This window comes from Pseudomonas flavescens (assembly GCF_013408425.1).
Taxonomy (GTDB): Bacteria; Pseudomonadota; Gammaproteobacteria; order Pseudomonadales; family Pseudomonadaceae; genus Aquipseudomonas; species Aquipseudomonas fulva_A.
In genome coordinates this window covers 3890549-4003937 of record NZ_JACBYV010000001.1, presented here as the reverse complement: position 1 = coordinate 4003937, position 113389 = coordinate 3890549, and the positions used below count along the sequence as shown (strand labels likewise).

The following is a 113389-nucleotide window of genomic DNA, read 5'->3' as shown; positions in this document are numbered from 1 at the left end:
GGTGTCGGCCAGCACGCCGTCGACGCGGCCGGAAGCCAGATCGAGGTAGGCGTTTTCCTGGGTGTCGTAGAGCTTGATGTCGACCACGCCATCGAGGTTGTCTTCCAGCCAGGTACCGGCGATGGTCGCGCGCTGGGCACCGATCACCTTGCCTTTCAGGCTGGCTTTGTCGCTCTTGAAGTCACTGCTCTTGGGCGCGATGAACTGCAGTTTGTTGGTGTAATACGGGTCGGTGAAATCGACCGCTTGCTGGCGCTCTTCGGTGATCGACATGGAGGCGACCAGGAAGTCGAACTTCTTGGCGTTCAGGGCCGGGATGATGCCGTCCCAGTCGGAGGTGACCACTTCGCATTCGGCCTTCATCTTGGCGCACAGGGCCTGGGCGATTTCCACGTCGAAGCCGCCGACCTGGCCGCTGGCGTCGATGAGGTTGAAGGGCGGGTAGGCGCCTTCGGTACCGATCTTCAGTTTGTCGGCAGCGACGGCACTGGTGCCGAAAGCCAGGGTGGCGGCAGCTGCCAGCAGAATCTTTTTATAGCTATGCATGCGTGATTGCTCCGTGTTTTAACGATTGCTGGACATGAATTGTTTGCAACGCACCGATACGGGGTTGTCGAACACCTGTTGCGGCGACCCCTGTTCCTCCACCACACCCTGATGCAGGAAAACCACTTCACTGGAAACCTGGCGGGCGAAGTTCATCTCGTGGGTCACCAGCAGCATGGTGCGACCTTCGTCGGCGAGCGCGCGGATCACATTAAGCACTTCTTGTACCATTTCCGGGTCGAGCGCCGAAGTCGGTTCGTCGAACAGGATCACCTTCGGCTGCATGGCCAGGGTGCGAGCGATGGCCGCGCGTTGCTGCTGGCCGCCGGAAAGCTGGTTGGGGTAGGCGTGGCGCTTGTCGGCGATGCCGACCTTGGCCAGCAGCGCCTCGGCGATCTCGGTGGCTTCGGCCTTGCTCTTGCCGAGCACGCGGCGCGGCGCTTCGATGATGTTGTCCAGCACGGTCATGTGCGGCCACAGGTTGAAGTTCTGGAACACGAAACCGATTTCGCTGCGCAGGCGATTGATCTGTCGGCTGTCGGCGGCGACCAGTTCGCCGTTCTTCTGGCTCTTCAGCTTGAGCTCTTCACCGGCCACGATGATCTGGCCCTGATGAGGGTTCTCGAGCAGGTTGATGCAGCGCAGGAAGGTCGACTTGCCCGAGCCGGACGAGCCAAGGATGGAAATCACATCGCCGTCGCGTGCGGTAAGGGAAACGCCCTTGAGCACTTCGAGGTCGCCATAGCGTTTGTGCAGATTGCGGATTTCCAGCGCGGGCGTGGCCTCGGCCATCGAGCAGTCCTCTTGATTCTTGTGCGGATTGGATCCGTGTACGGCAGGGCTGTGGGCTGCAAACCTAGCATAGGCACCTGGGGGCGCCAAGTTGGTGCTGGCCCGCTGCCGCTACGGTTGCGGGGGGTGTCGCATCAGCGCAGTTGCTTGTCGCCCCGCCGCAAAAACAGGGAGAACGCAGGCTGCATTTTCAAAAAGACGCGAACCCTACTCACATCCGCCTCGCAATTCCAGTGCCAGTACGCGGTTTGGCCGATCCGAGGCCTGAACTGTCAGTTGCCGAGCATGCCTTGTACCTTGTCGCGCAGGGCATCGAGAGAAAAAGGTTTGCCAATGATGTCGGTGCGGGTAGCCGGCTCGCTCTTGTCGATCTCGACGCTTTCCGCATAGCCGCTGGCGAACAGCACTTTCAGCTCCGGGCGCAGTTGGCGAGCCGCGACGGCGAGCTCCTGGCCGTTCATGCCGGGCAGGCCGATGTCGGTCATCAGCAGGTCGATGTGTTCATCGCTACGCAGTATCTCCAGAGCCTGTAGCGCCTCGGCGGCTTCGCTCACCTGATAGTCGAGTTCTTCGAGCACTTCCACGGTGAGCATGCGCACCACATCGGAATCTTCCACCAGCAGGATGCGCTGGCCGGCAGGCGATGCGTTGGGAGCTTGGTCGGACACAGCGTTACCTCTGTAAGGGATGATGAAACTGCAGGTCGAAAAGCCGGGCGGTTGGCCCTGCATTCGATCGAGCCTCGGAGCCGGGTGGACGGCAGGTCGTTTAGCATGGCACGAATTGCGGGCTTGATCTGCACCGTGGAGATGCCGCTGGGCTGAAAATTACCGTATTTACAGGTTGGCCCGTGCGAGCGTGGCGTGCGTCACGCATCACGAAAAAATAAGTCGAACCTGGCGCCTGCGCGCACCATCCAAGCGCGCGGGCCATTGAGCGCTGATCGTTGGATTAACTTCTGCTAGCGCATTACCATCACCCGTTTACCGAACCACCATGCAGCCTCATGCATCAGCCAACCGCGGCCAGGGATTTCCGATGACCAACACCTCTTCCATCGATGAGAACAGCTTCAAGCGCATTCTCAGGCGCAACGTCGCCTTGCCGCTTGGGGTGGGGGTGGTCAGCGCGATCTTCTTCGTGGTGCTGATCGGCTATCTGCTCAACGTGCTGGGCTGGGTGCAGCACACCGACCGGGTGCTCAACAACGCCAATGAGGGCCTGAAACTGTCGATCGACCAGGAGACCGGGTTTCGCGGTTATCTGCTGTCTGGCGATGTGCGCTTCCTGCAGCCGTTCGAAGTCGCCAAGCCGCGGATCAAGGCGGAGATGGAGATTCTCTCCGAGCTGGTTTCGGACAACCCGGTGCAGGTCGATCGCCTGCGCGCCATCGCGGCGCTGCAGGACGAGTGGAGCAACTTTGCGCAGACGGCGATCACCGCCAAGCGCGAGGGCGGCAATTTCATCGACCCGGTGCGTGATGGTCGCGGCAAGCAACTGACCGACGCCATTCGTGCCGAGTACGCGGACTTCGTCGCCCACGAGCAGCGCCTGCGCAAGGAGCGCAACGATGCGGCCAGCAGCACGGCGACCGTCACCATCGTCCTGTTCCTGCTCTTCACGCTGCTGTTCAGCGGCTCGCTGGCGCTGTTCGGGCGTCGCGAGCTGTTGAGCCTCACCAACACCTATGGCGCCATCCTCAAGAAACAGGATGAGCACAACGAACGTCTGCAGGCCCAGGCCTGGCTGCGCAACGGCCAGACCGACATGTCCGAGCGGCTGATCGGCCAGCAGGCGCTGCCGGTGCTGGGCCGCAACATGCTGGAGTTTCTCGCCAGCCATCTGGGGGCCGCAGTCGGTGCTCTTTATGTGCGCGAGGAGCATGGCGGCCTGCGTCGCGTCGCGTCCTACGGGTTTTCCCGTGAGCAGGAGAAGGCCGAACAGTCCTTCTACAGCACCGAAGGTCTGGTCGGCCAGGTGGCGCAAAGCCGTCGCCTGCTGACCCTGGATCACTTGCCAGCCGATTACCTCAAGGTCAGTTCGGGGCTCGGCCAGGGCGAGCCGCTGACCGTGGCGCTGCTGCCCATCGACAACGACGGTGAAGTCAACGGCGTCATCGAGCTGGGCTTTCTGCGCACGCTGAGCGAGCGCGACGGCGAGTTCCTCAAGCAGATCGCTTCCAGCATCGGCGCTTCGGTCGAAGCGGCTCGCTATCGCCACCGCCTGCAGGAGATTCTCGCCGAAACCCAACAGCTCAACGAGGAGCTGCAGGTACAGCAGGAAGAGCTCAAGACCGCCAACGAGGAACTGGAAGAACAGTCCCGCGCGCTCAAGGAGTCCCAGGCGCACCTCGAGACCCAGCAGGCGGAACTGGAACAGACCAACGAGCAGTTGTCTTCGCAGCGTGACGCCCTGGATGACCGCAACAGCGCCCTGCGCGTTGCCCAGCAGCAGCTGGAAGAGCGCGCCGAAGAGCTGCAGCGCGCCAGCCGTTACAAGTCCGAATTCCTCGCCAACATGTCCCACGAGCTGCGCACGCCGCTCAACAGTTCGCTGATCCTGGCCAAGCTGCTGTCCGACAACCCCAAGGGCAATCTGGACGCCGAGCAGGTGAAGTTCGCCGACTCGATCTATTCGGCCGGCAACGACCTGCTCAACCTGATCAACGACATCCTCGACATCTCCAAGGTCGAGGCCGGCAAGCTCGACCTGCGCCCCGAAAACGCCAACGTGGTGCGCCTGGCCGAGAGCCTGGAGGGCACCTTCCAGCCACTGGCCGGCGAGAAGCACCTGGGCTTCAACGTGCAGGTCGGCGAAGACGTGCCGCGCTCGCTGTACACTGATCGTCTGCGCGTCGAGCAGATCCTCAAGAACCTGCTTTCCAACGCCATCAAGTTCACCGAGCAGGGCTCGGTCAGCCTGACCGTCAGCCGGGTCGACGAGGGCGTGGCGTTCGCCGTGCGCGACAGTGGCATCGGCATTCAGGCCGATCAGCAGGAGTACATCTTCGAGGCCTTCCGCCAGGCCGATGGCACCACCAATCGCCGTTTTGGCGGCACCGGCCTGGGCCTTTCGATCTCCCGCGATCTGGCCGTGCTGCTGGGCGGCTCGATCAGCGTGTCCAGCGTGCTGGGCGAGGGCAGCGTATTCACCCTGGTGCTGCCGCAAAGCTATTCGCCTCTGGAGGCCGACACCGATGAGCTGCCGGCTGCACCGGTCGTCTTCTCTCGCAGCCATGCGCCGCGTGCGCCCGAGCCCGTCAAACCGGTGAAGGATGTAGTGGTGGAAAACGCCGTGCCGACCTTCCTGGACGACCGTGGCATGTCGGTGCTCGGCGGCCGCAGCGTGCTGGTGATCGAGGACGAGCCGCAGTTCGCTCATATCCTCTATGACCTGGCCCATGAGCTGGATTACCGCTGCCTGGTCGCCCATTGCGCCGAGGATGGCCTCGACCTGGCCACCACCCATCACCCCGACGCCATTCTGCTCGACATGCGCCTGCCGGACGTTTCCGGTCTGTCGGTGCTGCAGCGCCTCAAGGAAAATCCCGGCACCCGGCATATTCCGGTGCACGTGATTTCCGTCGAAGACATGGCCGAGGCCGCTTTGCAGATGGGCGCCGTCGGTTATGCGCTGAAGCCGGCCACCCGTGACCAGCTCAAGGGCGTGTTCAGCAAGCTCGAAGCCCGCCTGACCCAGAAGATGAAGCGCGTGCTGGTGGTCGAGGACGACAAGCTGCAGCGCGACAGCATCGCCCGCCTGATCGGTGACGACGACATCGAAATCGTCGCCGTCGAGTTCGGCGAGCAGGCGCTGGAGCAACTGCGCCATCACATCTTCGATTGCATGATCATCGACCTCAAACTGCCGGACATGCAGGGCGACGAGCTATTGGCGCGCATGGGCAGCGAGCACATCCGCAGCTTCCCGCCGGTGATCGTCTACACCGGGCGCAACCTGACCCGCGCCGAGGAAGCCGAGCTGCTCAAGTACTCGCGCTCGATCATCATCAAGGGCGCGCGCTCGCCGGAGCGCTTGCTCGACGAGGTCACCCTGTTCCTGCACATGGTCGAGTCGGAGCTGTCCAGCGAGCGGCAGACCATGCTCAAGACCGCCCGCAGCCGCGACCGTGTGTTCGAAGGCCGGCGCATCCTGGTGGTCGATGACGACGTACGCAACATCTTCGCCCTCACCAGTGCCCTGGAGCAGAAGGGCGCCCAGGTGGAAGTGGCGCGCAACGGTCGCGAAGCCATCGACAAGCTGGAGGCGGTGAGCGATATCGACCTGGTGCTGATGGACGTGATGATGCCGGAGATGGATGGCTACGAAGCCACCCGACGCATTCGCGAAAACCCGCGCTGGCGCAAGCTGCCGATCATCTCGGTGACCGCCAAGGCGATGAAGGACGACCAGGACCTGTGCATGAAGGCCGGTGCCAACGATTACCTGGCCAAGCCCATCGACCTGGATCGCCTGTTCTCGCTGATCCGCGTCTGGCTGCCGAAGCTGGAGCGTATCTGAGATGTCCGACCGTACGCAGGATATCGAGCTGCGTCTGCTGATCGAGGCGATCTACCTGCAGTACAGCTACGATTTTCGCGACTACTCCGGCTCTTCGCTGAAGCGCCGGATGGTGCACGCCATGCGCCAGTTCGACTGCGCGAGCATTTCCGAACTGCAGGCGCGGATCATCCATGATTCGTCTGCGTTCATGCAGTTGCTGCAGTTCCTCACCATTCCGGTCAGCGAGATGTTCCGCGACCCGTCCTACTTCCTGGCGCTGCGCCAGGAGGTGGTGCCGTTCTTGCGCACCTACCCATCGCTCAAGCTCTGGGTAGCGGGTTGCAGCACCGGTGAAGAGGTGTATTCCCTGGCCATTCTGCTGCACGAGGAAGGGTTGCTGGAGCGCTCGATCATCTACGCCACGGACATCAATCCGCACTCGCTGGAAAAGGCCAAGAAGGGCATCTTTCCCATCGACAGCATGCGCCTGTACAGCGAGAACTATCAGCGCTCGGGTGGCAAGGGCTCGCTCTCCGACTACTACACCGCTGCCTACGATGGCGCGCTGTTCGAGCGCTTCCTGTGTGCCAACGTGACGTTCGCCGACCACAGCCTGGCGACCGACAGCGTGTTTTCCGAGACCCAGTTCATCTCCTGTCGCAATGTGCTGATCTACTTCAACAAGTCCCTGCAGGATCGCGCCTTCGGGCTGTTCCATGAGTCCCTTGGCCACCGCGGGTTCCTTGGCCTGGGCAGCAAGGAAAGCCTGGATTTTTCCGCGTATGCGGGGCATTTCGAAGCCTTGAATCGACAGGAACGGGTGTTTCGCAAGCTATGAGCGCGAATCCGCGGCAACTCGAAGCGGTGGTGATCGGCGCCTCGGCAGGTGGTGTCGAGGCGTTGCTGATGCTGTTCGAGGGGCTGCCCGCCAACTACGGTCTGCCGCTGGTGGTGGTGCTGCATCTGCCCGACAGCCGCGAGAGCCTGTTGCCCGCGCTGTTCGCCCGGCGCCTGGCGTTGCGGGTCAAGGAGGCGCAGGACAAGGAAGCGCTGCAGCCGGGAACGTTGTACTTTGCAGCACCGGGTTATCACCTGTGCATCGAAGCCGATGGATGCTTTTCCTATAGTCGTGACGAGCCGCTGCACTATTCGCGGCCATCGATCGATTACCTTTTCGAGTCGGCGGCCGATACCTATGGCGCCAACGTGATGGGCATATTGCTGACCGGCGCCAACCAGGATGGCGCCGCCGGCCTAAACACAATAAAGCAGCGGGGTGGTGTGACCGTGGTGCAGGATCCGCAGGAGGCGCAGGTTCCCACCATGCCCGAAGCGGCTCTGGCGCTGCATCGTCCCGATTACATTCTTTCTTTGCGGGGCATTCTCGCATTGCTAGCCGAACTGGACTCACGCCCATGTTGAGTAGCACCGGATGCAAACTACTGATCGTCGATGACCTGCCGGAGAACCTGCTGGCACTGGACGCGCTGATCCGCCGCGAAGACCGTGAGGTGTTCCAGGCCCAGTGCGCCGACGATGCGCTGGTATTGTTGCTCGAGCATGAGTTCGCGCTGGCCATTCTCGATGTGCAGATGCCGGGCATGAACGGCTTCGAGCTGGCCGAGCTGATGCGCGGCACGGAAAAGACCAAGCACATCCCGATCGTCTTCGTCAGCGCTGCCGGGCGCGAGATGAACTACGCGTTCAAGGGCTACGAAAGCGGTGCCGTGGACTTCCTCTACAAGCCGCTGGACATCCAGGCGGTGCAGAGCAAGGTGGCGGTGTTCGTCGACCTCTATCAGCAGCGCAAGATCATGGCCCAGCAGCTCGAGGCCCTGAAACGCTCGCGGGAGGAGCAGGACGCCCTGCTCGCCGAACTGCGCTCCACCCAGGGCGAATTGCAGCACGCGGTGCGCATGCGTGACGACTTCATGTCCATCGTCTCCCATGAGCTGCGCACGCCCCTCAATGGCCTGATCCTCGACACCCAGCTGCGCAAGATGCACCTGGCCAAAGGCAACATGACGGCGTTCAGTGAAGACAAGCTCGGCGCCATGTTCGACCGCGACGAGCGGCAGATCCACAGCCTGATCCGCCTGATCGAAGACATGCTCGACGTGTCGCGCATCCGCACCGGCAAGCTGTCGATTCGCCCTGTGGAGTTCGACCTGGCGCAAACCGTGCGCAACGTGGCCGAGAACTTCGCCCAGCAGATGGCCGTGGCAGGCTGCGCCCTGCAACTCGACAGTGACGGCGTGCTGCGCGGCAGTTGGGATCAGTTCAGGATCGAGCAGGTGATCAGCAACCTGCTCAGCAACGCCCTGCGCTACGGCTCGGGTCGGCCCATCGAGGTCCGGGCGCGCGCTGACGAAGGTGGCGTGCGTGTCGAGGTTCGCGATCACGGCATTGGCATCTCCGAGGAAAACCAGCGGCGCATCTTCCAGCAGTTCGAGCGTGCGGTGAGCAGCGAGTCGGTGGCGGGGTTGGGCCTCGGGCTGTTCATCTCCGACCAGATCGTCAAGGCGCATGGCGGGCGCATCGAAGTGCAGAGCAGCCTGGGGCAGGGCTCGCTGTTCAGCGTGTGGCTGCCACAGAGCAAGCGCGCAGATATAGGTTGAACTCACTCCGCCGGCAAGGTCGAAGCGAAGGAGTAAAAAAGAGAGCCAGGAGCAGGGCAATGAACCAACCCACACGAACCGTACTGATCGTCGAAGACGATCCGCTCCTGCTCATGCTGCTGGCTGAATACCTGCAGGGCGAGGGCTATAGCGTAATGAAGGCCGATTGCGCCACCGATGCCTTCGCCATCCTCGCCACCAAGCCGCACCTCGATCTGTTGATCACCGACTTCCGTCTGCCGGGCGGCGTCTCCGGCGTGCGCATTGCCGAACCGGCACTGCTGCTGCGCCCGGATCTGAAGGTCATCTTCATCAGCGGCCACCCCGCCGAAGTCCGCGAAACCGGCAGCGCACTGCTCGACTCCGCCCCACTGCTGAGCAAGCCCTTCACGCTGGAAACCCTGAGCACGCAGATCGCCCATCTGCTTGATTGAGGGGCGAGACGGCCGCGCGCTCCCACAATCTCATTTCAGCCTGGCCAGATAGCCCGGAGCTTGGGTGAAGGTGCTCCCCGATCTAATGTCCTGCGCACATCTTCGTGGGAGCGCGCCATGCGCGCGAAAAATCCCGGGCCTGGACCAGCCTTCCCGCCCGTCCCACAAACCCATCCCAGACCGGCCTGATAGCCCGCTGCTTAGTTGAAGGCGCTCCCCGATCCGATGCCCTGCGCACATCTTCGTGTGGGAGCGCGCCATGCGCGCGAAAAATCCCGGGCATGGACCAGGCCTCCCGCCCGTTCCCACAAACCCATCCCAGACTGGCCTGATAGCCCGCAGCTTGGGTGAAGGCGCTCCCCGATCCGTTGCCCTGTGCACATCTTCGTGTGGGAGCGCGCCATGCGCGCGAAAATCCCGGGCATGGACCAGGCCTCCCGCCCGTCCCCACAAACCCATCCCAGACTTGCCTGATAGCCCGCAGCTTGGGTGAAGGTGCTCCCCGATCCGATGCCCTGTGCACATCTTCGTGTGGGAGCGCGCCATGCGCGCGAAAATCATGGGTATGGACCAGGCCTCCCGCCCGTTCCCACAAACCCATCCCAGACTGGCCTGATAGCCCGCAGCTTGGGTGAAGGCGCGCCCCGATCCGATGCCCTGTGCACATCTTCGTGTGGGAGCGCGCCATGCGCGCGAAAAATCATGTGCCTGGACCAGGCGTCCCCGACGTTCCCACAAACCCATCCCAGGCTGGCCTGATAGCCCGCAGCTTGAGTGAAGGCGCTCCCCGATCCGATGCCCTGTGCACATCTTCGTGGGAGCGCGCCATGCGCGCGAAAAATCCCGGGCATGAATCAGGTTTCCCGCCCGTTCCCACAAACCCAGACCGCTGCGTTGACGGTCCACCCCTCACCCTGTGTGAATACCTGCTTTCCCGGGTATCGCAACGCTCAACCCTGGCGGCCGGACATTCAGCGCTTTTCCGGAGCAGGCTTCCCGGGCTCCTGGATGGGCCGCTGCGGGCTGAACGGACTATCCGGGTCATCGACGATGGAGCCCGGGTCTTCGTTACCCGGATCGTTGATCGGCTCTTCGTGGGGATCGACCGCAGGAAGCTTCGGGTCGTTGGCGGCATTCAGGGCAATTTGGATATGCATGGCTGGCTCCGGCTGCGATGAGGCTCGGCATGAAAGCGCGAGGTCCGTGCATTTGGAGGAGGTGTTGCGCAGGCGTGTTCAGGCTGTCGGCTGGACGGTACTTTTTCGCAGGCAATAAAAAACCGGCTCAAGGCCGGTTCTCTATTTTCTCATGTGATGCTGGCACCACCTGAGAAGAAAGGTGGTGCCCAGGGACGGAATCGAACCGCCGACACGGGGATTTTCAATCCCCTGCTCTACCGACTGAGCTACCTGGGCAACGGGGCGTATTAGACGGTTTTCACCTTTTGCTGTCAAACGTTTTTTGGAAAATATTTAAATATTCCGGGCGCTTACGTCTTCAGGCCTTATTCGCTGGGTGGAACGTAGCCTTCCGCTTGTGCGTAGTCTTCGCCGGACAGGAACTTGTCCATCTCGGCCTGCAGGAATTTGCGATCTTCGGCGTTCATCATGTTCAGGCGACGCTCGTTGATCAGCAGGGTCTGGTGCTTCTGCCATTCTTCCCAGGCCTGCTTGGAGACGTTCTGGTAGATGTCTTCGCCTTTGGCGCCAGGGTAGGGCGCGCGATCCAGGCCGGGCAGTTCTTGTTTGTGCTTGCGGCACATCACGGTGCGGGTCATGCCATTTCTCCTGTATGCAGTGCGTCGGCCGCGCGTTTGAGCAGTTTCTTCACCGGAGCGGCGAGGCCCAGGCGCGGCGGGGTGGCGAGGTTATACCAGAGCCAGTCGGCCTCGGCCACGTAACCGGGAACGCCGTCGACTTCGATCAGCCAGGGTTCGATGGCCAACTGGAAGTGGCTGAAGGTGTGGGTCAGGCCGTCGAGCTGGCGACGTTCACCGAGGCTTAACTGGTGCTGATCGGCAAGTGCAGCCAGGGCGTCGATATCGTCGAGCTCTGGGAGGCTCCATAAACCTCCCCAGAGACCCGTCGAAGGGCGTCGATAGAGCAGGATGGCGCCATCGCGGCTGGCGAGCATCGGCATTAACGTGCGCTTCTGCGGCACTTCTTTGCGTGGTTTGGGGATCGGGTAGCGGATCTCCAGGCCCAGCAGGTGCGCTTCGCAGCCGCTCTGCACCGGGCAGAGCAGGCAGGTGGGCTTGCTGCGGGTGCACAGCGTGGCGCCCAGGTCCATCATCGCCTGGGTGTAGTGGTTGACGCGTTCTTCGGGTAAAAAACGCTCGGCCACGGCCCACAGCTGTCTGGCCACCTTGGGCTCGCCTGGGTAGCCTTCCTGAGCCACGTAGCGGGCCAGCACGCGTTTGACGTTGCCGTCGAGAATCGGCGCCCGCAGGCCCATGCTCAGGCTGGCGATGGCGCCGGCGGTGGAGCGGCCGATGCCGGGCAGTTCGGTAAGCGCCTCGACATCGCGGGGGAATTCGCCGCCGTGTTCACGCATGACGATCTGTGCGGTCTTCTGCAGGTTGCGGGCGCGGGTGTAGTAGCCCAGGCCGGTCCACAGGTGCAGCACTTCGTCTTCCGGGGCTTCGGCCAGGTCACGCACGGTGGGCAGCGCGCTCATGAACCGGTCGAAGTAGCCGAGCACGGTGCTGACCTGGGTCTGCTGCAGCATGATTTCCGACACCCACACGCGGTAGGGCGTGATGTCCTGCTGCCAGGGCAGGTCCTTGCGTCCGTGGGTGTCGTACCAGCGCAGTACCGCGCTGGAGAATTGCTCGGGTGTCATCGGTTGAACAGGCCCTTGAGTGCGTCTTTCAGTTCGGGGCTGACCTTGTCACCGAGCTTCTCTTCGAGTTTTTCGTTGATGCGATCGCCTGCCAGTTTGGCGGCTACCTTGCCCATGCCTTCCTGGTCCAGGCGGCAGGCCTTGGCGCCCAGCTCCAGCGGGCCGCGGCAATGCAGCGGCCAGGCCACGCCAGCGTAGCGACGGTTGACCTCGCAGGCAGGGTCCGGCATTTCGCGCTGGTCGCCTTCGATGGTGATGCCGACGCGGTAGTCCAGGCCCAGCACGCGCAGGTCGAGGTCGCCGTCGCCGGTCACGGCGAGCCCGGGGATGCGCGCTTGCAGATCCGGGTTGCTGGCCACGCCGTTGCGGATGTTGAGGCTGCCCTGCAGGCGCTCGAACGGGGTGTCCTTGCTGCGCGGGTCGCTGCTCAGCGATTTCCGGTTGAGGGTGGCGATGCCTCGGCACAGCTGTTGTTCGAGGTTGGCGTCGACCAGCACACCGTTGTTGAGCAGGAAGCTGGCGGTGCCGTTGAGTGCGTCGATCCAGGCCTTCTGGCTATTGCCGCTGGTGGTCAGGTCGCTCTTCAGGTCGAGCAGCCCCTTGAGCGGCGAGGGGCGCTGTTCGTCCTTGAGGAAGGGCTCGACCGGGATGCCGTTCAGTTGCGTGTGCAAGCTGAGCACGGGCACGGCCGGGCGCACGTCGGCGTCGGCCTTGATGGTGAAATTGCCGCCGCCGAGGTTGCCACGCAGCTCTTCCAGATTCAGCGTGCCGCCCTGACTCCGAGCCTTGACGCTGAACTTGTCGATGGCCTGCTTGTGCACCGTCAGTTGCTCGAGGTTGAGGGTGGCTTGCAGGTCGAGTTTGCGTAGCGTGGGGATCGGCAGCACTTCGCTCGAACTCCAGGCCTGCTGGGTCGGCGCGTTGGGCACCGGCGTGCTGCCGGCCTGCCCGGCGTTGGCGACGGTTTCACGCACTTCGGCCTTGCGAGCGGTATCGCTGTCCTTCTTGTCCTTGCTCGCCGGTGGCAGGTATCGGTCGAGGTTCAGCTTGTCGCCCTTGAGCTGCACGCGCAGCGCCTGCTTGGCGAAATCGGCGACGGCGATCTTGCCCGTGAAGGTGCTTTCGTCGAGCTTGAGGGTCAGCTCGTCCAGCGCCAGGCTGCTCGGCGTGCCGCCGAGCTTGGTCACCAGTTCGAACTGCGACAGGGTCTTCTCATCGCTCATCGGCGGCAGTTTCTGGCCGAGGCTGGCGAGGAATTCGCGCAGGTTGACCGGGGCGACGGACAGGCCGCCGGACAGCTTGGGTTCGCTCTGCAGATCGCGAATCTTCAACTCGCCCAGGGCGCGCAACTGATTGGCCGAGAGCTTCAGGCCGTTCCACTCGGCCACTTGGGCCGCCAGGTCGACCAGCAGTTGGCCCTGGGCGGCGTAGGTGAGGGTTTGGCCATTGAACGGCTCGCCGGACGCCTCGCCGGACAGGCGTGCGTCTTCGAGCTGATAGCGCTTGAGTACGCGGTCGAAACGCAGTTCGCCCTGCAGTTCGGTACGTGCGCGCATCACTGGCTGGTTGCTGCCGAAGAAAGCACTGAGCTTGATCGGCACCCCGGCGCCTTCGCGAATCGCGCCGGTGGTGAGCTGGATGCTTTCGGCGCTGAATTGCTGGCCCTTCTGGGCATCGCGGTAGTCCACGCGGGCGCCGTTGACGATCAGGCTGTCGATGTCCAGCTTGATTGGGGCGCCGCTGTCCTGGGCAGGTTCGGATTGCGGCTGCTGCGGCTCACCGGCTGCGGTCTGCTCGGCCGGTGTTGCGCCTGGCTTGGCGGCAGGGCGGCCGACGTCTTCCCAGTTGCCGTGGCCATTCTCGTCGCGCTGCAGGTCGAGGTTGAGGCCATCGACGCGGATGTCGCTCATCTGCACTTCCTTGCGCAGCAGCGGCAGCACGCGCACCGAGAGGCCGAGCAGGCGCAGGTTGGCGAAGGGTTTGTCCGGCGTGCTGGCGCTGGCCAGCGTGGCGTCGGTCAGCTCCAGGCCCAGCCAGGGGAACAGGCTCCAGCCAATGTCGCCGTTGAGGGTCAACTCGAGGTTGGCCTTGTCCCGCGCCAGTTGGCGGATTTCATCTTTGTAGTCGTTGGGATCGAAGAGGTGAGTCAGGGCAAAGCCCAACGCCACGATGATCAGCAGTAGTCCGAGGAAGAACAGACCCAGGATTTTGCCGAGCGCTTTCATGGACGAGTCCTATGCAGTGACGAGAAATTTGAATCCGCGAGTATAACGCCGACGGCGCGCCCGCGGCTAAAGCCTGTGGGCGATGCGCTCGGCGATGGCCAGGCTTGCCGTGAGGCCGGGCGATTCGATACCGAACAGATTCACCAGTCCTGATAGACCATGGTCAGCCGGCATTTGCAGCATAAAATCTTCCGCCGCTTCGCCGGGGCCGCTGAGTTTTGGCCGAATGCCGGCATAGCCCGGCGCCAGGCGGTTGCTGTCGAGCGCCGGGAAATAGCGGCGGATGGCGCTGGCGAAGGCTTCGCGCAGGGTCTCATCGACGCGGTAGTCGATGCTGTCGAGGTAGCGGGTATCGGGGCCGAAGCGCAGTTGGCCGGCCAGGTCCAGCGTGGCATGCACGCCCAGGCCGCTGGTGTTGGCCTCGGGCATCGGGTAGACCAGATGGCTGAACGGCGATTTGCCGTTGTAGTTGAAGTAGTTGCCCTGGCACATGTGCAGCGGTGGAACGCGCTGCGCCGCAAGGCCATCGGTGCGCTGGGCCAACCGCTGGGCGAACAGCCCCGCAGCGTTGATCACGCGCTGGGCTTTCAGGCTGAACGGCTCGCCTGCGCTGATACCGCTGGCGATCCAGCCATCACCGTCATGGCTGAGGCTGTCGACGCGGGTCTGCAAAACCAGTTCGGCGCCCTGGCGTTCGGCGCAGGCCAGGAGTGACTGCAGGAAGGCGTGGCTGTCGATGATGCCGGTGTTGGGCGAGAGCAGGGCGGCAACGCCACGCACTGCGGGCTCCAGAGCGCGGAGGCGAGCACTGTCGATGGGCTGCAGCGCGTCCACGCCACTGGCCAGGGCATTGTTGGCCAGCGCATCGAGCTTGCCGCGCTCTTCGTCGCTCACCGCCACCAACAGTTTGCCCAGGCGCCGGTGCGGCACCTGCCATCGTTCGCACCAGGCGTACAGGCGTTCGCGGCCTTCGAGACACAGTTCGGCTTTTAAGGAGCCCGGTGGGTAGTAGATGCCGGCGTGGATGACTTCCGAATTGCGGCTGGAGGTATGGCTGCCTACCAGGGTTTCCTGTTCGACGATCAGCGTGCTGCGTCCAGGCTCCGCCAGGCGTGCCGCGCAGGCCAGGCCAAGCGCGCCAGCGCCGATTATCAAGGTGTCGATGCTGTCCATGGCTGCTTTCCGGTGGGGTGAGTGCAGAGCGTAGCAAGAGGCCGTGAGCGTTGGCCCTCACGGCAGCCTGGCGAAGACACGTTGTTGCAATGCCGGGTATTCGGGCAAGCCGTACAGGCCTGCAAGCGTCGGCGTGCGCAGCAGTATCGGCAAAAAGCCGCAGTTCGCATGGGCGGCCTGCTGCACCACGGACATGGCCTGGTCGGGTTCGTCGAGCAACAAGTAGGTCGACGCCAGCAGGGCCTGCTGGCTGCGGTCCGTGGGGGCGTGACGCTCGATCAGGCGCCGCGCTTCGTCATCGGCGCCGCAGCGGGCCAGCACGAAGGTCAGGGAGGCGGTCGTGAAGGTCCAGGCTTGCTCGCCCGGCGTTATCTGGCGGGCGCGCGCCAGCAGCCCCTCGTGGGGTTTCTGGATGGCGTCGCGGCTCAGGCGCCAGATGGCGGCCTTGGGATTTTCCGGGTGGTCATGATGCGCTTTATCCACCCAGCGGCTGAACTGTGGCTGATCGTCGGCGATCAGGCTGGCGTGTGCGAGCAGCAGGGTGATCGGCAGGGAGTAGGGCGCCAGCGTCTGAGCGTGTTGCAGTACCTGTATGGCCGTCTCGACTGCGCCGCAGGCAATCAGGTGCCAGCCGTGGTGAAAGTGGCCTTTGGCATTCTCAGGGTCTTTTTGCACGGCCAGCAGGTGCAGGGGGCGTGCTTCGTCGAATCGCCAGGCACAGTCGAGCAGGTGCGCCTTGAGGGTATTGATGCCGGTCAGGCCGGGTGCTTCGCGGCCAACCTCGTCGAGCAGTTCGATGGCCCGATCCAGCTCCTCTGGCGACAGGTCACGGCCGCTCGCGACCATGTCAGCCAGGCACTGTGCGTGGGCGACCTTGGCTTCCAGCAGGCTGGGGGCGTTCTGCATCACCTCTCGAATCAGCCCGTTGGCCTTGTTCAGCGAAGCTTCGCTGCCCAGTTGCATGCGTTGGTGGGCGTAATCGAGCGTTTCCAGCAGGGCGACGTTAGCGCCCGTCTGGTGCTTCGCGTTCGATGCCTGCGCCTGAATCACCAGTTGATAGCCGCGACCGTAGACGGAGCGTATGGCCAGCCCCGGGATCGGGCTCAGCAGGCGGCGCAGGTTGGCCACGGCCCTGGCCAGGCCCTCGTCGGTCATGCCGCCATGCCAGAGATGCAGGTCGAAGTCCTGTTTGGAAACCTGCGCAGGCCAGCTGCGCAGCAGCAGGCGCAGTACTCCGCATTCCTTGGGTGGCAGCTGCAGCGGCGTGCCATGCAGGCAGGCATCACCATTCATGGCGACGGTCAGTCCGATTCTTTCAGGCGTGCAAGTCGTGGCAATAGACATCTATACGGCTCAGGTCGTCAGGCGGCTGGGAAGGCACTCCGCAGTGGTGGGCAATATTTAGCGCACTATTGATTGGCGGGCAGAGAACTCGGTTCCAAATTGCCATCGTCATGTTTTGATCAAGGTTGTTGTGTGATGGCCATTTAATATTTGCCTTTTGGTCTGCATTTCTTTTCGCTACGTCACTGGGTGTAGCGCGAGTTGCCGGCCTTCACCACCTTTTCAGATAAATCTCCATGTCCGCTGCACTGCGAATTGCCTGTAAAGGGCTGACCTCTCACGAGCAGGGACTGCTTACTCAGCAACTGAAGATGCTCAAGGGGCGTACGGCACAGTCGTGGGTCTACGTGGGGGAAAGCGATCACGCAGAGCTGCTGATCCTGCGTGGCCGTGATGAACACGACGAACGTGCGCAGGTGCAGCGGCGCATTGGCGCGCAGCTGCAGCCGGCGCATGCTATCGAGTGGCCGTTGCGGCTGTTCGGACTTCTCGAGTTGCTGGTCGATTACGAAAAGCAGCGGCAACCGGGCGAGGTTGCGGTTGCCGAGCTCTGTGAGCGGTTGGCGGCTTTGTCCGCCGAGCGTCTCTACCGCGTTGGCGATGATCTGATCATCGTGCCCAGGGATGACCTGGTGCTGACTCGGCAGCCTGACTTCGCTTCGGCCCTGCAGTGTCTCGCTGCGGTTGGCGGCGACCCGGAGCCCCTGGCACTGGTCCCGCTTGGCGAGCTCTCCCAGTTTCCTCAGCGTTTTTCCTTCAAGAGTCTGCTCTGGTCGTTGGCATTGGTGCGTGGTGAGCAGATCGGCGGTGATTTTCGCGCTCACGATGCCACCTTCCGGCTCGGTGCCTGGCCACTGTTGAGCGAATGGCAGAGTTCGCCGCCCCTGTTGCGTCTGGCGGCGCTGTATACCCGGCAGTTCGCGAGCATCGAGCGCGGTGTCGCGTTCTCGGGGGCGAGCCGGGAGCAGGTGCAGGCATTCCTGTTCGCCTGCAAATGTTGCGGCATGGGCCTCGACGCCCGGGTGGAGCGCCAGGACGTTGCCGTGGCGGCGCCGGCGGAAAAAACATTGTTGCAACGCCTGCGCATGCGCCTCGGGCTGGGCTATGGGAAGTCGAAACAGGCATGAAGATCCTTTTTATCGGCCCCATGGGCTCGGGCAAGACCACTGCCATCAATGCGGTCAGCGATATCGCCACGGTTTCCACCGAGGCCGAGAACAATGACCTCGAGGTCAATGCCAAGGCGACCACCACCGTTGCCATGGACTACGGCGAGATTCACCTGAGCGATGGCGAAACCGTCGCGCTGTATGGCATTCCCGGGCAGGCGCGTTTCGATTTCATGTGGACGATCCTCGCCGAAGGGGCCATGGGGGCGGTGTTGCTGCTCGACCACGGTGACCAGGATGCCTGTGGCCAGCTGGCCGTCTACCTCGACGCCTTCGCCGAATTGGCCGGGCGCGGCGCGCTGGTCATCGGCATCGGCCACACCCGTTTGCCGGCAGCCGAAGTGCTGGGGCCTTACCAGCAGTTGCTGCGCCAGCGTGGCCTCGCACTGCCGCTGTTCATCACCGACGTGCGTGAGCGCTCCAATGTCCTGCTGCTCATCGAATCGCTGATCGCCAATGCCGAAGTCAATCAACTGATGGAGAACTTCTGACCATGTCTCAGGCCATGCCCACGCTGCGCAGCCTCTGTCTGCAGCATCTTCAGGAGCTGAAGGATGGCACCGAGCATCTGGTAATGGCGGCGGTGTCTTCAGCCGACGGTTTCCCCATCGCGCTGCTTGGCGCAGAGCCCCAACTGGGGCGCAAGGCGACCGCCATGGCCGCTGCACTGGATGGCCTGAGCAAGTCGATCGCCAAGGAGTTTTCCCTGGGTGGCCTGGAGGGCACGGTACTGGAATGCGAGTTGGGGCTGGTGCTCTGCCGGCAGGTGCACACACCCAAGCGCAACCTGGTCCTGCTCATGGTCATGAGCAAGGACGTGACTTACGGACACGCCCTCTGGGCAATCAAGAACGCGGCCAGAGCCATGGCCACTTCACTGCAGACGTCCATCGAAGTTGGCGTCGCACCTACACTCACCAGCGTAAAGGAATGATCTGTGACCAGCATTACTGAAAACCTCAACCAGTTGCTCGAAGTCGATGGTGCATTGGCTGCTGCCGTCGTGGACTACTCCAGCGGCATGCTGCTCGGTTCGGTCGGCCAGGGCATCGACCTGGATATCGCCGCCGGCGGCAACACCGAAGTGGTACGCGCCAAGCTGAAAACCATGAAGATGCTGGGCCTGAATGAAAACATCGAGGACATCCTGATCACCCTGGGCACCCAGTACCACCTGATCCGCCCGCTGACCAGTACTCAGGAGTTGTTCATGTACTACGTACTGGACCGTTCCAAGGCGAATCTGGCGCTGGCGCGTCGCAAGCTCCAGGCCGTCGAAGGTCAGATCGCCATCTGATTTCCAGTCAGCTGACAGCTCTAGGGGGCTGTCGGCTGTCGGGAAGCCTGAGAAAGGCGTCTCAGACGCTGAAAAGTGCCGTTTTGGTGGCTGCACAACCGCTATGGCTATGTGACACAATGACGCGGGAACTCTAGCGTCATGCTAGCTGCGAATGATTCGCTGAAATATATGTGCTGTGTAGTGAGGCCTCTATTTCGGGCCTCGCAAGTAATCGTCTTGTTTGCCAACTTAAACTCAGAGAAGAAAAAATGACTGACGCCATCGTGCAAAACGGTGCTTCAGCGACCCCTGCGTTCCTTTCCAAGGCGCGCATCATCGCTAAGCCCGGTTTCAACCGCTGGCTGGTTCCGCCAGCTGCCCTCGCCATCCACCTGTGCATCGGCATGGCCTACGGATTTTCCGTATTCTGGCTGCCGTTGTCGAAAGCCATCGGTATCGATGCTGCCGTCGCCTGTGCGCCGGACATCGGCTTCTTCGAGCAGATCTTCGCCAGCAACTGCGATTGGCAGATCTCCATGCTGGGCTGGATCTACACGCTGTTCTTCGTATTCCTGGGTTGTGCGGCTGCCGTGTGGGGCGGTTGGCTGGAGCACGCTGGTCCGCGCAAGGCCGGCCTTGTTTCCGCCGTTTGCTGGTGTGGTGGTCTGCTGATCTCCGCGCTCGGTATCTACACGCACCAGATCTGGTTGATGTGGGTGGGTTCCGGCGTGATCGGCGGTATCGGTCTGGGCCTGGGCTACATCTCCCCGGTATCGACCCTGATCAAGTGGTTCCCGGACAAGCGCGGCATGGCGACCGGTATGGCCATCATGGGCTTCGGTGGCGGCGCGATGGTCGGTGCTCCCCTGGCTGCAGCACTGATGGGTCACTTCTCCAGCGAAACTGACGTCGGTGTATGGCAGAGCTTCGTGGTCATGGCGGTGATCTACTTCGTCTTCATGGTCGGTGGCGCACTGTCCTACCGCGTTCCGCCGACTGGCTGGAAGCCGGCAGGCTGGGTCGCCCCGGCAGCCAAGGCCAACAACGCCATGATCACCAAGGGCCACGTACACGTGAACACCGCGTGGAAGACCCCGCAATTCTGGCTGGTCTGGGCGGTTCTGTGCCTGAACGTATCCGCTGGTATCGGCATCATCGGCATGGCTTCGCCCATGCTGCAGGAAGTGTTCGGTGGCAAGCTGATCGGCGTGAACGTGCCGTTCAGTGAGCTGAGCAAGGATCAGTTGCTGCAGATCGCCGCAATCGCTGCCGGCTTCACCGGCCTGCTGAGCCTGTTCAACATCGGTGGCCGTTTCTTCTGGGCATCGTTCTCCGACCTGATCGGCCGTAAAGCGACCTACTTCGTGTTCTTCGCGCTGGGTTTCGCCCTGTACGCGCTGGTTCCGTGGACCGGTCACCTGGGCAGCATCGCGCTGTTCGTATTCGCTTTCTGCCTGATCCTGTCCATGTACGGTGGTGGTTTCGCAACCGTTCCGGCCTACCTGGCGGACCTGTTCGGTACTCAGATGGTTGGCGCCATCCACGGTCGCCTGCTGACCGCCTGGGCGTTCGCTGGCGTGCTGGGTCCGGTACTGGTGAACTACCTGCGTGAATATCAGCTGAGCATCGGTGTCGAGCGCGCTGCTGCCTACGACATCACCCTGTACATTCTCGCTGGCTTGCTGGTTCTGGGCTTCATCTGCAACCTGCTGGTTCGCCCGGTGGATCCGAAGTACTTCATGACCGAAGAACAGCTGGCCGCTGAGCGTGCTCACGGCGAAAAATCCGCACCGAGCGCCAGTGAACTGGAGTGGGCTGCCGATCCGTCGAGCAAGCCGCTGGTCATCGCTGCCTGGCTGGCCGTGGGTATCCCGCTGGCCTGGGGTGTGTGGGTGACCCTGCAGAAGACCGTCGTGCTGTTCCAGTAACGGTTCGTCGTTGGTAAAAATCCCGCCGGTGCCCTGTGCACCCGCGGGATTTTTTGTGGGTGTCACTTTTTCCAGCCAGGCCTCACGCGTTTTTCGTCCATTTTTGCCGTGTGGCTTTATAGGTTCGCTGCTTATCAGCCTATAATGGCGGCCCTTTCGCCCAACGATTTTGTGGAGCAGGTGATGGCCGAACGTACGGCATCCGTCGAGCGCAATACCCTGGAGACCCAGATCAAGGTCTCGATCAATCTGGATGGTACCGGCAAGTCCAAGTTCGATACCGGTGTGCCATTTTTCGAGCACATGCTCGACCAGATCGCCCGCCATGGCCTGATCGATCTCGACATTTTCTGCAAGGGCGACCTTGAGATCGACGACCACCACACCGTCGAGGATGTCGGTATCACCCTCGGCCAGGCGTTCGCCAAAGCGGTCGGCGACAAGAAGGGCATGACCCGTTATGGCCATTCCTACGTGCCGTTGGATGAAGCGCTGTCGCGCGTGGTCATCGATTTCTCGGGGCGTCCGGGCCTGCAGATGCACGTGCCGTTCACCCGCGCGGTAGTCGGCGGCTTCGATGTCGACCTGTTCCAGGAGTTCTTCCAGGGTTTCGTCAACCACGCTCAGGTCAGCCTGCACATCGACAACCTGCGTGGCGTGAATACCCACCACCAGATCGAAACCGTGTTCAAGGCCTTCGGCCGCGCGCTGCGCATGGCCGTGGAGCTTGACCCGCGCATGGCCGGGCAGATGCCATCGACCAAGGGCGTGCTCTGATGCAGACGGTTGCAGTCATCGACTATGGCATGGGCAACCTGCACTCGGTGGCCAAGGCGCTGGAGCACGTTGGTGCCGGCCGGGTGCTGGTGACCAGTGACGCTCAGGTAATTCGCGAAGCCGACCGCGTGGTGTTTCCCGGTGTCGGTGCGATCCGTGATTGCATGGCCGAGATCCGCCGCCTGGGCTTCGATGAGCTGGTGCGTGAAGTCAGCCAGGACCGTCCGTTCCTCGGCATCTGCGTCGGCATGCAGGCGCTGCTCGAGCGCAGCGAGGAGAACGACGGCGTCGACTGCATCGGCCTCTTCCCCGGCCAGGTGCGTTTCTTCGGCAAGAGCATGGTCGAGGACGGCGAGCCACTCAAGGTGCCGCATATGGGCTGGAACGAAGTGAGCCAGGCGGTCAATCACCCGCTGTGGCACAGCATTCCGGATCAGGCGCGCTTCTACTTCGTGCACAGCTATTACATCGAAGCCGGCAAGGCGCAGCAGGTCGTTGGCCGTGGGCATTACGGCAAGGATTTCGCCGCTGCCCTGGCCGATGGTTCGCGCTTCGCCGTGCAGTTTCACCCCGAAAAGAGCCACACCCACGGCCTGCAACTGCTGCAGAACTTCGCCGCTTGGGATGGCCGCTGGTAATGGCCAGGCTCAAGAGCCCGATCCTCACGCTCACGCCCGAGCAGGAAAGCGATGCGGTGCACAAGCTGCAGCGCTTCCTGGCCGACCGTTACGAGCTGGAGCTGGGTTCCTTCGAGGTGCTGGAGCTGCTCGAACTGTTTGGCCGTGAAGTGGCGCCGCATTACTACAACCGGGCGGTCAACGATGCGCACGGTCTGCTGCGCGAACGCTTCGAAAGCCTCGAAGTCGACCTGTGGGCGCTCGAGAAAGATTGATTCCAGCCACGCTGATTGAACTGAACAAGGTGTACAGATGCTGATTATCCCCGCTATCGACCTCAAGGACGGCGCCTGTGTGCGTCTGCGTCAGGGCCGTATGGAAGACTCCACGGTGTTTTCCGATGACCCGGTGAGCATGGCTGCCAAGTGGGTCGAAGGCGGTTGCCGTCGTCTGCATCTGGTCGACCTCAACGGTGCGTTCGAAGGCAAGCCTGTCAACGGCGACGTGGTCACTGCCATCGCCAAACGCTATCCGAAGCTGCCGATCCAGATCGGCGGCGGTATCCGCTCTCTGGAAACCATCGAGCATTACGTCAAGGCAGGCGTCAGCTACGTGATCATCGGCACCAAGGCGGTGAAAGATCCGCAGTTCGTGACCGATGCCTGCAAGGCCTTCCCAGGCAAGGTGATCGTCGGTCTGGACGCCAAGGACGGTTTCGTCGCCACCGACGGCTGGGCTGAAGTCAGCACCGTGCAGGCCACCGACCTGGCCAAGCGCTTCGAGGCCGATGGCGTCTCGGCGATCGTCTACACCGACATCGCCAAGGACGGCATGATGCAGGGCTGCAACGTCGAGGCCACGGCGGCCCTGGCGGCCGCCAGCCGTATTCCGGTGATCGCCTCGGGCGGTATCCACAACCTGGGCGATGTCGAGAAGCTGCTGCTGGCCCGTTCGCCCGGCATCATCGGCGCCATCACTGGCCGTGCCATCTACGAAGGCACCCTGGATGTCGCTGAAGCGCAGGCTTTCTGCGACAACTTCAAGGGCTGAGCATCCGCCTGACGCCGTATTTCGGAGAAACACCATGGCATTGGCCAAACGCATCATTCCTTGCCTCGACGTGGACAACGGCCGTGTGGTCAAGGGCGTCAAGTTCGAGAACATCCGCGACGCCGGCGACCCGGTGGAGATCGCTCGCCGATACGACGAGCAGGGCGCCGACGAGATTACCTTTCTCGACATCACCGCCAGCGTCGATGGTCGCGATACCACGCTGCACACCGTCGAGCGCATGGCCAGCCAGGTCTTCATCCCGCTGACCGTGGGCGGCGGCGTGCGTACCGTGATGGACATTCGCAACCTGCTCAACGCCGGTGCCGACAAGGTCTCGATCAACACCGCCGCAGTGTTCACCCCCGAGTTCGTCGGCGAGGCGGCTTCGCGCTTCGGTTCGCAGTGCATCGTCGTCGCCATCGATGCCAAGAGGGTCTCCGGCCCGGGTGAAACGCCGCGCTGGGAAATCTTCACCCACGGCGGGCGCAAGCCCACCGGCCTCGATGCCGTGGCCTGGGCGCAGAAGATGGAGGGCCTGGGCGCAGGCGAAATCCTTCTGACCAGCATGGATCAGGACGGCGTCAAGAGTGGTTACGACCTCGGCGTGACCCGGGCCATCAGCGAGGCCGTCGGCATTCCGGTGATCGCTTCCGGTGGTGTCGGCAACCTGCAGCATCTGGCCGATGGCATCATCGAAGGCAAGGCGGCGGCGGTGCTGGCTGCGAGCATCTTCCACTTCGGTGAATACACCGTGCCGGAGGCCAAGGCCTACATGGCCAGCCGCGGTATCGTGGTGCGTTGAGCACCTCCTGTGCGGGTTGGATGTGCCACACGTCCAACTTGGTGCATTTGCGCTTTTGGATGCCCGCTAATGGCGCTAAGCTAGCACTCGTGTGACAGGGATTGGTCTCGAGCCAGGGCGTCTAGCCCGGTAGTATGAGCGAATCGCCTGGTCGCACCGGGCGTGACCTTTCCGGCCGTCCGTCAACGCTCTGAATTGACAGGTAGTCGAGTACATGTGGAAACGTCTGTGGTTGGCAGCGGCGGGTGCCCTGCTTTTGATGACATCGGCGGCGCGCGCCGAAATCGATCCGAACTACAACGTGGTGTTGCTGACGGAAAACTTCCCGCCGTACAACATGGCGATCAATGGCAAGAACTTCGCGCAGGAAGACAACATCGACGGGATCGCCGTCGATGTGGTGCGCGAGATGTTCAAGCGTGCCGGCGTGTCCTACAGCCTCACTCTGCGCTTCCCCTGGGACCGCATCTATAAACTCGCACTGGAAAAGCCCGGCTACGGCGTGTTCGTGACCGCGCGTCTGCCTGAGCGCGAGGAACTGTTCAAATGGGTCGGGCCGATCGGCCCGGACGACTGGATACTGCTCGCCCGTGGCGACAGCACCCTGGTGGTCAACAACCTGCAGCAGGCCAAGCAGTACCGGATCGGCGCTTACAAGGGCGATGCCATCGCCGAGCACCTGGAGAAGCAGGGGCTGAAGCCGATTACTTCGTTACGCGATCAGGAAAATGCCAAGAAGCTCGAGAGCGGTCAGATCGACCTGTGGGCCACCGGTGATCCTGCTGGCCGTTATCTGGCACGTCAGGAAGGTGTCAGTGGCTTGAAAACCGTTCTGCGTTTCAACAGTGCACAGCTCTATCTGGCCCTTAACAAGGACGTGCCGGACGAGGTGGTACAGAAGCTGCAGTCGGAATTGGACAAGATGCGCGCTGAGGGTTACGTCGACAAAATCCTCAACAGTTATCTTTAGGCATGAAGGTCATTTAGCTGCACGTCGCGAGCGCTACCGAGGGGGCGCTCGCGTGGTCAAGAACTGGCGTTCATGCTGCAATGCAGCGTGCCTTCGGCATGCGGTAGTCATTGCCATGGAAGGTGATGGTGCGGGGATTCGGCAGGAAGCCGCCAACCATAATCATAACCACGCGGCGGGGACGACTGATGTTGAACACTTTGAAAGCGCTTGGGCTGTTGCTCACTTTCGCGGCTTGCACCGCCAGGGCCGAGCTGCCACCTGACTACAAGATGGTGCTGCTGACCGAGAACTTCCCGCCGTTCAACATGGCGGTGGACGACAAGAACTTCGCCCGCGAAGACGCCATCGACGGCATCAGCGCCGAAGTGGTCCGTGAGATGTTCAAGCGCGCACAGATCAATTACACCCTGACGCTGCGTTTCCCCTGGGATCGCCTCTACAAGCTGACCCTCGACAAGCCCAACTACGGCCTGTTCTCCACCACCTTCACCCCCGAGCGTCAGCCACTGTTCAAGTGGGTCGGCCCGCTGGCCAAGACCAGCTGGGTGTTGCTGGCGGCTCCCGGCAACAACCTGACCGTCAACAGCCTGAAGGAGGCCAGCCAGTACACCATCGGCGCCTACAAGAACGATGCGGTCAGCCAGCACCTGGAAAGTCAGGGGCTGGCCCCGGTCAACGCCCTGCGTGATCAGGAAAACGTGAAAAAGCTCACCGGCGGCAAGATCGACCTGTGGGCCACCACCGATCCGGTCGGCCGCTACCTGGCCAAGCAGGAAGGCGTCAGTGGCCTGACCACGGTACTGCGTTTCAACGAAGCCGAGCTGTATCTGGCGCTGAACAAGGACACGCCGGACGAAGTGGTGCAGCGCCTGCAGAAGGCCCTGGACGAGTTGCGCAACGAAGGCTTCATCGAGCAGATGACCAACAACTATCTGTAAGAGCGTCGCCAGAAATCGGTATGGGCCAATGCCGATCAGCAGGTCGCCTGCGCAGGTGCGGTAACACGGACCTTTGCAGGCCTACGCACTCCGTTTTGCAGGACGGTTGTAAGCGTTTCGCCCCGGGGGCGGGGCTCCTACGAGATGGTTGATACGCAAGAGCGCGCCGCGGCGAATGGCGGCCTTGACGCGTAATCGCGCAATGACCAGCATCGCTTCGCCCGCAAGCGGGCTCCTACGGGGGTAAGCCTAGGCACTCCGTTTTGCAGGATGGCAGTAACCGCTTCGCCCCGGGGGCGGGGCTCCTACGAGATGGTTGATACGCAAGAGCGCCCCGCGGCGAATGGCGGCCTTGACGTGCAATCGCGCAATGACCAGCATCGCTTCGCCCGCAAGCGGGCTCCTACGGGGGTAAGCCTACGCACTCCGTTTTGCGGGATGGCAGTAACCGTTCCGCCCCGGGGGCGGGGCTGCTACAGGGTCATGTGTCACCCATTCATAGCCAAGAAAAAGCCCCATTGCAGTCGCCTGCAATGGGGCTTTTCGTTACCGCTGGCGCTTAGTCGGCGCGGGTGACGTTCAGGCCCTTGAGCAGGTTCAGTGCCTGGCTCAACTGGTAATCGTCATCCTGCGGACGAGCCGCCCTGCCAGCACCGCCCTGGCTCGGACGGTCGGCGCCGCCGTTGCCGTTGCCCAGGTGACCTTGCAGATCGGCTTCCTTGAGGGTCGGGTCGTCGCTCTCGCGAGTCAGCTTGGCGCGTGCCACCTCCACGTCCGGAACGATGCCCTGAGCCTGGATGGAGCGGCCATTGGGGGTGAAGTACAGCGCGGTGGTGATCTTCAGGGCGCGGTCGTTGTTCAGCGGCAGCACGGTCTGTACCGAGCCCTTGCCGAAGCTGTCGGTGCCCATCACCACGCCGCGTTTGTGATCCTGCAGGGCGCCGGCGACGATTTCCGATGCCGAGGCACTGCCACCGTTGATCAGCACCACCAGCGGGACGCCTTCGCTGGCGTCGAGCGGGTCGGCCGAGAAGCGCAGCTCCGAGTTGGGGATGCGGCCCTTGGTGTAGACGATCAGGCCCTTCTTGAGGAAGTGATCCGCCACTTCCACGGCCGACTGCAGCACGCCGCCCGGGTTGTTGCGCAGGTCGAGGACCAGGCCGCTGAGCTTCTTGCCGTTTTCCTTGCGCAGCTTGTTCAGCGCCTTGCCGACTTCTTCGCCGGTGTTGACCTGGAACTGGGTGACGCGGATGTAACCGTAGCCCGGGTCGATCAACTGGCTACGCACGCTGGTGACCTTGATCACCGCGCGGGTCAGTTCCACGTCGAACGGCTTGCCGCCTTCGCGTACCAGGGTGAGCAGAATCTTGCTGCCGGCCTTGCCACGCATCCTGTCCACGGCTTCCATCATCGACAGGCCCTTGGTCGGCTTGCCGTCGATCTTGACGATCAGGTCGCCGGGGTGGATGCCGGCCTTGGAGGCGGGTGTGTCATCGATGGGCGAGACCACCTTGATGAAACCGTCTTCCGTACCGACTTCGATGCCCAGGCCGCCGAATTCGCCGCTGGTGCTTTCCTGCAGCTCGGCAAAGGCTTTCGGGTCGAGGTACGCCGAGTGCGGGTCGAGGTTGCTGAGCATGCCCTTGATGGCGTTCTCCAGCAGTTCCTTGTCGGTAACCGGCTCTACGTAGGCGGCCTTGATGCGGTCCATCACCTCGGCGAAGGTGCGCAGCTCCTCGAGCGGCAGTGGCGCTGCGCTCTGGTCGGCGGCCGGCGGAGGCGTGATTGGAGCCTGGTCGGCATGCAGCACAGGTGCGCCACCGAGCAGGGCAATCGCCAGGGCCAGGGAGGTGAGGCGAGACAGTTGCGGCATTCGAACTAACTCCTACGACAATGAGATGGCGCTTATCCTTGCGCCCGACACCATTGGGCCGGATCGCTGGCGCGGCCCTGCTGGCGAATCGCGAAATACAGGGCCGGCGTGTCCTGCCCGCCGCTGGTACCAACGGTGGCGATGGGGTCGCCGGCCTTGACGATGTCTCCGGCGTCCTTGAGCAGGCTCTGGTTGTGCCCGTACAGGGTCAGATAACCGTTGCCATGGTCGAGGATGACCAGAAGCCCGGATCCGCGCAACCAGTCTGCGAAGACCACCCGACCACCATGCACAGCGCGTACCTGACTACCGGCGGCGGCGCCGATCAGTACGCCGTCCCACTTAGTCCGAGCGTCTTCGCCGCGAGGGGTTCCATATCTCGCCACCAGACGTCCGTTCACCGGCCACGGCAGCTTGCCCTTGGCATTGCCGAAAGGGCCGCCATAGGTGGCCCCGGAGCTCACCAGCGGGCCATCCGCAGGTTTTCTGGCAGCAGGCGTCGCGGGCTTTTCACGGGCCGCGGCGAGGGCACGCTGACGTTCCTGCTCGGCTTCACGGGCCTGGCGGGCGAGGGTTTCCTCGATGGTCTTGAGTACGCGGCCGAGCTCGGCCTGTTCCTGCTCGCGGGCCTTGAGGCGCTCACCGCGGGCGGCGTAGTCCTTGTTCAGCTTGGCCAGGGCGATCTGGCGTTCCTTGCGTACGGCCGCCAGCTCGTTGCTGCGCGTGTCCAGCTGGCTTTTCTGTTCCTGCAACTGAGCCTGGTGATGGCCGATGTCTTTCTCGACGTTGACCAGTTGGCGCAGCGTTTCGTTGAAGGCCGTCAGTTGCTCCATGCGGGCTTCAGCGAGGTAATCGTAGTAGGTCAGGGTGCGGGAGAACTTTTCCGGATTCTGCTGGTTGAGCAGCAGCTTGATGTATTCCTGACGCCCCCCCTGATAGGCGGCGCGCGCCTGAATGCCGATCAGCCGCTGCTGCTCAATGCGCGCGTCCTGGAGTTTTTTTTTCTCCTGGTCGAGGCGCTTGAGTTCCTCTTCGCTCTCCTGCAACTCGTCACGCAGGCTCTTGACCTGGTTTTCCAGATCGCCCATTTCGGTTTCGGTGGACTTGAGCTGCTTCTGCACGCCGGATTTCTCCTGCTGCAGTTGCTCGAGCAGCTTCTTCAGCTCGGCGACGTCGGAGCGTGCGGCCTCCAACTGCTTTTGCGTTTCCGCTTTCTGGTCGGCGAAAGCAGGCACCAGCAGGCTGGTCAGGAGAACGAGGATGAGGGCACGAAACATGGGGCAGGCGGTACCTGGCGGGGAACGCGCCTAGTATGCCCTTGGCGCGGGTTAAAAAGAACGCCCCGGATCGCGGATTGCGACCCAAGGCGTGCCGCTGTCGACCGATGGCCGATGTCGTTCAGTTGAAGGTGACGATGCTGGTGCCGGTCATTTCCTTGGGGATCGGCATGCCCATCAGCGTCAGCAGGGTCGGTGCCACGTCGGCCAGCACGCCGCCTTCGCGGATGCTCACGTCGCGCTTGCCGACATAGATGAACGGCACCGGCTCGCAGGTGTGGGCGGTGTGCGCCTGACCGGTGCACTCGTCCTGCATCTGCTCGACGTTGCCGTGATCCGCGGTGACCAGCGCTTCGCCACCGACCTTGTCGAGTGCTTCGACGATGCGCCCTACGCAAGTGTCCAGGCACTCCACGGCGGCCACGGCGGCCTCGAAGACACCGGTGTGGCCGACCATGTCACCGTTGGCGTAGTTGACCACGATCACGTCGTAACGCTGGTTCTCGATGGCATCGACGATCTTGTCGGTGACTTCGGGCGCATTCATCTGCGGCTGCAGGTCGTAGGTGGCGACGTTCGGCGACGGAATGAGGATGCGTTCTTCGCCGGGGAAGGGTTCTTCACGGCCACCGGAGAAGAAGAAGGTCACGTGGGCGTACTTCTCGGTCTCGGCGATGCGCAGCTGGGTCTTGCCGTGGTTGGCCAGGTACTCGCCAAACACGTTGACCAGCGGCTCGGGTTTGTAGGCGCTCGGTGTGTCGATGCTCGCTGCGTACTGCGTGAGCATGATGAAGCCGGCGGTCTGCGGCACGCGGGCACGTTCGAAGGCATCGAAGCCCGGCTCGACGAAGGCGCGGGTCAGTTCGCGGGCACGGTCGGCACGGAAGTTCATGAACACCACGGCGTCGCCGTCTTCGACGCTGACCGCTTCGCCGATGCTGGTGGCCTTGACGAACTCGTCGCTCTCGCCACGCGCGTAGGCGGCTTCCAGGCCAGCCACGGCGGTGTCTGCGCTGAACTGGCTCTGCCCGGCGGCGATCAGGTTGTAGGCCTGGGCGACGCGATCCCAGCGGTTGTCGCGGTCCATGGCGAAGTAGCGGCCGATCAGCGAAGCGGTGCGGCCTTTGCCGAGCCTGGTGAAGGTCGCGTCGAGCAGCTCGAGAGAGGCCTGGGCGCTTTTCGGCGCGGTGTCACGGCCATCGAGGAACGCGTGCAGATAGATTTTCTCGGCACCGCGGCGGGCAGCCAGTTCGGCCATCGCCACCAGATGGTCCTGATGGCTGTGCACACCGCCATCGGACAGCAGGCCGAGGATGTGCACGGCCTTGCCTGCGCCAACGGCTTTATCCACGGCACCGGTGATGGCAGGGTTCTCGAAGAACTCGCCATCGCGGATCGCCTTGGTCACTCGAGTGAAGTCCTGGTACACCACACGGCCGGCCCCCAGGTTCATGTGGCCGACCTCGGAGTTGCCCATCTGGCCGTCCGGTAGACCGACATCCATGCCGCTGCCGGAAATCAGCCCATGGGGCTGGGTGGCACGCAAACGGTCGTAGACCGGCGTGTTGGCGGCGAAGATGGCATTGTGCTCGGGCGTGTCGCTGTGGCCGAAGCCGTCGAGAATGACCAGAACCAAGGGTTTGGGCGTTGCGCTCATACTGGGCTCGCTCTGCTTGAGGGACGCATAAAAAAGATCTGACATTCTACGACCAAGGAAAGATCCCGTCACCGCCGTACGGCCTTTGGTGGGACTCTCGTGGCTGTGTATACTGGCCGGCATTTTACCGTCCCCGGAACCGCGTGATGCTTGCCAACCTGATTGAATTCGCTACCACCCACTTCATCCTCAGCGGCCTGTTCGTCATCATCCTCTCGCTGCTGATCTTCACTGAGCTGCAAAAGGGTGGTCAGAGCCTGAGCAGTCGCGAAGTCACCGCGCTGATCAACCGCGACGAAGGCGTAGTGATCGACATCCGCAACAAGAAGGACTTCGCCACCGGCCACATCGTCGGCGCGCTGAACATTCCCCTCGACAAGCTGACCTCGCGTATCGCCGAGCTCGAGAAGCACAAGGCCAAGACCCTGATCATCGTCGATGCTCTGGGCCAGCAGGCCGGCACCGCTGCTCGCGACCTGAAAAAGGCCGGTTTCACCGCAGCGCGTCTGGGCGGTGGTATCGCCACCTGGCGCAGCGACAACCTGCCCGTGGTGAAGTGAGATGGCCAAGGTCGTCGTCTATTCCAGCGACTGGTGCCCTTACTGCATCCGCGCCAAGCAGCTGTTGACCAACAAAAGCGTGGCGTTCGACGAGATCCGCGTCGACGGCAAACCGGACCTGCGGGCAGAGATGACCCGCAAGGCCGGTCGCACTTCGGTGCCGCAGATATGGATCGGTGATACCCACGTGGGTGGCTGCGACGACCTGTTTGCCCTGGAACGGGCAGGCAAGCTCGATGCACTGCTCCGTGCCTGATAGACCCAGAACCTTTCTTTAAGTCCATACAGCAGAAGGCTTTGCCCATGACCGAACAAGTTACCGGTGCCGCCCAAGGCGACCAGAATCCTCAGTTCTCCCTGCAGCGCATCTACGTGCGTGACCTGTCCTTCGAAGCGCCGAAGAGCCCTGAGATCTTCCGTCAGGAGTGGACCCCGAGCGTCGCGATGGACCTCAACACCCGCCAGAAAGCCCTGGAAGGCGACTTCCACGAAGTGGTGCTGACGCTGTCGGTGACCGTGAAGAACGGTGAAGAAACCGCCTTCATCGCTGAAGTGCAGCAGGCAGGTATCTTCCTGATCAAGGGTCTGGATGCCGGCTCCATGAGCCACACCCTGGGCGCGTTCTGCCCGAACATTCTGTTCCCGTACGCACGCGAAGCGCTGGACAACCTGGTCGTTCGCGGTTCGTTCCCTGCCCTGATGCTGGCGCCGGTGAACTTCGATGCCCTGTACGCTCAGGAACTGCAGCGCCAGCAAGCGGCCAACTGAGTCATCGGTCCTTGTATGAAAAAACGCCCTTCGGGGCGTTTTTTTATGGCTTACCCAGATATCCGCAAGGCCGTAGCCTGCCGTCGAGCGCAGCGATACCCAGGGATACCGTTACCGGGTTTGGCTGCGCATCCAGCACTGATCTGCCGAGGTCTCTCAGCCCATGCTGAAGCCGTGCTGGCGCCAGGCTTCGTAAACGGCCACCGCCACCGTGTTGGACAGATTGAGGCTGCGGCACCCCTCGCGCATCGGCAGGCGCACACGTTGCTGTTCCGGCAGGGCGTCGCGGACTTCCTGAGGCAGACCGCGGCTTTCCGGGCCGAACAGAAAGGCGTCGCCTGGCTGGTAGCGCACTTCGTGAAATGGCTGCGAGCCCTTGGTGGTGAAGGCGAACACGCGGGGCTGGCCGAGGCTTTCCAGGCAGGCCTCGAGGCTGGCGTGGCGCAGTACGGGGGCGTACTCGTGATAGTCCAGCCCGGCGCGGCGCAGACGCTTGTCATCCAGTTCGAAGCCAAGGGGTTCGATCAGGTGCAGGTGGCAGCCGCTGTTGGCACAGAGCCTGATAATGTTGCCGGTGTTGGGCGGAATTTCCGGTTGAAAAAGGATTACATGAAACATGCACGGCTCCGAGCCAGAAGACGGCAGACATTCTACGCCCGATAAGCCGCCAAGACCGCGTCCGTGGTTGCGTGTGATCGGTTCGTTGGCGATCTTCGGCTTTCTGGTCGGCTTGATGATCGGCCGCCTGTTCCATCCCGATGCGATGCATCTGAAGGACGTGGACGCGGGCGATGAGCGACTGGTGCTGTGGTTCAACGTCGAGCCGCAGGTGCAGGTCAGCGATTTTCAGGGCACGTTCCTGCTGCGCTTCGAGGGGCTGGGCCGCGAGCGGCAGGGCCAACTGCAGATCGCCGGGCGCACGGCCAACTGGCGTGTGGTTCGTGAAGGGAGAGAGCTGGAGGTGCGTGTCCTGGCGGCTCGCCCCTTGCGTGGTGAGTTGACTGCCGAGGAGGTCGATGGTCGCTGGCGCCTGACGGTTCGTCTGGCGCCGCAGTAGCGGATAAAAGAGGGGGACACCCGGCCTGCCTGTACCAAGGCCCCCGAAGAAAATGGGGAGTATCTGATCTGCCTGTATCAGAGTCCCCGAAGAAAGAAGGGAGTTCCCGGCCTGCCTGTACCGAGGCTCCCAAAGAAAGAGGGGAATCCCCGGCCTGCCTGTACCAAGGTCCCCGAAACTGGGTTATCCATACCATTGCAGATGGCGTGCCAGTTTTCGTTTTTCACCTGTAGGCCCCGTGGTTGCTGGCGTGTGGTCGATCAAGGCGGTATCGGCGAGCGTAGAGCCTGGGCGCAGGTGGTGCACGGGTGTGGTTTTCGTGCGCTGATGGCGTGCATTCGCCGTGCTCGCTGCTGGGCAAAAGCGCAAGCGCGCCCGCGAGCACGCTATCGGTTTCGATGAATCAACGGGGCGACCGATTCATGCGGGTGTCGCGAGATCGCGGGCATGGCCCGCTGCCACGCTGGAGCGCCGCTCGGGCTTTTCAGGTGCTCATAAAAAACGCCGCGCCCTGGTCGGGACGCGGCGTTCCTGTCGTTGCGAGCGCGGCTCAGTTGTCGTCGCTGTCGTCTTCTTCGGAGCCGTCCACGTTCATGCCCAGCTCCTTGATCTTGCGGGTCAGGGTGTTGCGGCCCCAGCCGAGCAGGATGGCCGCGTCACGGCGGCGCCCTGCCGTGTGCTTGAGGGCCGTCTCGATCATGATCCGCTCGAACGCCGGTACGGCGCTGTCGAGGAGGTTCGACTGGCCACGGCCCAGGGCCTGATCGGCCCACTGGCGCAGTGCCTGTTCCCAGTTGCTGACCGGTGCATTGTCCTGGGGCTGGACGAGCAACTCCGGCGGCAGGTCGTCGACATGCACTTCACGCCCCGAGGCCATCACCGTGATCCAGCGGCAGGTGTTCTCCAACTGGCGCACGTTGCCCGGCCACGCCAGCTGCTGCAGGTAATCCTCGGTTTCGCTCTTCAGCAGCTTGGGCTCGACCGCGAGCTCCGTGGCGGCACGGCTGAGGAAGTGCCTGGCCAGGGTCGGAATGTCTTCGCGGCGATCGGACAGGCGCGGGATGTGGATGCGGATCACATTGAGGCGGTGGAACAGGTCTTCGCGAAACTTGCCGGCCGTGACCAGGCTTTCCAGATTCTGGTGGGTAGCGGCGATGATGCGTACATCCACCTTGACCGGCGTGTGCCCGCCGACCCGGTAGAACTCGCCATCGGCCAGCACGCGCAACAGGCGGGTCTGGGTGTCGGCCGGCATGTCGCCGATCTCATCGAGAAACAGGGTGCCACCATCGGCCTGCTCGAAGCGCCCGCGCCGCTGGTTGGCCGCGCCGGTGAAGGCGCCTTTTTCATGGCCGAAGAGCTCGGACTCCATCAGGTCCTTGGGGATCGCCGCCATGTTGAGGGCAATGAACGGCGATGCTGCCCGCGGGCTGTGACGGTGCAGGGCATGAGCGACGAGCTCCTTGCCGGTACCGGACTCGCCATTGATCAGTACGGTGATATTGGAGTGCGACAGCCGGCCGATGGCCCGGAATACCTCCTGCATCGCCGGCGCTTCACCGATGATTTCCGGGGTGCGCGCTTGTACGACCGGCACGTGAAGGCCCTGCTGCTCCTGGGCATGCTGATTGGCACGCTTGACCAGCGATACCGCTTCGTCGACATCGAAGGGTTTGGGCAGGTACTCGAAGGCGCCGCCCTGATAGGACGCTACGGCGCTGTCCAGATCCGAATGGGCGGTCATGATGATCACCGGCAGGCGCGGGTGCATCTCGCGGATTCTGGCCAGCAGCTCCAGGCCGCTGGAGCCAGGCATGCGAATGTCGGAGATGATCACGTCCGGCTGCTGACGGGTCAGGCGACCGAGCACGCCATCGGCGCTGTCGAAGCTCTGGGTGCTCATGCCCTCCTGCTGCAGGGCCTTTTCCAGGACCCAGCGGATGGAGCGGTCGTCGTCAACGATCCATACGGTTTCACTGCGGCTCATGTCGGAGTTGCTCCTTGTTCCAGCGGCAGAAAGATCGAGAACACGGTGTTGCCAGGATGGCTCTCGCATTCGATCAGGCCTTGATGCTGACTGATGATGTTCTGGGTAATCGCCAGGCCCAGCCCGGTGCCGTCGGCACGCCCGCTGACCATGGGATAGAAGATGGTTTCCTGCAGTTCAGGCGCGATACCCGGACCGTTGTCGATGATTTCGATCTTGGTCACCAGGCGATGGCGAATGTAGCCAATGGTGAACTGCCGCAAGGTGCGCGTGCGCAGGGTGATGCGCCCAGGGCGCAGGTCGGGCTTGGAGCCTATCGCCTGCATGGCATTGCGCACGATGTTGAGTACGGCCTGGATCATCTGTTCGCGGTCGATGATCAGGTCCGGGATGCTCGGGTCATAGTCGCGCACCAGCACGATGCTGCCCTGGCTCTCGGCTTCGACCAAGCTGGCGACGCGTTCCAGTACTTCGTGCACATTGGTGACCGCCAGCGATGGCAGCTTGTTGGAGCCGAGCATGCGATCGACCAGATTGCGCAGGCGGTCCGACTCTTCGATGATGACGTTGGTGTAATCCTTGAGGCTTTCCTCCGGCAGCTCGCGGGCCAGCAACTGGGCCGCGCCGCGAATGCCGCCCAGCGGGTTCTTGATTTCGTGGGCCAGGCCGCGGACCAGCAGTTTGGTGGTCTCCTGCTTGGAGAGCTGGGCTTCTTCCTTGGTGATGCGCAGCAGGCGATCACGAGGATGCACCTCGAGCAGCAGCATGGTTTCGCCGCGGCTGAGTACGGGCGTGACGGCGTAGTCGACGGTCAGGCTCTGGCCGGTCTGGGTGGTCAGCACGGCCTCGCGTTTGTTGAACGGATGCGCCTCGGCGACCGCCTGGCGCAGAGCGCCCAGGGCTTCCCGGGTTTCGGTGAACAGTTCGCTGATGAACTGGCCGTGGCTGCGTTGACCGCTGACGGCCAGAAGCATTTCGGCGGCAGGGTTCATGTATTCCAGGCGCAGGTCGGCATTGAGCAGCAGCGTGGCTGTGGTCAGGTTGTCGAGCAGCAGGCGGTGCAGGGCTTCATTGATGATCATCGGGCAAGCTCCAGGGGCTTGCCCGCAGTGCATCCGCCAGCAGGGGATGTCTGGACAAGGCGATGGCCGTTGTCTGGCAACGTGGCGCAGCTTGGCGTGTCTCGTTGCGGGTGTGGGCCAGCCAAAATTCGTTCCTCGTGCGGTTTGCTGCAGAAGGGCCGGAGGGTATGGCGGTCGAGGCGCACCTCGGGCCATCCGGCAGTGCGGGAGAAAATGCAAGAAGCAAACCAAAGCCCTCTAAAGACGCGCGCAAAGGCGCAATGGGCCGGATTTGGCAACTTTTCGGCGCAACGATGAAAATCGTCGTGTGCCAATTTGGGACGAGTATAGAAATAGGTGCGTTGATGCGCACCTTATTGGTGCGAAGTGATTTGAGGCGGAGTGTCTTGCGGCGCCGGTCGTGTCGCCGCGGCGGGTATTACAGGAAAGGCAGGATGCTGATGATGCCCTTGTCTTCCTCTTTCGGCTTGTCCTTGAGCGGGCATTCCGGACGCACGCCGTAGTCGGTTTTCTCGCAGGGGCGAACCTTGCGCTTCTGGGCCAGGGTTACCCGCTTCATGTGGAAAGGCTGGCTGGGCGTGCGCTCGACGATGATGCCGCCCTCGGTGATGATTTCCACGGCGATCTGGTGAGTGCCTCGGTCGACGTTCTCGAGGGGGAATACCGGACTACGCCCGGCGCTGCCGACCGGTTGGCCGTCCAGTAGCAGGCGATAGCTATGGCCCGGGTGCAGAGCTGGGTCGCTGTTGACGGTGACGATCAGGTTGCCGGCGTTGTCGTTGATGGTCGCGTCCGGTTGCGGAATGGTGATTCTCAGTAGCTCGTAGCCAAGCACCGGCTGGGGTGCGACTGGTGCGGTAGGGGGCGTGCTGCGCGGTTGCGCAGGCTCGATGCGGTTGGATGGTGCCATCTGCACCTGCTGGGCGTTGCCGTCTCGCGGTTTATCGGTGAACACGCGATTACCCTCTGCATCCACATAGGTATAAACCTGGGCGAGGCAGGGCAGGGCGATCAGCAAAAGGCCGAAAAGCAGGGCGCGCATGGTGATCACTTACCTCGGGCCGGGCTGTTGGTGCTGGTGCGTTGCACCGTGAAGGTGCGCGTTTCGCTCTGCTGGACGATCTGCTCGCCCTGCATGACGGCAACCGCCAGGCTGTGCTCGCCACGGTCAATCTGATTCACCTGCAGGCGCGGCACGTTACTGGGCGAGCCATAGGGTTTTCCATCCAGTATCAGGCGCAGGCTGTGGCCGGGACCCAGGCGGGGCTCGATGGTGACGCCTACCGAGAAGGTGCCGTTGTTGGCGCGTAGCGCTTCGTCACTGGGCAGGTCGCGCAGCGCCAGTATCTGATAAGGGTTCTGAGGCATCTCGCTCAGTCGGGGCGTGGCCGGCTGCGCGGGCGCGGCCGCCGGCTCCGTGGTATTGATCGGCTTCAGCTCGACACTCTCGGCCTTGGTGCCCTCGGGGGGCTGATTGGTGAACACCGTGTTGCCGTTGGCATCGGTGTACTTGTAGATCTGTGCGCTGACCGGCAGGGCCAGTATCAGCAACAGGCAAGCGAGCGTGCGGCGCATGGGGCCGGTCTCCGATCTGGATGATGTGAGTAGCCTTGCACCGCGGCGGCGCGCTGGCAAGCGTGCGACGCCAAGGATTTGCACTGCGCCCATGAAATGGCAGGCATAAAAAAACCTCCCCGGCAGAGCTGGGGAGGTTTCTGTCACGCCGCTATGTGCAGCGAGGCTGGTTTAGACGCTGTAGTACAGGTCGTATTCCAGCGGGTGCACGAAAGTGCGCACCTTGATTTCTTCTTCCGATTTCAGCTCGATGTAGGCATCGATGAAGTCGTCGGAGAACACGCCGCCCTTGGTCAGGAATGCGCGGCCCTTGTCCAGCTCTTCCAGGGCTTCTTTCAGGCTGCCGCAAACCTGCGGGATCAGCTTGCCTTCTTCCGGCGGCAGGTCGTACAGGTTCTTGTCCGCAGCGTCGCCAGGGTGGATCTTGTTCTGGATGCCGTCCAGGCCGGCCATCAGCAGTGCTGCGAAGGCCAGGTAGGGGTTGGCAGCCGGATCCGGGAAGCGCGCTTCGATGCGGCGGGCTTTCGGGCTGGAAACGTATGGGATACGGATCGAGGCGGAACGGTTGCGAGCCGAGTAGGCCAGCATGACCGGCGCTTCGAAGCCTGGAACCAGACGCTTGTAGGAGTTGGTCGACGGGTTGGTGAAGCCGTTCAGGGCCTTACCGTGCTTGATGATGCCGCCGATGAAGTACAGCGCGGTTTCCGACAGGCCGGCATAGCCTTCACCGGCGAAGGTGTTCTTGCCGTCTTTGGAGACCGAGATGTGTACGTGCATGCCCGAACCGTTGTCGCCGTACAGCGGCTTCGGCATGAAGGTGGCGGTTTTGCCGTAGGCATCGGCCACGTTGTGCACGCAGTACTTCAGGGTCTGGGTTTCGTCGGCCTTGGCCACCAGGGTGTTGAACTTCACGCCGATTTCGTTCTGACCGGCAGTCGCCACTTCGTGGTGGTGAACTTCGATGACCAGGCCCATTTCTTCCATGGCATTACACATGGCAGTACGGATTTCGTGGTCGTGGTCGCACGGCGGAACCGGGAAATAACCGCCTTTGACGGCTGGGCGGTGGCCCTTGTTGCCGCCTTCGATGTCGGCGTCGGTGTTCCAGGAACCCTGTTCGGAGTAGATCTTGAACATGGAGCCGGAGATGTCGGACTTGAACTTCACTTCGTCGAAGATGAAGAACTCTGGCTCCGGGCCTACGAATACGGTGTCACCGATACCGGTGGTTTTCAGGTATTCCTCGGCGCGACGAGCGATGGAGCGCGGGTCACGATCGTAGCCTTGCATGGTGCTCGGCTCGATGATGTCGCAGACCAGGATCAGGGTCGGCTCTTCGGTGAACGGGTCGAGAACGGCAGTGCTGTCATCCGGCAGCAGGATCATGTCGGAGGCTTCGATGCCTTTCCAGCCATGGATGGAGGAACCGTCGAACATCTTGCCGACTTCGAAGAATTCGTCGTCCAGGGCATCACGGGCCGGCATGGTCACGTGGTGCTGCTTGCCCTTGGTGTCGGTGAAGCGCAGGTCAACCCACTTCACGTCGTGTTCTTTGATCAGTTGAACAGCCTTAGACATGTTGTCCTCCAGGTGGATAGGGTCTTCTATTGACCCTTCTTTGAGTTCGTGACGCCGGGCAAGATGGTCTGCCAGGACACCCTGCCTCACAAGGGAGCAATTTGCATGCCAGTGCCCCGTGATGGGCTCATGCCCTGAAAACCAGCGCTGGCGCGGGTATCCTCTCATCAACGCGCATCGGCGTGGCTCCTTATTGGTGCGAATATTTAACATCGTGCTCGATATTGGTGCGATGGCGGAATGTTTGAGGATTTTTGGTCAAAGCTTGAGCAATTTCCGCTATAATCCGCGCCCCTGTTTTTCAGGCCCTGGTGCCCGACATTTGCTCCCATGAAACTGATCGTCAAAGTCTTTCCGGAAATCACCATCAAGAGCCCGCCGGTTCGCAAGAACTTCATCCGGCAGTTGGCCAAGAACATCCGTGCAGTCACGCGTGATCTCGATCCGCAACTGCAGGTGACCGGTGTCTGGGACAATCTGGAAGTGAAGACCGAGGTCACCGAGGCCAGGCTTCTGCACGAGCTCGTGGAGCGCCTTAGCTGCGTGCCGGGCATCGTGCATTTTCTGCAGATCGACGAATACCCGTTGGGCGACTTCGACGATATCGTCGAAAAGTGCAAGCTTCATTACGGCGACCTGCTGCCGGGCAAGATCTTTTCAGTGCGCTGCAAGCGCGGTGGCCGGCATTCTTTCTCCTCCATCGATGTCGAGCGTCATGTCGGCAGCCAGTTGCGCCAGCAATGCGGCGCTGCAGGTATCGACCTGAAGAAGCCCGAGATCGAGGTGCGCATCGAGATCCGCGATCAGCGCCTGTTCGTCATTCATCACCAGCATCCGGGCATGGGCGGTTATCCGCTGGGCTCGCTGGAGCAGACTCTGGTGCTGATGTCCGGTGGTTTCGACTCTACCGTCGCCGCTTACCAGATCATGCGCCGCGGCCTGATGACCCATTTCTGTTTCTTCAATCTCGGTGGTCGTGCCCACGAACTGGGCGTGATGGAAGTCGCCCATTATCTGTGGCAGAAGTACGGTCGCTCGCAGCGCGTGCTGTTCATCAGCGTGCCGTTCGAGGAAGTGCTCGGCGAGATTCTCGGCAAGGTCGACAACAGCTACATGGGCGTGACCCTCAAGCGTATGATGCTGCGCGTCGCCAGCCGTCTGGCCGATCGCCTGCAGATCGATGCGCTGGTCACCGGTGAAGCGATCAGCCAGGTATCCAGCCAGACCCTGCCGAACCTCTCGGTGATCGATTCGGTCACCGACAAGCTGGTACTGCGCCCGCTGATCACCAGCCATAAACAGGACATCATCGATACCGCCGAGGCTATCGGCACCGCCGAGTTCGCCCGGCACATGCCAGAATACTGCGGCGTGATTTCGGTGAACCCGACCACCAAAGCCAAGCCCAATCGCGTCGTTTATGAAGAAGAGCAGTTCGACATGGCCGTGCTCGAGCGCGCCCTCGAGCGGGCACGCCTGATCGCTATCGATCGGGTGATCGAAGAGCTGGGCCAGGACGTGCAGGTCGAGGAAGTCGCCGAGGCGTTGCCGGGCCACGTGGTGATCGATATTCGTCACCCCGATCAGGTCGAGGACGAGCCGCTCGAGCTCGCCGGTATCGACCTGCAGGCCATGCCGTTCTATGCCATCAACAACCGTTTCAAGGAACTGGATGCTAGCCGCCAGTACCTCCTGTATTGCGACCGAGGGGTGATGAGTCGCCTGCATGCCCACCACCTGCTGAGCGAGGGACATGCCAATGTGCGCGTTTATCGTCCGGCATAAGACGCCCGGGCTCAATGGCGGCAGCATCCGCCATCGCCCTCCCGACCCGATTGGCGACGAGTTTGTCGCCACACATCGTTAACAGACTGCCTTTATCCTTAATCCCGATTTTTCGCGTTGGGCCGCTGAATGCAACTGCTGGGTAGCCCGACCCAACCTACGAGACCACTACTGTGATCGAGAATCTACGCAACATCGCCATCATCGCCCACGTTGACCATGGTAAGACCACCCTGGTTGACGCCCTGCTGCGTCAGTCCGGCACCCTGGAGCGCAGCGAGCTCAACGACGAGCGCGTGATGGACAGCAACGACCAGGAGAAAGAGCGCGGCATTACCATTCTGGCCAAGAACACCGCCATCAAGTGGAACAACTACCGCATCAACATCGTCGACACCCCCGGCCACGCCGACTTCGGCGGTGAAGTAGAGCGCGTGATGTCGATGGTCGACTCCGTGCTGCTGGTCGTTGACGCCCAGGACGGCCCGATGCCGCAAACCCGTTTCGTGACCAAGAAGGCCTTCGAAGCCGGCCTGCGTCCGATCGTGGTGATCAACAAGATCGACCGTCCGGGCGCGCGTCCGGATTGGGTCATGGACCAGATCTTCGACCTGTTCGACAACCTCGGTGCCACCGAAGAACAGCTGGACTTCCAGGTTGTCTACGCCTCGGCCCTGAACGGCATCGCCGGTCTGGATCACACCGACATGGCTGAAGACCTGGCCCCGCTGTACCAGGCCATCGTCGACCACGTTCCCGCGCCGAACGTCGACATCGACGGTCCGTTCCAGATGCAGATCTCGGCACTGGACTACAACAGCTTCCTGGGCATCATCGGTGTTGGCCGTATCGCCCGTGGTCGCGTCAAGCCGAACACTCCGGTTACCGCCATCGACGTCAACGGCAAGAAGCGTAATGGCCGTATCCTCAAGCTGATGGGCCACCACGGTCTGCACCGTGTGGACGTCGAAGAAGCCACCGCTGGCGACATCGTCTGCGTCAGCGGCATGGACGAGCTGTTCATCTCCGACACCCTGTGCGACCAGAACAACGTCGAAGCGATGACCCCGCTGACCGTCGACGAACCGACCGTATCCATGACCTTCCAGGTCAACGATTCGCCGTTCTGCGGCAAGGAAGGCAAGTTCGTCACCAGCCGTAACATCAAGGAGCGCCTGGACAAGGAGCTGCTGTACAACGTTGCCCTGCGTGTTGAAGAAGGTGACTCGGCCGACAAGTTCAAGGTCTCCGGCCGTGGTGAACTGCACCTGTCGGTACTGATCGAGAACATGCGCCGCGAAGGCTTCGAAATGGGCGTTGGTCGTCCGGAAGTGATCATCCGTGAAGTCGACGGTGCCAAGCACGAGCCGTACGAAAACGTCACCATCGACATCCCGGAAGAATCCCAGGGCAAGGTCATGGAAGAAATGGGTCTGCGTAAAGGCGACCTGAGCAACATGGTGCCGGATGGCAAAGGTCGCGTACGTCTGGAATACAACATCCCGGCGCGTGGTCTGATCGGCTTCCGTAACGCCTTCCTGACCCTGACCAACGGTGCAGGCATCCTGACCTCGATCTTCGACCGTTACGACGTGATGAAGTCGGGCCACATGTCCGGCCGTCAGAACGGCGTACTGGTGTCGATCGATACCGGCAAGGCGCTGACCTACTCCCTGGAAACCCTGCAGGCGCGCGGCAAGCTGTTCGTCGAGCACGGCCAGGAGATCTACAACGGTCAGATCATCGGTCTGAACAGCCGCGACAACGACCTGGGCGTCAACCCAACCAAAGGCAAGAAGCTCGACAACATGCGTGCTTCGGGTAAGGACGAAACCATCGCTCTGGTTCCGCCGGTCCGCTTCACGCTGGAGCAGGCTCTGGAATTCATCCAGGACGACGAGCTGTGCGAAGTGACGCCGAAGTCGATCCGTCTTCGCAAGAAGATCCTCGACGAAGGCGAGCGCACCCGCGCTGCCAAGAAAGCCAAGAACTGATCCGGTTCTAGCTGACTAGAGAGCCCCCGCCGGCGTGAGCCTGCGGGGGCTTTTTTGTGGGCGTTGATCGCGCTGACAACGGCAAGCGCACCCGGAAATCTTGCCCGCTGCCATGACAAGTCACCTTTCACGTTGTCAGTATCGGTGCGAAAAATTGCCGGGTTTTGCCGTTCCATTGCCGTCGTCCACAATTGTGAGCGACGCCATCATCTGAACGTGTGAAGCCCATATACTGCGGGGTCTGTCAGGCCTGCGCCCGGCATGGATGGTTTTCTCTTCAAGGATGCGAGTGCATGCAGTGGATTTTCATGCTGGTCGGACTGGTGCTCGGCGCGCTGTTGCTGGGCGCGACGAATGGCGAAGCGATGGCCGGGGCGGCGCTGGGTGCCCTGCTTGGGCTGGCGGCAGGGCAGGCGCTCGCGCTGCATGCGCTGAAGCTTCAGCATGAGGCGCTGCGTAAATCTCTGGCGGAGCTGATTGCCCGCTTCAACCATGGCACCGGCGACCTGCACGAGCGCCTCCTGCGCCTGGAGCAGGGCGCTGCGCAGCCGCGCACCGATACGCTGCCCGAACAGCCCGACGTAGCGCCAGTCCGGACTCCTGTGGAGTCTGCCGCTGCGGCGCCTGTCGCGCCGACCGTCGAGCGTGACTGGGAACTCGACCTGGTACTGCATGCTGCCAAGCCGGCTGCACCACCTGCACAGGTGAGCCCGCAGCCCACCTTGGAGCTACTTGTCGCGACGCCTCTACCGGCTGCCGGGCAGGGCGCCGAGCCGCCGGCGCCGACCTGGCTCGAACGTGGCATCACTGCGGCGCGAGACTGGCTGCTCGGCGGCAACACCGTATTGCGCGTGGGGCTGGTGCTGCTGTTCCTGGGCCTGGCTTTCCTGCTGCGCTACGCCTCGGAGCGGGTGGTGGTGGCCATCGAGTTGCGCTACGCAGCAGTGGCGCTGGCGGCGATCGCGCTGCTGGCACTGGGCTGGTGGTTGCGTCAGCGGCGACCTGCCTATGCCTTGCTGATGCAGGGCGGGGGGATCGCCGTGTTGTACCTGACGGTATTCGCGGCCATGCGTTTGCATCCTCTGCTTTCCCCGCAGGTGGCCATGGTGCTGCTGGTGGTGGTGACCCTCTGCTCGGCCGTGCTGGCCATCCTGCAGGACGCCCGTGGCCTGGCCGCGGCGGCGGCGCTGGGCGGTTTCGCCGCACCGATCCTGGCCTCCAGTGGTGGTGGTAGTCACGTCGCCCTGTTCAGCTATTTCGCCCTGCTCAACGCCGGGATCTTCGCCATCGCCTGGTTCAAGGCCTGGCGCGAGCTCAATCTGATCGGTTTCGTCGGCACCTTCGGTATCGGCCTGGCCTGGGGCCTGCGCTCCTACACCACGGACCTGTGGCCCAGCACCCAGGCGTTCCTGCTGCTGTTCTTCCTGATGTACGTCGCCATCGGCCTGCTGTTCGCCCGGCGGCGCCTGATCGAGGCACCGACCGAGCCGGAAAACGACTCCCGCGAGGCGCTGCTCAAGTGGTCGGCGCGTCAGGCCGGTTACGTCGATGGCAGCGTGCTGTTCGGTACGCCGCTGGTGGGCTTCGGTCTGCAATACGCGGTGGTTCAGCACCTGCCTTTCGGTCCTGCTTTCAGCGCCCTGGCCATGGGCCTGCTGTACATGCTGCTGGCCCGGGTACTGGTTGCGCGTGCGCCAGGGCGTGCCGTGCTGTTGATGGAAACCTGCCTGGCGCTGGGCGTGATCTTCGCCACCCTGGCCATTCCACTGGGTCTGGATGCGCGCTGGACGTCCGCGGCCTGGGCGGTCGAGGGTGCTGGCCTGTACTGGCTGGCAGTGCGTCAGCAACGGCTGTTCGCGCGTCTGTTCGCCCTGCTGCTGCAGGTGGGCGCTGCAGTGGCGTACCTGTGGGGCCTGCGCTTCGGCGATGAGACCTTGCTCGAAGGCTCGGCGCTTGGCGCGCTGATGCTCGGTGTGGCCCTGCTGTTCAGCTTCCTGCAGGTGCGTGGTGCAGGCGATCGGCTGGCGGATCGCGAGCGTCAGCTGCAACCGGTGCTGGCCTGCGTCGGTCTGGCATTTCTCTACCTGATGGGGCCTCTGTGCTTCGGCCCCTACGGCACTGCCGCCGCCTGGGCCGTGGCGGGCGTGGCGACGCTGCTCGCCGGGCTGTATCTGGGGGCGCGCAGCGTGCTGATCAGTGCCTTCGTCGTGCAGGTGCTTGGTGGGATGATCTACCTGACCTTCAGTGACGGCCTCGGTCAGAGCGTGGTCGCCGAGGCCCTGCGACCGCTGGCCCACCTGACGTTCTGGGCGCCTGCGCTGCTGGCCTTGGCGGGCCTGTTCTGCGCCTGGCGCCTGCACCTCGCGGCGCGTGTGACCCGCTCCGATCTTCTGCCGCTGGACTTGCAGGAGTTGTCGCATGTGGCGTTGTTCTGGTGCGCGGCCTGGTGGTCAATGGCCGCGCTGAGCGAAATTTCGCGTTTCGTGCCGGACGACCTGCAGGGGCACGGATTCCTGCTGGTTGCCGTGGTCAGCCTGGCCGTTACCACCCTGTTCGCCGTGCGTCAGCGCTGGCCAGCACTGGCGGTGTTCAGCCTGGCGCTGGTGCCGTTGGGATTCGGTGCCGTGCTGCTCACCTGGCACCTTGGCTATCACCCGCTGGCGGCGCTCGGCTGGCTTGCCTGGCCAGCGCTGTTCGCCCTGCATTTCCTGATGCTGCGCCGCGTTCAGGGGCTGGCTCCGGAGGCATTGATCCGGATCGGCCACGTGCTCGGTTGCTGGTTGTTGCTGGGCATACTGGCGCTGGAACTGCGCTTCCTGTTCTCTGCCCTGGCCGAACACTACAACGCCTGGCGCTGGCTGGGCTGGGTACTGGTGCCCTGTGCCTTCCTGATGCTGATGAGCCTGCGCCGCGCGTTGCCCTGGCCGGTAGCGGCTTATCCACAGGAGTACCGCAGCTATGCGGCCACGCCGGTGGCAGTCCTTCTGCTGGGCTGGTTCTGGCTGGTCAATCTGCTCAGTGACGGTTCTGCGGAGCCGCTGCGCTACGTGCCGCTGCTCAACCCCCTGGAAATGGGCATGCTGTTCGTGCTCTTCGCCGTACAGCGTTGGGCCCGGGACGGGTTGGCCGCGTTGCCTGTCGACTCGCGGCAGATGCAATTGGCGGCCCAGGCGGTGATCGGCGCCTCGTTGTTCGCGCTGTTGACCATGATGGTCTGTCGCACCGCATTCCATTGGGGGCAGGTGCCGTTCCAGATGGATGCCTTGATCGATTCGCGCCTGGTGCAGGCCGGCCTGTCCATCGTCTGGACACTGATCGCCCTGAGCCTGACCATTTTCGGACACCTGCGCGCTCGTCGTGATCTGTGGATGACGGGCGCGGCGCTGATCGCGGTGGTGGTCGTGAAGCTGTTCTTCGTCGATCTGGGCAACAGCGGCAGCCTGGAACGGATCATCTCCTTCATCGGCGTCGGCGTACTGTTGTTGGTGGTAGGCTATTTCGCCCCGCTGCCGCCCCGCCAGCAGCGTGCAGCGGAGGTGTCGGCATGAGCCTGCGTCGCGCAGTTGCGCTGCTCGCGCTGAGCCTGAGCCTGGCTGCAGTGGCCGCCGAGGTCAGAGAAACCCCCGGCGATTATGCCGTGACCGTGCCGCTTACCCTGAGCGGAGAGGGGCCCTGGTATCGGGTGCAGTTGCCGATGGAGGCTCATTTCGCCGCCAGGTATGCCGACTTTCGCGACCTGCGCGTGTTCAATGGCGCAGGTGAGCGTCTGGCCTACAGCCTGATTCCCGGTGCGCAGCGCTTCGCCGAGAGCCAGCAGCGTGCCGATCTGCGCCTGTTTCCGCTGCATGGTCCGGCGGGGCGCCGCGACGCCGTGCCGACGTTGCGCGTGCAGCGTGGCGATGATGGCTCGATCATCGAGCTCAACGCGGGCGCCGAGTCCTCTGCCACTGCCGAGGTATTGCGAGGCTGGTTGCTGGATGCCAGTGCCACGGACTTTCCGCTGCAGCGCCTGCATCTGCAGTGGAGTGCCGAGAGCGAAGGTTTTCAGCGCTTCAGCATCGAGGCCAGCGATGATCTGGACCACTGGCGGCCACTGGGAGAGGGGCAGATCGCCCAGCTGAGTTTCAATGGCGAACGCATCGACAAGAGCGAAGTGGAATTGCCGCCCACCCGGGCGCGCTACCTGCGCCTGCTCTGGCTGGCGCCGGAGCAGGCGGTGAGCCTCGGCGCTGCCAGCGTCAGCGGCACGCGCAGCACTGCCGAACCGGCAACGCTGATCTGGTCCGCAGCGCTGCAAGGTCAGGCGGGTGAGCAGGGCGTTACCTGGACATTGCCGCTGGCCTTGCCCCTCGAGCGTCTGCGTATCGAGGTCGAGCAGGCCAAAAGCCTGGCTCCGGTGTCGCTGCAGGGGCGCAGGGACAGCGCTGCGCCATGGACGCCGCTGGCACGCTCGGTTCTTTACCGTTTGCCCATCGATGGCCACGAGGTGGTGCAGGATCAGGTCGAGTTGCCGCAATTGCCGGTCAGCCAATTGCGCTTGCAGGTCGACAGCCGCGGCGGTGGCCTGGGGCAAAGCGAGCCGCGTCTGAGCGTGGCCATGCGCGCTACCGAGCTGCTGTTTCTGGCCCGTGGCAATCCACCCTATCAGTTGGCCCTTGGTCAGGTGGATGCCCAGGCTGGCAGCCTGCCGGTCACCACCCTGGTACCCGGTTTCGACTCGCAGCGCCTGGAGGGCATGGGCCAGGCCACCATCAGCGGCGCGATCGCGGACGTCGAGGTAGCGCCCGCGGCCGCCCCGGCGAAGCCAGGGGTCGACTGGAAGCGCATCGGCCTGTGGGCTGTGTTGCTGGTTGGCGTCGGCGTGCTGGTGCTGATGGCGTCCAGCCTGTTGCGCGCGTCCGCAAAGCGCTCATGACCGGCATACCAGGAGCGCAAGGCAGGATGGCTTGCGCCCTGTGGGGCGCGGTGCTCAGGCTCGGGCTGGCGCGGCGTTCAGCAGCAGTTCATCAATCGCCTCTCCGACCTGCTCGAACAGCGTGCCGGCCTCGTCGTTCTCGTCGAGATCCTCGGCGCAGGCGACGATGACCAGAGCCCTTTCATCCTGCGGATTGGCGATGCCAATGTGGCACGCGCGGTGCTGCTGGGTGCCGGTTTTCTGTATGAAGGGCAGGTCCTTGTTCAGGCCAGCCTCCAGGCGGTAGGCGTCGTAACCACCCAGCCCCATGATGTCGTACAGCAGCGCCGAACTGTCGCCGTTCAGCAGGTCGCCTGTCGCCAGCTTGCCCAGCAACTGACCGTAGGCGACCAGGGTGGCGCTGTTCAGGCCGCTATCGTAGTAGCGGCTATAGGCTTCATCGAGGTCACTGATCTCGAGCTGATCGGTTTGCAGGTCCAGCACATTGGCTACCGCCTCGACGCGCTGGGGGCCTAACGGTGCCGCGGCGATTTCGACGATCTTGCGGTTCTCCAGCGAGCGGGCGTCCGGGTGCAGTTGTCCGTACAGTTCGTGGCGTACCCGCAGCAGCGTGGTGATCTGGCCGAAATCACCGCCTGACGCGTCCTCGATGCGACGGTTGAGCAGGTCCTCGCCGATCACCCGAATCAACATGTCCGCGGCGGTATTGTCGCTTTCCTGAAGCATTTCGCGTATCAGCTCGCGCACGCTGTAGCGGGCACCCGCATCCTCCCAGACCAGGCCGCCGGAACCATCCACGCGGTCACTTTCTTCCAGGGTTATCTGCTGGTCGAGCTGCAGGTTTCCCGCATCGACTTCCTGCAGCACGGCAATGGCTATCGCAGCCTTGGTGGCCGAAGCCAGGTACCAGGCTCGATCGGCATGGTAGTTCAGCTGGCTACCATCGGCAGGGCGTAACAGGTAGACGCCGAGCCGCCCGGGGGAGGCCTCGTCGAGCTCGCCGAGGCGCTGCTGCAGCGCGTCGAAGCGTTCGTCGTGTTGCGGGGCGGCCCACAGCCACAGGGAAACGGCCGCGCAACCGAGCAGAGCAGTACCAGCCAGCCATACCTTCACGGGAATATCCTCAATTGAGTGCGTCACGTTGCAGCACGCCGGACGCGGTCAGCGCTTCGCCAACCTGGCGCAAGCTGCGCTCGGCCTTGGCCAGGGAGGGTTCGCCTTGTACGCAGGCGACGATCAACACCGGTTGGGCCGAACCGCGAGCGGGCGTCTCGATCAACCCTGAATCGCAGATGCGCTCGCGCTGGGTGCCGGTCTTGTGAGCGAAACGGGCATCGTCCGGCAGGCCGGCGACGATGCGTTTGCTGCCGGTCTTCACCCGACCCATGACGCCGAGCAGGTACCTGGTTTGTTCGGCACCCAATGCCTGGCCGTCGGCCAATCGCTCGAGCAACTCGCCATAGGCGCTGAGCCGCGCGGCATTGAGGTTGCTGCGGTAGTAGTTGGCGTAGGCGGTACTCAGGCTGATGGGCGCCAGCTCCTTGCGTGGCACGCCGAGCAGCGACGCTAGCCTGTCCAGTCGCTCGCCATCCTTGCGGGCCTGGCGCAGGCGCAGCAGGTCGCGACCGCCAAGGTGCTCCGCTGAAGGGTGCAACTCGCGGTAGATATGCCGACGCACATCGCCCAGCGTGGTGATGGGCTCGAAGCCCTCGGACACCAGTTCGCCGACCAGTGCGTTCACCGCATCCAGGCCAGCCAGACGAATCAGGCGGTCGGTGGCGGTGTTGTCGCTATAAATGATCATCTGCTCGAGCAGAAAGCCTACGCTCAGGCGCTCGCCCGGCCCGTACTGATTGGTGCTGCCGGCGCCATCGACGAAATCATCGGCGGCCAGTGCCAGGCGGGAGTCGAGGTTCCAGTCGCCACGTTCCACGCCCCTCAGCACGGCAATGGCCACCGGCACCTTGATGCCCGAGGCCATGTACCAGAGTTCTTTGGCATGCAGCGTCACGGCGAGGTTGCTGTGCAGATCCTTCACGTAAACGCCGAGTTCGCCGTCCTGCTTGGCCGCCAGCGTCTGCAAGCGCTCCAGCAGCGGCTCTTGCCAGCCAGGTCGCTGGCCGTCGGCCGACGCAGGGCTGGTCAGCAGGGCAAGGGTGACGAGCGCGGGATACAGGAGTGGGCGGTGGTGCATGCGAATCCTCCGGGTGGCGGTGCGAGCCGGCTGTGGAGGATTCGAGGCGCCAGTGCGCCGGGGTGTTCAAGCAGGCGGGTAACCGGAAGTTGCAGGCCTACTTCGGTCGCCACGCGCAGTAGCCCGGGCGCGGGCCGATCTTCGGGTGATTGCGGCAGGTATCCGGACGGCGTTCGTAGATGGTGCACAGCCGGCTCTTGCGATCCAGGTAGTAGCAATCGTTGTTGCTCATGCGCGTCAGGGTGAAGATCCCGGTCTTCTGGCTGAAACGCTCGACCAGACCGTCCTTCTGCAGGCGCTTGGCGATGTTCTTCGGCGGATCGCCGCGCTCGAATTCGTCGACCACGCCAATGCGGATCAGGTCGGCGATGCGTACCTCGACCGGCAACTGACAGCAGCTGGAAATGCAGCTGTGGCACATGTCGGCGGTATAGCGCGCCCAGGTATCGAGGCGGTCTATTTCCGCAGCGGCGATCAGATTGCTTTTCATCTCGGGAGGTTTCGCGTGGTTGGCGGCGCGCGATAATAACGATGTTGGCGAATTTGTGAACAGGCATCCGCCGGCTGGTGAGTCCATGCGCACATTTTCAGGTGGGCAAGGCGATAAAAACCTCCTGAAAAGCAGGTGATTTGCAGTATCTTAGCGCGCGCGTTCCGCCGTACCGATCTGCCGCCCCAGAGGCTCGCCTTTCGGATCGGCGGCGCGGCGTCAGGCCCTGTGCGCTGGCCTCTATCCCGAGCCGTGTTGGAATGGAAACGTCTTCCTTGCTTGCCCCCCTATCGCGCCGCCCAGGCCCTTCGTTTCGAATCGTCGTTCGCCGCTGCGTGGCAGGCGGGGGCAAGGCATGAACGCCTGTATCAAGTCCGCCTGGCAATTCGACGCTGCCGTGCTGCTCACGCTGGTGGTCTGTATCGGCGGTGTGCTGCTCGCTCGCTGGGTGATCCATCAACGGGATTTCCCAGGCCGCGACACGTTCATCCTGATGCACCTGGCGAGCATGTGGTGGATGGCCATGGCTGGCCTCGAGGTCGCTGCGGCGGCGTCCGATTGCAAACTGTTCTGGGCCACCATGTCCTGGCCGGGGATCGTCTCGGTGCCAACCTTCTGGGCGGTATTTCTCTGGCAGTACGTGAGCAGCGTGCGCAAGCCGCTGCCTCGGCGCTCGGTGCTTGGTCTGATCGTCGCGCCGGTGCTGATCTGGTTGGTGGTGCTCAGCAACCCGTGGCACGGCCTGTTCTATGGCGCTGAAACCGGGCCGATATCTGCCGAGCCGGGCGCGCCGATTCGTTATCAGCATGGCCCGCTGTTCTATGCCACGGCGGTGTACGTCTACCTGTTCATGAGCTTCAGCCTTGGCGTGGTGCTGCGCGCTGCGCTCACCAGCCATGGCGTGCACAGGCGCCACTACCTGGCCTTCGTGCTGGTTACCGCAGTGCCCTGGTCGGCGAACATCGCCTACGTGGGCTTTGGCGTGGTGGTGTTCGGCGTCGATCCCACGCCATTCAGTTTCGTCTTCACGCTGGTGGCGTTCTCCTGGTTGATTCTCGGCGTGCGCCTGTTCGACCTGCTGCCGGTGGCGCGGCACCTGCTACTGGAGGCGCTGCCCGACCCGGTGCTGGTGGTCGATACCCAGTGGCGGGTGCTCGAGGCGAACCAGGCCGCCCTGAAGCTGGGTGGCTTCGACCCCGATTGGCAGGGCCGTAGGCTGCAGCAATGGCCCGTGTTCGGCAGTGAGCTGCAGGCTCTGCTGCTGGAGCAGGACACCCAGCAGGATCAACTGCTCATGCTCACCAGCTCCGAGCGCTATTTCGAGGTGCGCATGCGCGCGATCGAGCGGCTCACTCGCCAGGGCACTCTGGTGCTGGGGCAGATGCTCTATTTGCGTGACGTCACCCAGCGCCAGCTCAGCAAGCTGAGCCTGGCCGAGGCGCTGGCGCTCAGCGAGGAGCGCCTGCGTACCATCACCAGCCTGCACGAGCAGTTGCGTGAGCAGGCGCTCTGCGACCCGCTGACCGGCCTCTACAACCGACGCTATCTGGATGAGCTGTTCGGCCGCGAGCTGGCCCGCGTCAGACGCGAAAACGGTCCCCTGTCGCTGGCGCTGATCGATCTGGATCACTTCAAGCAGCTCAACGACGAGCACGGCCATCTCGACGGCGACGATGTGCTCAAGAGCGTGGCGCAGCATCTGCTGGTGAACTTGCGCAGTTCCGATACGGTCTTTCGTATCGGCGGCGAAGAGTTCCTGCTGATTCTCCCCGGTGCCGATGCGCTCGAAGCGAGCAAACGCCTCGAAGCCATCTGCCAGGGGCTGGCACAAAAGCCGATCGAAACCCGTAGTGGCGTGCGTCAGGTAACCCTGTCGGCCGGTCTTGCGCTGTGGCCCGATCAGGGCCTGGTGCTCGACGACTTGCTGCGGGCCGCCGATGCCGCCCTGTACGAAGCCAAACGTGGTGGGCGTAACCGTGTATGCAGCCTGCTGCCGCGCGCCGTGTCGCCAGCTGCTGAGGCGCCCGTTCCTGGAAAGGGTTAAACTCCTTCCGATTACCTTCCATCTCGGAGTCCTTCATGTCCCGCGTTACCCTCAGTCGCTACCTCATCGAGCAGACCCGTAGTCAAAATACCCCGGCCGATCTGCGCTTCCTGATCGAAGTAGTGGCGCGTGCGTGCAAGGAAATCAGCCATGCGGTCTCCAAGGGCGCCCTCGGCGGCGTGCTCGGCAGCATGGGCACCGAAAACGTACAGGGCGAAGTGCAGAAGAAGCTCGACGTGATCTCCAACGACATTCTGCTCGAAGCCAACGAGTGGGGCGGCCACCTGGCCGGCATGGCTTCCGAGGAAATGGACAACGCCTATCAGATCCCCGGCAAGTACCCGAAAGGTGCCTACCTGCTGGTGTTCGACCCGCTGGATGGTTCATCGAACATCGACGTCAACGTGTCGGTCGGCACCATCTTCTCGGTACTGCGTTGCCCGAACGAATACCTGAGCCAGAACGAAAGCCTCGACGAAAAGGCCTTCCATCAGCCGGGCACTCAGCAGGTCGCTGCCGGTTACGCCATCTATGGCCCGCAGACCATGCTGATCCTGACCCTGGGCAACGGCGTGAAAGGCTTCACCCTGGATCGCGAACTGGGCAGCTTCGTGCTCACCCACGACAACATCAGCGTGCCGGAAACCACTGCCGAATTCGCCATCAACATGTCCAACCAGCGTCACTGGGAAGCCCCGGTACAGCGTTACGTGGACGAACTGCTGGCCGGCAAGGAAGGCCCGCTGAACAAGAACTACAACATGCGCTGGATCGCCTCGATGGTTGCCGACGTGCACCGCATCCTGACCCGTGGCGGCCTGTTCATGTACCCGCGCGATGACCGCGAGCCTGGCAAGGCCGGCAAGCTGCGCCTGATGTACGAAGCCAACCCGATGTCCTTCATCATCGAGCAGGCCGGTGGTGCTTCCACCGACGGCGTACAACGCATCCTCGACATCCAGCCGACGTCCCTGCACCAGCGGGTGCCGGTCTTCCTGGGTTCCAAGGAAGAAGTCGAGCGCGTCACCGGCTACCACAAGGGCTGATCGATGCAGATGCAGCCCTGGGAGTCCTTGCTGGACTGGTGGTTCGGCTCTTCCACTTCGGCTGTGGAAGCTGCCGCCGCACGCAACGGGCTGTGGTTCGGCAAGCGTGACGAGCAGGATGCCGAGGCGCGTGAGCGCTTTGGCGCCTTGGTCGAACAGGCGCTCGCTGGCGGGCTGCAGGAGTGGTCGGCCGATCCTCGCGGTTGGCTGGCCAAGGTACTGTTGCTCGACCAGCTGCCACGCATGATCTATCGCGACACGCCTCTGGCCTTTGCCGGCGATGCGCTGGCGCAACCGCTGGTCGAAGAAGGCGTCACCCTCGGCTGGGATCGGCAGTTGCCGGCGATCCAGCGGGTATTCATCTACCTGGTGTTCGAACATGCCGAAAGCGTTCCTCAGCAGCTGCGCGCCATGCAACTGTTCGGCGAACTGAGCGAGTCTGCAGCGGACGCCGAGCGTGAGCTGTTCGCCGGCTTTCTCGACTACGCTGAACGGCATCTGCGCATCATCGAGCGCTTCGGGCGCTTCCCCCATCGCAACGAAACCCTCGGGCGCAGCAGTACCGATGCCGAGTTGCGCTTTCTGCTGGAACCGGGCTCGAGCTTCTGACGTCGAACCGGCATGTGACAACTGGACTACTGGAGTTACCCCTCATGCGCTTGCGTTCTCTCGTGCTGCTGGCGACCTGCGTCGTTCTGGCGGCCTGCGGCAAGGTCAATCAGGACAATTACGCCAAACTCTACTCGGGCATGACCAAGGCAGAAGTCGAAGACCTGCTCGGTACCGCCACGGAGTGTTCCGGCGCGCTCGGCATGTCCAGCTGCACCTGGGGCGACCAGGTGAGCTTCATCAGCGTTCAGTACGCCGGTGACAAGGTGATGATGTTCTCTGCCAAAGGGTTGAAGTGATGAACAAGCTTGCGATGAGTTGCCTGGCGCTGGGCGCCGCATTGTTGGTCGGCTGTGCCAATTCCGGCACTGGCGTGGCGCCACCGAAAACCGTCGAGTCGGTCGATCTCGAGCGTTATCAGGGCACCTGGTACGAGGTGGCGCGCCTGCCGATGTTCTTCCAGCGCAATTGCGTGGAGTCCGAAGCGCGCTACGGCCTGCAGGATGATGGCAGCGTGTCGGTGACCAACCGTTGCCGCAATGCCGACGGTGAGTGGCAGCAGGTCGAAGGTCGCGCCGTACCTCAGGTCGAGGGCAAGACCGACAAGCTCTGGGTCACCTTCGACAACTGGTTCAGCCGTCTGCTGCCGGGCGTGAGCAAGGGCGAGTATTGGGTGCTGGATCTGGATGACGAGTACCAGACCGCGCTGGTCGGCCATCCGAACCGCAAGTACCTGTGGCTGCTCTCGCGCACCCCGAAAATCTCCGATGAAGTTCGCGATGAAATCCTTTCGGTGGCCCGCGCCCAGGGGTACGACACCGACGAGCTGATCTGGCGCGAAGGTGCCAAACCGGCACGTTGAGAGGTCGTTCATCCGCAGAGGATGGGCCGCGGCGATGTGTATCGAGCGATCCCACCAGATCGATCACGCCTTGACCCACCCTGCGCCGGCGGCGCGACGCATCAATCGGTCGTGCGCCGTCACTGCAGGGTGGGTGAAGCGGCGCCGTGCATTGGCCTGTCAGGCCGCGCAGTTGTAGAGCGTTGCCTCGCCCTCCAAACGATCTCGGCTTATATGCCGACGACGCCTCAATCCCATTCCAGCCGTGCCAGCTTCCATTCTCCATCGTCCTGCCACCATTCGAGCTTCACGCTGAAATGCCGTGCGCTGTCGGGAATCAGGCCCTCGGCGCCGGTCAGTGCCACCTGCGCGTCGGTGTAGCCCTTGTCGCGGTAGGTAGCGTCGACTCGGCTGTCCTTGCCCAGGGCGATTACCTTGACGTTGTTATGGCGCAGGAACAGCAGCGTCATGGTGCGTTTTGCCCAGTCGCGATCATTGACCTGCTGGGCGAGAAACTCGCCGTGCAGTTGATCGAGTACGGCAGCGGTCTTCTTCGCCTGCAGATTGTCCTGCAACTGCTGCACGGCCGATTCGAGCGCTGCCTGCGGGTCATCGTCCTCGCGGCACCCCGCCAACAGGATGGCGAACAGCAGGGGCAGGGCAAATTTCCGGATCGACATGCTGAATTCCTTTTTCATGGTTATGATGCCCGGACGAGCGCAACAGCCCATTCGACGTGCGGGCGGCCCGAGCCTATCTCAAATCTTCCTCAGGAGCGCACCATGCAGACGCTGTATCCGGAGATCAAACCGTACGCCCGTCACGAGTTGGCGGTAGACGCCCCGCACGTTCTCTATGTCGATGAGAGCGGCTCGGCGGATGGTCTGCCGGTGCTGTTCGTGCATGGCGGCCCTGGCGCCGGTTGCGATGCGGCGAGCCGCTGCTACTTCGATCCCAACCTGTATCGCATCGTCACCTTCGATCAGCGCGGCTGTGGCCGCTCGACGCCCCACGCCAGCCTGGAAAACAACACCACCTGGGATCTGGTGGCCGACATGGAGCGTATCCGTGAGCACCTGGGCATCGACAAATGGGTGCTGTTCGGCGGTTCCTGGGGCTCGACCCTGTCGCTGGCCTATGCCCAGACCCACCCGGACCGCGTACACGCGCTGATCCTGCGGGGCATCTTCCTGTGCCGGCCGCAAGAGTTCAAATGGTTCTACCAGGAGGGCGCCAGCCGGCTGTTCCCCGATTACTGGCAGGATTACCTGGCGCCGATTCCAGCCGAAGAGCAGGGCGACCTCATGCAGGCGTTCTACAAACGCCTGACCGGCGCCGACCAGATCGCGCAGATGCACGCGGCCAAGGCCTGGTCGTGCTGGGAAGGGCGCACCGCCACGCTGCGGCCCAACCCGCAGGTGGTCGACCGTTTCGCCGAAAGCCTGCGTGCGCTGTCGATCGCACGGATCGAATGCCACTATTTCGTCAACGATGCCTTCCTCGAACCCAACCAGTTGCTGCGCGACATGCCGAAGATCGCCCACCTGCCGGGCATCATCGTGCATGGCCGTTATGACGTGATCTGCCCCCTGGACAACGCCTGGGCGCTGCACCAGGCGTGGCCCAACAGCGAGCTGCAGATCATCCGCGAGGCAGGCCATGCCGCTGCCGAGCCGGGCATCGCCGATGCACTGGTGCGCGCCGCCGACGAAATCGCTCATCGCCTGCTCGACCTGGCACCGGACGAAGCGTGAAGGCGCTGCTGCAGCGCGTCGTCAGCGCCAGGGTCGACGTCGCCGGAGACACCGTCGGTGCCATCGATCAGGGCCTGCTGGTGCTGGTTGGCGTCGAGCCGCAGGACAGCGAGGCCAGTTGCGCCAAGCTGCTGCACAAGTTGCTCAACTACCGGGTGTTCAGCGACGAGGCGGGCAAGATGAACCTGTCGCTCAAGGATGTCGGTGGCGGTCTGCTGCTGGTGTCACAGTTCACCCTGGCTGCCGATACCCGCAGCGGACTGCGCCCGGGCTTTTCCACCGCCGCGCCACCTGCCCAGGGTGAGGCGCTGTTCGCTCATCTGCTCGAGCAGGCCCGCGCGCAGCATCCTCAGGTCGCCAGCGGGCGTTTCGGCGCGGACATGCAGGTGCATCTGATCAACGATGGGCCAGTGACCTTTCTGCTGGAAACCTGACGCCTGGCCTGCTTCTTGCTCTCCCGTACGCCTCTGGCTGGTACTGTTTGTCGCTGATCAGGCGTTGATATCTCGCTATCTGCTTCGATCACGGTTAGCATGCCGCGCCGCCTTTCCGCCCATGGCCTATCACCTGCACCAGCACGGTGCGTGATGCTATTCGGGCGCTCATGACTGTCTGCCCCTCAGGAGCAAGAATGAAAAAGCTTGTCGCCTCACTGTTGTTATCCGTCTGCGCCTTCACCGGCCTCGCCCAGGCTGGCGTCATCGATGACGCGGTCAAGCGCGGAACCCTGCGCGTCGGTATGGACCCGACCTACATGCCCTTCGAAATGACCAACAAGCGTGGCGAGATCATCGGCTTCGAAGTCGACCTGCTCAAGGCCATGACCAAGGCCATGGGCGTCAAGCTTGAGCTGGTGTCGACCTCCTATGACGGCATCATCCCGGCACTGCTGACCGACAAGTTCGACATGATCGGCTCGGGCATGACCCTGACTCAGGAGCGCAACCTGCGCATCAACTTCTCCGAGCCCTTCATCGTGGTCGGTCAGACCCTGCTGATTCGCAAGGAGCTGGCAGACAAGGTCAAGAGCTACAAGGACCTGAACAGCGCCGACTACCGCATCACCTCGAAGATCGGTACCACCGGTGAGATGGTCGCCAAGAAGCTGATCGCCCAGGCCAAGTACAGCGGTTTCGACAACGAGCAGGAAGCGGTGATGGACGTGGTCAACGGCAAGGCCGATGCCTTCATCTACGACGCGCCGTACAACGTCGTCGCGGTGAACAAGGCCGGGGCTGGCAAGCTGGTGTTCCTCGACGAGCCCTTCACCTTCGAGCCCCTGGCTTTCGGCCTGAAGAAGGGTGACTACGACAGCATCAACTGGATCAACAACTGGCTGCACCAGATCCGCGAAGACGGCACCTACGATCGTATCCATGCCAAGTGGTTCAAGAGCACCAACTGGCTCAAGGATATGGAATAGGGCCTACCGCTCTGCTCCGCTGTACCCAGCGCGCGGCTTGTCCGCGCGCTGTCATGTTTGCAACTCAATGGGTAGACACTCGCCGTGGCTAAACAGAAGAAAGCCCAGTGGCCCTGGCACCTGCTGACCGGTCTGATCCTGGTCGTGGGCGCCGTGCTTATATGGTATTCCACCTCGCTGATTTCCTATGAGTGGCGCTGGAATCGCGTTCCCCAGTACTTCGCCTATCACGCTGAAGAGGCGCAACGGGCGGCTGACTACAGCCGCGTCGAGAGCGTCAGCAGGCAGGGTGACGAGGCACTGGTCACGCTGCTTGGCGAAAGCGGTGAGCAGCAGCAACTGAGCGTGGCAAGCGACAGCCTGCAGTTCAGTGAAGGTGACGATGTCGCCGAGGGCGATGTCATCGGCGTCAATCGTCACTGGGCCGCCGGCCCCTTGCTCTGGGGCCTCTGGACGACGCTGTGGATATCCGTGGCGGCGGGCGTGTTTGGCCTGTTGATCGGGCTGGTCACCGGCCTGTGCCGGCTCTCGGCCAACCCGACGCTGCGTCACCTGTCGACGGTCTACGTCGAGCTGGTACGCGGAACGCCGCTGCTGGTGCAGATTTTCATCTTCTATTTCTTCATCGGCACGGTACTCAACCTGTCTCGCGAATTCGCCGGGGTAGCGGCGCTGGCGCTGTTCACCGGCGCCTACGTGGGCGAGATCGTGCGTGCCGGCGTGCAGTCCATCGTTCGCGGCCAGGACGAGGCTGCACGCTCTCTCGGGCTGAGCGCGGCGCAATCGATGCGTCACGTGATTCTGCCGCAGGCTTTCAAGCGGGTGCTGCCACCACTGGCCGGGCAGTTCATCAGCCTGGTCAAGGACACTTCGCTGGTCTCGGTGATCGCCATCACCGAATTGACCAAGAGCGGCCGTGAAGCCATTACCACCTCGTTCTCCACGTTCGAGATCTGGTTCTGCGTGGCCGCACTCTATCTGGTGATCAACCTGCCGTTGTCGCAGATCGCCAATCGCCTGGAACGGAGGCTCGCGCAAAGTGATTGAAGTCCGTGATCTGATCAAGGTGTTCGACGCCCGCGGTCAACAGGTTCGCGCCGTCGACGGTGTGACCACCCAGGTGGCGCGCGGTGAAGTGCTGGTGGTGATCGGCCCGTCCGGCTCCGGCAAGTCGACTTTCCTGCGCTGCCTGAACGGCCTGGAGGAGCTCGACGACGGTTCGGTGAGTATCGACGGCCTCGACCTGGCCAACCCGAAAACCGATATCAACGCCTACCGCCGGGAAGTCGGCATGGTGTTCCAGCACTTCAACCTGTTCCCGCACATGACCGTGCTGGAAAACCTCTGCCTGGCGCAGAAAGTGGTACGCAAGCGTGGCAAGGCTGAGCGCGAAGCCAAGGCCCGTGCGTTGCTGGACAAAGTGGGTATCGGCCAGAAGGCCGGCGAGTTTCCGTCGCGGCTGTCCGGCGGTCAGCAGCAACGTGTGGCCATCGCCCGGGCCCTGTGCATGGACCCCAAGGTGATGCTGTTCGACGAGCCAACCTCGGCCCTCGATCCGGAAATGGTCGGCGAGGTGCTCGACGTGATGAAGCAACTGGCCGTCGAAGGCATGACCATGGTCTGCGTCACCCACGAAATGGGCTTCGCCCGTGAAGTGGCGGATCGCGTGCTGTTCTTCGATCACGGCAAATTGCTGGAAGACGCACCGCCCGCAGAGTTCTTCGCACAACCGAAGGACCCACGCGCGCAGGCTTTTTTGCGTCAGGTGCTGTAGCGCGACGGGCAGGGTCGTTTTAAGGCGAAAGCAGCCGTTCGTAGTCGGGGGCCAATTGGTGGGCTAAAGCCCACCCTACAGCCGCGCATCTAGCTGTAGGGTGGGCTTCAGCCCACCAAATCGAAGGTCCGCTATCGCCTTGTTCCGGTCCCACGGCGCCGCCACCGGACAATGATTGCCCCGGGTGTAGGGTGGGCTTCAGCCCACCAGATCGAGAGTCCGCTATTGCCTCGTCGCGGGCCTTGGGCACCGTTTTGGACAATGATTGTCTGTCAGGTTTTTAGAACCATCCGCTCGTGATCAAGTCCCAATGCTCTCCATTCAGCATAAGGACTCTCTGGCGTGAAAACCGTTCTAGCCCTGCTGGCTGCTGTCGTTACTCTGCCGGCAATGGCCAATCAGCCGACCCTGTACGGTCGCTACGAATACATCCAGCTGCCGCAGATCGGCCAGACTCTCAAGGCCAAGATGGACACCGGGGCGATGACCGCCTCATTGTCGGCTCGCGATATCGAGCAGTTCCAGCGTGATGGCGAAGACTGGGTGCGTTTCCGCCTGGCCATCGACGATGCCAATGATCAGGTCTTCGAGAAGCCCCTGACGCGCGTCACCGAAATCAAGAATCGCGCAGAAGAGGGCAGTTCCGATGAGCCTTCCTACTCCGCGCGGCCCGTGGTCGACATGGATATCTGCCTGGGCGAAGAGCGGCGCACCATCGAGGTCAACCTGACCGATCGCAGCCACTTCGACTATCCACTGCTGATCGGTGCGAGTGCCATTCGCAAGCTGGACGCTGCCATCGATCCTGCCAGCCGCTATACCGTCGAGCGGCCCAAGTGCTGAATCGCTAGTCTGCACTTCCAATATTGGCTATCCGGTGTGATTCTTGCCTCGAAATGGCACATTGCCACGGCGTTGTGTGTCTGTGGTACCTGTTTCGAGGTGGGTTATGTGGGGATTGCTCAAGCCGGGTGTGCGCGTGCTGGAACGCGTCAGTTTTGCCCGCAAGTTCCAGTTGCTGTTCGTGTTGTTCGTCATTCCCCTGGGCTATGCGCTCTGGGTAATGCTGAGCAGCAATCTGGAGCGTATCGAGATCCTGAACCGCGAGTTTGACGGTATGCAGGGCGTTCACGCTCTGGGTGCCGTGGAGCAGGAGCTGCTCGAGCAGCGCTTTCTGCTGGCCCGCTGGAAGGGCAACGAAAAGGCTGCCGAAGGCCTGCTGCGTGAGCGCAGCAGCAAGCTCGGCGAGGCGCTGGCTGCAGCCACCGAGCAACTGAAACTGACTCCTCTTAGCGACGAAACCGAGCGCCAGCTCGATGCGTTGCGGGTATCGCTTGGTGAGTTGGATCTGGCCGTGCTGGGTAAAATGGCACTGCTCGACGCGCTGGAGCGTTACCAGAACACCCTCTCGCGCCTGGTGGTGCTACGTGAGCTGGTCGCTACCGATAGCGGCCTGATACTCGATCCGTACCTCGATACCTATCTGATGATGGAGCAACTGACGCTAACGCTGCCACGCCTGGCGGAGAACCTCGGCAGTTTCGCCAGTCAGGGCTACGGGTCGCTGGTCGCCCAGCATTTCACCTTGCAGAACCGGGTAGCCGTGCGTGACCTGCGCCGCTCGCTGGAACAATCTGGTGCGCAGATGGCCAAGGCGCGCACCGCGTTGGAGCGCACCTCGGCAGCCGCCATGGTCCGCCTGCAACAGCCTTTCGCGCAAGCCGAACAGGGCCTGCAGGGCTTCCTCGGCGAGGTCGATCGTGACATGTTCGAGGCCAGCCCCATGGTGATGCAGCCTGCTCAGTTCGTGCAGCACGTGCAGACGTTGCAGGAACAACTGCTGGGGCTGCGTCAGGCGGTGTTCGAACAGTTCAACGCCAGCCTTGGCGATTACCGAGACCAGGCCCGGCAGGACATGCTGCAAACCGTGCTGATCTTCGCCGCGCTGACCATTCTGGCGCTGTATCTGCTGCTGTGCCTGAACGCCTCGATCCGCCGCAGCACCACCGGCATCATCCAGGCTACCGAGGGTCTGCGCGACGGTGATCTGCGGGTTCGCATGCAGGTACACGGCGCCGACGATCTGGCGGCGATCTCCACGGCGCTCAATAGTGCGGTCGCCCAGTTGCGCGACTCCATGCAGGGCGTTGGCCGCGAAGGTCAGCAGCTTGACCAGACGGTTCAGGGCCTCGGCAACCAGGCCAGCAGCTCCCTGGCAGCGGTCGAACAGCAGCAGGCGCAGATGAGCCAGATCGCCACGGCGGCCACGCAGATGGCAGCTACCGCCCAGAGTGTGGCGCAGAGTTGCGAACAGGCCGCTCAGGAAGCCGGTCAGACCCGTGAGATCGCCAACCAGAGCAACCTGCGCAGTGCCCGCACCAGCGCCAGCATGCGTGAGCTCAGTGGCCGTCTGGCGGGCAGCGCCACGACCCTGCAGCAACTGCGCAAGCAGACCGAGCAGATCACTCGGGTGGTCGACGTGATCAAGGGCATCGCCGAGCAGACCAACCTGCTGGCGCTCAACGCCGCCATCGAGGCGGCGCGGGCGGGTGAGCAGGGGCGTGGCTTTGCCGTGGTCGCCGATGAGGTTCGTTCATTGTCGCAACGGACGCAGAATTCCACGGCGGAAATCGCTCAGACGGTGGGTGATCTGCACAAGGTGGTCGGCCAGTCGGTCACCGAAATGGAGCAGGCCATGCAACAGGCCGAAGGCGATGTGGGCAACGTACTGGCGATGAGCGCGGATCTCGATGGCATCGTCGAGTCGGTGCAGCGCGTCAGTGATCGTCTGGCGCAGATCGCTACGGCTGCCGAGCAGCAGGCCGCTACCGCGGATGAGGTCAGCCACAACATCCAGCAGGTGGACCACGCGGCTACCGCTCTGCTCGGCGGGGCGCGCATGGTCAGTAACGCCAGCGAGCAACTGCGCCGTGGCAGTGAAAGCCTGGCGCAGAACACCGGGCGTTTCCGGGTGGATTGATCGCATCGCGGCCGCGCCGCTCAAAAAGTGAGCGGTTCTCTGCAGGCCATGCGTGGCATGGCCTGCAGCGACTATTCCCAGGGTTGTCCACAGGTTCTTCCACGGTAACTGTGTACAGAGAACAGCCTGGTCAGCCGCAGTTTCGACCCCTGTTCGAACACTTCATGTCAAGCGAATACACCGAATTCAAAGGCTTTTGGACAGCCTGTTCGAAAATTGCACAGCTCTCTGCAGGCCCCACCCGGCTAGCCCTGCCACCTGTCATCCCGAGCTTATCCACAGATTACTCCACCACAACTGTGCATAGATGAATCATGCTTTGGCATCTGTTGACGCCACGCGAACCTGTCGTTCGGATTTTTCAACCATTTTCATGGGCTTACCGGGACTGGTCATAAAATGTACGATGCCTGGCAGGCCACGTATCACCTGGCGTCGCGCTGTTCATACAAAGATTATCCACAGCTTCGTCCACGTAAATTGTGCACCGATCCATGATGCCGAAGATGCATTAATCTGTTGACTAAAATGCTTTGTTTACAAAGGTTTGGCAGAATCAGGTCTGTGGGTAAGTCGTTGGTCAAATAATGATCGCTTGGCCGTGGCGCCCGGTATCCGAGGGCTTCAGCGCTTCATGCCGAGCTTATCCACAGATTGATCCACGTCTTTTGTGCATAGCCGTTGGAGGTGCTGACTATTGACGAGGGCGGTGGCCTCGCGCAGGCTCCGCAGCCCGAGTGCAGCAAGGATGCCACCATGGCGACCATCCTGATCGTCGAAGATGAAGCCGCGATTGCCGATACGCTGGTGTACGCCCTGCAAGCCGAGGGTTTCGCTACACGCTGGTCGACCCTGGCCGGTGAAGCGCTGACGCTGTTGGAGCGTGAAGCCTTCGATCTGGTGATTCTCGATGTTGGGCTACCGGATATCAGCGGTTTCGAAGCCTGCAAACGACTGCGGCGCTTTTCCGAAGTGCCGGTGATGTTCCTCACCGCGCGCAACGATGAGATCGACCGCGTGGTGGGCCTGGAAATCGGCGCGGACGATTATGTGGTCAAGCCCTTCAGCCCCCGTGAAGTGGCGGCCCGGGTCAAAGCCATCCTCAAACGTGTCGGCCCTCGCGAGGTCGCCGGCAAAGCCGTCGATGGGCCGTTCCGACTCGACAGCGAGCGGGTGCGCATCGATTATCACGGCCATACCCTGAGTCTGACCCGTTTGGAGTTTCAGCTGCTGCAATGCCTGCTCGGGCAACCGGAACGCGTCTTTAGCCGCGAGCAGTTGCTCGATGCCCTGGGCGTCGCGGCGGATGTCGGTTACGAGCGCAATATCGACAGCCACATCAAGAGCCTGCGTGCCAAGCTGCGCCAGGTCGCGCCCCAGGCCGAGCCGATCCAGACCCACCGTGGCCTGGGCTACAGCCTGAAGCTGGAGTAGGCCGATGCTCACCTCTCAGGAGTTTCGCTGATGCCGCTCGGGGTACGTATCTTCCTGGTGTATTTCCTGTTCGTCGGTTTGTCCGGCTGGTTCGTGCTGAGCACGGTGATGGAGGAAATCCGTCCGGGTGTGCGTCAGTCCACCGAGGAAACCCTGGTCGATACCGCGCACCTGCTGGCCGAGATCCTCCGCGAGGATGTCAAATCAGGTCATCTGACCCAGGGGCGACTGCCCGAACTGCTCAAGGCCTATGGACTGCGTCAGCCCCAGGCGCAGATCTGGGGGGTGCCGAAGAACCAGGTCAACCATCGCATCTACGTCACCGACGATCGCGGTGTCGTGCTGCTCGACTCCAGCGCCTTGGCAGTGGGCCAGGACTACTCGCGCTGGAACGACGTCTACCTGACGCTGCAGGGGCGCTACGGCGTGCGCTCGACCCGTGAAGACCCCAACGATCCGGATTCTTCGGTGATGTATGTGGCGGCGCCCATCATCGACGGCGGACGCATTCTTGGCGTGGTGTCGGTGGCCAAGCCGAATCGCACGCTGCAGCCCTATATCGAGCGCTCGCAGCGGCGCCTCGGCTGGCTGGGCGCGGGGCTGATCGGCCTGGGTTTGCTGATCGGCGGTCTGCTCAGCTGGTGGCTCAGCGGCTCGCTGCGGCGCCTGACCCGTTATGCACAGGCTGTCAGCGAGGGGCAGAGAGCGGAGCTGCCCCAGGTTCGTGGCGGTGAGCTGGGGCAGCTGGCTCTGGCGGTGGAGCGCATGCGCACCGAGCTGGAGGGCAAGGCCTACGTCGAGCGCTACGTGCACACCCTTACCCATGAGCTGAAAAGCCCCCTGGCGGCGATTCGCGGGGCGGCCGAGTTGCTGGAGGCCGATATGCCCGAAGCCCAGCGTCAGCGTTTCGTGGCCAATATCGCGGAGGAAAGCGAGCGGTTGCAGAACCTCATCGAGCGCCTGCTGCATCTGGCCCAGGTCGAACAGCGCCAGGGCCTGGAGGAGCGCGTGGCGGTACCGCTGCAGCCGCTGATCGACAGTCTCGTGCAGGCGCAGATGGCGCGTGTGGAACGCAGCGCCCTGCGTGTGGATAACCTTGTGGCGACCAGCCACGCGGTGCTGGGCGAGCGTTTCCTGCTGCGTCAGGCGTTGGCCAATCTGCTCGACAATGCTCTGGACTTCACACCTGCGGGCGGGTTGATCCGCTTTTCCAGCGAAAGCGATGATAACCACCTGTTGCTGCGTCTGTTCAATCAGGGGCCGGCGATTCCCGACTACGCGCTGCCGCGCCTGACCGAGCGCTTCTACTCCCTGGCGCGGCCAGCTACCGGACGCAAGAGCACCGGCCTGGGGCTCAATTTCGTGCAGGAAGTGGTCGATCTGCATGACGCGACGCTGAGTATCGCCAACGTCGCCGATGGCGTGGAAGTGACTGTGCGCTTCGCGCGCTGAGCCCGTTGCAACGACGCCGACGATGCTGGCGGCGACGCACCCGATATGCCCCTCGCACAGAAGCCTGCGCTTTGGCTATTCTGAAACGGATCGCCAATCGACCGGGACAGGAAGAACGCGCATGAAAAAGACCGTGGCCGAAGTGCTGAAAAGCAAACCCATTTCCAACGTATACAGCGTCGCCCCAGACAGCAGTGTATTCGTAGCGGTGAAGCTGATGGCCGAGAAGGGGATCGGTGCCCTCGTGGTGCTCGAGGGCGAGCGCCTGGCCGGTATCGTCAGCGAACGCGACTATGTGCGCAAGGTGGCCGTGCAGGAGCGTTCGCCGAACAATCTCAAGGTCAGTGACATCATGACCAGCAAGGTGATCACCGTGAGCAGCGGGGAAGACAGCCGACGCTGCATGGAGCTGATGACCAGTGGCCGCCTTCGTCACCTGCCTGTGGTGGATGATGGCCAACTGATCGGCCTGCTGTCGATTGGCGACCTGGTGAAGGACATCATCAGCGCCCAGGAAGACCTGATTCAGCATCTGGAACAGTACATCCGCGGTGAGTGAGCCCCGCCGTCGCCCGCAGACGGTGACGATCGGCGTTTCCTGACGCCGGATCATCCGTCTGCCGTTTCCGCTCAGGCGCCTCAAGCGTCTGGCTAACCGCACAATCGCCACACAATCTCCATCTCTACTCCACGCTGCCTCCATGGGGCGTGGCCAGACTGCGTGCATCCCAACTGCACGGAGCGCTGTGCCATGAACCGAAGCCTGATGTTGAAACTGGGCACCATCGCCCTGTTGATTCTGTTGTTGATGATTCCCCTGTTGCTGATCGATGGCCTGGTCAATGAACGCCAGAGTCTGCGTAACGACGTGCTGCGCGATATCGCCCGCAGCTCCAGTTACGCCCAGCAGATCACCGGGCCGATTCTGGTGGTGCCCTATCGCAAGAGAGTGCTTACCTGGAAAACCCGCAAGGACAGTGAAGAGCGTTATCAGGAGGAGTCGATCGAACAGGGCCGCCTGTACTTCCTGCCGGAGCGTTTCACCCTCGATGGCGATGTGCGCACCGAGCTGCGTTACCGCGGTATCTATCAGGCGCGCCTGTATCACAGCGATAGCAACGTCAGCGGCGAGTTCCGGGTGCCGGCCAACTACGGAGTCAGCGATGTCGAGGCCTTTCGTTTCGGCGATCCTTTCGTGGCCGTCGGCATCAGCGATGTGCGTGGCATCGGCAATGACCTCAAGCTGCAGCTCAACGGAGCCAGCCTGAGCTTCGAGCCGGGCAGCGGCGACGAAAGCTTCGGCAGCGGCGTGCACGTTCCACTACCCGCGCGTGACAGCCGTGACGAGCAGGCCTACACCTTCGCCTTCGACCTGAAACTGCAGGGCACCGAGCAATTGAGCATCACCCCGGTCGGCCGCGAAAGTCAGGTAACCCTGCGTTCGGACTGGCCGCACCCGAGCTTCGTCGGTGAATTCCTGCCGAGCCAGCGCGATGTGACCGAGCAGGGCTTCACCGCCAAATGGCAGACCAGTTTCTTCGCCACCGACATGCAGGATGCCCTGAGCAGTTGCGTCAGCGGCTCCTGCTCGGCCATGCAGAGCAGGGCGTTCGGCGTGAGCTTCATCGAGCCGGTAGACCAGTACCTCAAGGCAGATCGGGCGATCAAGTACGCGCTGCTGTTCGTCACCCTGACCTTCGCCGTGTTCTTCCTCTTCGAGGTGCTCAAGCGCCTGGCCGTGCACCCGGTGCAGTACGCCCTGGTGGGCTTGTCGCTGGCGCTGTTCTACCTGCTGTTGCTGTCGCTGTCCGAGCATTTGGGGTTCGCCATCGCCTATGGATTGTCCGCTCTGGGCTGCGTGGCGCTGAACACCTTCTACGTCAGCAGCGTGTTGCGTAGCTGGTCGCGAGGTGCTGCCTTCGGCGTGTTGCTGGCGGCCTTGTACGGGCTGCTCTACGGCCTGCTCGGTGCCGAAGACTACGCCCTGCTGATGGGCTCGCTGCTGGTGTTCGGCGTACTGGGCTGCGTGATGGTGCTGACCCGCAAGCTCGACTGGTACGGCGTGGGCCGCCCGGCCAGCGGTGAACCCCGGATAACCCCCTGATCACCTTGCCGGGGCGTGCGGGTCGCACGCCCCCTGGAGACTGCCATGCGCCTGTTACTGCAATTTTCCGCCTGCTTCGCCCTTGGCCTGTGCATCGCCGGCGTACTGCTGATCGCCATGATGTTCGCTGGCCGCTTCGACTGGATCGAGCTGCTGATGCTCAGCGGCTGGCCCTTCGCTCAGCTTGGCCTGCACCTGTTGCCCGAGACCTTCTGGGCGGCCTTGACCGGCGTGACCGATGCGCCGGCGAACAGCGCCGTGCAGTCGTTTCTGCAGTTGTGCGTGGCGATGATGCAGATCGCTCTGCTGTTCGCGCTGGGCTTCTTCCGCCTGTGGTACCGGCGATGAGTGGGCGCGTCGGGTTGCGTGAAGAGCGCAGCGCAGGGCGGCAACTGGCACGCTGCATCGCCCGGTTGTTTCCCGTGCCTTGGCCGGCAGGTGTCGATGGCCGGCGGTCGCCGAAGCCAGTCGAGCGTGCGCCGCCATAGACGCAGATCAATGGTCGTGGTGGCCGAGGTCCCTAGAATCGTCGGCCCTGTTTTTCCGTGAGTCCTCGTGGTCATGCCCAGCTCCGTGTTTCGCCCCGAACTGCTGTCACCGGCCGGCAGCCTGAAGAACATGCGTTACGCGTTCGCTTATGGCGCCGATGCGGTGTATGCCGGGCAGCCGCGCTACAGCCTGCGAGTGCGCAACAACGAGTTCGATCACGCCAACCTCGCCCAGGGGATTGGCGAGGCTCATGCCTTGGGCAAGCGCTTCTACGTGGTGGTCAACATCGCGCCGCACAATGCCAAGTTGAAGACCTTTCTGGGCGATTTGCAGCCGGTGATCGACATGGCGCCCGATGCACTGATCATGTCCGACCCGGGGCTGATCATGCTGGTGCGCGGGCGTTATCCACAGGTGCCCATCCATCTCTCGGTACAGGCCAACGCGGTGAACTGGGCCAGTGTGGCGTTCTGGCAGGGGCAGGGGTTGACGCGGGTGATCCTCTCGCGGGAGTTGTCCCTGGCTGAGATCGAAGAAATCCGCGCTCAGGTACCGGACATGGAACTGGAGGTGTTCGTCCATGGCGCCTTGTGCATGGCCTACTCCGGGCGTTGCCTGCTGTCGGGCTACCTCAATCGCCGTGACCCCAACCAGGGGGCCTGCACCAATGCCTGCCGCTGGCAGTACGACGTGAAGGCTGCGGGTGAGAACGAATTGGGTGAGATCGTTCATCAGGTGCAGCCTACCCTGGGTATCGGCGCGCCGAGCGAGCAGGTATTCCTGCTCGATGATGGCGATGGGCAGATGCCCATGTTCGAAGACGAGCATGGCACCTACATCATGAACTCACGGGACCTGCGCGCCGTGCAGCACGTCGAGCAACTGGTGAAGATGGGCGTGCACTCGCTGAAGATCGAAGGACGCACCAAATCCCATTTCTACTGTGCCCGCACCGCCCAGGTGTATCGCCAGGCCATCGACGACGCGGTGGCGGGCCGGCCCTTCGACCGCGGCCTGATGGACAGCCTGGAATCCTTGGCCCACCGCGGCTACACCGAGGGCTTCCTGCGCCGCCATGTACACGACGAATATCAGAACTACCAGCACGGCAGCTCGCACGCCGAGCGCCAGCAGTTCGTCGGTGAGCTCACCGGCGAGCGCCGTGGCGAACTGGCCGAAGTGCGGGTCAAGAATCGCTTCGCAGTCGGGGACGGCATGGAGCTGATGACCCCGAACGGTAACCTGCGCTTCACCCTGGAGCGTTTGCAAAACAGAGCGTGGGAGACCATCGCCGTCGCGCCCGGCGATGGCCATGTCGTGTACCTGCCCGTGCCGGCAGGCGTGGAGTTGCAGTTCGCGTTGCTGATGCGGGATGTGTGATGCCGGGCTCGATCGACCCGCGTGTGGCAGGTAATGAAAGGGACCGTGGCATTCAGTGCGGCAAGGCTGCCGCTGCCAAATCGCATCGCCGGCAAGCGGGCGGATGTTAATCGCGCCGCAGGGTTCGCGGGGTGGCAGCGTCAACCTCGCGCGCCAAGCGCTAGGGCTCGATGTTCAGGCGGCGGATGTGGCCGGCTGGCCGCTCGGTTGCCCATGGGCGACGTTGGCGCAGCTGTCGATGTAGGCGGCCAGGTGATGCAGTTCGATGAACTTGGGCGCCTTGGCGCTGCTGTCCAGGGTGGTGATCGGCAGGTTCAGTCGCCCGGACGCGATGGCGCGAATGAAGTTGTCCGGGCTCAGGTGCCGAAAGTACACCGTACGCACTCGGTCGATGGGCACCAGCACGTCGCCGTGGGTGCGGAAAAGTAGCTCCAGCGTCTGGAGCGGCAGGGGCGGCTCAGGCTGAGTGTTCATGGCAATGGCTCGGTATCGGACGGCTCTCGGTTGGTGACAGGACGGGTGATCAATCTTCGGCGAAGCGCGAGGATTTGAGGATGCCGCCCACCAGGTGAATCTTGCTGACGTTGTGCTGCGGAATATGAATGGGCGGGTGATTCTGGTTGACGCTGTCGAAGCGGTACATGCCATCGCGCAGGTAGATGTATTCCTTGATCATCGCCTGGCCATCGAGGGTGCGCACCATCACCTCATCGCCGGCATGGAAGGCCTTGTTCGGTTCGATCAGCACGTACTCGCCGTTCTTGATCCGTGGATGCATGCTGTCACCACTGACCCGCAGGCCATAGGCGTTCGGGTCGTCACTGTGGATGCGCAGGTAGCCGTCTCCATGGCCGACGGGAAAGTCGATCTCTTCGAAATACCCGTGGGTGCCCAGCTGCGCATGCCCCACCACCGGCACCGCGCCGCCACGGGCGTGGCCCACGTCCAGCGTGTCACTTGCCGCACTCGCAGGCTCGGCTAGCGCCTCGCTGCCAGCGAGCTCGGCGATGCTCACGCCAAGTGCCGGTGCGAGCAGCAGCAGGTCCGCCAGGCTGGGCTCACGCAGGTCGCTTTCGTAGTTGCCGATGCGTGACTGCGATGACCAGCCACAGGCCTCGGCCAGCAGCTGCTGGCTGAGACCTGTGCTCTTGCGCAGGCGTTTGATGCGCTTGCCGAGGGTTTCCATGAAGGTGCTCCGTTAATCACGATGTGAAATATTTATAGCGCAGTTTTCGTCTTGAATAAAACACGATTCGTGATTATTTTTAGTTTGTCGATCACCGGTATGGCTCGACGAGTTCTCGAGCCCGATAAGCGCCAATGCGCCGAGGGCCCATCCGTTATCGCCACCAGCGGGGTGGCAGGAGGATCCTGATGATTGCCTACATTGATGAAGCGCTGCAGATATGGGCTGACAAGAAGCTGGGTAAGGAGAGTGAACTGGCGTCCGGGTTCGGTGGCTCTGTCATCGCCGCGCTGATGGCTACACAAGGTGTGTTGATTCGCAGCGAGCGTGGTAGTCGCGTATTGCTGGACAGAACCGCCGAGATCGACTGGATCGTCGGCAAGCACCTTTCGCTCGAACAGCGCCAGGTCGTCATCGAGCACTATTGTGGTGACGCCGCTTCGCTCAGCCAGAAATGGGCCGCGTGCGGTTGCAGCCGCTCGCAGTTCTATCGGCGCCTGGGGCAGGCGCACAAGGTCATTCAGTCACACCTCCTGAAGCGCGCCGCCTGAGCGCGCTTATCACATCCGCCCTACCGATTCCGCCCGCTGAAAGCACCTGCTGCGGCTCACTGCAATCTCGACGCTCCACCGACGCGCCCCCTGCAAGCGCGCCGGTGGAGGCGCGTGCGCTGATTTTTCGGGCGACCAGACGTACCAGACCCGATCGTGTCCGCTTTTTTTCAGCGCGTCTCCGCTGATGGCCGCAGGTGCCTTGTGACCCTGAGAATCGGGGGTTATAAATTGATCAACGTCAACGAGGTGGGCCAGCAGCCTGCCTCGTAAAGCCCGGCCCGCCAAAGCCGGGTTTTTTGTTTCTGTCACCAGGTGGCCTGATCGGGCGATCCGTGACCAAGGGCCCTGCAGACGTGCGGGGCTTTTTTATTTCCGCCGTTCGACGAGATCAGGGGCTTGCCAGCAGGCAGGCCTCCCCTCGTGGCTGCGGCTTCTAACAACAAAACCCTGTGCCTTTGGGGGACGTCGTCGTGGCCGCTGGCCACGGGGAGGATTTTGATAATGAGCGAGCCCGGTAGCGTGTTAATGGCTAGCACCTTGGGAGTGAACCTGCCCACGATCCTAGACAGCATCAACGGAGAGGCCGCGGTTGGGGCCTTGTTTGGAGCACTGGTCTACTTCACCACTACACAAGAGCTGCCGCTATGGAATCGCCTGACGTTCTTCATGACGTCGTTCGTGATGGGGTATCTGTTCACTCCGGCGATCGTCGATTTCGAATTCTACGGTATGCGTCCCTTTGCCTATTCCGGGCCGGCAGGGTTTGCCGGTGCGGGGCTGGTGGTAACGATCATGCTGGCTGCAATCAAGCGTCGCGGGGCCCCGCCTGGGGCCGAGGCGCGAGGAGGCAACGATGATTAGTCTCGTACTCACGCATGCGACGTTCTGCCTGTGTGGCGCTGTATTCGTACGCTTGTTCACCTACCGCCGGCAGGGCGCACGTTTCAGGCGCGGCATGAGTTGCATGGCCATGTTGCTGATGGGCAGCTCGGGGTCGGCGATGTTGCAGATCGCCCTCGGCGACCTGAGGTTGCCAGCGCAGGCATGGTCGCTGGTGCTGTTACTGGCCGTGTTCGCCGTCGCGGTGTTCCGTTCGGGGGGCAACCTGGCTGGCGTCATCCGTGAGTGCCCACCCCATTGCTCCGACGTGCATGCCGAGCGTGTCGAGGATCGGACTTAGAGCTACACCAGGCCGCCGCGCTGGCGTCGGCCTGTAACGAGCATGTGACGCAGCCTGCCTGCGATCAGGTGCCATGACCCTTGGGGCCGCTGGCTGGCCCTTTCACTCAAACGTTGCACTTCATCAAGGCCCGCGGCAATGCGGGCTTTTTTTCGTCTGGAGGAAATACCATGAGCATTAAAACCTTTGACCAGATGGCCGCAGCCGGTGAGTTTCCGCTTATCGGTTTCAACGCTGCGGGGTTGGGTAACAACCCCTATGTGGACGCCATCACCACTGCATCGCTCGATACGCACTACCGCACCATCGCGCCTCGAGGCCATCAACCCGACTACATCAAGTCCTATGCGGGCGGCCTGAACGGCAAGCCATTCGCCGCGCGCTTGCCGTTCGCCGGTGAGCGCATCGCCATTCTCGATGGCGCAGGCGGTTTCAGCTTGCGCCAGGGTTACGTCGAGGAGATCCGCAAGGCCATCCGCCATGTGCACAGTTGGGGCGGATATTGCCTGCTCGACATGCACAACTACGCCCGCTGGTACGTCCGCGCCTCTGGCCCGGTGGCCGGCCGCACCGTGCAGTCCTTCGGCGGCGGATACGCCTTGTGGACGGCGATTGGCGCCCCCGATTGTCCCGTCGATTACCCACTGCTGGCGCGCATCTGGACGGCCATCGTGCAGAAGTTCAAGGACGAGCCCGGCGTGCTCGGCTATGGGCTGATGAACGAGCCCCACAACGCCGGTACCAAGGCCGATGGCGGTGTGAACGTCGAAGCGCTGTGGACTGCCAATGCGCAGCGTCTCATCAACGCTGTTCGTACCGAGGATTCGCAGCATTTCATCACCGTGGCGGGCAATGCCTTCAGTACGGCACTGCACTGGCCGGCTCGTTCCGACGCGCTCAAGAACCTCACTGATCCTGCTGATCGCCTGCTTTACGAGGCGCACCAGTATCCGGACAAGGAAGGTGTGGGCGGCGGCAAGTGGACGGTGGCCAGCGAGTCGGTCAGCTACCGCGATCGTGTGGCGGACTGGCGCCCCTACGTCGACTGGCTCAAGGCCAATGGCAAGCGGGGTATCGCTGGCGAGTTCGGGGGGCCGGATCACGTGCCCGGTATGCGTACCTACTTCACCGAGCTGCACAAGTACTTTGATGCCAACCACATCTTGCGCTTCCAGTGGTTGGCCGGCCCTGGTGACGACGACGATGCGCCCAATGGCATGGACCGCAACGACGGCACCCTGAAGCCGAACACGCGCTCGCTGATGGCGCGTATCGGTAACACCACCACGGCCTACGGGCCCCGTTAAACCCATCGACATCAGGCCGTGTGACCGAGCGCAGTAGTTTTCACACAGCCTGACATGGCCCGCTTCGGCGGGCCATTCCTGATAGGAGAATTCTCATGGCCCGTATCACCGCTGCCCAGGCGGGCGGCACCAATGTGCTCGCCTTTCTCGACATGCTCGCCTGGAGCGAAGGCACCTCGACCATCGATCACAGTGACGATGGCTACAACGTCCTTGTCGGCGGCACGCTGTTCAGCGACTACAGCGCGCATCCGCGAAAGCTGATCGACCTGCCGCGCTACGGCATCAAGTCCACGGCGGCCGGGCGCTACCAGTTCCTGGCCCGTACCTGGGACTCGCTCGTCAGCCTCTACCACTTCCGCGGCCGCTTCACGCCCGCGGCGCAGGATCTGGCCGCAGTGAAGCTGCTGGATGAGTGCGGTGCGCTCGGGCTCATTCGCGAGGGGGAGATCGAACAGGCCATCACGGCTGCCGCACCGATCTGGGCCAGTCTGCCTGGGGCTGGCTATGGCCAGCGCGAACATGAACTGAGCGCACTGTTGTGCAACTACGAAGAGGAACGCGCTGCTCAAGCCTGTGACAAGCCCGACTTGTTGGCCAGGTACAGCGCATGCGGCGGGCAGGTGGCGGCATGAGCTGGCTATCGCTCATCCCGCTCAAGTACCGCGTGCTAGCAGGCGCAAGCCTGGCTGTGACGCTGCTGGTCGGCGCCGCCGGCCTTGGCTGGCTCGCCCAGGGCTGGAGGCTGGGCGAGCGGATGGCCGAGCAGGGTCGCGAGCTCGAACAGCAGATTGCCGTGCGCGACAAGCTGCATGCCGACACGCTGGCCATGGCGCAGAGCGCCGCAGCCGGTGAGGCGCGGCGTGCGAATGAAAAACGTCTGACGCTGGAACAGCAGCTGCAGGCCGCATCCCAGAACCAACACAGGAGACTTACCGATGCTGAAAAAACTGCTGCCCGCCTGCGTGATCGTCTCGCTACTGCTGAGTTACGGTTGTCAGTCCTGGTCGCCAGCCCAGGTGCCAGCGATGCCGGTGGTGGCGCAGTGTCTTCCACCGCCAGTGCCGGACGCCTGGTGGATGGAGCCCGCCGAGCCGACATTGACGCAGGATCTGCTCAACGAATTGTCGGCATCGTCGAACGAGGAGATCGGGCGATCATCGCCTTAGGGATGTGCCAGGCCTATGCACGGACGATAAGCCTGTCGCCCTAGCTCGACCGGCCGCCTGCTAGGGATGGGTATCCGTTGCCGGCGGCTCGGCCCTGGCATGCGGCGTCCGCTGAGCGTCGGTGCTCAGGGTCGGCAGCCGGGCGGTGAAGGATGTACCGTCCGTTTCATTGGAAACGACGCAGATCGTGCCGTTGTGCCCTCTGACGATTTCCGACGCGATATAGAGCCCCAGGCCCAGCCCCTCACGCTGGCCCACTTCCGAGCGGGTATAAGGCTGAAACAGCTTTGGCATCAGTTGCGGCTCGATCGGCACGCCCTGATTCCACACACTGAGCACCAGATGCTCGTCTTCCACGCTGACATCCACCTTGATCGTGGTGCCGTGGCGGCCATGGGTGACAGCGTTGGCCAGCAGATTGGATAGCAGTTGGCAGAGCCGGACCGGGTCGCACAGGTTCGCCTGCGGCACACTCACCGACCGCTCGATGACCGCGGTTGGGTAGGCTTCTGCAATTTCGCTGATGACACGGTCGAAATCGGCCTGCAGGTTGCCGACCACTCGGTGTTCGACGGGAATGCCGCTGCCCAGCCGACCGCGCGCGAAGTCGAGGATGTTCTCGATCAGTGAGCCCATGCGTCTGGCACTGCTTTGAATCGCCGTGGCCAGTCGGCGCTCTGGGCGGTCCAGCAGTTTGGATTCGAGCAGGTCGGCCCCCATCCTGACCGCGCTCAAAGGCGTACGCAGGTCGTGGCCGAGTACTGCGATCAACTGTTCACGCAGATGCCCGGTCTCCCTCTCGACCTCGAGTTCTCGCTGGCTTTGCTCCACGGAGGCCTGCATGTCCAGATTGGCGGCGATCAGTTGGGCGAAGAGCGTGAGCGTTTCGGTAATCACCGGCGTATCGAGATCAGCCGGAGCCGGGTCGATCGCGCACAGCGTACCGAAGAACTCGCCGTTGCCCCGGACGATCGGGATCGACACGTAGCTTTCCAGGCCATAGAGCCTTGGCGTGTGGTGCCGAGAGAACACCGGGTGTTCACTGGCGTGACCGAACAGCACCGGCGTACGGTGTTGCCGGATCTCGTCGCAGATGGTCGTTTCCAGTGCGAGCTCGTCGCCGGGCTTGAGCCCGAACTCGATCGAGTCGTCGACCGCGCAGGTGATCCACTGTTTGTCGGTGACCCGCGCGACGGCAGCGAATCGTAGCCCGGTCACGTGCTTGACCATGCGCAGGATCATCGGAATCGCCTCGATCTTCGCGACGGCACGAAGGTCGGGGCCAAAATTGATCGTCGACATCTTGGCCGTTCCGATTGCAAAGAACACAGGGTACAGCAGTCGGTTTCACCGCTCACCGAACTTTACAGTGGCGCAAGGGCGCGCGCGAAGAGCCACTGGCGCTGATCGATCCGCGATCCGGCAGTGTGATATTGCGCGCGTTAGCGCTGTGGGCTACTGTGCGGGCAGATAAACGCGAGACCTTCCCCGTGAATGCCAGCAGCACCCTTCTGATGCGAGTCATCAAAGCCCACGCCCGTTGGCGTTGGCGCGCCTGATCTTTTTCTCCGGCCATGCCGGATGATTCTCTCTGCCTTGCTCCAGCCCCCTACGATCCGTGTTCCCAGCATCGATGATGCGGGTACCAATGAGGGCGTGGAAAACAGGGCGATTGGCTGAAGAGCAGTAAATCAAAGGGTTAAATATAAAATGCTGCTGATGATCGACAACTACGATTCCTTTACCTACAACGTGGTGCAGTACCTGGGCGAGCTGGGTGCCGATGTCCACGTCATTCGCAACGACGAGCTGACCGTCGCGCAGATCGAGGCGCTGCAGCCCGAGCGTATCGTCGTCTCCCCAGGCCCGTGCACGCCCACCGAAGCCGGGGTGTCCATCGAGGCGATTTTGCATTTCGCCGGCAAGCTGCCGATCCTCGGTGTCTGCCTGGGTCATCAGAGCATCGGCCAGGCTTATGGCGGCGATGTGGTGCGCGCGCGTCAGGTGATGCATGGCAAGACCAGCCCGGTCTTTCATGAAGACAAAGGCGTGTTCGCCGGCCTCAACAATCCGCTCACCGTGACCCGCTATCACTCCCTGGTGGTCAAGCGTGACAGCCTGCCGGAGTGCCTGGAAATCACCGCCTGGACTGCCAATGAAGATGGTTCCGTCGACGAGATCATGGGCCTGCGCCACAAGACCCTGAACGTCGAGGGCGTGCAGTTTCACCCCGAGTCGATTCTTACCGAGCAGGGCCACGAACTGTTCGCCAACTTCCTCAAGCAGACCGGAGGCGTGCGCGCATGAACATCAAGGAAGCCCTCAACCGCATCGTCACCCAGTTGGACCTGTCCACCGAGGAAATGCGCGGCGTGATGCGCGAGATCATGACGGGGCAGTGCACCGACGCGCAGATCGGCGCCTTTCTCATGGGCATGCGCATGAAGAGCGAGACCATCGATGAGATCGTCGGTGCCGCCAGCGTGATGCGAGAATTGGCCGCGCCGGTGGAGATCGCTGCCGAACGGCTGGTCGATACCTGCGGTACCGGTGGCGACGGCATGAATATCTTCAACGTCTCCACCGCTGCGGCCTTCGTCGTCGCCGCGGCCGGTGGCAAGGTGGCCAAGCACGGCAACCGGGCGGTGTCGGGCAAAAGCGGCAGTGCCGATCTGCTCGAGGCGGCTGGCATCTATTTGGGCCTCACGCCGGTACAGGTGGCGCGCTGCGTCGAGACCGTCGGTGTCGGCTTCATGTTCGCGCCGTCCCATCATGGCGCGATGAAGCACGCCATCGGTCCGCGTCGTGAGCTGGGCCTGCGCACGCTGTTCAACATGCTTGGCCCGATGACCAACCCGGCTGGCGCCAAACACCAGGTGGTGGGCGTATTCAGCCAGGCGCTGTGTCGGCCCATGGCGGAGGTGCTGCAGCGCCTCGGCAGCCAGCACGTGCTGGTGGTGCATGCCCAGGATGGTCTCGATGAGATCAGCCTGGCCGCGCCGACCTTCGTTGCCGAATTGAAGAACGGCGTGGTCAGCGAGTACCGCATCCAGCCCGAGGACTTTGGCATCAAGAGTCAGAGTCTGATCGGCCTGACCGTCGACGGCGCCGGGCAGTCGTTGGAGCTGATCCGTGATGCGCTGGGCCGCCGCAAGAGCGAGGTCGGCCAGAAGGCTGCCGACATCATCGTGCTCAATGCTGGCGCTGCGCTCTATGCCGCGGACCATGCCGACAACCTGAGCGATGGCATGAGCCTGGCTCATGACGCGCTGCACACCGGCCTCGCCCGGGAAAAGATGGAAGAGTTGGTATCCTTTACCGCGGTATTCAAACAGGAGAATGAAGGGTGAGCATTCCCACCGTTCTGGAAAAGATCCTCGCCCGCAAAGCCGAGGAGGTCGCGGCCCGACGTGCGATCGTCAGCCTGGCCGAAGTCGAGCGCGAAGCACGCGCGGCCGATGCGCCACGTGGCTTTGCCTCTGCGTTGATCGAAAAGGCCAGGAGCAAGCAGCCGGCGGTGATCGCCGAGATCAAGAAAGCATCGCCGAGCAAGGGTGTGCTGCGCGAGAACTTCGTTCCGGCGGAAATAGCCCTGAGCTATCAGGATGGCGGTGCGACCTGTCTGTCGATCCTGACCGATATCGACTTCTTTCAGGGCGCTGACCGTTACCTGCAGGAAGGGCGTAGCGCCTGCTCCCTGCCGGTGATCCGCAAGGATTTCATGATCGATCCATACCAGATCGTCGAGGCGCGGGCCTTGGGTGCCGACTGCGTGCTGCTGATCGTCTCGGCACTGTCCGATGCGCAGATGGGCGAACTGGCGGCAACGGCCAAGGCCTTCGATCTCGACGTATTGGTGGAGGTGCATGACGGCGATGAGCTGGAGCGTGCGCTCAACGTGCTGGACACGCCGCTGGTCGGCGTCAACAACCGTAACCTGCACACCTTCGAGGTCAACCTGGAAACCACTCTGGATCTGCTGCCGCGCATTCCCCGCGACCGCCTGGTGGTGACCGAAAGTGGCATCCTCAATCGTGCCGACGTGGAGCTGATGGAAATCAGCGACGTGTATGCGTTCCTGGTCGGTGAAGCGTTCATGCGTGCGGACAACCCGGGCGCCGAACTGGAGCGCCTGTTCTTTCCCGAGCGCAAGCGACTGATCGTCAGCCCTGACGTGGACTGACGAATACGACAACGGCGCCCTCGGGCGCCGTTGTCGTATTCAGGATCGGCTCAAAGCGACAGGCGCATCGACAGGTCCACTGCCTTGACGTCCTTGGTCAGGGTACCGATGGATATGTAATCCACGCCGGTCTCGGCAATGCTGCGCAAGGTGGTCTCGTTCACGCCGCCAGAAGCCTCGAGCTTGGCGCGACCGGCATTGATGGTCACCGCGCGGCGCATGTCCTCGAGCGACAGCTCATCGAGCATGACGATGTCGGCGCCGGCAGCCAGGGCCTGTTCGAGCTCTTCCAGGCTTTCCACTTCCACTTCGACCGGTTTGCCGGGGGCGATCTTGCGTGCGGCAGCCACTGCGGCATCGATGCCTCCACACGCGGCGATGTGGTTCTCCTTTATAAGGAAGGCGTCGAACAGGCCAATTCGGTGGTTGTGGCAACCGCCCTGGGTCACTGCATACTTCTGCGCCAGGCGCAGCCCGGGCAGGGTCTTGCGGGTATCGAGCAGCTTCACGTCGGTACCCTGCACCCGTTCGGCGTAGTGCTGGCAGCGGGTCGCCACGGCCGACAGGGTTTGCAGGAAGTTCAGCGCACTGCGTTCGCCGCTGAGCAGGGCGCGCGCCGGACCCTCGAGATGAAACAGCGCCTGGTTCGGCGTTGCCCGTTGGCCGTCCTGCACCTGCCAGTGCACCGCGACGCGCGGGTCGAGCTGACGAAATACCTCATCCACCCAGGCGGTGCCGCAAATCACCGCGTCTTCCCGAGTGATCACCGTGGCATGGGCCAGGCGTGATTCGGGGATCAGTTGAGCGGTGATGTCGCCACTGCCGATGTCCTCGCGCAAACTGCGGCGGACATTGGCCTCGATTTCGGCGCGGAGCTCGGTGAGCAGTAGGTTCGGCATGGGGCCTCCGATTGGCTGAGGCGGGGATTATAGAGGCAATCTCGGTGAGTGTTACGTTCATCGGCTGAAAATGAACCCTGGCGGTCACACCCGGTCACATGCGCGAGCCTGGTGACGACTGCGTCCCGGGTACCTGTGACGCAGGTCATATCTGCAGGAATTTGCCTTGGTATCTCCTGCAGCATTCCTATAATGTTTTAATTCGGATGTATTGGCGTCATATCGTTGACGTTAATATGGCGCTCGCATTTCTGTTTGAGCTTGCTCCGCCAGCGCAGTGCGCAGGAGATCGTGATGAAAACCGATGCCAACGTAGTGCATCTGAACAAAATGGTTTCTGAAACGGCTCACCCCGCTGCCGGCAGGCTACCTGCGTCTCTTCTTCAGGTCCGCGATCGGGCTGCCACGCAGCTCAAGCAGGCCCTGCAGGCGTTGTTCGACAATGCCGATGACACCCTGTTCGACATGGCGGACCGCGCCACCAGCAACGCCGAACAGAATGCGTTCTTCGAAGCCATGCGTGACCTGCGCCTCAAGCGCAAAGGTATCGAGCGTGGCTTTCTGCAGAAGGTTTTCGAGTCCTTCGCCAGCTTGAATCAGTACGTGGTCGGCAAGCCGCCGTCACTCGACACGGTGTCTTTCGACAGCCTGTCACTCGTACAGAACGATGAGCTGGAAGAAACCGTCGCGCTGGATTCGATGATCGCCAAGGTATTGAGCCGCGACCACGTCGCCCTCACTCACCTCACCACGCGCCTCAATGCGGTCGTCAGCAAGAAGCTCGACGACAAGTCCAACCCCCTCGGACCGGTTTCGCTCAGCGAGCTGTTCCTCGATTCGTGCAGCGGGCTGGGTGTCGAGATCAAGGTCAAGCTGATCATCCTCAAACTGTTCGAGAAGTACGTGCTCAGTGGTCTGGAGCAGCTCTATGGCGATGCAAACGGCATTCTGGTCGAGGCAGGCGTATTGCCCGAGTTGAAGTCCGCGCCGCCTCGTCGTGCCGCCAGCCATAATCGACCGAGCCGCCACGACCAGGCGGAAAGCGTCGACCTGTCCTGCGCCGGTTATGGCGACGACGAAGTGCGTGAAGTTTTCAGTGCATTGCAGGAATTGCTGTCGCAGTCCCGGGAGAGCGTTTCGGTGCGTCGTCAGGCCCCGGCCAATGCCATGCCGATCTCCACCAACGACTTGATGCGCCTGCTGTCGCACATGCAACAGCGCGCGCCGATCCAGGCCCCGATGGATGTCGATCTGCGTGCTCAGCTCGAGCATCTGTTGACTCGCGCCAGTGCCAAGAGTGGCCGCGTGCGGGTAGTCGGCGAGGTCGATGAAGACGTCATCAACCTGGTGTCGATGCTCTTCGAATTCATCCTCGATGACCGCAGCCTGCCGGATTCGCTGAAAGCGCTGATCGCGCGCCTGCAGATCCCCATGCTCAAGGTCGCGGTCCTCGACAAGACGTTCTTCAGTCGCGGCAGCCATCCGGCGCGCCGCCTGCTCAACGAAATCGCCACTGCCGCCCTCGGCTGGGGTGAGCACGACCACAGCCAGCGTGACAGCCTTTATCAGAAGATCGAACAGGTCGTGCAGCGGCTGCTCAACGACTTTACCGATGATCCTGCGATCTTCTCCGAACTGCTGGCCGACTTCCTCGCCTTTACCGGTGACGAGCGTCGCCGTAGCGAGCTGCTCGAGCAGCGTACCCGTGATGCCGAAGAAGGCAGCGCCCGTGCCGAGCTGGCGCGTCGCGAGGTCGAGCACGCGCTGAACGAGCGGCTGTTGGGCAAGACGCTGCCAGAAGTGGTGGTGCGTCTGCTGCGTGAAGCCTGGAGCAAGGTGATGATGCTGACCTGCCTCAAGCACGGCACCGACTCCGAGCAATGGCATGCGTCCCTGGCCACCATGGACGACCTGATCTGGAGCGTGGAGCCCCACGAGAATCCGGAAGCGCGCCTGCGTTTGCTCGAGCTGGTGCCCGGCTTGCTCAAGGCGTTGCGTGAAGGGATGGCCAGTGCGGCGTTCGATCCTTTCTCTACCAGTGAGTTCTTCGGTCAGCTCGAAGCGCTGCACGTACAGGCTTTCCAGCGATTCAAGCGGGCCATGCCGGATGTCGAGCGCAGTGCGCCAACCGAATCCGATGACGTGCAGCGCACCGCACTCTCCGCCGTTGGCATCGAGTTGCCTCTACTGGAACTGCCGCCCGAGAGCGAAGAGGGCGTGTCGGCCATGGTCGAGGTGGTCGAAGAGATCGTGTTGCTGGCGCCGGGGCAAACTCGTGTCGAGGAAGAAGAGCCGATGCTCGCCGACGATGACGAGGCGCTGCTGCATGTCGATGCGCTGCGTGTCGGCAGCTGGGTCGAGTTTCAGGAAGACGAAGAGCACAAGGTTCGCTGCAAGCTGGCGGCGATCATCAAGCCGACCGGCAAGTACATCTTCGTCAACCGGACCGGTATGAAGGTGCTCGAGAAATCCCGCGTGGGCCTGGCTGTCGAGTTTCGCCGCAATGCCGTGCGCCTGCTGGATGATGCACTGTTGTTCGACCGGGCTCTTGAATCGGTGATCGGCAACTTGCGCCGACTCAAGAACGCCTGACCCTGGCGCATCGTTTTTCGCGTTCCCAGCGCGGATCTCCCTCTCGCGGCCTTGTCAGGCCGCGAGTCGTTTCTGGCGTCCGATCCTCCTTAACTTGCGCTGCAACGTTAACAGCCCCTAGAGTGTGCGCTCGTTCGGGGAGCACGTATGCACAAGCAACTCGAAGACGGCTGGTATCAAGGGATTCAGCACTGTCCTTCGCCCAATTTCAATGAGCGCCCGCAGGCTGAGATTTCCCTGTTGGTGATTCATAACATCAGCTTGCCGCCTGGCCAGTTCGGCACCGGGCAGGTGCAGGCGTTCTTCAGCAATTGCCTGCAAGCCGATGCCCATCCGTACTTCGCGGGCATCGCCAGCATGACGGTGTCAGCCCACTTTCTGATCGAGCGTGACGGTACCCTCGTCCAGTTCGTGTCGTGCCTGGATCGTGCCTGGCACGCCGGCGTCTCCTGTTTCGATGGCCGGGAAAACTGCAACGATTTCTCCGTGGGGATCGAGCTCGAAGGAACCGATCACCTGCCGTTCACGGATGCGCAGTACGCTGTGCTGACGGAACTGACCCGCGTGCTGCAGAGCGCGTACCCGGCGATCACCGTCGAGCGTATCTGCGGGCACAGCGATATCGCGCCTGGACGCAAGACCGATCCGGGCCCTGCATTCGATTGGGCTCGGCTGCGCCGCGCATTGATGACTGATAAGGAGGCATCATGAGTTTCCTGGTGTTGCTGCTGGTGCTGTGGATCGAAAAGTTTTCTTCATGGCGCCAACGTGTTCAGCACGACGAGCCTTGGCTGCGCGCCCTCGGGCGCCTGGAGCGCAGCGGCACCAGCAGTGATTCGCCGTGGCTGGCGATCGTGCTGCTGGTCGGTGTCCCGCTGCTTGTCGTCGCGCTGGTCCTCACGCTGCTGGCGCCACTGGCCTACGGCTGGCTGCTGCTGCCCGTGCACCTGCTGGTGGTGCTCTACAGCCTTGGCCGTGGCGATCTGCTGGCCGCTCTAGGGCCTTTTCGTGACAGCTGGCGGCGCGGCGATGGCGAGGCGGCCTACCTGGTCGCGCAGCGTGATTTGGGGGTCGACGGCGAGGGCGAAGCCACGCTGCTGCCTAACGTGCAGACGTTCATGGTCTGGCAGGCGTACCAGAGCTTTTTTGCGGTGATCTTCTGGTATGTCCTGCTAGGGCCTTTGGCTGCGCTGGCTTATCGGTTGCTGGCGTTGCTCGTCGAGCATGCTCAGTCCGATGCCCTGCGTGAGCGTGCGGCACAGTTGCGGCATGCCTTCGACTGGCTGCCGGTGCGTGTGCTGGCTGCCAGCTTCGCGCTGGTCGGCAATTTCATCGCCGTGAGCCGTGCTCTGCTCCATGAAGCCCTGAGCTGGGATATCTCGGCTGCCCAGCTGGCTTCCGGGGCCGCCCGCGCTGCCGCCGAAACGCCAGAGCCGCTATTGGGCGAAGCCGGTGTGGCAACCCTGGATAGCCTGTGGCAATTACTGGTGCGCACGGCAATTCTCTGGTTCGCTGCAATCGCCCTGTGGACACTACTGTTCTAAGCCTGCCAGCCGAACAGTTGCATGGCGTTGCGGCTGCTGGCCGCCGCCAGCGCCTCCGGGCCAACCCCGAGCAGCGGCGCCAGTTCACGGCAGATGTCCGGCAGGTGAGCGGGACTGTTGCGTCGGTTCGGGTGCATGGCCGGCGCCATGTCCGGTGAGTCGGTCTCGAGCACGATGGCATCCAGCGGCAGCCGCGCGATCACCTGGCGCAGGCGGTTGGCCTGGGGCCAGGTCGGCGCTCCGCCCAGGCCGAGCTTGAAGCCCAGCTTCAGGTACTCCCTGGCTTCCTCGTAGCTGCCGGCGAAGGCGTGGATGATCCCCGCACGGGGCAATCTGAAGCGCTTCAAGGCGGCGATCACCGGCGCATGGGCACGACGCACGTGCAGCAGTACAGGCAGCTCGAAGCGCTCGGCCAGAACCAGTTGCGCCTCGAAGAGTGACTGTTGGCGATCACGGTCCAGATCCTCCAGGTAGTAATCCAGGCCGAACTCGCCGATGGCGCAGAGCTTTTCATGGCCGTGCAGGCGCTGCAGCCAGTCCTGCATTGACTGAAGATCCTCGGCACGGTGCTGGTTCAGATAGACCGGATGCAGGCCGAAAGCCGCGTACAGCCCCTCATGTTGCTGCACCTGATCCCACAGGCGTTGCCAGTTGCCATGCTCGACGCCCAGTACCACCAGCCGCTCGACGCCGAGCGTGCGAGCCTGCGCCAGTACCTCGTTGCGGTCGTCGTCGAAGTCGGGAAAGTCGAGATGGGTGTGGGTGTCGATCAGTTGCATAGCGTTCTGCCGGGCAGGTGAACAGAGGATTGAACAGGGTTTGCATACACAGCGGCTGCAACATTCTGTGAGTCATTCACGCCGTTGGCCAGTCGAACCTCACAGGGACGGCGGTTGTGGGGATCGCCGAAAGCAAAGGGCGGCCGCATGATGCGTCTTCGCAAGATACTTGGCTGGTGCCTGGCCAGCCTGTTGTTGTTGATCGCAGCGCTGATGTTGTTTCTGGTGCTGTTTGACTGGAATCTGCTCAAGCCAACGATCAATTCGCGAGTGTCCGAAGCACTCAACCGCCCCTTCGCCATCGAAGGCAACCTGGCGGTGACCTGGCAGCGTGAGCGCGACGAGCCGGGGTTGCGTGCCTGGATTCCCTGGCCGCACGTGTCTGCCGAGCAGCTTAGCCTGGGTAATCCCGAGTGGGCCAAAGGGGATCACTTCGTCAGCCTGCAGCGTGTCGAGGCCAGTCTGTCGCCGTTGCCGCTGTTGTGGAAAACCGTATCCATCCCGCGCATTCACCTGACTGGCGCCGACGCGGCCTTGGAGCGGCTCGCCGACGGGCGTGACAACTGGACCTTCGATCTCGGCGAGCAGGAGCAGCCGGACGAGGAGCCCGCAGCCCCCTGGATCATGGACATCGGCACCATAGGTTTCGACAAGGCACAGCTGCGTTACGACGATCAGACCTTGCAGGCCAGCGTGAGTTTGCTGGTGCAGCCGCTCGGCGAGCCCATCGCGTTCGACGAAATCGTCGGCAAGACCGCCAGTCAACGGGACGAAGCCGTCGTGACGCCCCAGGATTACGCCTTCGCCTGGCAGGCCAAGGGGCGTTACAAGGGGCAGGCGCTGACCGGCAACGGCAAGATCGGCGGCCTGCTGGCGCTGCAGGATGCCCGCCAGCCGTTCCCGGTTCAGGCGGATGTGCGTGCTGGCACCACCCGTGTGCAGGTCGCCGGTACGTTGACCGATCCGAAGAACCTCGGTGCGCTCGATCTGCGCCTGCGGCTCTCCGGCGCCAGCCTCGGCAATCTCTATCCCCTGACCGGCGTGACGCTGCCGGATACCCCGGCTTACTCCACTGATGGCCGTCTGGTCGCGCAGTTGCAGGACCCCGATGGTCCGCTGTTCCGCTACGAGAAATTCAATGGGCGTATCGGTGACAGTGACATTCACGGCGACCTCACATTCGTGGCTCGCGAGCCGCGGCCCAAGCTGTCCGGTACGCTGGTCTCCAATCAACTGCGTTTCGCCGATCTGGCGCCGCTGATTGGTGCCGACTCGAATGCCGAGAAGAAAGAGCGTGGTGCCGCCAGCGTCCAGCCGGGCAACAAGGTGTTGCCGGTCGAGGCGTTCCAGACCGAGCGCTGGCGCGACATGGATGCCGACGTCAGTTTCACTGGCAAACGCATCGTGCACAGCGAGGAGCTGCCATTCACCGACCTGTTCACCCACGTGGTGCTCAATGCAGGCATGCTCAGCCTCGAGCCCCTGCGTTTCGGTGTGGCCGGCGGGCGCCTGGATTCCACGCTGCGTCTGGATGGTCGTGGTACGCCGCTCAAGGCTGAGGCGCAGTTGCGCGCCCGTAATTTCCGTCTGCGCCAGCTGTTCCCCAGTGTGGAAGTGATGCAGAGCAGCCTGGGGGCGCTCAATGGCGATGCGACGATCAGTGGCACCGGTAACTCAGTGGCGACCCTGCTGGGCAGTTCGGACGGTCGGGTCAAGCTGCTGATCAACGATGGGCGGGTCAGTCGCAACCTGATGGAGATCGCAGGGTTGAACGTCGGCAACTATGTGGTCGGCCGCCTGTTCGGTGATGACGATGTGGAGATCAACTGCGCGGCCGCCAACCTGAACATCAGACAAGGCGTGTTGAAGCCGGAGTTGATGGTGATCGACACCGAGAATGCTTTGATCGGTATCGACGGTACGGTGAATTTCGGCAACGAACAGCTCGACCTGACCATCACCCCGGAGTCCAAGGGCTTCCGGGTTTTCTCGCTGCGCTCGCCGCTGTACGTGCGCGGCACCTTCAAGGAGCCTCGACCGGGCGTGAAGGCCGGCCCGCTGGTGTTGCGCGGCGCCGGTATGCTGGCGCTGGGCGCGTTGGTGGCACCCGCTGCGGGGCTGGTGGCGCTGGTTGCGCCGAGCGGCGACCAACCCAACGAATGCGCGCCGCTCCTGGAGCAGATGCGTCAGGGAGCTAACCGTTGAAGCGGGTTTTCAGGTGCCGCTCGATAGCGTCCAGGCCGGGTTGATAGGCTCCGTCCAGGGCGTCGAGCAGGCGTTGGAACACCCGGTCGGCTATCCGCTCATGCTGCTGCGAGATGGCGTTGACCCGCATGGGCAGAAAGTCCAGTAGCTGGGCATCGCCGAAGGTGCCGAGGCGTAGGCGGCTGGTATCCATTTCCGGGTGTTCGTAGAGTGCGTCCAGCACACCTTCGAGCAGCACGTAGGCGGTGGTCACCAGTACGTCAGGCAGGGTGCCCTGCGCCATCAGCTCGCGCATCTGCCGGTGGCCCCACTGACGGCTGAACTGCTCGCCATGACTGACGCTGACCAATCCATCGAAATCCGCCAGTGCGTCGCGAAAGCCCTGTTCGCGGGCCCGGCTGATCGGCAGTTCCGGGCGGGCGCCGATCAGGGCGGCCTGGCGTGGCATCGGCTGTAGCAGGCTTTTGGTCAGCAACTCGCCAGCCTGACGATCATCGCTGATGACCGAATACAGGTGCATGGGGTCCAGCGCGCGGTCCACGGCAATCACCGGGGTGCCGGCCGCGATCAGCTGACGGTATTCGGGGGCGTCTTGAGGCAGGCAACTGGCGACGATCAGCGCGTCGCAACGGCGCGAGCGGAACAGCTCGAGCAGTTGTCGCTCGCTGTCCGGCCGATCATCGGAGCTGGCGATCAGCAACTGATAACCGGCATCTCGGGCGCGTTGTTCGAGCAGTTTGGCCAGGCGCGCGTAACTGGGGTTTTCCAGATCCGGGAGGATGAACCCGAGGCAGCGACTTTCCCCACGCCGCAGGCCGGCGGCCTGTGGGTTGGGACGATAGTCGTGCTTCTCCACCACTTCCAGCACCCGCTGAACGGTCGCCGCACTGATCCGGCGCTTGGCAGCCTGGCCATTGATCACGTAGCTGGCGGTGGTCAGCGATACGCCAGCCAGGCGGGCGATGTCGGTCAGTTTCAAGGTACGTCTCCTCTGGCGGACTTCAAGGATTACCGATTATCAGGTAACGTGCCAGCGCTAGATGAAACGATTCAGCAAACGAGTCGACTAAGCTAACAAGAATGTCCGCCAAGCCCGTGCACCGCGCCGGTCTTGCTCGAGGAGAAACGTCATGCTCGAACTACACCCTTCGCAGATCCAGATGGGCCGGCAGGCCGCGGACAAGCAACAGGCGCTGGCCGATCTGGCCGACAGCCTGGTCACCGACGGCCTGGTCGCGTCCGGCTATCTGGATGGCATGCAGGCCCGCGAACGGCAGGGCTCGACTTATCTGGGGCAGGGCATCGCCATTCCGCATGGCACGCCGGAAACCCGCGATCAGGTGTTCCAGACCGGCATGCGTCTGATCCAGTACCCCGAAGGCGTGGACTGGGGCAATGGCCAGCGTGTGTACCTGGCCATCGCGATTGCCGCACGCTCCGACGAGCACCTGCGTCTGCTGCAACTGCTCACCCGGGCGCTTGGCGAAGGTGACCTCAGCCAGGCGTTGCGCGAGGCTCAGGATGCAGATGCCATCCTTGCCCTGCTGCAGGGCGCCCCTCAGGAGTTGGCTCTCGATAGCCAGCTGGTTGGGCTCGGCGTCAACGCAGAAGATCTGGACGAGTTGGCCTGGCAAGGCGCCCGCCTGCTGAAGAAGGCCGGCTGCACGGCATCCGGCTTTTCCGGCAGCCTGGTTCAGGGCGAGCCGTTGCCCTTGGGTAACGGGCTGTGGTGGCTGAGCAGCGAGCAGGGCGTCGAGCGCCCGGGTCTGGCCTTCGTCACCCCGGCACGGCCGCTGCAGCAGGCTGGTCAGCCGGTAGCCGGACTGTTCTGTCTCGCCTGTCTGGGCGAGGGGCATCGCAAGGTGCTCGAGCGTCTCTGCGATCTGCTGATCGCCGGGCAGGGTGATGCCCTGGCGCACGCGACCACCAGCCGTGGCGTGCTTGAGGCGCTGGGCGCCGAGCTGCCTCCCGACTGGCCAGCGCTGCGCATCACCCTGGCCAACGCCCATGGTTTGCATGCCCGTCCGGCCAAGGCGCTGAGTGAGCTCGCGCAAGGTTTTAATGGTGACATCCGCGTACGTCTGGCCGAGGGGGCTGCGGTCGGCGTATCGGCCAAGAGTTTGAGCAAACTGCTGGCGCTCGGCGCCCGCCGCGGTCAGGTGCTGGAGTTCAGCGCCGAGCCCGCGATCGCTGACGACGCATTGCCGGCCATCGAGGCGGCTGTTCGTGCCGGTCTCGGTGAAGAGGTCGAGCCGCTACCCCCTGAGTCAGCCGAGCTGGTCGTCGATTCGCCGCCCTTGCCTGAAACTGATGCGGCGCCCAGCGCGCCGTCTGCCGGCACTCGCCTGCAAGCAGTCGCCGCGTCACCAGGTATCGCCAGCGGCCCGGCCTTCGTGCGCCGTGTGCCGCGCCTCGATTATCCCGCCGAAGGTGAGGGCGTCAGCGTGGAACGGGAGCGCCTGGATGCGGCTCTGCAGCATATCGACGGCGAGATTCAGCGGCTGGTCGAGCGTAGCCAGGAGGCCAGTGTGCGCGACATTTTCGTCACTCATCAGGCGATGCTGCGTGATCCGGCTCTGCGTGAGGACGTCGATGCCCGCCTGGCTGCGGGTGCCAGTGCGCAGGCTGCGTGGATCGGCGAGATCGAGGCGGCCGCGACCCAGCAGGAGTCGCTGCGTGACGCGCTGCTGGCCGAGCGAGCTGCCGATCTGCGTGATGTAGGCCGCCGCGTGCTGGCGCACCTCTGTGGTGTCGAGGCGCCTCAGGAACCCGCGGAGCCCTACATTCTCGTGATGGGCGAGGTCGGCCCTTCGGACGTCGCCAGCCTCGACCGTCAACGCGTCGCCGGTATCGTCACCGCTCGTGGTGGCGCTACCGCGCACAGTGCGATCATCGCCCGTGCCCTGGGGATTCCCAGCGTGGTCGGTGCCGGTGAAGGCCTGCTGGCCTTGCAGCAGGGCACTCGATTGCTGCTCGACGGTGACCGTGGTCAGGTCTGGGTCGCTCCGGACGATGCCACCCTGGCCCAGGCCGAGCGCGAGCGACAGGCCAGCGAGCAGCGCCGCGAACGTGCCCATGGCGAGCGTATGCACCCGGCGCGTACCCGTGATGGTCATGCAGTCGAGGTCGCCGTGAACATCGGCGCCAGTGGTGAAGCTGCCGCTGCGGTCGAGCTGGGCGCCGAGGCAGTGGGTTTGCTGCGCACCGAGCTGGTGTTCATGGATCACTCCCAGGCGCCGGACGTGGCGACCCAGGAGGCCGAGTACCGGCGTGTGCTCGATGCCCTGCAAGGCCGGCCGCTGGTCGTGCGTACGCTGGATGTCGGTGGTGACAAGCCCTTGCCTTACTGGCCGATGCCGGAGGAGGAAAACCCCTTCCTCGGTGTGCGCGGCATACGTCTGACCCTGCAACGCCCGGACATCATGGAAACCCAACTGCGCGCCTTGCTGCAGGCTGCCGATGGGCGCCCCTTGCGCATCATGTTCCCGATGGTCGGGCAAATCGAAGAATGGCGCGCGGCGCGCGCGATGGTCGAGACGCTGCGTCAGGAGATTCCGCTGGACGATCTGCAACTGGGCATCATGATCGAGGTGCCATCCGCTGCGCTGATGGCGCCGGTGCTGGCCCGTGAGGTGGACTTCTTCAGTATCGGCACCAATGACCTGACCCAGTACACCCTGGCCATCGACCGCGGCCATCCCACTCTGTCGGCCCAGGCCGATGGCCTGCATCCCTCGGTGCTGCGCCTGATTGGCATGACCGTCGAGGCTGCCCACGCCGAAGGCAAGTGGGTCGGTGTCTGTGGCGAGCTGGCCGCGGACATGCTCGCCATCCCGCTGTTGGTCGGTCTGGGCGTCGACGAGCTGAGCGTCGCCGCACGCAGCATCCCGCTGGTCAAGGCGCGGGTCCGCGAGCTGGACCTTCATCACAGCCAGGTGCAGGCACAGCAGGCCCTGACTCTGAGCAGCGCTGCCGCGGTGCGTGCGCTGGTCGAGGAGACACACTGATGGCGCGTATTCTCACCCTGACCCTGAACCCGGCGCTGGATCTCACCGTCAGCCTCGATACCCTGCAGCCCGGGGCGGTCAATCGCAGCCTGGGGATGACCAGTCATGCGGCGGGCAAGGGGCTCAATGTCTCCCAGGTCCTCGCCGATCTCGGCCACAAGGTCACCGTCAGCGGTTTTCTCGGCCAGGCCAATGCCGCGCCGTTCGAGCTGCTGTTCCAGCGTCGTGGTTTCATCGACGCATTCGTGCGAGTGCCCGGCGAGACCCGCAGCAACATCAAGCTCGCCGAGCGTGATGGCTGCGTCACCGATCTCAACGGCCCCGGGCCGGAAGTCGACGCGGCGCATCAGCAGCAACTGCTGGAGCAGCTGGAGCAGATCGCCGTGGGGCACGACGCTGTGGTCGTTGCTGGTAGCCTGCCGCGCGGTGTGACGATCGAATGGTTCGCTGCGCTGTTGCGTCGCCTGGTGAGCCTCGGCTTGCCGCTGGCGCTGGATACCAGTGGTGCAGCCTTGCGTGCCGGCTTGACGGCGGGACCCTGGTTGATCAAGCCCAATGAAGAAGAACTGGCCGAGGCTTGCGACCTGGCGTCGGCATCTCCCGAGCGCCTGGACGACGCCATCCGCCAGCTGCAGCAAGGCGGCATCGAGCATGTGCTGCTGTCGCGCGGCGCCCAGGGTGCTGACTGGTTCGGTCCCCATGGTGTGCTGCATGCGCAGCCGCCACAGGTCGAGGTGGTCAGCACTGTCGGTGCTGGCGACTCGCTGCTCGCCGCCACCTTGCACGGCCTGCTCAGTGAATGGCCTGCCGAGCGCACGCTGCGCCTGGCGACGGCGGTGGCCGCCCAGGCGGTCACGCAAATCGGATTCGGAATTCACGATCGGCAACAGCTCGCCCGCCTGGAAGCGGCGGTGGCTGTGACGTCGAAACAATAACAAGAGGTCGTTGCAATGAATGTGCTGATCATTACCGCCTGCCCCAACGGCCAGGTCACCAGCGTTCTGTGTTCGCGCCTGTTGCAGGCCGCTGCCGAGCGTCTGGGTTGGTCCACCCAGGTTGAGGTGCATGACCCCAAGGCGATCGGCTCGCCGCTGAGCGAAACCGATATCGCCGCAGCCGAACTGGTGCTGGTGGTGAAAACCGGCGAGCTGGATCTGCAGCGCTTCGTCGGCAAGCGCGTGGTGCAATCCACGCCGTCCGAAGCGCTGGCTGACCCGAAGCAGTTTCTGCTGATCGCTGCCGAACAGGCGCAGGTGCTCGAGAAGGCTGCGCCTGTGGCCACGGCCTCTTCCGGCGGCAAGCCGAAGCTGGTGGCGATTACCGCTTGCCCAACGGGTGTCGCCCACACCTTCATGGCTGCCGAAGCGCTGCAACAGGCTGCGGAGCAACTGGGTTATGACCTGAAGGTAGAAACCCGCGGTTCGGTGGGCGCGCGCAACCTGCTCGACGACGCCAGCATCGCCACGGCCGATGTGGTGTTGCTGGCCACGGATATCGAGGTCGAGACCGAGCGTTTCGCTGGCAAGAAGGTCTATCGTTGCGGCACCGGCGTCGCCTTGAAGCAGCCCAAGCAGACCCTGCAGAAGGCGCTGGCCGAGGGCGTGCAGCAGCAGGGGGCAGGGCAACCGCAAACTGCCGATGCCGGCAAGTCGGGCAGCAAGAGCGGGCCATACAAGCACCTGCTCACCGGCGTGTCGTTCATGCTGCCGATGGTCGTGGCCGGTGGTCTGTTGATCGCCCTGTCCTTCGTGTTCGGTATCGAGGCGTTCAAGCAGGAAGGCACCCTGCCTGCTGCGTTGATGAAAATCGGTGGTGAAGCGGCCTTCGCGCTGATGATCCCGGTACTGGCCGGTTACATCGCGTACTCCATCGCGGACCGTCCCGGGCTGGCGCCAGGGATGATTGGCGGTATGTTGGCCAGCGCCCTGGGTACCGGTTTCCTGGGGGGCATCATCGCCGGCTTCCTTGCGGGTTATCTGGCCCTGGCGCTGAATCGCTGGTTACGCCTGCCGCAGAGCATCGAGGCACTGAAGCCGATTCTGCTGATACCACTGCTGGCCAGCCTGGCCACGGGCCTGGCGATGATCTATGTGATCGGTACGCCGGTCGCCGGAATCATGGCTGCCTTGGAGGTGTTCCTGCAGAACATGGGCACCACCAATGCAATCCTGCTCGGACTGCTGCTCGGCGGCATGATGTGCGTGGACCTCGGTGGACCGATCAACAAGGCGGCCTACGCGTTTTCCGTCGGCCTGCTGGCATCGCAGAGTTATGCGCCGATGGCCGCGACCATGGCTGCCGGTATGGTGCCGCCCATCGGCATGGCCATCGCCACGGTTCTGGCCCGCCGCAAGTTCAGCCAGACCGAGCGCGAAGCCGGCAAGGCAGCCGGTGTGCTGGGGTTGTGCTTCATTTCCGAAGGGGCGATTCCCTTCGCCGCGAAGGACCCATTGCGGGTCATCCCCGCCAGCATCGCCGGTGGCGCACTGACCGGTGCGCTGTCGATGTACTTCGGCTGCAAGCTGATGGCGCCACACGGTGGCTTGTTCGTGCTGCTGATCCCCAACGCGATCAACCATGCGTTGCTGTATCTGCTGGCGATCGTGGCGGGCAGCCTGGTGACCGGGGTGGTCTACGCGCTGATCAAGCGCCCTGAGGTCGAAGCCCTGACGGTGGCTGCCAAGGCTTGAAAATGGCGCAGGGCATCCGCGGATGCCCTGCCCGTGGTTCAGCGTGTGCCGAAGACCACCATGGTCTTGCCTTTGACGTGCACCAGGCCCTGTTCTTCCAGGGCCTTGAGCACGCGCCCGACCATCTCCCGCGAGCAACCGACGATACGGCCGATCTCCTGACGAGTGATCTTGATCTGCATGCCGTCCGGGTGAGTCATCGCATCCGGTTGTTTGCACAGGTCGAGCAGGGTGCGAGCAACGCGACCGGTAACGTCGAGAAACGCCAGGTCACCCACCTTGCGGGTGGTGTTGCGCAGCCGCTCGGCCATCTGCGTACCCAGCGCGAAGAGAATGTCTGGATCCTGCAGGGTCAACTCGCGGAACTTGGCGTAGCTCAGTTCGGCAACTTCGCATTCGGTCTTGGCGCGAACCCAGGCACTGCGCTCTTTCTCCGCACCGTCCTTGCCGAACAGTCCCATCTCGCCGAAGAAGTCTCCGGGGTTGAGGTAGGCGATGATCATTTCGCGGCCGTCGTCGTCTTCGATCAGGATGGTGACCGAACCCTTGACGATGAAATACAGCGTTTCGCTGCGGTCACCTGCATAAATGATCGTGCTCTTGGCCGTATAACGACGGCGGTGGCAATGGGCGAGCAGTTTGTCGAAGTTTTTTACTTTGGGTGTAAGAGTGATTGCGACCATGCCTGAGTCCCGAATATAGAAAGATAAGCCTGGCAGACGTGTTAGATGAAGCCGCTCAGACCCAAGTGCTTGACTATCTCGCAAGGCAGATGCCAGCTCTCCAGTGCGTGAAACGATGTCCGAATCGTTTCGCAAACAGTGGATGCCCACATTTTTGCAGCGGAATATGGCGTTGCATGCAATGCGTTGTGATCGATAGCGCCCTGGTCAATATCTTGTTCTTATCGACTGATAACGATGTGTCGCGCTTCGATAAAGGGATTGTGCCACTAAAACGGCATCATCATGAACAGTGATACTTCCAGAGGAACTGTTTTGTGAGGTATTGCACGTTCCGCTTGTGAACTCTAGCAGCATCTGTGGCACCCGTCGTAAAAGTCGCCCTGTGATAAGCTTCCGGCCTTTTGAAGGAGGGGCGGCAACGATGAAAGCTCGCGTTCAATGGGCAGGCGAAGCGCTGTTTCTAGGCGAGTCGGGTAGTGGCCATGCTGTAGTGATGGACGGTCCGCCGGAGAATGGTGGCCGTAATCTGGGCGTGCGCCCGATGGAGATGTTGCTGATCGGCCTGGGCGGCTGCAGCAATTTCGATGTGGTGAGCATTCTGAAGAAATCTCGCCAGCCGGTGGAAAGCTGCGAAGCCTTTCTCGAAGCCGAGCGCGCCAGCGAGGATCCCAAGGTGTTCACCAAGATCCATCTGCACTTCGTGGTGAAGGGCCGTGGTTTGAAAGAGGCTCAGGTCAAGCGTGCGGTCGAGCTGTCTGCCGAGAAGTATTGCTCGGCTTCGATCATGCTTGGCCGTGCCGGTGTGGAAATCACCCACGATTACGAAATCGTCGAACTGGGTGCTTGAAGCAGAAGGGTGATCATTTATCGCCCTTCTGCTACTGATCAGATCCGATAGGTAGTCTTGGTCATGACCTTCGAAAGTAGTGTCATGCCCAGTTTGACCGGCGCCGGGAACCGCGCACCGCCGGCATCCAGCGCACTGTTGGCATGCTCCTGCTCGTCGCGGCGCATCTGTTCGAGGATGGCTCTGGATTTGCCATCTTCTTCGGGGATCTGTTCGAGGTGTTCGTCGAGGTGTTTGACCACCTGGTCTTCGGTTGCCGCGACAAAACCCAGGCTGACCCGGTCGCTGACCAGGCCGGCTACGGCACCAACGCCGAACGACAATCCATAGAACAGCGGATTCAAGACGCTCGGGTGGCTGCCCAGCTGGCGAATGCGTTGCTCGCACCAGGCCAGGTGATCGATTTCTTCATCCGCCGCATGCTCCATGGCCGCACGCACGCGTGGCAGCTTGGCGGTCAGTGCCTGACCCTGATACAGCGCCTGCGCGCAGACTTCTCCAGTGTGGTTGATGCGCATCAGGCCGGCGATGTGGCGAGTCTGTTTCGCGTCGAGCTGCGCCTCGGGTTCGACGATGGCTGGCGATGGACGGCTCGGCTGGCCACTGAAAGGCAGCAGCGTGCGCAGCGCCATGTCGGCTTGCAGCAGCAGGCGGTCGGCGGGCGAATAATGGCGGTCGTTGGCCATGAGGGTTCTCCGGCGAGGACATGAGCAGCCAGTCTACCGTAAATGGTCCGTCGTGTTCGGCGGCCTGCATCGGCACTGAGCGCAAACGTGTCGTGCCTCTCCAGTTGTGCATCCGGCTCTTGCCCGACGCTGTCGGTTGGCGGGAGTATGGGCTTGCCTCTGGGGCATAAGGAGTTGCTGTGAAGAACGATATTCACGACCTGGGATTGGTACTCGATTCCAAGGTCACGCTGGTGCTCATCGAATCATGGGATGAACGGCGGGTACTGGATACGCTGACCGGTCTGGCGGTACGCCGCGGCCTCGGCCTGCTCACCTGGTCGGTTACCGAAGGGCTGCAGCGCGCCGGCTTTGCCGGTGAGGCTTTCGCCGAAAGCGGCAGCAGCGAACCGGAAGCTGCGTTGCGGCTGATCAAGGCCGACCCTCAGGCAAACCTCTACGTGTTGTGCGACCTGCATCCCTTTCTGGTCGATAACCCCAAGCTGGTGCGCCTGCTCAAGGAAATCGCCATGGCCGATGGCAGCCAGGCGCCGACGGTGGTGCTGGTATCCCATGCCTGCAAGTTACCGCCAGAAGTGCAACGCTACGCGGCGCGTTTCAACCTGGCGTTGCCTGGGGAGGACGAACTGCTGGGGATCGTCCGTGATGAGGCCACGCGCTGGAGCGAGCGCAACCGCAATCGTCGTGTCCGCACCGATAACCGCACCCTGCAGCAGGTGGTGAAGAACTTGCGTGGCATGAGCCACGCGGAAGCACGGCTGCTGGCGCGCAACCTGATCTGCGATGACGGCGCCATCACCCAGGAAGACCTGCCGGAACTCAACAAGGCCAAGTTCGAGCTGCTCGACCTCGATGGCGTACTCAGTTACGAGTACGACACCGCGCGTTTCGCCGATGTGGGTGGCCTGAGCAACCTCAAGCGCTGGCTCGGCGAGCGGCAGCGAATCTTCTTCGACGGCACCGGTGTCGACCTGCCCAAGGGCGTGCTGCTGGTCGGCGTACAAGGCTCGGGCAAGAGCCTGGCGGCCAAGGCGGTAGCCGGGCTGTGGGGCTTGCCGCTGCTGCGCCTGGATTTCGCCTGCCTGTACAACAAGTTCTTCGGGGAAACCGAGCGCAATCTGCGCGAGGCACTGAAGCTGGCCGAGCAGATGTCGCCCTGCGTGCTGTGGGTCGACGAGATCGAGAAGGGCCTGGCAAGCGGCGATCAGGACGGCGGCGTCAGCCAGCGCGTGCTCGGTACGCTGCTGACCTGGATGGCCGAGCGCAAATCATCGGTGTTCATGGTCGCTACCGCCAACGTCATCGGTCGCCTGCCGCCCGAGCTGGTGCGCAAGGGGCGCTTCGACGAGTTGTTCTTCGTCGATCTGCCGGACCTGGAAACCCGCGCCGAGATCTTCCGTATCCATCTGCAACGCCGCGAGCTGGATGCCACGGCCTACGACCTGCCGCAGTTGGCGGCGGCAAGCAGCGGTTTTTCCGGTGCCGAGATCGAGCAGGTGGTGGTCAGCGCGCTGTACGCCTCTCAGGCGCAGCAGCAGTCCGTCGACCACGGCATGCTGTTGCGTGGCATCCAGGCCACGTCGCCATTGTCGGTGATCATGGCCGAGCCGCTGGCCGAGTTGCGGGAATGGGCGCGGGGGCGGACGGTCAGCGCAAATTGATGGGGTCGATCAGGCGCGGCCGAAACGTCGGTTGAGCCGCGCCGCGAATCGGCGCACCAGCAGTCGTGGGAAAAACCTTGGGGCCAGGGTCAGCAGGCGGTTGCGCCAGCCGGGGACGATGATCGCCTGGTTCTTGTCCAGGCCACGCACGGCTATCAGGGCAACTTCCTCGGCGCTGAGCATCAGCTTGCCGTTCTCCAGCGCGCTGGCATCGAGCTGAGCGTTGCGAAAGAACGCACTGCGCGTCGGCCCAGGGCAGAGCACCGACACCCTCACACCGTAAGGTCGCAGCTCCTCGCGCAAGCCTTCGGAAAAATGCAGCACGTACGCCTTGCTCGCGTAGTAATTGCTCATCCATGGCCCCGGCTGGAAAGCGGCTATCGACGCCACGTTGAGGATCTGCCCGCTGCCACGCCCTGCCATCACCGTGCCGATTGAGTGGCACAGGCGCGCGAGTGCCAGCACGTTCACTTCCAGCAGTTCCTGTTCGCGACTCCAGTCCTGGGCAACGAATGAGCCGGCGCTGCCGAGGCCCGCATTGTTCACCAGCAGCTCGATGACGAGACCGTTCTGCTCGAGTTCGTGCATCAGCCCGGATAACTGCAGGGGTTCACTGAGGTCGCAAACACGGAACAGGACTTCGACGGAGAAACGCTGTGTCAGCTCGTAGGCGATGCTTTCCAGGGCATCGCGCTGGCGAGCGATCAGAATCAGGTTACGCCCGCGGCGTGCCAATGCTTCGGCCAGGGCAAGGCCGATACCACTGGAGGCACCGGTGACCAGGGCATAGCGGGACATGGGGTTCTCCTGATGCTGTCCGTGACGGGCGTATAGCCTATCCGCAACAGGCCTGTCAGCGCTGCACTGGCAACGCCGGCAGGGAAAATAAATGCAGCGGTATCGATCAGGACCCGCTCACCACCTGGTCGAAGAACATACCGAACACCGCCAGGATGGCAAAACCGCTCAGGAACAGCGTCAGCAACCCGCCGACCATCAGAACGATGAACAGGCCGGCCAGCAGATTGACTGCCAGGCTGTTGGGTGGCGGTTCCGGGCCGAAGCGATTGCTGCCGACGGTGCCTGGTACCACCAGCATGATGATCCAGAATACGCTATTGACGATCGGCACCAAGTTGAGCAGCCACAGCCAGCCCGTCCAGCCCATGTCGTGCAGGCGCTGCACGCCGATCTGCACACTGATCACCAGCATGCCGATACTGACACCGATGACGAGAATGCCGCTCAGGGTTTCCGAGAGCAGCGCAACGGCCGACAGCGCGGCAACGACCGCCGCGAAGGCGAACATCAGCACCAGCGACCACGCCAGGTATCGCATGCGGCCGATACGGCCATTGAACGAAGCGACCTTCAGTTCGCCGACCTGGCCGGCCTGAGTGTCGATATTGGCACGAGGTGGGGTGTAGGGCGTGTGCTGTGCTGGCGATGCGCTCTGAGCCGGCTGCGCCGGGGTGCTTTCGGCCAGAGCCGCCTGCCGAGCCAGATACTTCTCGATGATCACGCCGCACGCGGAGCACTCGGGGGCGGTCATTTGTTGATGGCCGCATTTCGGGCAGTCCATCGGTTGCTGAGACTGTTCGGCAGGCGGTGCGCTGGCGGCCTTTTCCTCATCGGTTTCAACCAGGCTCAGTGCGGCGGCCAGGTCGGGCTCCTTGCGTGCTCGTGCGCCGGCACGCTGCAGCACGGTCAGATACTGGTCGGCTTCATCTTCAGCCAGGTCGCGCTTCAGGGCGATGGGCCCACGGCCGAACAGGGTGTCGATGCGCGCGCGGTCGCTCTTGAACAGGCTGGCCAGATTGGCCTTGACCGTGTCCATCGAGGTGTCGGGCATCAGGCTGCCATCGAAGACGATCTTGTAGCGGAGCTGGCTCATGCGAGCGTCCTTGTCTGCACGGGAGAGAATGGGCAGACCCTATCGCTCCCTCAGATCTTCGGCAAGTGGCCAAGGGCTACTTTCGCATGTGGCTGAGCGGTGGTTCTCAGCTTGCAGAAAGCTTCGACCGCATGGCCCGTCGGTATTCGTCATCCAGGCGAGCGATCAGCTCACCTGCTGACGGCAGGTCACTGATTCCGCCGACGCCCTGACCCGCCGACCAGACGGTCTTCCACGCCTTGGCTTCCTCGTCGAGCGGCTTGAGCTTGGCATCTGGGGGAGCGCCCCGCAGGGTGCGCAAATCGAAACCCGCTCGTTCCAGGCTCTGGCGCATGAAGCTGGCCGGTACGCCGGACACCGCAGGCGTGTGAATGATGTCGCTGGCCCGCGCCTCGATGATCATCTGCTTGTAGTCCTGCGCGGCGGCGCTCTCCTGGGTGGCGACGAAACGAGTGCCCATATACGCCAGGTCGGCCCCGAGTATCTGCGCAGCGAGCATTTCATGGCCGCTGTTGAGAGCACCTGCCAGCAGTACGGTCTTGTCGAAGAACTGGCGGATCTCCGCGATCAACGCAAAGGGACTCCAGGTCCCCGCATGGCCCCCGGCGCCCGCAGCGACCGCGATGAGCCCGTCGACACCCGCCTCGGCGGCCTTTTCCGCATGCCGGCGCGTGGTGACGTCATGAAAGACCAGGCCACCATAGGCATGTACGGCATCGACGACCTCTTTCACCGCACCGAGGCTGGTGATGATGATCGGCACCCGGTGGGCTGCGCAGATGGCCAGGTCCTGCTCCAGGCGCGGGTTGCTGGCATGGACGATCAGATTGACAGCGAAGGGGGCGCTATCCTGCTGCAGGCCCGCTTCGATTTCCTCGAGCCAGCTCTCGAAGCCTTTACTGTCACGCTGGTTCAGGGCGGGGAAACTGCCAACGATGCCGTTGTTGCAGCAGGCGGTTACCAGTGCAGGGTTGGAGACCAGGAACATCGGCGCGGCGACCAGCGGAAGGCGCAGGCGGTTTTCCAGCAGGGGGGGCAGGGACATTGAAGGCTCCTTGGCAGATCCTGTTCAGAACGGTTTGACCACCACCAGAATGACGATGGCGATCAGCAGCAATACCGGTACTTCGTTGAACCAGCGATAGAACACGTGACTACGCTTGTTCTCGCCACGGGCCAGGCGCTTGTACATGGCGCCGCAAACATGGTGGTAGCCCACCAGCAGCAGCACCAGTGTCAGTTTGGCGTGCATCCAGCCCTGGCTCATCCAGCCCGGCACCATCACCAGCAGGCCGATGCCGAGTGCGAGAGTGGCGATCATCGCCGGGGTCATGATCCCGCGATACAGTTTGCGCTGCATGGTGCTGAAGCGTTCACGGCTTGGCGCGTCCTCGCTCATGGCGTGGTACACGAACAGACGTGGCAGGTAGAACAGACCGGCAAACCAGCAGACCATGGCGACGATATGCAGAGCTTTGATCCACAGGTAGAGCATTGCCGTTCCTCTCGGTAATAAGTGCTTCGATACTAGTGCCCATGGTCTCAATAGTCATCAAGACGGTTGGCCGCAGGCAGATCGGCCTTTATGATCGTCATCTCTTAGCATTCTCGAGGCACCCGATGCCCGCATCCGCCTTCACTCCGACAATACTGCCTGCTCGCCGTCGCAGCCTGCGCGGGCGGCTTGCCTGATGTCGGGTTGGGAAGTCCGCCCCAGTAATCGCGCCCATGAACGGCGTCTTCGTGTTGCGTTGGTCCTCCTGCTGATGGCCGTGCCCAGCGCTTTCTATCTGGGAAGCTGGTGGCAGGCCAGGGCGACGCAGGAGCAGGGCGTCGAAGCGCAGGCGATGCAGGTTCGCCTGGACGAACAGGCGCGGGAGCTCGACGAGCTGCGTCAGCGCATGGCGGTGCTCAGCAGCGGCGAGCAACTGGCTCAGCAGTCCAATGAGCAGAGTCGTCTGAATATCAAGTTGCTCGAAGAACAGAACTTCAAGCAGCAACAGGAGCTAGCCTTCTATAAGGGAGTATTGGCTCCGGACAGCCGCGTCGATGGGCTGCTCATCCGCAGTGTCGACATCCATCCCACTGAGCAGGCGGGGTTGTTCCGCTTCAAGATCATGCTCAGTCGGGTCGGCAAGGATGACAAACCCTTGCAAGGGCGTTTGCATGTGCAGGTGGATGGGCGCCAGGCAGGCAAGGCGAAAAGCCTGCAGTTAGGGCAATTGAGCGGCGATTTGCCAGAGGGGTCGACCGACCAGTCGATTCCATTCGCCTTCAAGCACCTGCAGGCGATTCCGGAAGGCGGACGTCTCGGCGAGCTGCAGCTCCCCGAGGGGTTCGAGCCGAAGCAGATACGTATCAAGGCCGATGTCGAGGGTGGCAAGCCCGTCGAGCGTCAAATCGAATGGACTGACTGATAAGTGATGGTTCGCGATGTGGAATAAAGGCAAAGGCAAGGCAGACATGCAGCGTTTCACTGGCAAGACCAGCCTGATCGCCGCAGGCGCGGCATTTCGCGGTGATCTGGAGTTTCAGGGGGCCGTGCAGATCGATGGCAGGGTGCTTGGCGATATTCGCACCGAGGAAGGCCTGGTGCGGGTCAGTGTCGATGGCCAGGTTGAAGGTGAAGTGCGAGCCCCCCATATAGTGATCGATGGCGAGATCATCGGTGATGTCTACGCCACTCAGCACGTCGAGTTGGGGCCTAAGGCTCGGGTGCGCGGCAACCTCTACTACGGCCTGATGGAAATGGCCATGGGGGCGCAGGTCGAGGGTGGTTTGCGGCCGATCAAGGAACAGGGTAGACCGTTGGAGCTACCGGAGAGCGTGGACGACGTAGAATAGTTGACCGCTTTTCTAGGGTAAGCGGATAATGTAGCGCTACAACGCAGTATGGCGCCTGGCGCCGGGAGAGAAACATGAGCGTCGAAACCTTCACCCCCACCGCAGCGATGCAGTTCACGCAAGGGGCGGCAAGCAAGGTTAAGAACCTGGTTGATGAAGAGGGCAACCCGCGTCTGAAGCTGCGCGTATTCGTCACTGGTGGCGGCTGCTCCGGTTTCCAGTACGGTTTTACCTTCGATGAAGACGTTGCCGATGATGACACCATCATCGAGCGCGAAGGTGTCGCTCTGGTCGTCGATCCGATGAGTTTTCAGTATCTGGTAGGCGCCGAAGTTGATTATCAGGAAGGCCTGGAAGGATCGCGTTTCGTGATCAAGAACCCCAATGCGACCACCACCTGTGGCTGCGGGTCTTCGTTCTCGATCTGACCCGCCTTGCCATACACGAAAACGCCGCGCATTTGCGCGGCGTTTTTCGTTCTGGGCGTTGGTTCTAGGCCGGGTAGATGGCGCCAAGGATTCTTGGCCCCCGGGCGCCGGTAACCTCTGGACGATTGGCCGGGATCCCGTTGAGGCAGCAGTGGGCCAGCCAGGCGAATGCCATGGCCTCTACCCAGTCAGCCGGCACGCCGTGATCGTCCGTGCTGCTGACCCGAGCGCCCGGCAGCAGCGCCTGCAAGCGCTCGATCAATGTCCTGTTGTGAGCGCCGCCGCCGCACACCAGCAGTTCGCTGCAATGTGGCTGAGCCTGTTGCAGTGAAGAGGCGATGCTCGTTGCGGTCAGTTCGAGCAGCGTGGCCTGCACGTCTTCTACCTTGTAGATGGGCTGTCTTGCCAGCTGTTCCATCAACCATGGCAGGTTGAACAGCTCGCGGCCGGTGCTTTTCGGGCCTGTGGCCTGGAAGAAGGGATCGCCGAGCAGCGCGCTGAGCAAGCCATCCTGCACCTGGCCGCTGGCCGCCCATGCGCCGTCGCGGTCATAGGCATGCCCTTGATGATGCTGAATCCAGGCGTCCATCAATACGTTGCCAGGGCCGCAATCGAAACCCAGCGCTGGCTTTCCTTCTTCCAGCAGGCTCAGGTTACTGAAACCGCCCACGTTGAGGATCGCCCTTGCCGCGTCACGGCTGGCGAACAGCGCCTCGTGGAATGCCGGCACCAGCGGTGCGCCCTGGCCGCCCGCCGCGACATCGCGGCGACGGAAGTCCGCCACCACGCTGATTCCGGTCAGTTCGGCGAGCAGTGCGGCATTGCTGATCTGGATGGTGAAACCCCGTGCCGGCTCATGGCGCACGGTCTGGCCATGGCTGCCAATAGCGCGGATGGCTTGCGGTTGCAGATTCTGTTCGGCCAATAGGCTATGCACGCCTTCGGCGACCAGATGCGCCCATTGCTGCTCGGCGACGGCTGCACGCGCGAGCTCGTCCGGGCCAGAGCTGCAGAGTGCCAGCAACTGTTCACGGAGCGCGTCGGGGAGGTGCTGGTAATGATGAGCGAGCAGCCTGGTGTGCTCGCCTTGTTCGATAAGGGCGATGTCCAGCCCGTCGAGACTGGTGCCGGACATCACGCCAAGGTAGAGCATCGGCTTAACGCTTGTTCAGCGCGAGCATGGTGGCTTTTTCCTGATCCATGCGCGCCATCAGCGGCTTGCTCATCTGCAGGAAACGTTGTTTTTCCTGGCGAGCGATCGGGTCGGACATGGGCAGCTTCTGGCTCAGCGGGTCCACGTGAGTGCCGTTGACCTGAAACTCATAGTGCAGGTGCGGCCCGGTGGACAGGCCGGTCGTACCGATGTAGCCGATGATCTGGCCCTGCTTGACGCTGCCGCCGGTACGTACGCCTTTGGCGAAACCCTGCATGTGTGCATAGAGGGTACGGTAACGGCTACCGTGCTGCAGTACGACGGTGTTGCCGTAACCGCCCTTGCGGCCTGCGAGGATCACCTTGCCGTCACCGGCCGCTTTGATCGGAGTGCCGCGCGGGGCTGCGTAATCCACGCCTTTGTGGGCGCGAATCTTGTTGAGGATCGGGTGCTTGCGGCCGTTGGAGAAGCGCGAGCTGATGCGGGCGAAGTCCACCGGGGTACGGATGAATGCCTTGCGCATGCTGTTGCCATCGGCATCGTAGTAGCTGACGTTGCCCTGCTTGTCGGTGTAACGCACGGCAGTGTAAGTCTTGCCGCGGTTGGTGAAGCGCGCGGAAAGAATGTTGCCGGTACCAACGGACTTGTCGGCAACGACCTTCTCCTGGTAGATGACTTCGAATTCGTCGCCCTGGCGAATATCCATGGCGAAGTCGATGTCGTAGCCAAAAATGTTGGCCAGATCCATGGTCAGATTGTGCGACAGACCGGCGCGCTTCGCGGACACGAACAGCGAGCTGTTGATTACCCCGTGAGCGTAGGAATCACGTACGTCCGGCTTGACCAGCTCGCGCTTGAAGTCGTAGCCCTTTTCCGTCTTGTTCAGGCTGACGCTTTCCAGGTCGCTGAGCTTGCTGTGCAGGCTTTCCAGCTGACCGTCTTCGCTGAGCTTGAACTGCAGCTCCTGGCCGACCTTGAGGCGGCTCAACTGCTTGGCGTCCTTGCTGCTGTTTATCACGTCATGCAGGGTGTTGGCCGACAGGCCGACCTTGCTGAATACCGTGGAAAGCGTATCGCCATTGGCCACAGCAACGGTTTTGCTGAGAGGATCTTCCGGCGGCTGTTCGGCTACCTGGGGCTCGGCTTCCAGCTCGGCGTTCTGGGTGTCTTCGTTGCCTTCAATTTGCGCGAAGGGCGATTCATCGGCAGGTTGATCCTGTGCCACGTCTGCCGGAGGCGTCGGCAGGTTCTGCTGTACCTGTTCCGAGCCGTTGTCCATGTCGAGATTGAGAAAGGTCTTTTTCGCTTCTACTTCCCGGGAAGGGAACACCAGGAGGGCCAGGCTGAGCAGTGCGGCTACGCCGCTCGCTGCAATGATGTGGGTTTTGGGATAGAGCGGCGGCGCTTTAGTTGTCGAGGTCATAGGGCTGCTTTTTTTGAAGTGAAAAGATGAAGAGGAAAAGAAGATACTGATGAATATGCAGTAACTGTATAAAATATAACCAAATCCACCTTGAGGCAACCCTGAAGGTGATGGCTGGTAAGCCTGTGGCTTTACGCTGGGCAAAACTTGTCATTTGTCCGTGATCTTGTATGGTTGGTTCCCTTTTGAATTTGGTGATTGTGAGTCCTTATGAAGTCGGTTGAAGAGCAGCTCGCGCTGATCAAGCGCGGTGCGGAAGAAGTCCTGGTTGAGGCGGAGCTGATCGACAAGCTCAAGCGTGGCGAGCCGCTGCGTATCAAGGCTGGCTTCGACCCGACCGCGCCGGATCTGCATCTGGGCCACACCGTGCTTATTAATAAGCTGCGCCAGTTTCAGGATTTGGGTCACCAGGTGATCTTCCTGATTGGCGACTTCACCGGAATGATCGGCGACCCTAGCGGCAAGAGCGCCACTCGCCCGCCGCTTACCCGCGAGCAGGTTCTCGAGAACGCCGAGACCTATAAGCAGCAAGTGTTCAAGATCCTCGATCCGGCGAAGACCGAGGTTGCCTTCAACTCCACGTGGATCAACGAGCTGACGCCTGCCGATTTCATTCGTCTGGCTTCGCAGTACACCGTGGCGCGGATGCTCGAGCGCGACGACTTCGACAAGCGCTACTCCGGCAATCAGCCGATCGCCATTCATGAGTTCCTTTACCCGCTGGTGCAGGGGTACGACTCCGTTGCCTTGCGTGCCGATGTCGAGCTGGGTGGCACCGATCAGAAATTCAACCTGCTGATGGGGCGTGAGCTGCAGCGCGCCTATGACCAGGCCTCTCAGTGCGTGGTCACCATGCCGCTGCTCGAAGGTCTGGATGGCGTCAAGAAGATGTCCAAGTCGTTGGGCAACTATATAGGTATCCAGGAAGCGCCCGGCGTCATGTACAATAAGCTGGTGTCCATGCCGGATGCGCTGATGTGGCGCTACTTCGAACTGCTGAGCTTCCGCTCCATGGACGAGATCGGGCAGTTCAAGACGGATGTCGAGAATGGCGCCAACCCTCGTGATATCAAAATCAAGCTGGCCGAAGAGATCGTCGCGCGCTTTCACGGCGAAGAAGCCGCTGCAACCGCGCACCGCTCTGCCGGTAACCGTATGAAGGACGGCGAGCTGCCGGAGGACCTGCCAGAGGTTGAGCTGGCTTCTGCCGAAGACATGCCGATCGCCGCTCTCCTTAATAAGGCAGGTTTGGTGAAGAATGCGGCAGTCGCTCGCGACCTGCTGGGTTCAGGTGGTGTGCGAGTGGATGGTCAGGTTGTCGATCGAGCCTTCGTGTTCAAGCTGGGTGCGACGCATGTCTGTCAGGCCGGCAAGAAGGCTTTCGCGCGTATTACGCTGAAATCCGAATAAACCTGAAATAAGCCCTTGACCTGATTTCGTGGGGGCCTATAATGCGCACCACTTCCGGCGCGGCCTGATCTGAAAACTCCTTGCTAAACAATGAGTTAGACGAAAATAAAGGTTGCACGGACGGCGAATTCGAGTAGAATGCGCCGGCATCGACAGGGTGGTTTGAGTGGTTCTGTTGATGGTTCGATCAGGTTTGATCGAAGGCGGTAAAGAGGGTGTTGACAGCGGTTTGTAACGCTGTAGAATGCGCCTCCCGCTGGAGAGAAGATGATCTGGTGGGGCGCTGCAAGGTGTTGAGAAGAAAGAAAAAGTTCTTCAAAAACAGCTTGACAGGAAATGAGGCTGCTGTAAGATGCGCGCCTCGGTTGAGACGAAAGACTTAACCAAACGTTCTTTAACAACTGAATCAAGCAATTCGTGTGGGTGCTTGTGGGTTAAGACTGAGTGATCGCAAGATTATCAGCATCACAAGTAAACACTCGTTAATTCGAGAGTTAACTCTCTAGCGATAGAGAGGTTTGCGATTGCTGAGCCAAGTTTAGGGTTTTCTCAAAACCCAATGCAGTATTGAACTGAAGAGTTTGATCATGGCTCAGATTGAACGCTGGCGGCAGGCCTAACACATGCAAGTCGAGCGGTTGACGGGAGCTTGCTCCCTGATTCAGCGGCGGACGGGTGAGTAATGCCTAGGAATCTGCCTATTAGTGGGGGACAACGTTTCGAAAGGAACGCTAATACCGCATACGTCCTACGGGAGAAAGCAGGGGACCTTCGGGCCTTGCGCTAATAGATGAGCCTAGGTCGGATTAGCTAGTTGGTGGGGTAAAGGCTCACCAAGGCGACGATCCGTAACTGGTCTGAGAGGATGATCAGTCACACTGGAACTGAGACACGGTCCAGACTCCTACGGGAGGCAGCAGTGGGGAATATTGGACAATGGGCGAAAGCCTGATCCAGCCATGCCGCGTGTGTGAAGAAGGTCTTCGGATTGTAAAGCACTTTAAGTTGGGAGGAAGGGCAGTAAATTAATACTTTGCTGTTTTGACGTTACCGACAGAATAAGCACCGGCTAACTCTGTGCCAGCAGCCGCGGTAATACAGAGGGTGCAAGCGTTAATCGGAATTACTGGGCGTAAAGCGCGCGTAGGTGGTTTGTTAAGTTGGATGTGAAAGCCCCGGGCTCAACCTGGGAACTGCATCCAAAACTGGCAAGCTAGAGTACGGTAGAGGGTGGTGGAATTTCCTGTGTAGCGGTGAAATGCGTAGATATAGGAAGGAACACCAGTGGCGAAGGCGACCACCTGGACTGATACTGACACTGAGGTGCGAAAGCGTGGGGAGCAAACAGGATTAGATACCCTGGTAGTCCACGCCGTAAACGATGTCAACTAGCCGTTGGAATCCTTGAGATTTTAGTGGCGCAGCTAACGCATTAAGTTGACCGCCTGGGGAGTACGGCCGCAAGGTTAAAACTCAAATGAATTGACGGGGGCCCGCACAAGCGGTGGAGCATGTGGTTTAATTCGAAGCAACGCGAAGAACCTTACCTGGCCTTGACATGCTGAGAACTTTCCAGAGATGGATTGGTGCCTTCGGGAACTCAGACACAGGTGCTGCATGGCTGTCGTCAGCTCGTGTCGTGAGATGTTGGGTTAAGTCCCGTAACGAGCGCAACCCTTGTCCTTAGTTACCAGCACGTTATGGTGGGAACTCTAAGGAGACTGCCGGTGACAAACCGGAGGAAGGTGGGGATGACGTCAAGTCATCATGGCCCTTACGGCCAGGGCTACACACGTGCTACAATGGTCGGTACAAAGGGTTGCCAAGCCGCGAGGTGGAGCTAATCCCATAAAACCGATCGTAGTCCGGATCGCAGTCTGCAACTCGACTGCGTGAAGTCGGAATCGCTAGTAATCGTGAATCAGAATGTCACGGTGAATACGTTCCCGGGCCTTGTACACACCGCCCGTCACACCATGGGAGTGGGTTGCACCAGAAGTAGCTAGTCTAACCTTCGGGAGGACGGTTACCACGGTGTGATTCATGACTGGGGTGAAGTCGTAACAAGGTAGCCGTAGGGGAACCTGCGGCTGGATCACCTCCTTAATCGAAGATCCCAGCTTCTCATAAGTACCCACACGAATTGCTTGATTCATTGCGAAAGACGATTGGGTCTGTAGCTCAGTTGGTTAGAGCGCACCCCTGATAAGGGTGAGGTCGGCAGTTCGAATCTGCCCAGACCCACCAATTGTTGAGGGTGCAGGCCTTGGAAGTATTTGGGGCCATAGCTCAGCTGGGAGAGCGCCTGCCTTGCACGCAGGAGGTCAGCGGTTCGATCCCGCTTGGCTCCACCACTTACAGCCGTTGTTGATGTGAATTAGAGTTCAGAAATGAGCATTCCTGTTTAGGCAGAAGAGTGTTGATTTCTGGTCTTTGACCAGTCAGAAAAATCGTTCTTTAAAAATTTGGGTATGTGATAGAAGTGACTGATTGATTACTTTCACTGGTAATTGATCTGGTCAAGGTAAAATTTGCGTTGTTCTCAAGTGCAAATTTTCGGCGAATGTCGTCTTCACGTTATAGACAGTAACCAGATTGCTTGGGGTTATATGGTCAAGTGAAGAAGCGCATACGGTGGATGCCTTGGCAGTCAGAGGCGATGAAAGACGTTGTAGCCTGCGATAAGCTTTGGGGAGTCGGCAAACAGACTGTGATCCAGAGATCTCTGAATGGGGGAACCCACCTAGCATAAGCTGGGTATCATGCACTGAATACATAGGTGCATGAGGCGAACCAGGGGAACTGAAACATCTAAGTACCCTGAGGAAAAGAAATCAACCGAGATTCCCTTAGTAGTGGCGAGCGAACGGGGACTAGCCCTTAAGTTGATTTGAGATTAGTGGAAGGCTCTGGAAAGTGCCGCCGTAGTGGGTGATAGCCCCGTACACGAAAATCTCTTTTCAATGAAATCGAGTAGGACGGAGCACGAGAAACTTTGTCTGAATATGGGGGGACCATCCTCCAAGGCTAAATACTACTGACTGACCGATAGTGAACTAGTACCGTGAGGGAAAGGCGAAAAGAACCCCGGAGAGGGGAGTGAAATAGATCCTGAAACCGTATGCGTACAAGCAGTGGGAGCAGACTTGTTCTGTGACTGCGTACCTTTTGTATAATGGGTCAGCGACTTATATTCAGTGGCGAGCTTAACCGAATAGGGGAGGCGTAGCGAAAGCGAGTCTTAATAGGGCGTTTAGTCGCTGGGTATAGACCCGAAACCGGGCGATCTATCCATGGGCAGGTTGAAGGTTGGGTAACACTAACTGGAGGACCGAACCGACTACCGTTGAAAAGTTAGCGGATGACCTGTGGATCGGAGTGAAAGGCTAATCAAGCTCGGAGATAGCTGGTTCTCCTCGAAAGCTATTTAGGTAGCGCCTCGTGTATCACTGCTGGGGGTAGAGCACTGTTTCGGCTAGGGGGTCATCCCGACTTACCAAACCGATGCAAACTCCGAATACCAGCAAGTGTCAGCACGGGAGACACACGGCGGGTGCTAACGTCCGTCGTGAAAAGGGAAACAACCCAGACCGTCAGCTAAGGTCCCAAAGTTATGGTTAAGTGGGAAACGATGTGGGAAGGCTTAGACAGCTAGGAGGTTGGCTTAGAAGCAGCCACCCTTTAAAGAAAGCGTAATAGCTCACTAGTCGAGTCGGCCTGCGCGGAAGATGTAACGGGGCTCAAACCATACACCGAAGCTACGGGTTCATCTTAGGATGAGCGGTAGAGGAGCGTTCTGTAAGCCTGTGAAGGTGAGTTGAGAAGCTTGCTGGAGGTATCAGAAGTGCGAATGCTGACATGAGTAACGACAATGGGAGTGAAAAACTCCCACGCCGAAAGACCAAGGTTTCCTGCGCAACGTTAATCGACGCAGGGTGAGTCGGCCCCTAAGGCGAGGCAGAAATGCGTAGTCGATGGGAAACGGGTTAATATTCCCGTACTTCTAATTACTGCGATGGAGGGACGGAGAAGGCTAGGCCAGCACGGCGTTGGTTGTCCGTGTTTAAGGTGGTAGGCTGAATGCTTAGGTAAATCCGGGCGTTCAAGGCCGAGAGCTGATGACGAGTTGTCCTTTAGGACGATGAAGTGGTTGATGCCATGCTTCCAGGAAAAGCTTCTAAGCTTCAGGTAATTAGGAACCGTACCCCAAACCGACACAGGTGGTTAGGTAGAGAATACCAAGGCGCTTGAGAGAACTCGGGTGAAGGAACTAGGCAAAATGGCACCGTAACTTCGGGAGAAGGTGCGCCGGTGAGTGTGAAGGGTTTACCCCGTAAGCACATGCCGGTCGAAGATACCAGGCCGCTGCGACTGTTTATTAAAAACACAGCACTCTGCAAACACGAAAGTGGACGTATAGGGTGTGACGCCTGCCCGGTGCCGGAAGGTTAATTGATGGGGTTAGCTAACGCGAAGCTCTTGATCGAAGCCCCGGTAAACGGCGGCCGTAACTATAACGGTCCTAAGGTAGCGAAATTCCTTGTCGGGTAAGTTCCGACCTGCACGAATGGCGTAACGATGGCGGCGCTGTCTCCACCCGAGACTCAGTGAAATTGAAATCGCTGTGAAGATGCAGTGTATCCGCGGCTAGACGGAAAGACCCCGTGAACCTTTACTATAGCTTTGCACTGGACTTTGAGCTTGCTTGTGTAGGATAGGTGGGAGGCTTTGAAGTGGGGACGCCAGTTCTCATGGAGCCAACCTTGAAATACCACCCTGGCAACCTTGAGGTTCTAACTCTGGTCCGTTATCCGGATCGAGGACAGTGTATGGTGGGTAGTTTGACTGGGGCGGTCTCCTCCTAAAGAGTAACGGAGGAGTACGAAGGTGCGCTCAGACCGGTCGGAAATCGGTCGTAGAGTATAAAGGCAAAAGCGCGCTTGACTGCGAGACAGACACGTCGAGCAGGTACGAAAGTAGGTCTTAGTGATCCGGTGGTTCTGTATGGAAGGGCCATCGCTCAACGGATAAAAGGTACTCCGGGGATAACAGGCTGATACCGCCCAAGAGTTCATATCGACGGCGGTGTTTGGCACCTCGATGTCGGCTCATCACATCCTGGGGCTGAAGCCGGTCCCAAGGGTATGGCTGTTCGCCATTTAAAGTGGTACGCGAGCTGGGTTTAGAACGTCGTGAGACAGTTCGGTCCCTATCTGCCGTGGACGTTTGAGATTTGAGAGGGGCTGCTCCTAGTACGAGAGGACCGGAGTGGACGAACCTCTGGTGTTCCGGTTGTCACGCCAGTGGCATTGCCGGGTAGCTATGTTCGGGAAAGATAACCGCTGAAAGCATCTAAGCGGGAAACTTGCCTCAAGATGAGATCTCACTGGAACCTTGAGTTCCCTAAAGGGCCGTCGAAGACTACGACGTTGATAGGCTGGGTGTGTAAGCGTTGTGAGGCGTTGAGCTAACCAGTACTAATTGCCCGTGAGGCTTGACCATATAACACCCAAACAATTTGGCTGTTAGACGGTAGAAGTCGACAGTAATGCCGAAAATTTGCAAGAACACGCAATACCAACTGATATCACATACCCAATTCGGGGAAGCGACCTAAACATCGACTCCCCAACCGGATTGCTTGACGACCATAGAGCGTTGGAACCACCTGATCCCATCCCGAACTCAGTAGTGAAACGATGCATCGCCGATGGTAGTGTGGGGTCTCCCCATGTGAGAGTAGGTCATCGTCAAGCTTCTACCAGAAACCCCAGATCTCGACAGAGGTCTGGGGTTTCGTCTTTTCGGCGCCAGAAAAGGCTGTGGCGGCCCGCACGTAGGCGCGAGCTTGCTGGCGAGCCGCGGTTAAGAGCATCGCCAGCAAGCTGGCTCCTACAGCAGGCTGTCCTGCTCGTGGGGCAGTGGTGG

101 protein-coding genes, 3 tRNA genes and 3 rRNA genes (1 of these 107 only partly in view) are annotated in these 113389 nt (G+C 62.2%); 70 read left to right on the top strand and 37 right to left on the bottom strand.

Translation table 11 applies throughout. The annotated features are described in order from the left end of the window. The 3 genes from FHR27_RS18020 to FHR27_RS18010 form a co-directional block, all read right to left on the bottom strand. Positions 1–546, bottom strand: partial view of an ABC transporter substrate-binding protein gene (locus FHR27_RS18020; protein ID WP_042555479.1) — the 5' portion only. The gene continues 207 nt to the left of window position 1, outside the view; 546 of the gene's 753 nt are visible here — the first part of the coding sequence; its start codon is at positions 544–546; the stop codon falls past the left edge of the window. An 18-nt stretch (positions 547–564) separates the two neighbouring features. Further along, positions 565–1338 (bottom strand): ABC transporter ATP-binding protein, encoded by a 774-nt coding sequence (locus tag FHR27_RS18015; protein WP_179539196.1) that lies wholly within the window; start codon positions 1336–1338, stop codon positions 565–567. Positions 1339–1610: 272 nt separating this feature from the next. Then, complete coding sequence (locus FHR27_RS18010; protein ID WP_264650062.1) at positions 1611–2006, bottom strand: response regulator; 396 nt, start codon at positions 2004–2006, stop codon at positions 1611–1613. Positions 2007–2376: 370 nt separating this feature from the next. Here FHR27_RS18010 and FHR27_RS18005 point away from each other — a divergent pair, with 370 nt between their 5' ends. From FHR27_RS18005 to FHR27_RS17985, 5 genes are read left to right on the top strand one after another with little or no spacing between them, the layout of a single operon-like run. After that, the gene (locus FHR27_RS18005; RefSeq protein ID WP_179539195.1) at positions 2377–5859 is read left to right on the top strand and encodes a response regulator; all 3483 of its coding nucleotides are present in this window, start codon (positions 2377–2379) and stop codon (positions 5857–5859) included. Position 5860: 1 nt separating this feature from the next. Further along, positions 5861–6679 carry a CheR family methyltransferase gene (locus FHR27_RS18000; protein ID WP_179539194.1) on the top strand — a complete coding sequence of 273 codons (819 nt, stop codon included), beginning with the start codon at positions 5861–5863 and terminating at the stop codon, positions 6677–6679. Then, a complete protein-coding gene (locus FHR27_RS17995; protein WP_179539193.1) occupies positions 6676–7263 on the top strand; it encodes a chemotaxis protein CheB in 588 nt (195 codons plus the stop codon). Before FHR27_RS18000 ends, FHR27_RS17995 begins: the two co-directional genes overlap by 4 nt. Beyond that, on the top strand, positions 7257–8459 hold the full coding sequence (locus tag FHR27_RS17990; RefSeq protein ID WP_042555474.1) for a hybrid sensor histidine kinase/response regulator: 1203 nt from the start codon (positions 7257–7259) through the stop codon (positions 8457–8459). The genes FHR27_RS17995 and FHR27_RS17990 overlap by 7 nt, the downstream gene beginning before the upstream one ends. A gap of 59 nt (positions 8460–8518) precedes the next feature. After that, positions 8519–8893 (top strand): response regulator, encoded by a 375-nt coding sequence (locus FHR27_RS17985; RefSeq protein WP_042555473.1) that lies wholly within the window; start codon positions 8519–8521, stop codon positions 8891–8893. A gap of 971 nt (positions 8894–9864) precedes the next feature. Here the strand turns inward: FHR27_RS17985 and FHR27_RS17980 are convergent. The 7 genes from FHR27_RS17980 to FHR27_RS17950 all read right to left on the bottom strand — a co-directional run bounded on the left by FHR27_RS17980 (position 9865) and on the right by FHR27_RS17950 (position 16425). Then, positions 9865–10050: a hypothetical protein gene (locus FHR27_RS17980; RefSeq protein WP_042555472.1), complete on the bottom strand. Its 186-nt coding sequence runs from the start codon at positions 10048–10050 to the stop codon at positions 9865–9867. Positions 10051–10232: 182 nt separating this feature from the next. After that, positions 10233–10308, bottom strand: a tRNA-Phe gene (locus FHR27_RS17975). Between the two features lie 89 nt (positions 10309–10397). Beyond that, positions 10398–10670, bottom strand: a complete 273-nt coding sequence (locus FHR27_RS17970) for an oxidative damage protection protein (RefSeq protein WP_042555471.1) — start codon at positions 10668–10670, stop codon at positions 10398–10400. Beyond that, positions 10667–11734, bottom strand: a complete 1068-nt coding sequence (gene mutY / locus FHR27_RS17965; protein WP_042555470.1) for an A/G-specific adenine glycosylase — start codon at positions 11732–11734, stop codon at positions 10667–10669. The genes FHR27_RS17970 and mutY overlap by 4 nt, the downstream gene beginning before the upstream one ends. Beyond that, positions 11731–13959: an AsmA family protein gene (locus FHR27_RS17960; protein WP_042555469.1), complete on the bottom strand. Its 2229-nt coding sequence runs from the start codon at positions 13957–13959 to the stop codon at positions 11731–11733. The genes mutY and FHR27_RS17960 overlap by 4 nt, the downstream gene beginning before the upstream one ends. A gap of 66 nt (positions 13960–14025) precedes the next feature. Next, complete coding sequence (locus FHR27_RS17955) at positions 14026–15132, bottom strand: NAD(P)/FAD-dependent oxidoreductase (RefSeq protein WP_042555468.1); 1107 nt, start codon at positions 15130–15132, stop codon at positions 14026–14028. A 57-nt stretch (positions 15133–15189) separates the two neighbouring features. Further along, the gene (locus FHR27_RS17950) at positions 15190–16425 is read right to left on the bottom strand and encodes a winged helix-turn-helix domain-containing protein (RefSeq protein WP_179539192.1); all 1236 of its coding nucleotides are present in this window, start codon (positions 16423–16425) and stop codon (positions 15190–15192) included. A 287-nt stretch (positions 16426–16712) separates the two neighbouring features. Here FHR27_RS17950 and FHR27_RS26725 point away from each other — a divergent pair, with 287 nt between their 5' ends. The 12 genes from FHR27_RS26725 (at position 16713) to FHR27_RS17895 (ending at position 26012) form a co-directional block, all read left to right on the top strand. Then, a complete protein-coding gene (locus FHR27_RS26725) occupies positions 16713–17603 on the top strand; it encodes a hypothetical protein (protein ID WP_218878500.1) in 891 nt (296 codons plus the stop codon). After that, positions 17600–18136, top strand: coding sequence for a GTP-binding protein (locus FHR27_RS17945; RefSeq protein WP_042555466.1), 537 nt, complete (start codon positions 17600–17602; stop codon positions 18134–18136). The genes FHR27_RS26725 and FHR27_RS17945 overlap by 4 nt, the downstream gene beginning before the upstream one ends. 2 nt (positions 18137–18138) lie before the next feature. Further along, positions 18139–18579: a roadblock/LC7 domain-containing protein gene (locus FHR27_RS17940; protein WP_042555465.1), complete on the top strand. Its 441-nt coding sequence runs from the start codon at positions 18139–18141 to the stop codon at positions 18577–18579. Positions 18580–18582: 3 nt separating this feature from the next. Further along, positions 18583–18942, top strand: coding sequence for a hypothetical protein (locus FHR27_RS17935; RefSeq protein WP_179539191.1), 360 nt, complete (start codon positions 18583–18585; stop codon positions 18940–18942). A 251-nt stretch (positions 18943–19193) separates the two neighbouring features. After that, positions 19194–20852: an OFA family MFS transporter gene (locus FHR27_RS17930; protein ID WP_042555463.1), complete on the top strand. Its 1659-nt coding sequence runs from the start codon at positions 19194–19196 to the stop codon at positions 20850–20852. Positions 20853–21035: 183 nt separating this feature from the next. Beyond that, positions 21036–21629, top strand: coding sequence for an imidazoleglycerol-phosphate dehydratase HisB (hisB, locus tag FHR27_RS17925; protein WP_042555462.1), 594 nt, complete (start codon positions 21036–21038; stop codon positions 21627–21629). Further along, a complete protein-coding gene (gene hisH, locus FHR27_RS17920; RefSeq protein WP_042555461.1) occupies positions 21629–22267 on the top strand; it encodes an imidazole glycerol phosphate synthase subunit HisH in 639 nt (212 codons plus the stop codon). The genes hisB and hisH overlap by 1 nt, the downstream gene beginning before the upstream one ends. Continuing rightward, positions 22267–22521: a DUF2164 domain-containing protein gene (locus FHR27_RS17915; protein ID WP_042555460.1), complete on the top strand. Its 255-nt coding sequence runs from the start codon at positions 22267–22269 to the stop codon at positions 22519–22521. Before hisH ends, FHR27_RS17915 begins: the two co-directional genes overlap by 1 nt. Before the next feature lie 37 nt (positions 22522–22558). Further along, positions 22559–23296, top strand: coding sequence for a 1-(5-phosphoribosyl)-5-[(5-phosphoribosylamino)methylideneamino]imidazole-4-carboxamide isomerase (gene hisA / locus FHR27_RS17910; protein ID WP_042555459.1), 738 nt, complete (start codon positions 22559–22561; stop codon positions 23294–23296). A gap of 34 nt (positions 23297–23330) precedes the next feature. After that, positions 23331–24101 carry an imidazole glycerol phosphate synthase subunit HisF gene (hisF, locus tag FHR27_RS17905; protein ID WP_042555458.1) on the top strand — a complete coding sequence of 257 codons (771 nt, stop codon included), beginning with the start codon at positions 23331–23333 and terminating at the stop codon, positions 24099–24101. A gap of 214 nt (positions 24102–24315) precedes the next feature. After that, complete coding sequence (locus FHR27_RS17900) at positions 24316–25071, top strand: substrate-binding periplasmic protein (protein WP_042555457.1); 756 nt, start codon at positions 24316–24318, stop codon at positions 25069–25071. Positions 25072–25259: 188 nt separating this feature from the next. Further along, on the top strand, positions 25260–26012 hold the full coding sequence (locus FHR27_RS17895; RefSeq protein ID WP_042555456.1) for a substrate-binding periplasmic protein: 753 nt from the start codon (positions 25260–25262) through the stop codon (positions 26010–26012). A gap of 559 nt (positions 26013–26571) precedes the next feature. On the opposite strand, the gene FHR27_RS17890 is transcribed toward FHR27_RS17895, so the two are convergent. The 3 genes from FHR27_RS17890 to gpmI form a co-directional block, all read right to left on the bottom strand. Beyond that, the gene (locus tag FHR27_RS17890; protein ID WP_042555455.1) at positions 26572–27885 is read right to left on the bottom strand and encodes a S41 family peptidase; all 1314 of its coding nucleotides are present in this window, start codon (positions 27883–27885) and stop codon (positions 26572–26574) included. A gap of 32 nt (positions 27886–27917) precedes the next feature. After that, positions 27918–29162: a murein hydrolase activator EnvC family protein gene (locus FHR27_RS17885; protein ID WP_179539190.1), complete on the bottom strand. Its 1245-nt coding sequence runs from the start codon at positions 29160–29162 to the stop codon at positions 27918–27920. A 121-nt stretch (positions 29163–29283) separates the two neighbouring features. Further along, a complete protein-coding gene (gpmI, locus tag FHR27_RS17880; protein WP_179539189.1) occupies positions 29284–30819 on the bottom strand; it encodes a 2,3-bisphosphoglycerate-independent phosphoglycerate mutase in 1536 nt (511 codons plus the stop codon). A 146-nt stretch (positions 30820–30965) separates the two neighbouring features. Between gpmI and FHR27_RS17875 the strand changes: the two genes are divergently transcribed. From FHR27_RS17875 to secB, 3 genes are read left to right on the top strand one after another with little or no spacing between them, the layout of a single operon-like run. After that, positions 30966–31379, top strand: coding sequence for a rhodanese-like domain-containing protein (locus tag FHR27_RS17875; protein ID WP_042555452.1), 414 nt, complete (start codon positions 30966–30968; stop codon positions 31377–31379). A 1-nt stretch (position 31380) separates the two neighbouring features. Continuing rightward, positions 31381–31635 (top strand): glutaredoxin 3, encoded by a 255-nt coding sequence (gene grxC, locus FHR27_RS17870; protein WP_042555451.1) that lies wholly within the window; start codon positions 31381–31383, stop codon positions 31633–31635. Positions 31636–31682: 47 nt separating this feature from the next. Continuing rightward, positions 31683–32147, top strand: a complete 465-nt coding sequence (secB, locus tag FHR27_RS17865) for a protein-export chaperone SecB (RefSeq protein WP_042555450.1) — start codon at positions 31683–31685, stop codon at positions 32145–32147. Between the two features lie 156 nt (positions 32148–32303). Here secB and trmL read toward each other — a convergent pair whose 3' ends face one another. Then, positions 32304–32765, bottom strand: a complete 462-nt coding sequence (gene trmL / locus FHR27_RS17860) for a tRNA (uridine(34)/cytosine(34)/5-carboxymethylaminomethyluridine(34)-2'-O)-methyltransferase TrmL (protein WP_179539188.1) — start codon at positions 32763–32765, stop codon at positions 32304–32306. Positions 32766–32838: 73 nt separating this feature from the next. Here trmL and FHR27_RS17855 point away from each other — a divergent pair, with 73 nt between their 5' ends. After that, positions 32839–33204, top strand: coding sequence for a hypothetical protein (locus FHR27_RS17855; protein ID WP_264650063.1), 366 nt, complete (start codon positions 32839–32841; stop codon positions 33202–33204). Positions 33205–33754: 550 nt separating this feature from the next. Here FHR27_RS17855 and ntrC read toward each other — a convergent pair. The 5 genes from ntrC to glnA form a co-directional block, all read right to left on the bottom strand. Next, complete coding sequence (gene ntrC, locus FHR27_RS17850) at positions 33755–35191, bottom strand: nitrogen regulation protein NR(I) (RefSeq protein ID WP_042554273.1); 1437 nt, start codon at positions 35189–35191, stop codon at positions 33755–33757. Continuing rightward, positions 35188–36273: a nitrogen regulation protein NR(II) gene (glnL, locus tag FHR27_RS17845; protein WP_042554274.1), complete on the bottom strand. Its 1086-nt coding sequence runs from the start codon at positions 36271–36273 to the stop codon at positions 35188–35190. The genes ntrC and glnL overlap by 4 nt, the downstream gene beginning before the upstream one ends. Before the next feature lie 418 nt (positions 36274–36691). After that, positions 36692–37315: a DUF4124 domain-containing protein gene (locus FHR27_RS17840; protein WP_179539186.1), complete on the bottom strand. Its 624-nt coding sequence runs from the start codon at positions 37313–37315 to the stop codon at positions 36692–36694. A gap of 5 nt (positions 37316–37320) precedes the next feature. Beyond that, on the bottom strand, positions 37321–37848 hold the full coding sequence (locus tag FHR27_RS17835; RefSeq protein WP_179539185.1) for a DUF4124 domain-containing protein: 528 nt from the start codon (positions 37846–37848) through the stop codon (positions 37321–37323). Between the two features lie 171 nt (positions 37849–38019). Further along, the gene (gene glnA / locus FHR27_RS17830) at positions 38020–39426 is read right to left on the bottom strand and encodes a glutamate--ammonia ligase (RefSeq protein ID WP_042554276.1); all 1407 of its coding nucleotides are present in this window, start codon (positions 39424–39426) and stop codon (positions 38020–38022) included. 330 nt (positions 39427–39756) lie between these two features. On the opposite strand from glnA, the gene thiI reads away from it, so the two are divergent. From thiI to FHR27_RS17810, 4 genes are all read left to right on the top strand, one after another. Next, positions 39757–41211 carry a tRNA uracil 4-sulfurtransferase ThiI gene (gene thiI / locus FHR27_RS17825; RefSeq protein ID WP_042554277.1) on the top strand — a complete coding sequence of 485 codons (1455 nt, stop codon included), beginning with the start codon at positions 39757–39759 and terminating at the stop codon, positions 41209–41211. Between the two features lie 173 nt (positions 41212–41384). Further along, the gene (typA, locus tag FHR27_RS17820; protein WP_042554278.1) at positions 41385–43205 is read left to right on the top strand and encodes a translational GTPase TypA; all 1821 of its coding nucleotides are present in this window, start codon (positions 41385–41387) and stop codon (positions 43203–43205) included. Positions 43206–43498: 293 nt separating this feature from the next. Beyond that, the gene (locus FHR27_RS17815) at positions 43499–46753 is read left to right on the top strand and encodes a DUF2339 domain-containing protein (protein WP_179539184.1); all 3255 of its coding nucleotides are present in this window, start codon (positions 43499–43501) and stop codon (positions 46751–46753) included. Continuing rightward, a complete protein-coding gene (locus FHR27_RS17810; protein WP_179539183.1) occupies positions 46750–48120 on the top strand; it encodes a DUF3999 domain-containing protein in 1371 nt (456 codons plus the stop codon). The genes FHR27_RS17815 and FHR27_RS17810 overlap by 4 nt, the downstream gene beginning before the upstream one ends. 54 nt (positions 48121–48174) lie before the next feature. On the opposite strand, the gene FHR27_RS17805 is transcribed toward FHR27_RS17810, so the two are convergent. The 3 genes from FHR27_RS17805 to FHR27_RS17795 form a co-directional block, all read right to left on the bottom strand. Further along, the gene (locus FHR27_RS17805) at positions 48175–49233 is read right to left on the bottom strand and encodes a serine hydrolase (RefSeq protein WP_264650064.1); all 1059 of its coding nucleotides are present in this window, start codon (positions 49231–49233) and stop codon (positions 48175–48177) included. Between the two features lie 10 nt (positions 49234–49243). Further along, positions 49244–50314: a serine hydrolase gene (locus FHR27_RS17800; RefSeq protein ID WP_179539182.1), complete on the bottom strand. Its 1071-nt coding sequence runs from the start codon at positions 50312–50314 to the stop codon at positions 49244–49246. Between the two features lie 97 nt (positions 50315–50411). Then, on the bottom strand, positions 50412–50804 hold the full coding sequence (locus tag FHR27_RS17795) for a YkgJ family cysteine cluster protein (RefSeq protein WP_042554281.1): 393 nt from the start codon (positions 50802–50804) through the stop codon (positions 50412–50414). A gap of 355 nt (positions 50805–51159) precedes the next feature. On the opposite strand from FHR27_RS17795, the gene FHR27_RS17790 reads away from it, so the two are divergent. From FHR27_RS17790 to FHR27_RS17770, 5 genes are read left to right on the top strand one after another with little or no spacing between them, the layout of a single operon-like run. Further along, the gene (locus FHR27_RS17790; RefSeq protein WP_179539181.1) at positions 51160–52848 is read left to right on the top strand and encodes a histidine kinase N-terminal 7TM domain-containing diguanylate cyclase; all 1689 of its coding nucleotides are present in this window, start codon (positions 51160–51162) and stop codon (positions 52846–52848) included. A 35-nt stretch (positions 52849–52883) separates the two neighbouring features. After that, the gene (locus FHR27_RS17785; RefSeq protein ID WP_042554283.1) at positions 52884–53894 is read left to right on the top strand and encodes a class 1 fructose-bisphosphatase; all 1011 of its coding nucleotides are present in this window, start codon (positions 52884–52886) and stop codon (positions 53892–53894) included. 9 nt (positions 53895–53903) lie between these two features. After that, entirely contained in the window at positions 53904–54503 is a 600-nt protein-coding gene (locus tag FHR27_RS17780) for a DUF924 family protein (RefSeq protein WP_042554338.1), read from the top strand. A 44-nt stretch (positions 54504–54547) separates the two neighbouring features. After that, positions 54548–54802 carry a lipoprotein gene (locus FHR27_RS17775; protein WP_042554284.1) on the top strand — a complete coding sequence of 85 codons (255 nt, stop codon included), beginning with the start codon at positions 54548–54550 and terminating at the stop codon, positions 54800–54802. Next, positions 54802–55365, top strand: a complete 564-nt coding sequence (locus FHR27_RS17770; RefSeq protein ID WP_179539180.1) for a lipocalin family protein — start codon at positions 54802–54804, stop codon at positions 55363–55365. The genes FHR27_RS17775 and FHR27_RS17770 overlap by 1 nt, the downstream gene beginning before the upstream one ends. Positions 55366–55592: 227 nt before the next feature. Here FHR27_RS17770 and FHR27_RS17765 read toward each other — a convergent pair whose 3' ends face one another. Further along, on the bottom strand, positions 55593–56024 hold the full coding sequence (locus FHR27_RS17765) for a hypothetical protein (RefSeq protein WP_179539179.1): 432 nt from the start codon (positions 56022–56024) through the stop codon (positions 55593–55595). Positions 56025–56126: 102 nt separating this feature from the next. On the opposite strand from FHR27_RS17765, the gene pip reads away from it, so the two are divergent. The 13 genes from pip to trhP all read left to right on the top strand — a co-directional run bounded on the left by pip (position 56127) and on the right by trhP (position 70134). Next, entirely contained in the window at positions 56127–57098 is a 972-nt protein-coding gene (pip, locus tag FHR27_RS17760) for a prolyl aminopeptidase (RefSeq protein WP_042554286.1), read from the top strand. Further along, complete coding sequence (dtd, locus tag FHR27_RS17755; RefSeq protein ID WP_042554287.1) at positions 57095–57532, top strand: D-aminoacyl-tRNA deacylase; 438 nt, start codon at positions 57095–57097, stop codon at positions 57530–57532. Before pip ends, dtd begins: the two co-directional genes overlap by 4 nt. A gap of 197 nt (positions 57533–57729) precedes the next feature. Next, positions 57730–58521 (top strand): transporter substrate-binding domain-containing protein, encoded by a 792-nt coding sequence (locus FHR27_RS17750; protein ID WP_042554288.1) that lies wholly within the window; start codon positions 57730–57732, stop codon positions 58519–58521. 84 nt (positions 58522–58605) lie between these two features. After that, entirely contained in the window at positions 58606–59568 is a 963-nt protein-coding gene (locus FHR27_RS17745) for an amino acid ABC transporter permease (RefSeq protein ID WP_042554289.1), read from the top strand. Continuing rightward, the gene (locus FHR27_RS17740) at positions 59561–60295 is read left to right on the top strand and encodes an amino acid ABC transporter ATP-binding protein (protein ID WP_042554290.1); all 735 of its coding nucleotides are present in this window, start codon (positions 59561–59563) and stop codon (positions 60293–60295) included. Before FHR27_RS17745 ends, FHR27_RS17740 begins: the two co-directional genes overlap by 8 nt. A gap of 342 nt (positions 60296–60637) precedes the next feature. Next, positions 60638–61138, top strand: coding sequence for a retropepsin-like aspartic peptidase RloA2 (rloA2, locus tag FHR27_RS17735; RefSeq protein WP_179539178.1), 501 nt, complete (start codon positions 60638–60640; stop codon positions 61136–61138). 106 nt (positions 61139–61244) lie between these two features. Next, on the top strand, positions 61245–63275 hold the full coding sequence (locus tag FHR27_RS17730) for a methyl-accepting chemotaxis protein (RefSeq protein ID WP_179539177.1): 2031 nt from the start codon (positions 61245–61247) through the stop codon (positions 63273–63275). A 756-nt stretch (positions 63276–64031) separates the two neighbouring features. Next, the gene (gene creB, locus FHR27_RS17725; protein ID WP_179539176.1) at positions 64032–64709 is read left to right on the top strand and encodes a two-component system response regulator CreB; all 678 of its coding nucleotides are present in this window, start codon (positions 64032–64034) and stop codon (positions 64707–64709) included. A gap of 30 nt (positions 64710–64739) precedes the next feature. After that, positions 64740–66161 (top strand): two-component system sensor histidine kinase CreC, encoded by a 1422-nt coding sequence (gene creC / locus FHR27_RS17720; protein WP_179539175.1) that lies wholly within the window; start codon positions 64740–64742, stop codon positions 66159–66161. A gap of 121 nt (positions 66162–66282) precedes the next feature. After that, positions 66283–66720 (top strand): CBS domain-containing protein, encoded by a 438-nt coding sequence (locus FHR27_RS17715; RefSeq protein WP_042554294.1) that lies wholly within the window; start codon positions 66283–66285, stop codon positions 66718–66720. Positions 66721–66912: 192 nt separating this feature from the next. Beyond that, positions 66913–68265 carry a cell envelope integrity protein CreD gene (gene creD / locus FHR27_RS17710; RefSeq protein WP_179539174.1) on the top strand — a complete coding sequence of 451 codons (1353 nt, stop codon included), beginning with the start codon at positions 66913–66915 and terminating at the stop codon, positions 68263–68265. Positions 68266–68310: 45 nt separating this feature from the next. Continuing rightward, the gene (locus FHR27_RS17705) at positions 68311–68613 is read left to right on the top strand and encodes a hypothetical protein (protein ID WP_179539173.1); all 303 of its coding nucleotides are present in this window, start codon (positions 68311–68313) and stop codon (positions 68611–68613) included. A gap of 213 nt (positions 68614–68826) precedes the next feature. Beyond that, entirely contained in the window at positions 68827–70134 is a 1308-nt protein-coding gene (gene trhP, locus FHR27_RS17700; RefSeq protein WP_179539172.1) for a prephenate-dependent tRNA uridine(34) hydroxylase TrhP, read from the top strand. A gap of 174 nt (positions 70135–70308) precedes the next feature. Here trhP and FHR27_RS17695 read toward each other — a convergent pair whose 3' ends face one another. Both FHR27_RS17695 and FHR27_RS17690 read right to left on the bottom strand, forming a co-directional pair. Continuing rightward, entirely contained in the window at positions 70309–70608 is a 300-nt protein-coding gene (locus FHR27_RS17695) for a pyocin activator PrtN family protein (protein WP_042554298.1), read from the bottom strand. 49 nt (positions 70609–70657) lie between these two features. Next, complete coding sequence (locus FHR27_RS17690; RefSeq protein WP_179539171.1) at positions 70658–71320, bottom strand: XRE family transcriptional regulator; 663 nt, start codon at positions 71318–71320, stop codon at positions 70658–70660. 188 nt (positions 71321–71508) lie between these two features. Here FHR27_RS17690 and FHR27_RS17685 point away from each other — a divergent pair, with 188 nt between their 5' ends. The 6 genes from FHR27_RS17685 (at position 71509) to FHR27_RS17660 (ending at position 75574) form a co-directional block, all read left to right on the top strand. Next, complete coding sequence (locus FHR27_RS17685; RefSeq protein WP_179539170.1) at positions 71509–71871, top strand: PA0613 family protein; 363 nt, start codon at positions 71509–71511, stop codon at positions 71869–71871. Positions 71872–72375: 504 nt separating this feature from the next. After that, positions 72376–72735, top strand: a complete 360-nt coding sequence (locus FHR27_RS17680) for a putative holin (protein ID WP_042554301.1) — start codon at positions 72376–72378, stop codon at positions 72733–72735. Then, positions 72728–73054: a phage holin family protein gene (locus tag FHR27_RS17675; RefSeq protein WP_042554302.1), complete on the top strand. Its 327-nt coding sequence runs from the start codon at positions 72728–72730 to the stop codon at positions 73052–73054. The genes FHR27_RS17680 and FHR27_RS17675 overlap by 8 nt, the downstream gene beginning before the upstream one ends. A gap of 170 nt (positions 73055–73224) precedes the next feature. Next, positions 73225–74361 carry a glycoside hydrolase family 5 protein gene (locus tag FHR27_RS17670; RefSeq protein WP_179539169.1) on the top strand — a complete coding sequence of 379 codons (1137 nt, stop codon included), beginning with the start codon at positions 73225–73227 and terminating at the stop codon, positions 74359–74361. 95 nt (positions 74362–74456) lie between these two features. Beyond that, on the top strand, positions 74457–74996 hold the full coding sequence (locus tag FHR27_RS17665; RefSeq protein WP_042554304.1) for a glycoside hydrolase family 24 protein: 540 nt from the start codon (positions 74457–74459) through the stop codon (positions 74994–74996). Continuing rightward, positions 74993–75574 carry a lysis protein gene (locus FHR27_RS17660; protein WP_156152713.1) on the top strand — a complete coding sequence of 194 codons (582 nt, stop codon included), beginning with the start codon at positions 74993–74995 and terminating at the stop codon, positions 75572–75574. The genes FHR27_RS17665 and FHR27_RS17660 overlap by 4 nt, the downstream gene beginning before the upstream one ends. A gap of 16 nt (positions 75575–75590) precedes the next feature. Here the strand turns inward: FHR27_RS17660 and FHR27_RS17655 are convergent, their stop codons facing one another. Next, positions 75591–76832 (bottom strand): GAF domain-containing sensor histidine kinase, encoded by a 1242-nt coding sequence (locus FHR27_RS17655; RefSeq protein WP_179539168.1) that lies wholly within the window; start codon positions 76830–76832, stop codon positions 75591–75593. 408 nt (positions 76833–77240) lie between these two features. Here FHR27_RS17655 and FHR27_RS17650 point away from each other — a divergent pair, with 408 nt between their 5' ends. The 3 genes from FHR27_RS17650 to trpC are packed head-to-tail and all read left to right on the top strand — an operon-like array spanning position 77241 to position 79713. Then, a complete protein-coding gene (locus FHR27_RS17650) occupies positions 77241–77837 on the top strand; it encodes an aminodeoxychorismate/anthranilate synthase component II (RefSeq protein WP_042554307.1) in 597 nt (198 codons plus the stop codon). Next, positions 77834–78880 carry an anthranilate phosphoribosyltransferase gene (gene trpD, locus FHR27_RS17645; RefSeq protein WP_179539167.1) on the top strand — a complete coding sequence of 349 codons (1047 nt, stop codon included), beginning with the start codon at positions 77834–77836 and terminating at the stop codon, positions 78878–78880. The genes FHR27_RS17650 and trpD overlap by 4 nt, the downstream gene beginning before the upstream one ends. Beyond that, positions 78877–79713, top strand: a complete 837-nt coding sequence (gene trpC / locus FHR27_RS17640; protein ID WP_179539166.1) for an indole-3-glycerol phosphate synthase TrpC — start codon at positions 78877–78879, stop codon at positions 79711–79713. Before trpD ends, trpC begins: the two co-directional genes overlap by 4 nt. A 50-nt stretch (positions 79714–79763) precedes the next feature. Here trpC and nadC read toward each other — a convergent pair whose 3' ends face one another. After that, entirely contained in the window at positions 79764–80612 is an 849-nt protein-coding gene (gene nadC, locus FHR27_RS17635; RefSeq protein ID WP_042554310.1) for a carboxylating nicotinate-nucleotide diphosphorylase, read from the bottom strand. A gap of 294 nt (positions 80613–80906) precedes the next feature. On the opposite strand from nadC, the gene FHR27_RS17630 reads away from it, so the two are divergent. The 3 genes from FHR27_RS17630 to ampE all read left to right on the top strand — a co-directional run bounded on the left by FHR27_RS17630 (position 80907) and on the right by ampE (position 84748). Further along, a complete protein-coding gene (locus tag FHR27_RS17630; protein ID WP_179539165.1) occupies positions 80907–83204 on the top strand; it encodes a DUF1631 domain-containing protein in 2298 nt (765 codons plus the stop codon). Positions 83205–83351: 147 nt separating this feature from the next. Beyond that, positions 83352–83915 carry a 1,6-anhydro-N-acetylmuramyl-L-alanine amidase AmpD gene (gene ampD / locus FHR27_RS17625; protein ID WP_042554312.1) on the top strand — a complete coding sequence of 188 codons (564 nt, stop codon included), beginning with the start codon at positions 83352–83354 and terminating at the stop codon, positions 83913–83915. Beyond that, complete coding sequence (gene ampE / locus FHR27_RS17620; RefSeq protein ID WP_042554313.1) at positions 83912–84748, top strand: regulatory signaling modulator protein AmpE; 837 nt, start codon at positions 83912–83914, stop codon at positions 84746–84748. The genes ampD and ampE overlap by 4 nt, the downstream gene beginning before the upstream one ends. Here ampE and FHR27_RS17615 read toward each other — a convergent pair. Then, positions 84745–85527: a TatD family hydrolase gene (locus tag FHR27_RS17615; protein ID WP_179539164.1), complete on the bottom strand. Its 783-nt coding sequence runs from the start codon at positions 85525–85527 to the stop codon at positions 84745–84747. The two genes, ampE and FHR27_RS17615, sit on opposite strands and share 4 nt — an antisense overlap. A gap of 147 nt (positions 85528–85674) precedes the next feature. On the opposite strand from FHR27_RS17615, the gene FHR27_RS17610 reads away from it, so the two are divergent. Continuing rightward, positions 85675–87732 (top strand): AsmA family protein, encoded by a 2058-nt coding sequence (locus tag FHR27_RS17610; RefSeq protein ID WP_179539163.1) that lies wholly within the window; start codon positions 85675–85677, stop codon positions 87730–87732. On the opposite strand, the gene cra is transcribed toward FHR27_RS17610, so the two are convergent. Further along, positions 87722–88711, bottom strand: a complete 990-nt coding sequence (cra, locus tag FHR27_RS17605) for a catabolite repressor/activator (protein WP_179539162.1) — start codon at positions 88709–88711, stop codon at positions 87722–87724. The genes FHR27_RS17610 and cra overlap by 11 nt on opposite strands. Before the next feature lie 151 nt (positions 88712–88862). Between cra and ptsP the strand changes: the two genes are divergently transcribed. From ptsP to FHR27_RS17590, 3 genes are read left to right on the top strand one after another with little or no spacing between them, the layout of a single operon-like run. Beyond that, positions 88863–91739 (top strand): phosphoenolpyruvate--protein phosphotransferase, encoded by a 2877-nt coding sequence (gene ptsP, locus FHR27_RS17600; RefSeq protein ID WP_179539161.1) that lies wholly within the window; start codon positions 88863–88865, stop codon positions 91737–91739. Then, on the top strand, positions 91739–92674 hold the full coding sequence (gene pfkB, locus FHR27_RS17595) for a 1-phosphofructokinase (protein ID WP_042554318.1): 936 nt from the start codon (positions 91739–91741) through the stop codon (positions 92672–92674). Before ptsP ends, pfkB begins: the two co-directional genes overlap by 1 nt. A 15-nt stretch (positions 92675–92689) precedes the next feature. Beyond that, positions 92690–94429 carry a PTS fructose-like transporter subunit IIB gene (locus FHR27_RS17590; protein WP_179539160.1) on the top strand — a complete coding sequence of 580 codons (1740 nt, stop codon included), beginning with the start codon at positions 92690–92692 and terminating at the stop codon, positions 94427–94429. A 38-nt stretch (positions 94430–94467) separates the two neighbouring features. Here the strand turns inward: FHR27_RS17590 and crp are convergent, their stop codons facing one another. Continuing rightward, complete coding sequence (gene crp, locus FHR27_RS17585; RefSeq protein ID WP_042554320.1) at positions 94468–95112, bottom strand: cAMP-activated global transcriptional regulator CRP; 645 nt, start codon at positions 95110–95112, stop codon at positions 94468–94470. 424 nt (positions 95113–95536) lie between these two features. Here crp and FHR27_RS17580 point away from each other — a divergent pair, with 424 nt between their 5' ends. Beyond that, complete coding sequence (locus FHR27_RS17580; protein WP_042554321.1) at positions 95537–95962, top strand: OsmC family protein; 426 nt, start codon at positions 95537–95539, stop codon at positions 95960–95962. 38 nt (positions 95963–96000) lie between these two features. Here FHR27_RS17580 and coq7 read toward each other — a convergent pair whose 3' ends face one another. After that, positions 96001–96648, bottom strand: a complete 648-nt coding sequence (gene coq7, locus FHR27_RS17575; protein ID WP_042554322.1) for a 2-polyprenyl-3-methyl-6-methoxy-1,4-benzoquinone monooxygenase — start codon at positions 96646–96648, stop codon at positions 96001–96003. A gap of 179 nt (positions 96649–96827) precedes the next feature. Between coq7 and FHR27_RS17570 the strand changes: the two genes are divergently transcribed. Continuing rightward, a complete protein-coding gene (locus FHR27_RS17570) occupies positions 96828–98309 on the top strand; it encodes an AAA family ATPase (protein ID WP_179539159.1) in 1482 nt (493 codons plus the stop codon). 9 nt (positions 98310–98318) lie between these two features. On the opposite strand, the gene FHR27_RS17565 is transcribed toward FHR27_RS17570, so the two are convergent. The 4 genes from FHR27_RS17565 to hemJ all read right to left on the bottom strand — a co-directional run bounded on the left by FHR27_RS17565 (position 98319) and on the right by hemJ (position 101698). Beyond that, the gene (locus tag FHR27_RS17565) at positions 98319–99107 is read right to left on the bottom strand and encodes an SDR family NAD(P)-dependent oxidoreductase (RefSeq protein ID WP_179539158.1); all 789 of its coding nucleotides are present in this window, start codon (positions 99105–99107) and stop codon (positions 98319–98321) included. A 106-nt stretch (positions 99108–99213) separates the two neighbouring features. Continuing rightward, on the bottom strand, positions 99214–100203 hold the full coding sequence (locus tag FHR27_RS17560) for a DUF805 domain-containing protein (protein ID WP_042554325.1): 990 nt from the start codon (positions 100201–100203) through the stop codon (positions 99214–99216). A 106-nt stretch (positions 100204–100309) separates the two neighbouring features. Next, a complete protein-coding gene (locus tag FHR27_RS17555; protein WP_042554326.1) occupies positions 100310–101248 on the bottom strand; it encodes an NAD(P)H-dependent flavin oxidoreductase in 939 nt (312 codons plus the stop codon). 24 nt (positions 101249–101272) lie between these two features. Beyond that, positions 101273–101698 (bottom strand): protoporphyrinogen oxidase HemJ, encoded by a 426-nt coding sequence (gene hemJ / locus FHR27_RS17550; RefSeq protein WP_042554327.1) that lies wholly within the window; start codon positions 101696–101698, stop codon positions 101273–101275. Between the two features lie 271 nt (positions 101699–101969). On the opposite strand from hemJ, the gene FHR27_RS17545 reads away from it, so the two are divergent. From FHR27_RS17545 to erpA, 3 genes are all read left to right on the top strand, one after another. After that, entirely contained in the window at positions 101970–102620 is a 651-nt protein-coding gene (locus FHR27_RS17545) for a DUF6776 family protein (RefSeq protein ID WP_231570167.1), read from the top strand. A 16-nt stretch (positions 102621–102636) separates the two neighbouring features. Next, positions 102637–103047: a bactofilin family protein gene (locus tag FHR27_RS17540; protein WP_179539157.1), complete on the top strand. Its 411-nt coding sequence runs from the start codon at positions 102637–102639 to the stop codon at positions 103045–103047. Positions 103048–103121: 74 nt separating this feature from the next. Next, positions 103122–103475, top strand: coding sequence for an iron-sulfur cluster insertion protein ErpA (gene erpA / locus FHR27_RS17535; RefSeq protein WP_042554330.1), 354 nt, complete (start codon positions 103122–103124; stop codon positions 103473–103475). A gap of 64 nt (positions 103476–103539) precedes the next feature. Here the strand turns inward: erpA and FHR27_RS17530 are convergent, their stop codons facing one another. Together FHR27_RS17530 and FHR27_RS17525 are read right to left on the bottom strand one after the other, a co-directional pair. Further along, positions 103540–104628 carry an anhydro-N-acetylmuramic acid kinase gene (locus tag FHR27_RS17530; protein WP_179539156.1) on the bottom strand — a complete coding sequence of 363 codons (1089 nt, stop codon included), beginning with the start codon at positions 104626–104628 and terminating at the stop codon, positions 103540–103542. A gap of 4 nt (positions 104629–104632) precedes the next feature. Continuing rightward, complete coding sequence (locus FHR27_RS17525) at positions 104633–106051, bottom strand: peptidoglycan DD-metalloendopeptidase family protein (protein WP_042554332.1); 1419 nt, start codon at positions 106049–106051, stop codon at positions 104633–104635. 210 nt (positions 106052–106261) lie between these two features. Here FHR27_RS17525 and tyrS point away from each other — a divergent pair, with 210 nt between their 5' ends. The 6 genes from tyrS to rrf all read left to right on the top strand — a co-directional run bounded on the left by tyrS (position 106262) and on the right by rrf (position 113217). Next, positions 106262–107461: a tyrosine--tRNA ligase gene (gene tyrS / locus FHR27_RS17520; protein ID WP_179539155.1), complete on the top strand. Its 1200-nt coding sequence runs from the start codon at positions 106262–106264 to the stop codon at positions 107459–107461. A gap of 569 nt (positions 107462–108030) precedes the next feature. Then, positions 108031–109567: ribosomal RNA gene (locus FHR27_RS17515) — 16S ribosomal RNA — on the top strand. 64 nt (positions 109568–109631) lie between these two features. Continuing rightward, positions 109632–109708: transfer RNA gene (locus FHR27_RS17510), tRNA-Ile, on the top strand. A gap of 31 nt (positions 109709–109739) precedes the next feature. Then, a tRNA-Ala gene (locus FHR27_RS17505) sits at positions 109740–109815 on the top strand. A gap of 257 nt (positions 109816–110072) precedes the next feature. After that, positions 110073–112963, top strand: a 23S ribosomal RNA gene (locus FHR27_RS17500). Positions 112964–113101: 138 nt separating this feature from the next. Next, positions 113102–113217 (top strand): 5S ribosomal RNA (gene rrf, locus FHR27_RS17495). Together the 16S, 23S and 5S rRNA genes with 2 tRNA genes alongside form the textbook arrangement of a ribosomal RNA operon. The last annotated feature ends 172 nt before the right edge of the window (positions 113218–113389 follow it).

Coding starts and splice junctions, on each gene's coding strand:
- FHR27_RS18015 (WP_179539196.1), bottom strand. CDS start 1,338: ATGGCCGAGGCCACGCCCGCGCTGGAAATCCGCAATCTGCACAAACGC.
- FHR27_RS18005 (WP_179539195.1), top strand. CDS start 2,377: ATGACCAACACCTCTTCCATCGATGAGAACAGCTTCAAGCGCATTCTC.
- FHR27_RS18000 (WP_179539194.1), top strand. CDS start 5,861: ATGTCCGACCGTACGCAGGATATCGAGCTGCGTCTGCTGATCGAGGCG.
- FHR27_RS17995 (WP_179539193.1), top strand. CDS start 6,676: ATGAGCGCGAATCCGCGGCAACTCGAAGCGGTGGTGATCGGCGCCTCG.
- FHR27_RS17990 (WP_042555474.1), top strand. CDS start 7,257: ATGTTGAGTAGCACCGGATGCAAACTACTGATCGTCGATGACCTGCCG.
- FHR27_RS17985 (WP_042555473.1), top strand. CDS start 8,519: ATGAACCAACCCACACGAACCGTACTGATCGTCGAAGACGATCCGCTC.
- FHR27_RS17980 (WP_042555472.1), bottom strand. CDS start 10,050: ATGCATATCCAAATTGCCCTGAATGCCGCCAACGACCCGAAGCTTCCT.
- FHR27_RS17970 (WP_042555471.1), bottom strand. CDS start 10,670: ATGACCCGCACCGTGATGTGCCGCAAGCACAAACAAGAACTGCCCGGC.
- mutY (WP_042555470.1), bottom strand. CDS start 11,734: ATGACACCCGAGCAATTCTCCAGCGCGGTACTGCGCTGGTACGACACC.
- FHR27_RS17960 (WP_042555469.1), bottom strand. CDS start 13,959: ATGAAAGCGCTCGGCAAAATCCTGGGTCTGTTCTTCCTCGGACTACTG.
- FHR27_RS17955 (WP_042555468.1), bottom strand. CDS start 15,132: ATGGACAGCATCGACACCTTGATAATCGGCGCTGGCGCGCTTGGCCTG.
- FHR27_RS17950 (WP_179539192.1), bottom strand. CDS start 16,425: ATGAATGGTGATGCCTGCCTGCATGGCACGCCGCTGCAGCTGCCACCC.
- FHR27_RS26725 (WP_218878500.1), top strand. CDS start 16,713: ATGTCCGCTGCACTGCGAATTGCCTGTAAAGGGCTGACCTCTCACGAG.
- FHR27_RS17945 (WP_042555466.1), top strand. CDS start 17,600: ATGAAGATCCTTTTTATCGGCCCCATGGGCTCGGGCAAGACCACTGCC.
- FHR27_RS17940 (WP_042555465.1), top strand. CDS start 18,139: ATGTCTCAGGCCATGCCCACGCTGCGCAGCCTCTGTCTGCAGCATCTT.
- FHR27_RS17930 (WP_042555463.1), top strand. CDS start 19,194: ATGACTGACGCCATCGTGCAAAACGGTGCTTCAGCGACCCCTGCGTTC.
- hisB (WP_042555462.1), top strand. CDS start 21,036: ATGGCCGAACGTACGGCATCCGTCGAGCGCAATACCCTGGAGACCCAG.
- hisH (WP_042555461.1), top strand. CDS start 21,629: ATGCAGACGGTTGCAGTCATCGACTATGGCATGGGCAACCTGCACTCG.
- FHR27_RS17915 (WP_042555460.1), top strand. CDS start 22,267: ATGGCCAGGCTCAAGAGCCCGATCCTCACGCTCACGCCCGAGCAGGAA.
- hisA (WP_042555459.1), top strand. CDS start 22,559: ATGCTGATTATCCCCGCTATCGACCTCAAGGACGGCGCCTGTGTGCGT.
- hisF (WP_042555458.1), top strand. CDS start 23,331: ATGGCATTGGCCAAACGCATCATTCCTTGCCTCGACGTGGACAACGGC.
- FHR27_RS17900 (WP_042555457.1), top strand. CDS start 24,316: ATGTGGAAACGTCTGTGGTTGGCAGCGGCGGGTGCCCTGCTTTTGATG.
- FHR27_RS17895 (WP_042555456.1), top strand. CDS start 25,260: ATGTTGAACACTTTGAAAGCGCTTGGGCTGTTGCTCACTTTCGCGGCT.
- FHR27_RS17890 (WP_042555455.1), bottom strand. CDS start 27,885: ATGCCGCAACTGTCTCGCCTCACCTCCCTGGCCCTGGCGATTGCCCTG.
- FHR27_RS17885 (WP_179539190.1), bottom strand. CDS start 29,162: ATGTTTCGTGCCCTCATCCTCGTTCTCCTGACCAGCCTGCTGGTGCCT.
- gpmI (WP_179539189.1), bottom strand. CDS start 30,819: ATGAGCGCAACGCCCAAACCCTTGGTTCTGGTCATTCTCGACGGCTTC.
- FHR27_RS17875 (WP_042555452.1), top strand. CDS start 30,966: ATGCTTGCCAACCTGATTGAATTCGCTACCACCCACTTCATCCTCAGC.
- grxC (WP_042555451.1), top strand. CDS start 31,381: ATGGCCAAGGTCGTCGTCTATTCCAGCGACTGGTGCCCTTACTGCATC.
- secB (WP_042555450.1), top strand. CDS start 31,683: ATGACCGAACAAGTTACCGGTGCCGCCCAAGGCGACCAGAATCCTCAG.
- trmL (WP_179539188.1), bottom strand. CDS start 32,765: ATGTTTCATGTAATCCTTTTTCAACCGGAAATTCCGCCCAACACCGGC.
- ntrC (WP_042554273.1), bottom strand. CDS start 35,191: ATGAGCCGCAGTGAAACCGTATGGATCGTTGACGACGACCGCTCCATC.
- glnL (WP_042554274.1), bottom strand. CDS start 36,273: ATGATCATCAATGAAGCCCTGCACCGCCTGCTGCTCGACAACCTGACC.
- FHR27_RS17840 (WP_179539186.1), bottom strand. CDS start 37,315: ATGCGCGCCCTGCTTTTCGGCCTTTTGCTGATCGCCCTGCCCTGCCTC.
- FHR27_RS17835 (WP_179539185.1), bottom strand. CDS start 37,848: ATGCGCCGCACGCTCGCTTGCCTGTTGCTGATACTGGCCCTGCCGGTC.
- glnA (WP_042554276.1), bottom strand. CDS start 39,426: ATGTCTAAGGCTGTTCAACTGATCAAAGAACACGACGTGAAGTGGGTT.
- thiI (WP_042554277.1), top strand. CDS start 39,757: ATGAAACTGATCGTCAAAGTCTTTCCGGAAATCACCATCAAGAGCCCG.
- FHR27_RS17815 (WP_179539184.1), top strand. CDS start 43,499: ATGCAGTGGATTTTCATGCTGGTCGGACTGGTGCTCGGCGCGCTGTTG.
- FHR27_RS17810 (WP_179539183.1), top strand. CDS start 46,750: ATGAGCCTGCGTCGCGCAGTTGCGCTGCTCGCGCTGAGCCTGAGCCTG.
- FHR27_RS17800 (WP_179539182.1), bottom strand. CDS start 50,314: ATGCACCACCGCCCACTCCTGTATCCCGCGCTCGTCACCCTTGCCCTG.
- FHR27_RS17795 (WP_042554281.1), bottom strand. CDS start 50,804: ATGAAAAGCAATCTGATCGCCGCTGCGGAAATAGACCGCCTCGATACC.
- FHR27_RS17790 (WP_179539181.1), top strand. CDS start 51,160: ATGAACGCCTGTATCAAGTCCGCCTGGCAATTCGACGCTGCCGTGCTG.
- FHR27_RS17785 (WP_042554283.1), top strand. CDS start 52,884: ATGTCCCGCGTTACCCTCAGTCGCTACCTCATCGAGCAGACCCGTAGT.
- FHR27_RS17780 (WP_042554338.1), top strand. CDS start 53,904: ATGCAGCCCTGGGAGTCCTTGCTGGACTGGTGGTTCGGCTCTTCCACT.
- FHR27_RS17775 (WP_042554284.1), top strand. CDS start 54,548: ATGCGCTTGCGTTCTCTCGTGCTGCTGGCGACCTGCGTCGTTCTGGCG.
- FHR27_RS17770 (WP_179539180.1), top strand. CDS start 54,802: ATGAACAAGCTTGCGATGAGTTGCCTGGCGCTGGGCGCCGCATTGTTG.
- FHR27_RS17765 (WP_179539179.1), bottom strand. CDS start 56,024: ATGTCGATCCGGAAATTTGCCCTGCCCCTGCTGTTCGCCATCCTGTTG.
- pip (WP_042554286.1), top strand. CDS start 56,127: ATGCAGACGCTGTATCCGGAGATCAAACCGTACGCCCGTCACGAGTTG.
- FHR27_RS17750 (WP_042554288.1), top strand. CDS start 57,730: ATGAAAAAGCTTGTCGCCTCACTGTTGTTATCCGTCTGCGCCTTCACC.
- FHR27_RS17730 (WP_179539177.1), top strand. CDS start 61,245: ATGTGGGGATTGCTCAAGCCGGGTGTGCGCGTGCTGGAACGCGTCAGT.
- creB (WP_179539176.1), top strand. CDS start 64,032: ATGGCGACCATCCTGATCGTCGAAGATGAAGCCGCGATTGCCGATACG.
- creC (WP_179539175.1), top strand. CDS start 64,740: ATGCCGCTCGGGGTACGTATCTTCCTGGTGTATTTCCTGTTCGTCGGT.
- FHR27_RS17715 (WP_042554294.1), top strand. CDS start 66,283: ATGAAAAAGACCGTGGCCGAAGTGCTGAAAAGCAAACCCATTTCCAAC.
- creD (WP_179539174.1), top strand. CDS start 66,913: ATGAACCGAAGCCTGATGTTGAAACTGGGCACCATCGCCCTGTTGATT.
- FHR27_RS17705 (WP_179539173.1), top strand. CDS start 68,311: ATGCGCCTGTTACTGCAATTTTCCGCCTGCTTCGCCCTTGGCCTGTGC.
- trhP (WP_179539172.1), top strand. CDS start 68,827: ATGCCCAGCTCCGTGTTTCGCCCCGAACTGCTGTCACCGGCCGGCAGC.
- FHR27_RS17695 (WP_042554298.1), bottom strand. CDS start 70,608: ATGAACACTCAGCCTGAGCCGCCCCTGCCGCTCCAGACGCTGGAGCTA.
- FHR27_RS17690 (WP_179539171.1), bottom strand. CDS start 71,320: ATGGAAACCCTCGGCAAGCGCATCAAACGCCTGCGCAAGAGCACAGGT.
- FHR27_RS17685 (WP_179539170.1), top strand. CDS start 71,509: ATGATTGCCTACATTGATGAAGCGCTGCAGATATGGGCTGACAAGAAG.
- FHR27_RS17680 (WP_042554301.1), top strand. CDS start 72,376: ATGAGCGAGCCCGGTAGCGTGTTAATGGCTAGCACCTTGGGAGTGAAC.
- FHR27_RS17675 (WP_042554302.1), top strand. CDS start 72,728: ATGATTAGTCTCGTACTCACGCATGCGACGTTCTGCCTGTGTGGCGCT.
- FHR27_RS17670 (WP_179539169.1), top strand. CDS start 73,225: ATGAGCATTAAAACCTTTGACCAGATGGCCGCAGCCGGTGAGTTTCCG.
- FHR27_RS17665 (WP_042554304.1), top strand. CDS start 74,457: ATGGCCCGTATCACCGCTGCCCAGGCGGGCGGCACCAATGTGCTCGCC.
- FHR27_RS17660 (WP_156152713.1), top strand. CDS start 74,993: ATGAGCTGGCTATCGCTCATCCCGCTCAAGTACCGCGTGCTAGCAGGC.
- FHR27_RS17655 (WP_179539168.1), bottom strand. CDS start 76,832: ATGTCGACGATCAATTTTGGCCCCGACCTTCGTGCCGTCGCGAAGATC.
- FHR27_RS17650 (WP_042554307.1), top strand. CDS start 77,241: ATGCTGCTGATGATCGACAACTACGATTCCTTTACCTACAACGTGGTG.
- trpD (WP_179539167.1), top strand. CDS start 77,834: ATGAACATCAAGGAAGCCCTCAACCGCATCGTCACCCAGTTGGACCTG.
- nadC (WP_042554310.1), bottom strand. CDS start 80,612: ATGCCGAACCTACTGCTCACCGAGCTCCGCGCCGAAATCGAGGCCAAT.
- FHR27_RS17630 (WP_179539165.1), top strand. CDS start 80,907: ATGAAAACCGATGCCAACGTAGTGCATCTGAACAAAATGGTTTCTGAA.
- ampD (WP_042554312.1), top strand. CDS start 83,352: ATGCACAAGCAACTCGAAGACGGCTGGTATCAAGGGATTCAGCACTGT.
- ampE (WP_042554313.1), top strand. CDS start 83,912: ATGAGTTTCCTGGTGTTGCTGCTGGTGCTGTGGATCGAAAAGTTTTCT.
- FHR27_RS17615 (WP_179539164.1), bottom strand. CDS start 85,527: ATGCAACTGATCGACACCCACACCCATCTCGACTTTCCCGACTTCGAC.
- FHR27_RS17610 (WP_179539163.1), top strand. CDS start 85,675: ATGATGCGTCTTCGCAAGATACTTGGCTGGTGCCTGGCCAGCCTGTTG.
- ptsP (WP_179539161.1), top strand. CDS start 88,863: ATGCTCGAACTACACCCTTCGCAGATCCAGATGGGCCGGCAGGCCGCG.
- pfkB (WP_042554318.1), top strand. CDS start 91,739: ATGGCGCGTATTCTCACCCTGACCCTGAACCCGGCGCTGGATCTCACC.
- FHR27_RS17590 (WP_179539160.1), top strand. CDS start 92,690: ATGAATGTGCTGATCATTACCGCCTGCCCCAACGGCCAGGTCACCAGC.
- crp (WP_042554320.1), bottom strand. CDS start 95,112: ATGGTCGCAATCACTCTTACACCCAAAGTAAAAAACTTCGACAAACTG.
- FHR27_RS17580 (WP_042554321.1), top strand. CDS start 95,537: ATGAAAGCTCGCGTTCAATGGGCAGGCGAAGCGCTGTTTCTAGGCGAG.
- coq7 (WP_042554322.1), bottom strand. CDS start 96,648: ATGGCCAACGACCGCCATTATTCGCCCGCCGACCGCCTGCTGCTGCAA.
- FHR27_RS17565 (WP_179539158.1), bottom strand. CDS start 99,107: ATGTCCCGCTATGCCCTGGTCACCGGTGCCTCCAGTGGTATCGGCCTT.
- FHR27_RS17560 (WP_042554325.1), bottom strand. CDS start 100,203: ATGAGCCAGCTCCGCTACAAGATCGTCTTCGATGGCAGCCTGATGCCC.
- FHR27_RS17555 (WP_042554326.1), bottom strand. CDS start 101,248: ATGTCCCTGCCCCCCCTGCTGGAAAACCGCCTGCGCCTTCCGCTGGTC.
- hemJ (WP_042554327.1), bottom strand. CDS start 101,698: ATGCTCTACCTGTGGATCAAAGCTCTGCATATCGTCGCCATGGTCTGC.
- FHR27_RS17545 (WP_231570167.1), top strand. CDS start 101,970: ATGGCCGTGCCCAGCGCTTTCTATCTGGGAAGCTGGTGGCAGGCCAGG.
- FHR27_RS17540 (WP_179539157.1), top strand. CDS start 102,637: ATGTGGAATAAAGGCAAAGGCAAGGCAGACATGCAGCGTTTCACTGGC.
- erpA (WP_042554330.1), top strand. CDS start 103,122: ATGAGCGTCGAAACCTTCACCCCCACCGCAGCGATGCAGTTCACGCAA.
- FHR27_RS17530 (WP_179539156.1), bottom strand. CDS start 104,628: ATGCTCTACCTTGGCGTGATGTCCGGCACCAGTCTCGACGGGCTGGAC.
- FHR27_RS17525 (WP_042554332.1), bottom strand. CDS start 106,051: ATGACCTCGACAACTAAAGCGCCGCCGCTCTATCCCAAAACCCACATC.
- tyrS (WP_179539155.1), top strand. CDS start 106,262: ATGAAGTCGGTTGAAGAGCAGCTCGCGCTGATCAAGCGCGGTGCGGAA.